At 40.6% G+C, this 115,343-nt stretch carries 95 protein-coding genes, 6 pseudogenes and 1 riboswitch (1 of these 102 running past the window's edge); of the genes and pseudogenes, 32 read left to right on the top strand and 69 right to left on the bottom strand.

Annotated features, from left to right (window positions below):
- The first annotated feature begins 173 nt into the window (after positions 1-173).
- Complete coding sequence (locus MFF31_RS09020; protein ID WP_238188541.1) at positions 174-3,329, top strand: hybrid sensor histidine kinase/response regulator; 3,156 nt, start codon at positions 174-176, stop codon at positions 3,327-3,329.
- A 203-nt stretch (positions 3,330-3,532) separates the two neighbouring features.
- Here MFF31_RS09020 and MFF31_RS09015 read toward each other — a convergent pair whose 3' ends face one another.
- The 13 genes from MFF31_RS09015 to MFF31_RS08955 all read right to left on the bottom strand — a co-directional run bounded on the left by MFF31_RS09015 (position 3,533) and on the right by MFF31_RS08955 (position 17,090).
- Entirely contained in the window at positions 3,533-3,820 is a 288-nt protein-coding gene (locus tag MFF31_RS09015; protein ID WP_248565435.1) for a hypothetical protein, read from the bottom strand.
- Complete coding sequence (locus MFF31_RS09010) at positions 3,795-4,055, bottom strand: hypothetical protein (protein WP_238187687.1); 261 nt, start codon at positions 4,053-4,055, stop codon at positions 3,795-3,797. Before MFF31_RS09010 ends, MFF31_RS09015 begins: the two co-directional genes overlap by 26 nt.
- 229 nt (positions 4,056-4,284) lie before the next feature.
- On the bottom strand, positions 4,285-5,421 hold the full coding sequence (locus tag MFF31_RS09005) for an efflux RND transporter periplasmic adaptor subunit (protein WP_238187686.1): 1,137 nt from the start codon (positions 5,419-5,421) through the stop codon (positions 4,285-4,287).
- Between the two features lie 21 nt (positions 5,422-5,442).
- Positions 5,443-6,258 carry a carbohydrate ABC transporter permease gene (locus MFF31_RS09000; protein WP_238188540.1) on the bottom strand — a complete coding sequence of 272 codons (816 nt, stop codon included), beginning with the start codon at positions 6,256-6,258 and terminating at the stop codon, positions 5,443-5,445.
- A 71-nt stretch (positions 6,259-6,329) separates the two neighbouring features.
- A complete protein-coding gene (locus tag MFF31_RS08995; RefSeq protein WP_238188539.1) occupies positions 6,330-7,196 on the bottom strand; it encodes a carbohydrate ABC transporter permease in 867 nt (288 codons plus the stop codon).
- Positions 7,197-7,308: 112 nt separating this feature from the next.
- Entirely contained in the window at positions 7,309-8,763 is a 1,455-nt protein-coding gene (locus MFF31_RS08990) for an ABC transporter substrate-binding protein (RefSeq protein ID WP_238187685.1), read from the bottom strand.
- 48 nt (positions 8,764-8,811) lie between these two features.
- Positions 8,812-10,254 (bottom strand): ABC transporter substrate-binding protein, encoded by a 1,443-nt coding sequence (locus MFF31_RS08985; RefSeq protein WP_238187684.1) that lies wholly within the window; start codon positions 10,252-10,254, stop codon positions 8,812-8,814.
- Between the two features lie 48 nt (positions 10,255-10,302).
- Positions 10,303-11,745 carry an ABC transporter substrate-binding protein gene (locus MFF31_RS08980; RefSeq protein WP_238187683.1) on the bottom strand — a complete coding sequence of 481 codons (1,443 nt, stop codon included), beginning with the start codon at positions 11,743-11,745 and terminating at the stop codon, positions 10,303-10,305.
- 48 nt (positions 11,746-11,793) lie between these two features.
- Positions 11,794-13,158, bottom strand: a complete 1,365-nt coding sequence (locus MFF31_RS08975) for an ABC transporter substrate-binding protein (RefSeq protein WP_238187682.1) — start codon at positions 13,156-13,158, stop codon at positions 11,794-11,796.
- Between the two features lie 203 nt (positions 13,159-13,361).
- Positions 13,362-14,132: a hypothetical protein gene (locus MFF31_RS08970; RefSeq protein ID WP_238187681.1), complete on the bottom strand. Its 771-nt coding sequence runs from the start codon at positions 14,130-14,132 to the stop codon at positions 13,362-13,364.
- Between the two features lie 99 nt (positions 14,133-14,231).
- Positions 14,232-14,999, bottom strand: a complete 768-nt coding sequence (locus MFF31_RS08965) for a hypothetical protein (protein WP_238187680.1) — start codon at positions 14,997-14,999, stop codon at positions 14,232-14,234.
- The gene (locus tag MFF31_RS08960) at positions 14,996-16,429 is read right to left on the bottom strand and encodes a sensor histidine kinase (protein ID WP_238187679.1); all 1,434 of its coding nucleotides are present in this window, start codon (positions 16,427-16,429) and stop codon (positions 14,996-14,998) included. The genes MFF31_RS08965 and MFF31_RS08960 overlap by 4 nt, the downstream gene beginning before the upstream one ends.
- 4 nt (positions 16,430-16,433) lie before the next feature.
- A complete protein-coding gene (locus MFF31_RS08955; RefSeq protein ID WP_238187678.1) occupies positions 16,434-17,090 on the bottom strand; it encodes a response regulator transcription factor in 657 nt (218 codons plus the stop codon).
- Between the two features lie 432 nt (positions 17,091-17,522).
- On the opposite strand from MFF31_RS08955, the gene MFF31_RS08950 reads away from it, so the two are divergent.
- Both MFF31_RS08950 and MFF31_RS08945 read left to right on the top strand, forming a co-directional pair.
- Complete coding sequence (locus MFF31_RS08950; protein ID WP_282570436.1) at positions 17,523-21,665, top strand: S8 family serine peptidase; 4,143 nt, start codon at positions 17,523-17,525, stop codon at positions 21,663-21,665.
- 217 nt (positions 21,666-21,882) lie between these two features.
- Positions 21,883-22,737: a metallophosphoesterase gene (locus MFF31_RS08945; RefSeq protein ID WP_248565434.1), complete on the top strand. Its 855-nt coding sequence runs from the start codon at positions 21,883-21,885 to the stop codon at positions 22,735-22,737.
- 98 nt (positions 22,738-22,835) lie between these two features.
- On the opposite strand, the gene MFF31_RS08940 is transcribed toward MFF31_RS08945, so the two are convergent.
- The 4 genes and pseudogenes from MFF31_RS08940 to MFF31_RS08925 all read right to left on the bottom strand — a co-directional run bounded on the left by MFF31_RS08940 (position 22,836) and on the right by MFF31_RS08925 (position 26,225).
- Positions 22,836-23,369, bottom strand: a complete 534-nt coding sequence (locus MFF31_RS08940; protein WP_238187676.1) for a hypothetical protein — start codon at positions 23,367-23,369, stop codon at positions 22,836-22,838.
- A gap of 111 nt (positions 23,370-23,480) precedes the next feature.
- A complete protein-coding gene (locus MFF31_RS08935; RefSeq protein ID WP_238187675.1) occupies positions 23,481-24,626 on the bottom strand; it encodes an AAA family ATPase in 1,146 nt (381 codons plus the stop codon).
- Positions 24,627-24,845: 219 nt separating this feature from the next.
- Positions 24,846-24,998: pseudogene (locus MFF31_RS08930) on the bottom strand (alpha/beta fold hydrolase); the annotation flags it as partial.
- A 66-nt stretch (positions 24,999-25,064) separates the two neighbouring features.
- Positions 25,065-26,225 (bottom strand): MFS transporter, encoded by a 1,161-nt coding sequence (locus MFF31_RS08925; RefSeq protein ID WP_238187674.1) that lies wholly within the window; start codon positions 26,223-26,225, stop codon positions 25,065-25,067.
- A gap of 188 nt (positions 26,226-26,413) precedes the next feature.
- Between MFF31_RS08925 and MFF31_RS08920 the strand changes: the two genes are divergently transcribed.
- Positions 26,414-27,238, top strand: coding sequence for a class I SAM-dependent methyltransferase (locus MFF31_RS08920; protein WP_238187673.1), 825 nt, complete (start codon positions 26,414-26,416; stop codon positions 27,236-27,238).
- Between the two features lie 265 nt (positions 27,239-27,503).
- Here MFF31_RS08920 and MFF31_RS25390 read toward each other — a convergent pair whose 3' ends face one another.
- From MFF31_RS25390 to MFF31_RS08895, 6 genes and pseudogenes are all read right to left on the bottom strand, one after another.
- Positions 27,504-27,740: a YiaA/YiaB family inner membrane protein gene (locus MFF31_RS25390; protein ID WP_375541307.1), complete on the bottom strand. Its 237-nt coding sequence runs from the start codon at positions 27,738-27,740 to the stop codon at positions 27,504-27,506.
- A 57-nt stretch (positions 27,741-27,797) separates the two neighbouring features.
- Positions 27,798-27,980 (bottom strand): annotated as a pseudogene (locus MFF31_RS25385) (YiaA/YiaB family inner membrane protein); the annotation flags it as partial.
- Between the two features lie 276 nt (positions 27,981-28,256).
- Complete coding sequence (locus tag MFF31_RS08910; protein WP_238187671.1) at positions 28,257-30,695, bottom strand: glycoside hydrolase family 31 protein; 2,439 nt, start codon at positions 30,693-30,695, stop codon at positions 28,257-28,259.
- A 101-nt stretch (positions 30,696-30,796) separates the two neighbouring features.
- Positions 30,797-32,086 carry an ABC transporter substrate-binding protein gene (locus MFF31_RS08905; RefSeq protein ID WP_238187670.1) on the bottom strand — a complete coding sequence of 430 codons (1,290 nt, stop codon included), beginning with the start codon at positions 32,084-32,086 and terminating at the stop codon, positions 30,797-30,799.
- A 125-nt stretch (positions 32,087-32,211) separates the two neighbouring features.
- Positions 32,212-33,048: a carbohydrate ABC transporter permease gene (locus tag MFF31_RS08900; protein ID WP_238187669.1), complete on the bottom strand. Its 837-nt coding sequence runs from the start codon at positions 33,046-33,048 to the stop codon at positions 32,212-32,214.
- Positions 33,048-33,929, bottom strand: coding sequence for a carbohydrate ABC transporter permease (locus MFF31_RS08895; RefSeq protein WP_238187668.1), 882 nt, complete (start codon positions 33,927-33,929; stop codon positions 33,048-33,050). Before MFF31_RS08895 ends, MFF31_RS08900 begins: the two co-directional genes overlap by 1 nt.
- A 149-nt stretch (positions 33,930-34,078) precedes the next feature.
- Here MFF31_RS08895 and MFF31_RS08890 point away from each other — a divergent pair, with 149 nt between their 5' ends.
- Together MFF31_RS08890 and MFF31_RS08885 are read left to right on the top strand one after the other, a co-directional pair.
- A complete protein-coding gene (locus MFF31_RS08890) occupies positions 34,079-35,863 on the top strand; it encodes a cache domain-containing sensor histidine kinase (protein WP_238187667.1) in 1,785 nt (594 codons plus the stop codon).
- On the top strand, positions 35,860-37,464 hold the full coding sequence (locus tag MFF31_RS08885; protein ID WP_238187666.1) for a response regulator transcription factor: 1,605 nt from the start codon (positions 35,860-35,862) through the stop codon (positions 37,462-37,464). The genes MFF31_RS08890 and MFF31_RS08885 overlap by 4 nt, the downstream gene beginning before the upstream one ends.
- 284 nt (positions 37,465-37,748) lie before the next feature.
- Here MFF31_RS08885 and MFF31_RS08880 read toward each other — a convergent pair whose 3' ends face one another.
- A complete protein-coding gene (locus MFF31_RS08880; RefSeq protein WP_238187665.1) occupies positions 37,749-38,201 on the bottom strand; it encodes a hypothetical protein in 453 nt (150 codons plus the stop codon).
- A gap of 392 nt (positions 38,202-38,593) precedes the next feature.
- On the opposite strand from MFF31_RS08880, the gene MFF31_RS08875 reads away from it, so the two are divergent.
- On the top strand, positions 38,594-39,643 hold the full coding sequence (locus MFF31_RS08875) for a bifunctional transcriptional activator/DNA repair enzyme AdaA (protein WP_238187664.1): 1,050 nt from the start codon (positions 38,594-38,596) through the stop codon (positions 39,641-39,643).
- Positions 39,644-39,898: 255 nt separating this feature from the next.
- Here the strand turns inward: MFF31_RS08875 and MFF31_RS08870 are convergent, their stop codons facing one another.
- Together MFF31_RS08870 and MFF31_RS08865 are read right to left on the bottom strand one after the other, a co-directional pair.
- A complete protein-coding gene (locus MFF31_RS08870) occupies positions 39,899-40,669 on the bottom strand; it encodes a DODA-type extradiol aromatic ring-opening family dioxygenase (protein ID WP_238187663.1) in 771 nt (256 codons plus the stop codon).
- Positions 40,670-40,702: 33 nt separating this feature from the next.
- Positions 40,703-41,107, bottom strand: a complete 405-nt coding sequence (locus tag MFF31_RS08865) for a DoxX family protein (RefSeq protein ID WP_238187662.1) — start codon at positions 41,105-41,107, stop codon at positions 40,703-40,705.
- Between the two features lie 145 nt (positions 41,108-41,252).
- Between MFF31_RS08865 and MFF31_RS08860 the strand changes: the two genes are divergently transcribed.
- The 3 genes from MFF31_RS08860 to MFF31_RS08850 all read left to right on the top strand — a co-directional run bounded on the left by MFF31_RS08860 (position 41,253) and on the right by MFF31_RS08850 (position 44,501).
- Positions 41,253-41,804, top strand: a complete 552-nt coding sequence (locus MFF31_RS08860) for a helix-turn-helix domain-containing protein (protein WP_238187661.1) — start codon at positions 41,253-41,255, stop codon at positions 41,802-41,804.
- A gap of 166 nt (positions 41,805-41,970) precedes the next feature.
- Positions 41,971-43,419 (top strand): DEAD/DEAH box helicase, encoded by a 1,449-nt coding sequence (locus MFF31_RS08855; protein WP_238187660.1) that lies wholly within the window; start codon positions 41,971-41,973, stop codon positions 43,417-43,419.
- A 179-nt stretch (positions 43,420-43,598) separates the two neighbouring features.
- Positions 43,599-44,501 carry an alpha/beta hydrolase gene (locus MFF31_RS08850; RefSeq protein WP_238187659.1) on the top strand — a complete coding sequence of 301 codons (903 nt, stop codon included), beginning with the start codon at positions 43,599-43,601 and terminating at the stop codon, positions 44,499-44,501.
- Positions 44,502-44,633: 132 nt separating this feature from the next.
- Here MFF31_RS08850 and MFF31_RS08845 read toward each other — a convergent pair whose 3' ends face one another.
- The 3 genes from MFF31_RS08845 to MFF31_RS08835 form a co-directional block, all read right to left on the bottom strand.
- Entirely contained in the window at positions 44,634-46,094 is a 1,461-nt protein-coding gene (locus MFF31_RS08845; RefSeq protein WP_238187658.1) for an amino acid permease, read from the bottom strand.
- Positions 46,095-46,475: 381 nt separating this feature from the next.
- Positions 46,476-47,210, bottom strand: a complete 735-nt coding sequence (locus MFF31_RS08840) for a FlxA-like family protein (RefSeq protein WP_238187657.1) — start codon at positions 47,208-47,210, stop codon at positions 46,476-46,478.
- Positions 47,211-47,578: 368 nt separating this feature from the next.
- A complete protein-coding gene (locus MFF31_RS08835; protein ID WP_238187656.1) occupies positions 47,579-49,360 on the bottom strand; it encodes a helix-turn-helix transcriptional regulator in 1,782 nt (593 codons plus the stop codon).
- Positions 49,361-49,625: 265 nt separating this feature from the next.
- On the opposite strand from MFF31_RS08835, the gene MFF31_RS08830 reads away from it, so the two are divergent.
- Complete coding sequence (locus MFF31_RS08830) at positions 49,626-51,743, top strand: serine hydrolase domain-containing protein (RefSeq protein ID WP_238187655.1); 2,118 nt, start codon at positions 49,626-49,628, stop codon at positions 51,741-51,743.
- Between the two features lie 158 nt (positions 51,744-51,901).
- Positions 51,902-52,786: a pirin family protein gene (locus MFF31_RS08825; RefSeq protein ID WP_238187654.1), complete on the top strand. Its 885-nt coding sequence runs from the start codon at positions 51,902-51,904 to the stop codon at positions 52,784-52,786.
- A 123-nt stretch (positions 52,787-52,909) separates the two neighbouring features.
- Here MFF31_RS08825 and MFF31_RS08820 read toward each other — a convergent pair whose 3' ends face one another.
- The 4 genes from MFF31_RS08820 to MFF31_RS08805 form a co-directional block, all read right to left on the bottom strand.
- Positions 52,910-54,322 carry an alanine/glycine:cation symporter family protein gene (locus tag MFF31_RS08820; RefSeq protein ID WP_238187653.1) on the bottom strand — a complete coding sequence of 471 codons (1,413 nt, stop codon included), beginning with the start codon at positions 54,320-54,322 and terminating at the stop codon, positions 52,910-52,912.
- 310 nt (positions 54,323-54,632) lie between these two features.
- The gene (locus MFF31_RS08815; protein ID WP_238187652.1) at positions 54,633-55,649 is read right to left on the bottom strand and encodes a cytochrome d ubiquinol oxidase subunit II; all 1,017 of its coding nucleotides are present in this window, start codon (positions 55,647-55,649) and stop codon (positions 54,633-54,635) included.
- Positions 55,650-55,661: 12 nt separating this feature from the next.
- A complete protein-coding gene (locus MFF31_RS08810; RefSeq protein ID WP_238187651.1) occupies positions 55,662-56,990 on the bottom strand; it encodes a cytochrome ubiquinol oxidase subunit I in 1,329 nt (442 codons plus the stop codon).
- A 203-nt stretch (positions 56,991-57,193) separates the two neighbouring features.
- Positions 57,194-58,414 (bottom strand): GNAT family N-acetyltransferase, encoded by a 1,221-nt coding sequence (locus MFF31_RS08805; protein WP_238187650.1) that lies wholly within the window; start codon positions 58,412-58,414, stop codon positions 57,194-57,196.
- Between the two features lie 320 nt (positions 58,415-58,734).
- Between MFF31_RS08805 and MFF31_RS08800 the strand changes: the two are divergent.
- Positions 58,735-59,139 (top strand): annotated as a pseudogene (locus tag MFF31_RS08800) (methylglyoxal synthase); the annotation flags it as partial.
- Positions 59,140-59,329: 190 nt separating this feature from the next.
- Here the strand turns inward: MFF31_RS08800 and MFF31_RS08795 are convergent.
- The 3 genes from MFF31_RS08795 to MFF31_RS08785 are packed head-to-tail and all read right to left on the bottom strand — an operon-like array spanning position 59,330 to position 61,878.
- The gene (locus tag MFF31_RS08795; protein WP_238187649.1) at positions 59,330-59,923 is read right to left on the bottom strand and encodes a YdeI/OmpD-associated family protein; all 594 of its coding nucleotides are present in this window, start codon (positions 59,921-59,923) and stop codon (positions 59,330-59,332) included.
- Between the two features lie 40 nt (positions 59,924-59,963).
- On the bottom strand, positions 59,964-61,412 hold the full coding sequence (locus tag MFF31_RS08790; protein ID WP_238187648.1) for a PH domain-containing protein: 1,449 nt from the start codon (positions 61,410-61,412) through the stop codon (positions 59,964-59,966).
- Positions 61,399-61,878, bottom strand: coding sequence for a PH domain-containing protein (locus tag MFF31_RS08785; protein ID WP_238187647.1), 480 nt, complete (start codon positions 61,876-61,878; stop codon positions 61,399-61,401). Before MFF31_RS08785 ends, MFF31_RS08790 begins: the two co-directional genes overlap by 14 nt.
- Before the next feature lie 86 nt (positions 61,879-61,964).
- On the opposite strand from MFF31_RS08785, the gene MFF31_RS08780 reads away from it, so the two are divergent.
- Entirely contained in the window at positions 61,965-62,570 is a 606-nt protein-coding gene (locus MFF31_RS08780) for a TetR/AcrR family transcriptional regulator (protein WP_238187646.1), read from the top strand.
- Positions 62,571-62,654: 84 nt separating this feature from the next.
- On the opposite strand, the pseudogene MFF31_RS08775 reads toward MFF31_RS08780, so the two are convergent.
- Together MFF31_RS08775 and MFF31_RS08770 are read right to left on the bottom strand one after the other, a co-directional pair.
- Positions 62,655-62,792: pseudogene (locus MFF31_RS08775) on the bottom strand (Crp/Fnr family transcriptional regulator); the annotation flags it as partial.
- Between the two features lie 17 nt (positions 62,793-62,809).
- Positions 62,810-63,505, bottom strand: a complete 696-nt coding sequence (locus MFF31_RS08770; RefSeq protein WP_238187645.1) for an ArsR/SmtB family transcription factor — start codon at positions 63,503-63,505, stop codon at positions 62,810-62,812.
- Positions 63,506-63,606: 101 nt separating this feature from the next.
- Between MFF31_RS08770 and MFF31_RS08765 the strand changes: the two genes are divergently transcribed.
- Positions 63,607-64,218: a flavin reductase family protein gene (locus tag MFF31_RS08765; protein WP_238188537.1), complete on the top strand. Its 612-nt coding sequence runs from the start codon at positions 63,607-63,609 to the stop codon at positions 64,216-64,218.
- A 136-nt stretch (positions 64,219-64,354) separates the two neighbouring features.
- Here the strand turns inward: MFF31_RS08765 and MFF31_RS08760 are convergent, their stop codons facing one another.
- Positions 64,355-66,058 carry a proline--tRNA ligase gene (locus tag MFF31_RS08760; protein ID WP_238187644.1) on the bottom strand — a complete coding sequence of 568 codons (1,704 nt, stop codon included), beginning with the start codon at positions 66,056-66,058 and terminating at the stop codon, positions 64,355-64,357.
- Positions 66,059-66,407: 349 nt separating this feature from the next.
- Here MFF31_RS08760 and MFF31_RS08755 point away from each other — a divergent pair.
- Positions 66,408-66,671, top strand: a pseudogene (locus tag MFF31_RS08755) (adenine nucleotide alpha hydrolase family protein); the annotation flags it as partial.
- A 68-nt stretch (positions 66,672-66,739) separates the two neighbouring features.
- On the opposite strand, the gene MFF31_RS08750 reads toward MFF31_RS08755, so the two are convergent.
- Positions 66,740-67,210 carry an SRPBCC family protein gene (locus MFF31_RS08750; RefSeq protein WP_309296665.1) on the bottom strand — a complete coding sequence of 157 codons (471 nt, stop codon included), beginning with the start codon at positions 67,208-67,210 and terminating at the stop codon, positions 66,740-66,742.
- A 75-nt stretch (positions 67,211-67,285) separates the two neighbouring features.
- On the opposite strand from MFF31_RS08750, the gene MFF31_RS08745 reads away from it, so the two are divergent.
- From MFF31_RS08745 to MFF31_RS08730, 4 genes are all read left to right on the top strand, one after another.
- Positions 67,286-67,762 (top strand): GNAT family N-acetyltransferase, encoded by a 477-nt coding sequence (locus tag MFF31_RS08745; protein ID WP_248565433.1) that lies wholly within the window; start codon positions 67,286-67,288, stop codon positions 67,760-67,762.
- 17 nt (positions 67,763-67,779) lie between these two features.
- A complete protein-coding gene (locus MFF31_RS08740; protein ID WP_309296664.1) occupies positions 67,780-68,418 on the top strand; it encodes a helix-turn-helix domain-containing protein in 639 nt (212 codons plus the stop codon).
- 25 nt (positions 68,419-68,443) lie between these two features.
- Positions 68,444-69,154, top strand: coding sequence for a YhfC family glutamic-type intramembrane protease (locus tag MFF31_RS08735; RefSeq protein ID WP_238187641.1), 711 nt, complete (start codon positions 68,444-68,446; stop codon positions 69,152-69,154).
- Between the two features lie 190 nt (positions 69,155-69,344).
- The gene (locus MFF31_RS08730; RefSeq protein ID WP_238187640.1) at positions 69,345-70,226 is read left to right on the top strand and encodes an alpha/beta fold hydrolase; all 882 of its coding nucleotides are present in this window, start codon (positions 69,345-69,347) and stop codon (positions 70,224-70,226) included.
- Between the two features lie 129 nt (positions 70,227-70,355).
- On the opposite strand, the gene MFF31_RS08725 is transcribed toward MFF31_RS08730, so the two are convergent.
- The gene (locus tag MFF31_RS08725; protein ID WP_238188535.1) at positions 70,356-70,949 is read right to left on the bottom strand and encodes a TetR/AcrR family transcriptional regulator; all 594 of its coding nucleotides are present in this window, start codon (positions 70,947-70,949) and stop codon (positions 70,356-70,358) included.
- Between the two features lie 184 nt (positions 70,950-71,133).
- Between MFF31_RS08725 and MFF31_RS08720 the strand changes: the two genes are divergently transcribed.
- Positions 71,134-71,703, top strand: a complete 570-nt coding sequence (locus MFF31_RS08720; RefSeq protein ID WP_238187639.1) for a hypothetical protein — start codon at positions 71,134-71,136, stop codon at positions 71,701-71,703.
- Positions 71,704-71,762: 59 nt separating this feature from the next.
- Positions 71,763-72,335 carry a GNAT family N-acetyltransferase gene (locus MFF31_RS08715; RefSeq protein ID WP_238188534.1) on the top strand — a complete coding sequence of 191 codons (573 nt, stop codon included), beginning with the start codon at positions 71,763-71,765 and terminating at the stop codon, positions 72,333-72,335.
- 140 nt (positions 72,336-72,475) lie between these two features.
- Here MFF31_RS08715 and MFF31_RS08710 read toward each other — a convergent pair whose 3' ends face one another.
- From MFF31_RS08710 to MFF31_RS08690, 5 genes are all read right to left on the bottom strand, one after another.
- On the bottom strand, positions 72,476-73,372 hold the full coding sequence (locus tag MFF31_RS08710) for a sensor histidine kinase (RefSeq protein WP_238187638.1): 897 nt from the start codon (positions 73,370-73,372) through the stop codon (positions 72,476-72,478).
- A gap of 23 nt (positions 73,373-73,395) precedes the next feature.
- Positions 73,396-74,157, bottom strand: coding sequence for an ABC transporter permease (locus tag MFF31_RS08705; RefSeq protein WP_238187637.1), 762 nt, complete (start codon positions 74,155-74,157; stop codon positions 73,396-73,398).
- Positions 74,150-75,073 (bottom strand): ABC transporter ATP-binding protein, encoded by a 924-nt coding sequence (locus MFF31_RS08700; RefSeq protein WP_238187636.1) that lies wholly within the window; start codon positions 75,071-75,073, stop codon positions 74,150-74,152. Before MFF31_RS08700 ends, MFF31_RS08705 begins: the two co-directional genes overlap by 8 nt.
- 83 nt (positions 75,074-75,156) lie before the next feature.
- The gene (locus tag MFF31_RS08695) at positions 75,157-75,852 is read right to left on the bottom strand and encodes a response regulator transcription factor (RefSeq protein WP_238187635.1); all 696 of its coding nucleotides are present in this window, start codon (positions 75,850-75,852) and stop codon (positions 75,157-75,159) included.
- A gap of 175 nt (positions 75,853-76,027) precedes the next feature.
- Positions 76,028-76,666 carry a nitroreductase family protein gene (locus MFF31_RS08690; protein ID WP_238187634.1) on the bottom strand — a complete coding sequence of 213 codons (639 nt, stop codon included), beginning with the start codon at positions 76,664-76,666 and terminating at the stop codon, positions 76,028-76,030.
- Between the two features lie 262 nt (positions 76,667-76,928).
- Between MFF31_RS08690 and MFF31_RS08685 the strand changes: the two genes are divergently transcribed.
- The 4 genes from MFF31_RS08685 (at position 76,929) to MFF31_RS08670 (ending at position 82,918) form a co-directional block, all read left to right on the top strand.
- A complete protein-coding gene (locus tag MFF31_RS08685) occupies positions 76,929-78,905 on the top strand; it encodes a methyl-accepting chemotaxis protein (protein WP_238187633.1) in 1,977 nt (658 codons plus the stop codon).
- Positions 78,906-79,281: 376 nt separating this feature from the next.
- On the top strand, positions 79,282-80,013 hold the full coding sequence (locus MFF31_RS08680; RefSeq protein ID WP_238187632.1) for a GntR family transcriptional regulator: 732 nt from the start codon (positions 79,282-79,284) through the stop codon (positions 80,011-80,013).
- Positions 80,006-81,547, top strand: coding sequence for a gluconokinase (gene gntK, locus MFF31_RS08675; protein ID WP_238187631.1), 1,542 nt, complete (start codon positions 80,006-80,008; stop codon positions 81,545-81,547). The genes MFF31_RS08680 and gntK overlap by 8 nt, the downstream gene beginning before the upstream one ends.
- A 24-nt stretch (positions 81,548-81,571) precedes the next feature.
- Positions 81,572-82,918, top strand: coding sequence for a GntP family permease (locus MFF31_RS08670; protein ID WP_238187630.1), 1,347 nt, complete (start codon positions 81,572-81,574; stop codon positions 82,916-82,918).
- A gap of 221 nt (positions 82,919-83,139) precedes the next feature.
- On the opposite strand, the gene rsgA is transcribed toward MFF31_RS08670, so the two are convergent.
- Positions 83,140-84,252, bottom strand: a complete 1,113-nt coding sequence (rsgA, locus tag MFF31_RS08665; RefSeq protein WP_375541282.1) for a ribosome small subunit-dependent GTPase A — start codon at positions 84,250-84,252, stop codon at positions 83,140-83,142.
- A gap of 296 nt (positions 84,253-84,548) precedes the next feature.
- A complete protein-coding gene (locus MFF31_RS08660; protein WP_238187628.1) occupies positions 84,549-85,130 on the bottom strand; it encodes a DUF2238 domain-containing protein in 582 nt (193 codons plus the stop codon).
- A 368-nt stretch (positions 85,131-85,498) separates the two neighbouring features.
- On the opposite strand from MFF31_RS08660, the gene MFF31_RS08655 reads away from it, so the two are divergent.
- A complete protein-coding gene (locus tag MFF31_RS08655; protein ID WP_238187627.1) occupies positions 85,499-87,277 on the top strand; it encodes a carboxypeptidase regulatory-like domain-containing protein in 1,779 nt (592 codons plus the stop codon).
- 113 nt (positions 87,278-87,390) lie between these two features.
- On the opposite strand, the gene MFF31_RS08650 is transcribed toward MFF31_RS08655, so the two are convergent.
- Entirely contained in the window at positions 87,391-89,475 is a 2,085-nt protein-coding gene (locus tag MFF31_RS08650; protein WP_238187626.1) for an RCC1 domain-containing protein, read from the bottom strand.
- Between the two features lie 229 nt (positions 89,476-89,704).
- On the opposite strand from MFF31_RS08650, the pseudogene MFF31_RS08645 reads away from it, so the two are divergent.
- A pseudogene (locus MFF31_RS08645) lies at positions 89,705-89,827 on the top strand (IS3 family transposase); the annotation flags it as partial.
- A gap of 53 nt (positions 89,828-89,880) precedes the next feature.
- Here MFF31_RS08645 and MFF31_RS08640 read toward each other — a convergent pair.
- From MFF31_RS08640 to MFF31_RS08605, 8 genes are all read right to left on the bottom strand, one after another.
- Positions 89,881-90,561, bottom strand: coding sequence for an ABC transporter ATP-binding protein (locus MFF31_RS08640; protein ID WP_238187625.1), 681 nt, complete (start codon positions 90,559-90,561; stop codon positions 89,881-89,883).
- Positions 90,561-91,865 (bottom strand): FtsX-like permease family protein, encoded by a 1,305-nt coding sequence (locus tag MFF31_RS08635; protein ID WP_238187624.1) that lies wholly within the window; start codon positions 91,863-91,865, stop codon positions 90,561-90,563. Before MFF31_RS08635 ends, MFF31_RS08640 begins: the two co-directional genes overlap by 1 nt.
- Positions 91,866-91,869: 4 nt before the next feature.
- The gene (locus MFF31_RS08630; protein WP_238187623.1) at positions 91,870-92,937 is read right to left on the bottom strand and encodes an ABC transporter permease; all 1,068 of its coding nucleotides are present in this window, start codon (positions 92,935-92,937) and stop codon (positions 91,870-91,872) included.
- Positions 92,938-93,057: 120 nt separating this feature from the next.
- Entirely contained in the window at positions 93,058-93,378 is a 321-nt protein-coding gene (locus MFF31_RS08625; RefSeq protein ID WP_238187622.1) for a hypothetical protein, read from the bottom strand.
- 476 nt (positions 93,379-93,854) lie between these two features.
- Positions 93,855-94,619, bottom strand: a complete 765-nt coding sequence (locus MFF31_RS08620; RefSeq protein ID WP_238187621.1) for an amino acid ABC transporter ATP-binding protein — start codon at positions 94,617-94,619, stop codon at positions 93,855-93,857.
- Entirely contained in the window at positions 94,616-95,359 is a 744-nt protein-coding gene (locus tag MFF31_RS08615) for an amino acid ABC transporter permease (RefSeq protein WP_238187620.1), read from the bottom strand. The genes MFF31_RS08620 and MFF31_RS08615 overlap by 4 nt, the downstream gene beginning before the upstream one ends.
- Before the next feature lie 66 nt (positions 95,360-95,425).
- Entirely contained in the window at positions 95,426-96,286 is an 861-nt protein-coding gene (locus MFF31_RS08610; protein ID WP_238187619.1) for a transporter substrate-binding domain-containing protein, read from the bottom strand.
- Positions 96,287-96,398: 112 nt separating this feature from the next.
- Positions 96,399-96,580, bottom strand: a riboswitch (Lysine riboswitch).
- Between the two features lie 302 nt (positions 96,581-96,882).
- The gene (locus tag MFF31_RS08605; RefSeq protein WP_248565431.1) at positions 96,883-97,176 is read right to left on the bottom strand and encodes a TraB/GumN family protein; all 294 of its coding nucleotides are present in this window, start codon (positions 97,174-97,176) and stop codon (positions 96,883-96,885) included.
- Between the two features lie 57 nt (positions 97,177-97,233).
- Between MFF31_RS08605 and MFF31_RS08600 the strand changes: the two genes are divergently transcribed.
- Positions 97,234-97,464, top strand: a complete 231-nt coding sequence (locus tag MFF31_RS08600; protein WP_248565430.1) for a hypothetical protein — start codon at positions 97,234-97,236, stop codon at positions 97,462-97,464.
- Here MFF31_RS08600 and MFF31_RS08595 read toward each other — a convergent pair.
- The 5 genes from MFF31_RS08595 to MFF31_RS08575 form a co-directional block, all read right to left on the bottom strand.
- Positions 97,457-98,095 carry an ABC transporter ATP-binding protein gene (locus MFF31_RS08595; RefSeq protein WP_238187617.1) on the bottom strand — a complete coding sequence of 213 codons (639 nt, stop codon included), beginning with the start codon at positions 98,093-98,095 and terminating at the stop codon, positions 97,457-97,459. The two genes, MFF31_RS08600 and MFF31_RS08595, sit on opposite strands and share 8 nt — an antisense overlap.
- 1 nt (position 98,096) lies before the next feature.
- Positions 98,097-98,975, bottom strand: coding sequence for a hypothetical protein (locus MFF31_RS08590; RefSeq protein ID WP_238187616.1), 879 nt, complete (start codon positions 98,973-98,975; stop codon positions 98,097-98,099).
- Entirely contained in the window at positions 98,968-99,732 is a 765-nt protein-coding gene (locus MFF31_RS08585; protein ID WP_238187615.1) for a hypothetical protein, read from the bottom strand. Before MFF31_RS08585 ends, MFF31_RS08590 begins: the two co-directional genes overlap by 8 nt.
- Positions 99,733-99,739: 7 nt before the next feature.
- Positions 99,740-100,933 carry a two-component system regulatory protein YycI gene (locus tag MFF31_RS08580; RefSeq protein WP_238187614.1) on the bottom strand — a complete coding sequence of 398 codons (1,194 nt, stop codon included), beginning with the start codon at positions 100,931-100,933 and terminating at the stop codon, positions 99,740-99,742.
- A gap of 101 nt (positions 100,934-101,034) precedes the next feature.
- Positions 101,035-101,418: a hypothetical protein gene (locus MFF31_RS08575; RefSeq protein WP_238187613.1), complete on the bottom strand. Its 384-nt coding sequence runs from the start codon at positions 101,416-101,418 to the stop codon at positions 101,035-101,037.
- A 742-nt stretch (positions 101,419-102,160) separates the two neighbouring features.
- Between MFF31_RS08575 and MFF31_RS08570 the strand changes: the two genes are divergently transcribed.
- The 3 genes from MFF31_RS08570 to MFF31_RS08560 all read left to right on the top strand — a co-directional run bounded on the left by MFF31_RS08570 (position 102,161) and on the right by MFF31_RS08560 (position 106,411).
- The gene (locus MFF31_RS08570) at positions 102,161-103,009 is read left to right on the top strand and encodes an ABC transporter ATP-binding protein (RefSeq protein WP_238188533.1); all 849 of its coding nucleotides are present in this window, start codon (positions 102,161-102,163) and stop codon (positions 103,007-103,009) included.
- Positions 103,006-103,716, top strand: coding sequence for an ABC transporter permease (locus MFF31_RS08565; RefSeq protein WP_238187612.1), 711 nt, complete (start codon positions 103,006-103,008; stop codon positions 103,714-103,716). The genes MFF31_RS08570 and MFF31_RS08565 overlap by 4 nt, the downstream gene beginning before the upstream one ends.
- Before the next feature lie 340 nt (positions 103,717-104,056).
- Positions 104,057-106,411 carry a M13-type metalloendopeptidase gene (locus MFF31_RS08560; RefSeq protein ID WP_248565429.1) on the top strand — a complete coding sequence of 785 codons (2,355 nt, stop codon included), beginning with the start codon at positions 104,057-104,059 and terminating at the stop codon, positions 106,409-106,411.
- 388 nt (positions 106,412-106,799) lie between these two features.
- On the opposite strand, the gene MFF31_RS08555 is transcribed toward MFF31_RS08560, so the two are convergent.
- From MFF31_RS08555 to MFF31_RS08525, 7 genes are all read right to left on the bottom strand, one after another.
- Positions 106,800-108,410, bottom strand: coding sequence for an S-layer homology domain-containing protein (locus MFF31_RS08555; protein WP_238187610.1), 1,611 nt, complete (start codon positions 108,408-108,410; stop codon positions 106,800-106,802).
- A 583-nt stretch (positions 108,411-108,993) separates the two neighbouring features.
- A complete protein-coding gene (locus MFF31_RS08550; protein WP_238187609.1) occupies positions 108,994-109,212 on the bottom strand; it encodes a helix-turn-helix domain-containing protein in 219 nt (72 codons plus the stop codon).
- Positions 109,213-109,221: 9 nt separating this feature from the next.
- Positions 109,222-109,698: a DUF2975 domain-containing protein gene (locus MFF31_RS08545; protein ID WP_238188532.1), complete on the bottom strand. Its 477-nt coding sequence runs from the start codon at positions 109,696-109,698 to the stop codon at positions 109,222-109,224.
- A gap of 167 nt (positions 109,699-109,865) precedes the next feature.
- Positions 109,866-110,318 carry a helix-turn-helix domain-containing protein gene (locus MFF31_RS08540; RefSeq protein WP_238188531.1) on the bottom strand — a complete coding sequence of 151 codons (453 nt, stop codon included), beginning with the start codon at positions 110,316-110,318 and terminating at the stop codon, positions 109,866-109,868.
- A 232-nt stretch (positions 110,319-110,550) separates the two neighbouring features.
- On the bottom strand, positions 110,551-111,066 hold the full coding sequence (locus MFF31_RS08535) for a hypothetical protein (RefSeq protein WP_248565428.1): 516 nt from the start codon (positions 111,064-111,066) through the stop codon (positions 110,551-110,553).
- Between the two features lie 253 nt (positions 111,067-111,319).
- Positions 111,320-113,659, bottom strand: a complete 2,340-nt coding sequence (locus tag MFF31_RS08530) for a glycoside hydrolase family 3 C-terminal domain-containing protein (RefSeq protein WP_238187607.1) — start codon at positions 113,657-113,659, stop codon at positions 111,320-111,322.
- A gap of 25 nt (positions 113,660-113,684) precedes the next feature.
- Positions 113,685-115,343, bottom strand: the 3' portion of a protein-coding gene (locus tag MFF31_RS08525) for a glycoside hydrolase family 3 N-terminal domain-containing protein (RefSeq protein ID WP_238187606.1). The gene runs 1,107 nt beyond the window's last position; the window shows 1,659 of its 2,766 coding nt (coding positions 1,108-2,766); its start codon lies beyond the right edge, outside the window; its stop codon occupies positions 113,685-113,687.

Genomic DNA, 115,343 nt, shown 5'->3' with positions numbered 1-115,343 from the left:
GTATACGACAATACGTTTACTCTTAGCGCCTTCAACTCTCTCCTTCATTCGTATAATGGTTGTTATGTAAGAACAGGTTAGCGATCAGGACTCTTCGCGACAATAGGTCAGCGGAATGAAATACTCACGCTATAGATACAGGAAAATCGCTAACTTTGTCGAACTTCATTCGTATGAACATACCTACTAGATACAAAACCACTCTAAAATATATATTCACTATTATCCTGTTTCTTATCGTCCTACTTGGCTTGCGACTCGCCTGGTTACAACTGTTCACAACAGCAGAGCATCCTCATGCCGTTAATGGGGTACTTGATATGCGCGGCTGGGACTTAAACAACTCCCCTACAATCCCTTTAAAAGGTAACTGGGAGTTCTATCCTGAGCAACTGCTCACTCATCAAGACACACAATCGTCCACTATTAAACCTCATTATATTCAAGTTCCAGGAGACTGGAGCAGCGAGCTGTCAAACGAAACGAAATCCTCGATTGGATACGGAACCTATCGACTACGTATTCTTGTTGATCCGCTGGAGAAGCCAGTCTCCTTTTGGTTTCAAAAAGTTCAAACTTCATCCGCTGCGGAAATAAACGGGTTCAGTGAAGGAGAAATAGGTAAACCCGCTTCTAGTAAACGGGAGTATATACCGAGGAGCATCTCCTATACAGAGACTTACACTGAGGAGGGTACAGAAGAAATCGAATTGCTCATTCGTGTAGCTAACTTCGATAATCCGAATAATGGTGGTCTTATACGGTCTGTTCGATTTGGCTCTCAGGCAGCTCTCGACTACGTGCGATGGTATTCCATTGGTTTTCAACTTGTGACATTCATTGTGCTGATGCTTCACGTTTTGTACGCGGCTATTATTTATTTATTTAATCGCTTAGAGCGAACTGTTCTCTTGTTCGGTTTATTGACGCTCATAGCCTCATTAATTATTGTGACCGATCACGACAACCTGCTCTTACTATGGCTGCCCATTAATTACACATGGGCGCTGAAGATTAAGTTGCTCACCTATGTGTGGCAATCCTTTCTTGTCCTTATTCTCTTTAGATCGTTCTCTATCATTTTCCAAAAAAACAAATGGATGCGCTTATTCACTGCCGCACTTATGCTGTACTCTATATTTTTGCTGACCGCAAACGCATCACTGGTACATGGATCTGTTGAATTAGGTATTTATTATTTTTTCTATTTAGTTCCCTTTTTTTGGCTGCTTTATTGTATTGGAAAGATGTTTTTTACAAAACAAACCGACGATGACGCTATTTTCTTGTTACTTTCCGTAGCAGGCGTACTCTCTGGCGTGTTTTGGGATGTCCTTAATTCTTATAAAGAAGTTATTATTGTTTATTATCCATTCGATGTCATTGCCGCAATTATCGGATTTTCAACTTATTGGTTTAAAAAATACTTCCGTAATTCTAGGGAAAATATTAAGTTAAATGATCAGTTAAAAAAGACCGACAAACTAAAAGACCAATTTCTCGCAAATACTTCACATGAGCTGCGAACACCTCTGCACGGTATTATGAATATTGCTCAGAGTGTTGTTAGTAAGGAAAAAGAGAAACTACAGGACAGAAGTCTCAAAGATATGGAACTGCTCATCACAATAAGTAAACGTATGTCGCATATGCTTGGCGATCTTCTAGACGTCGCACAACTCCAAGAGCATCGCATCCTATTGCAGCAAGATCCGATAAAGATTCAATCCATTGTCCCCGGTGTTATTGGCATGTTGACATTTATGATCGAGGGCAAGCCTATTCAGATGCATATAGATATTCCAGAATCATTGCCGCCAGTTATGGCTGATGAAAAAAGGCTTGTGCAAATTTTATATAACTTATTACATAATGCGCTCAAATACACCGAACAAGGAACCATCACCGTGGGAGCCACTATTCGGAATGGACATGCCATTATCGGCATCTCTGACACCGGAATTGGTATGGATGAGGATACACAAGCACGTATATTTCTCCCTTATGAACAAGGGACTTATGGCATCAGCGATGGACGCGGAATCGGACTGGGATTAAGTATATGTAAGCAGCTAGTCGAATTACATGGCGGCACATTGACGGTTCATTCTGAAGAGGGAAAAGGGTCCGTATTTCGTTTCAATTTGCCAATTGCAGATATAACGAGGGTGCCTCTATCGCAACCTCCCCTTCTGCGTGAACAGGCCGTTAAAGAAACTGACGCTAATTCCGCTACTTCGATTTTTACAAATGCGATTAAAAAAGCAATTGATGAATCAGCTATCTCCATGCCTGCCTCATCACTATTAAATGATGAGAAGCTAAATATTATTGCTGTGGACGACGACCCAGTTAACTTGAATGTGCTAGTCGGTATTCTCTCATCGGAGCCATATAACATTACGATAGCTCATTCAGCCCGTGAAGTATTGGCTTTGCTAGCAACAAGGCAGTGGGATTTGCTCATAGCCGATGTTATGATGCCACAAATGTCAGGCTACGAGTTGACTCAAAAGGTTAGAGAGCATTATTCCGTATCAGAGCTTCCTGTATTACTGCTAACTGCACGTAGCCAGCCCGCTGATATTTACACAGGTTTCTCCTCTGGGGCAAATGATTATGTGACCAAGCCAGTAGACGCATTGGAACTGAAATACCGGATTAAGGCACTAATTACGCTAAAGCAATCGATCAATGAACGATTACGTATGGAAGCAGCTTATCTTCAAGCACAAATTCATCCGCATTTTTTGTTCAATACGCTTAATTCCATTATGGCGCTTGGTGATATAGATACGGAGAAGATGCAAAAGCTGGGTAATGCTTTTGCCGCCTTCCTGCGAATTAGCTTCAATTTCTTAAATACAGGAAAGCTTGTCGAGTTGTCACATGAGCTAGAACTTGCAAAAGCCTATTTGTATATCGAACAGGAACGGTTCGGAGACAGACTAAACGTCGTATGGGAAGTTGAAGAGGACATCCACTTGTTGCTTCCTCCGCTTTCGATACAACCGCTAATCGAAAATGCGGTGAAGCACGGCCTGCTTAGTCGCAGAACAGGCGGTACGGTTCATATTCGGATTACTCGCAAGGAAGGTTGTACACTTGTTGAAGTTATCGATAATGGCGTAGGTATGGAGCAAGAACAGGTCATGCAACTGCTAGGTCCAACGATGAAGGAAACGGGCGGAATTGGTCTTTCTAATACAAATCGACGATTAACGCAATTGTATGGTCAAGGATTATCTATTATCAGTAAACTAAATGAAGGAACAACCGTGTCTTTTGTTATACCGGATGAAAAAGGGCCTGCTTATCTATGTAGTTAAGCTGTGCACTACTGATCTGGTACATATAAAGTAGTCGTTTTGGCTCATGAGTTTACTACTATTCATAGTCTTGATACAACATTCCTCCCATAACGACTGATTGTCAGAAACATAAATGATAAGTATGTGCTGTGCTCGTATACCATCATGCAACGATCACAGCACTTTTTGCTCATAGCCACTGTTCAATACAGCCTTCAATTCTAAACTCGCACATGCTCTTGTTCCAACGGCAACCCTTTTTTCCTGACATAGAGATGGAAGAAACCGATAAGAGAAGAGATGAAAAGAACAAAGCCTGACAATATATACACGAGCCGAACACCTATAAGATCGGTTAATACTCCAATTCCGATAACTGAAAAAATAAAAATAAATTGGAGCAATGCAGATTTGGCCGCTAATATTTTCGTTAACGTATGTTCGTCCGCACTATTTTGAAACATCGTTTCTTGCGCTAGATCCCTAACTTGATAAAACGGTTGATCCAATGAGCATAGACAGGACCAAACGTCCCTTCATCCGATTGGCTAGACGGTAAATCAATACTCCGCCTACGATAGTTCCCAAATAAAAGCCTCCGTTAATATAACCCCACCACGTCTCATCTTTCCCTAATGCATCTTGTACGTAGGTTAATGTAACAGCACCAATCCATATCGTTCCAACAAAAGCTTCGATAACATCCATCATAATAAGGATGCGTAAGCTTTTATGTTGAAACATAATTTTCCACCCGGTAGCAAGCGCCGTTATCCCGCTCTGTCGTGCTTCGATGCCAAACGTCAGTCTTGAAGCAACAACAGATAGAGAATGCCTAGTAACACCAATTGACCGACTTGCGAGAGCATTAATAGGGTAGATAGGTTAAATCGATCGGATATCGCTGGAAATATAATACTGCTGCTCATTCGTGCAATGACACTTACTAGAGGAACGTCAACGGATGAATAGCTCAATGCAATCGAATTTTATCGCCTTCTTGCAGCGGAGCACTGCTTTTATAAATGATTGGTTGATACTCCATTAAACCATCTACTGCTGATCCGGATTCATTTGAATCGATGATCGTAATATTGGATTGTCTAACAAAAAAACTGTTGCCCAGCGGCCCGTTTTTTTCCTCAACGATTAATACGTACCTTTTATCTCCTTCTTTGTGGATTGCATCATTAGGAACAATCATGACATCACTCATCGTTTTGATTAACTGAGTTTCAGCCTGCTCCCCACCCTTCAAGTCTTTATCTTCAATAGTGATAACTAGTTGCTTCATCGCTTTGTAAATCGTTGTGTTTCCACCTTTTCCTGGTTCACTAAGCGGTTCAGTATCTTTAATATCCTCGATTATTCCCTCGACTTGTCTGGCATTACTGCCTCCTATTCGAACAAACAGCGTTGCTCTCTTTTCCAAATCAGCAACTAATGAAGCAGGAGCCGCAAACTGGAACTCGAAACCTAGTTTGACATTCGCGATAATGACATCAGATTTCCCTTCGCTTGGTCCAAGTCCTTCCACCGCGTTGACCTTCGTAACGATTCCGTCAAAAGGAGCCATCAATTGGCCATTTTCTCGCAAATCCTCCTGGAGTCTCTGAACTTTCCGTGCTTGAGCATCGATATCTATACCGGTCAATTTCATATCGTGTTTAGCTTTTGCGATTGCTTTCTCATCGCCACTTTTCGAAGCTTCCTTATAACTATTTTGTTGATCTTCTAACGCAACCTTTAATCTACTCAGACTTGTCTGCTCATCCTCTATCTGATGCTGGATAGTCTGTTGATTATAAACAACAAGCACTGTCCCCTTTTTAACAGATTGGCCTTCCTTAGCATGGACCTTCTCAACTTTGCCTCCCGCAGTGCCCGTTAAAGCCGCTTCCTCTCTCCACTTCACAGTTCCCATACCTTGAAAAGTATGATGCAGTTCCCCTCTTCCCGGTGTTGCAACTACAACCTTAGGTAACGTTAACGCCATTAGAGTATTACTGAACAACGTAAATGCAACGAGTAGCAACACAAATATGCTAAAGAAGATGCGAATTCTCCTTTTGCGTCCAGATACTGTTTCACTGGCAGGTTGCATTTCCATTCATATCCCCCCGTAATTAAATTAGCCTTTAACCCCTGATAGCTGAATGCCCTGTACAAAATAAGACTCGGCATACAAATACAACATCACCATTGGAGTCATGTATAAAACGGATGCAGCAAATGCGACTCCCCTTGCTTCTTGATTAATGTACGACAAATACAGCGACAACGGTTGTTTAAATGTATCCTCAAGAAAAATAAGCGGCTGCTCGACCATATTCCAATTATCAACGAACAATAGAACGACGAGCGCAGCAATGCCTGGCTGAACAAGCGGAACAATAATTTGATAAAAAATTCTCAAATGACCTGCCCCATCTATTTTGGCTGCTTCTATATAAGAAGTCGGAATATGCATCACGAACTGACGGAGCATAAATACTCCGAAAGCACTGAATATACCAGGAAGTATAATTGCTGAAGTTGTATTCATAAGACCGAGCTTATCAGCAATGATGTAATTGGGTACAAGTGTCACTTGAAATGGCATAAGCATAGTTAATACATATAGAATGAACAACTTTTCTCGCCCCGGAAACCTCAATTTTGCAAACGCATAGGAAGCTAATGACGCAACCAGCACTTGAAAAGCAATAATAGGTACAACCATAAACACAGAATTCCATAACATGTGGAGAAACACAGGTTTGTGAATGAGCACCTCCGCATATTGACGGAAAGACATCCAATCAGGAAGCAGCTTTACATTGATAAATCTGTCCTTTTCCCCTGCTTCAATATCGATCAATTTGCCAATGAGTTGATAGTTATACTGGATTTCGGCCTCCGTCATAAATGAGCTCACAACCGTGATTACAATTGGTAACAGCATCATAATCGCTAGCCCACCCACAATTAGCGATAGCGTAAGTTTATGAATGAAAGTCACTTTTCCCACCACCCTGCCTATTCCATGGAATCCCTAAAACGTCGTTCAACAGCTAACATGATCATTACAAAAACAAGAATGCAGCCTACCATCAACACAGCAGCAGCGGTAAGCTTCTGAACATCAAGAGAGAGAAACATGTTATTCATATAATGTTGCAGCATATAGATACGATCATGTGGATAATCGCCTGCAATCAGATACGTTTCTCGAAATACTTTGAATGAATTAATAATTGAAATCAGAAAAACAAATACCATCGTCGGAGTCAAATAAACAAGTGTAATATGGAGCCATTTATGAAAACTGCTCGCTCCTTCGATATCTGCGGTTTCATAGTAATCCTTAGGAATACTCTGTAACCCTGCTAGAAATAAAATGATGTTATACCCAATATTTTTCCACGTATATACGATAGCCAACACGCCAATCGACCACTCCGACTTCATCCAATCTATTCTTGCCAAATTGAAGTGCTGCAACCATACATTTAAGGTGCCATTCCAGTCAAATAATATTTGCCAGATCATTACGATAGATGCTACCGGTACGACAAGCGGCAATACAAAAGCAGTTTGCAGCCAGTTCCTAAGAAATAACCGTTTGTTTAATAACTGAGCAAGCAACAACGACAACACGATCATAATCGGCACACTTACGCTCGTGAACAGAAACGTATTTGATGCTGCTCTGCGGAAAGAAGAACTTGCAAGCAACGCTTCGTAATTATCAAACCCAACAAATGAACCATCTACCGTACTATCCTGGAATGAATAAATAAATCCCATGCCGAACGGGATGAGGTAGAAGATAGAAAAACCGATCAAGCTCGGTGCCAGAAACAGAACTGCTACCACCCAGTCTTTACGCAGCTTGCCCATCATGCTGCTCAAAAAACGATTGCCTATCACCTTTAAACCTCCTTCATCATTTCCGGAAGAGAAGAAAACGAACAACCCTGTACTTATTGTGCAGGGTTCATCCCTCATTGCTTTCCTATTCGTTTAATACAGTGGTCACTCTGTTTTGAATAAGCTCTGCCACCTCTTCGGGTGATTTTTGCCCAGTGAAATAAGCATCGGACTCTTCTGTTATGATTTCATTAATTTTAGATTCCTTAAATTGAACAGGATGCTTCGCGTTGTTCAGCATTTTTTCCAATTCGTCGATGTCCTCTTGTGTAATGTCATATATGACTCCCTTTAACGGCCCGAACGGCTGAGGAGACTCCACCTTGCCATCTTTCAATGCTTGTTCGGCAGCTAAAGCGTAAGACTTTTTATTTATTGGGAAGCCCCAGCTATTTGCTTCATTCGTCAGCTCTTCAGACATTAAAAATTTTAAGAAGTGCCATGCCTCTTCCTTAACTGTAGACTTCGCATTAATACCTATTGTTTGGAATGTTCTAAATTGACCGCCTGCTTCCTTTCCACTTCCATTTGGTCTTAAGTAAAATTTAGACTTATGCTTATATTTATCCTCTTTAAACTGACTCTGCTTTAGAGCAATTACATAATCCGGGGGGGACATAATGTGAGTATCACTAAAAATAGTCTTATTCGCTTCGGAATCAATTACTTTCTCATCCACTAAACGTTTTACTTCCTTAAGCAAACCGATAAAAGCAGCGGATTCAAAATTTGCCTTTCCGCTTTCCTGATCTACAAACGTGGCATATTGGTCGTTCACAAATTCACTAACAAGTTTACTATTTTTAAAATCAGATGTCCTTATTCCGGCTATTCCACCTACAGATAACCCCGATATTTCACCCTCCACTGTTTTGCTAATTTCCTTCGTTACATTGGCGAAATGGCTCCAATTCCAGTTTTTATCGTCGACTTTTACGTTGCTGTTCTCGATTATCGTTTCATTACCAATAAGCCCGTAGAGGAAAACTTTCATTGGCATTCCGTATATACCGCCATTTACTTTGATTCCTTCAAAAATATTAGTGAAATAGTCGTCCTTGTGAAAGGTATCGTCCTTATCCATCATGTCTCCCAAATTGGCAAGCAGCTTTTTGTTTACATAGCTCTCGGTTGGCAATGAATCCATCTCTAGCAGATCAGGTCCTTTACCCGATAACATAGCGGTTCCTGTCGTCTTCCGGTACTTTTCCAGCATAGCTTCACCATTTGCATCAGTAAATTCAACATAGTCAACATCGATGGTGATATGAGGGTACTTTGCTTCATATTTCTTCTTTGCTGCTAAGAGGAAACCTTCACGACCAAATGTTGAAATGACGATCGTTTTTTTCTCCGTGTTATTCTTCTTGCCATCCTTTCCGTCTTTAGCTTGCGTTGTTCCACTTCCGTCTGTCCCTGCTGAAGTGTTCTCTTTTCCTTCTGTAGGTGTATTGGGCCCTCCGTTACCATTACTTGAGTTGCTGCAAGCAGTAACGATGACCATAACAATTACCATTAAAACAACGATTGATTGTTTCATGATTGTGTTCCTTTCTTCGTACGATCTGATTTTTTAGGGCTCCATCCACTATTCATTTAATACAGTGGTCACTCTGTTTTGAATAAGCTTGGCCACCGCTTCGGGTGATTTTTGCCCAGTCAAATATGCATAGGATTCTTCTGTTATGATTTCATTAATTTTAGATTCCTTAAATTGCACAGGATACTTCGCGTTGTTCAGCATTTTTTCCAATTCGTCGATGTCCTCTTGTGTAAGGTCATATATGACTCCTTTTAACGGCCCGAACGGCTGATCAGACTTCACCTTGCCTTTTTTTAATGCATTTTCGGCAACTAAAGCGTAAGACTTTTTATTTATTGGGAAGCCCCCGCTACTTACTTCATTCGTCAGCTCTTCAGACATTAAAAATTTCAAGAAGTGCCATGCCTCTTCCTTAACTTTAGACTTCGCATTAATACCTATTGTTTGGAATGTTCTAAATTGACCGCCTGCTTCCTTTCCACTTCCATTTGGTTTTAAGTAAAATTTAGACTTATGCTTATATTTATCCTCGTAAAACTGACTCTCCTTCAGAGCAATTACATATTGCCCAGGGGATATAATGTGAGTCTTACTAAAAATAAAATTTTTCGCTTCTCGATCAATTACTTTCTCATCCACTAAACGTTTTACTTCCTTAAGCAAATCGATAAAAGCAGGGGATTCAAAATTTGCCTTTCCACTTTCCTGATCTACAAACGTGGCATATTGGTCGTTCACAAATTCACTAACAAATTCACTAATTTTAAAATCAGCATCAATTATACCTACAGATAACCCCGATGCTCCACCGTCCACTGTTTTGCTAATTTCCTTCGTTACATTGGCGAAATGGCTCCAATTCCAGTTTTTATCGTCGACTTTTACGTTGCTGTTTTCGATTATCGTTTCATTACCAATAAGCCCGTAGAGGAAAACTTTCATTGGCATTCCGTATATACCGCCATTTACTTTGATTCCTTCAAAAATATTAGTGAAATAGTCGTCCTTGTGAAAGGTATCGTCCTTATCCATCATGTCTCCCAAATTGGCAAGCAGCTTTTTGTTTACATAGCTCTCGGTTGGCAATGAATCCATCTCTAGCAGATCAGGTCCTTTACCCGATAACATAGCGGTTCCTGTCGTCTTCCGGTACTTTTCCAGCATAGCTTCACCATTTGCATCAGTATGTTCAACATAGTCAACATCGATGGTGATATGAGGATACTTTGCTTCATATTTCTTCTTTGCTGCTAAGAGGAAACCTTCTTTACCAAAGGTTGAAACGACGATCGTTTTTTTCTCCGTGTTATTCTTCTTGCCATCCTTTTCGTCTTTAGCCGGCGTTGTTCCACTTCCGTCTGTCCCTGCTGAAGTGTTCTCTTTTCCTTCTGTAGGTGTATCGGGCCCACCGTTACCATTACTTGAGTTGCTGCAAGCAGTAACGATGACCATAACAATTACCATTAAAACAACGATTGATTGTTTCATGTTTGTGTTCCTTTCTTCGTACGATCTGATTTTATAGGGCTCCATCCACTATTCATTTAATACAGTGGTCACTCTGTTTTGAATAAGCTTGGCCACCTCTTCGGGTGATTTTTGCCCAGTCAAATATGCATAGGATTCTTCTGTTATGATTTCATTAATTTTAGATTCCTTAAATTGTACAGGATACTTCGCGTTGTTCAGCATTTTTTCCAATTCGTCGATATCCTCTTGTGTAATGTCATATATGACTCCTTTTAACGGTCCGATCGGCTGAGGAGACTCCACCTTGCCCTCTTTCAATATTTTTTCGGCAGCTAAAGCGTAAGACTTTTTATTTATTGGGAAGCCCCAGCCATTTACTTCATTCGTCAGCTCTTCAGACATTAAAAATTTCAAGAAGTGCCATGCCTCTTCCTTAACTTTAGACTTCGCATTGATACCTATCGTTTGGAATGTTCTAAATTGACCGCCTGCTTCCTTTCCACTTCCATTTGGTTTTAAGTACAATTTAGACTTAAACTTATATTTATCCTCGATAAACTGACTCTGCTTCATCTCAATTACATAGTCCGGGGGGGACATAATTATAGTGTTACTAAAAATATATTTTTTCGCTTCTCGATCAATTACTTTCTCATCCACTAAACGTTTTACTTCCTTAAGCAAATCGATAAAAGCAGGGGATTCAAAATTTGCCTTTCCACTTTCCTGATCTACAAACGTGGCATATTGGTCGTTCACAAATTGACTAACAAATTCACTAATTTTAAAATCAGCAGAATTTATATTTACAAATAATCCCGATGTTCCACCGTCCACTGTTTTGCTAATTTCCTTCGTTACATTGGCGAACTGGCTCCAATCCCAGTTTTTATCGTCGACTTTTACGTTGCTGTTTTCGATTATCGTTTCATTACCTTTAAGCCCGTAGAGGAAAACTTTCATTGGCATTCCGTATATACCGCCATTTACTTTGATTCCTTCAAAAATATTAGTGAAATAGTCGTCCTTGTGAAAGGTATCGTCCTTATCCATCATGTCTCCCAAATTGGCAAGCAGCTTTTTGTTTACATAGTTCTCAGTTGGCAATTGATCCATCTCTAGCAGATCAGGTCCTTTACCCGATAACATAGCTGTTCCTATCGTCTTCCGGTACTTTTCCCGCATAGCTTCACCATTTGCATCAGTAAATTCAACATAGTCAACATCGATGGTGATATGAGGATACTTTTCTTCATATTTCTTCTTTGCTGCTAGGAGGAAACGTTCTTGAACAAAGGTTGAAACGACGATCGTTTTTTTCTCCGTGTTATTCTGCTTGCCATCACTTCCGTCTTTAGCCGGCGTTGTTCCACTTCCGTCTGTCCCTGCTGAAGTGTTCTCTTTTCCTTCTGTAGGTGTATCGGGCCCACCGTTACCATTACTTGAGTTGCTGCAAGCAGTAACGATGACCATGACAATTACCATTAAAACAACGATTGATTGTTTCATGTTTGTGTTCCTTTCTTCGTACGATCTGATTTTATAGGACTTCATCCACTATTCATTTAATACAGTGGTCACTCTGTTTTGAATAAGCTTGGCTACCTCTTCGGGCGATTTTTGCCCTTTAAAATAACCTTCGGACTCTTCGATTATGATTTCATTAATTTTAGATTCCTTGAATTGTACGGGATACTTCGCATGCGTCAGAAATTTATTCAGATCGTCAATGTCCGCTTGCGTGATCTCATATATGATTCCTTTTAACGGACCATCCCAATGATTAGACTCCACCGTTCCCTTCCTCAACGCCTCCGCAACGATCCATGCGTAAGACTTTTTGTTTAAAGGGAAGCCGGAACGGCTTGCTTTATCCTTCATCTCATCAGATAACATAAACTTCAGAAAGTGCCATGCCTCTTCCTTTACTTCGGACTTCTCATTAAGGCCGACCGTTTGGTAAGTTCTAAAATAGCCGCCTGATTGTCGTCCGCCTGCATTCGGTTTTAAATACAGCTTTGACTTGTGTTCAGAGTTATCGGGGTAAAACTGACTCTGCTTCATCTCACGTACATAGTCAGCGGGCGAGTTAATATGCTGTACTCGAAAAATAGGTACTCCGCCCTCACTATCAATAATCTTCTCATCCTGCAAATGTTTGACTTCCTTGAGCAAATCGGTAAAAGCAGTAGACTCAAAGCTTGCCTTGCCATTTTCCTGACTTACAAACGTTGCATATTGGTCGTTAACTAATTCACTCACCATATATTCAGGTGTAGTTCTAGCTAGCCCCATTGAATCGTTGTTTATTTTCTGCAAAATTCCCTTTGTTACGTTGGCAAATTCGCTCCAATTCCAATTGTTGTCGTCGATCTTCACGCCGCTCTTCTCGATCAATGTTTCATTCCCAATAAGTCCATAGACGAAAAACCCCATTGGAATGCCGTACAATCCGCCATTCACTTTAATTCCTTCAAAAATATTATTGAAATAATCGTCCTTGTGAAAGGTGTCATCCTTATCCATCATGTCGCCTAAATTAGCTAGTAGCTTTTTGTTTACATAGCTCTCTGTTGGCAATTGATCCATCTCTATCAGATCAGGTCCGTTACCCGATAACATAGCCGTTCCTATCGACTTCTCATATTTCGCAAGCTTAGCTTCGAAATTCGCATCCGTTGAATCAACTGATTGTACATCGATTGTTATATGAGGGTACTTAGCTTCATATCTCTTCTTACCCTCTTTGAAGAAATCTTCGTGAAAGAAGCTAGAGATAACGATCGTTTTTTTCTCCGCTGACGTCTTCCCTTGTCCCTCGCTAAATATATTTGTTTCTTCCACATTGCTATTACTCGGTTTACTGCACGCAGTAACAATGACCATAACCATTACCATTAAAATAACAATCGACTTTTTCATCGTTGCTCCTCCTTTCTCGCACATGCTGACTCTTCGTTCCACTACTGCGTTCTATCAGTATAAGGAGGAGATATATGATAAGTTAGATAAAGTTGTATTGAAGTTGTAAAAGATATTTACCTGAATATGACAAAAAAGCTAATCGCGATGGCGATTAGCTTTTTTCTGTAGCTTTATTAAAAAGCCCTGTATAACAACCCTGTTTATCTCCACACGCAACACGCATTATAGTAAACAAGGAAAGCCATAACATCCTTACTGAAACCGACAACTTTTTGGTCCCTCACATTAACTTCAACAATATACTTCAGCTCATTGCTGTCAATGCTGTCATAGTACAACATCACTTTATTTGTCCATCTGGTAAACTCATCCCGTTTAGATAGATCGGACAATGAGTAGTCTCCCTTCTTCTCAATAAACGCATTAGCTATCTCGTTAACTTTATCCTGATCTACTTCGTCATAGCTCAGATTGCTCGTAACAATTTCTAGCTTAATAACTTGTAAAACATCCCCCTCTTTCGCATTAAGTACAATTTTATAAACTTCTCTTGGGTCAGACTGCTTGGTTATCGTTACAAAATACAAACCATTAACAATCGGCTCTAAATAGGCTTCATATTTTCTCATCACTTGAGGTAATACTGCACTCAATTCTCCCTCAGGAACTCTTCCGTTTTCTGTTTCTATAAGAAAATCCTTTAAGCTACTCTGATCAATAAGCAACAGCTCATACTGGATGTCTTCCATCGTTATATTCTCGTCTAAATATGTCTTCACCGCATTAAGACTTAATGTTTTTATTGCAACTTGAGAGAGTACGCCTTCATATTCAATTTCATTCACAGTCTCTTCCTTCGTTATTTTCTTTACCATTACATTGTCTTTCGGAATCCGATCAATCATTCCTGTGCATCCTGTCATAACAATCATAAATACGACACTTAACATCACAACAATAAGCCTGTTCAATTCCCACTCCCTCCCAACCTATCGAAAGGAGCAAACAAAACTTCCATACCGATTTCATCCTTTGCATTCATATAAACACCTTCCGAGAAACACGCAACACTAATTATAGTAACTAAGGAAAGCCATAACATCCTTACGGAAACCGACAACTTTTTGGTCCCTCACATTAACTTCAACAACATACTTCAGCTCATTGCTGTCAATGCTGTCATAGTACAACTTCACTTTATTTCCCCATCTGGTATACCCATCCCGTTTAAATAGATCGGACAATGAGTAGTCTCCCATCTTCTCAATAAACGCAATAGCTATCTCGTTAACTTTATCCTGATCTACTTCGTCATAGCTCAGACTGATCCCAACAATTTCTTCCTTGGTTACTTTTAAAATATCCCCATCTTTGGCATTCAGCACAATTTCATAAACTTCTCTTGGGTCAGACTGCTTAGTAAGCGTTGCAAAATACAAACCATTAGCAATCGGCTCTAAATAGGATTCATATTTTTCCATCCCTTGAGGGATTGCTACAGGAGTGGAATTACTTCTCGATTCTCCCCTGGGAATTAATTCAAAATTCGCTCCTCTCAGCAAATCCTTCAAGCTGCTCTGATCAATAAGCAACAACTCATACTGGAGATCTTCCATCGCTATATTCTCGTCTAAATATGTCTTCACCGCATTAATACTTAATGTTTTTATTGCAACTTGAGAGAGTACGCCTTCATATTCAATTTCATTCACAGTCTCTTCCTTCGTTATTTTCTTTACCATTACATTGTCTTTCGGAATCCGATCAAACATTCCTGCGCATCCTGTCATAACGATCATACATACGACACTTAACATCACAACAATAAGCCTGTTCAATTCTCAATCCCTCCCATCGTATGGATAGGAGCGAACAATACTTCCATTGTTGTCCCTTCACCTTCGGTACTCTTTATCCTAATAACGGCGTTATGAATATTTGCAATGCTTTGGCATATTGAAAGACCAAGCCCTGCACCATTCCTGCTTCTCGTTCGAGATTTGTCCGCCATGTAGAATGGTTCAAATAGGTTAGGCTGATGCTCCTTTGCAATACCAATCCCTTGATCAATAACTTCAAGGCTGCAAATATCACCGGACCATGTCGTCCGCAGCGTAATAATTCCTCCCTCGTCAGACGCTTTGATCGCATTATCCACTAGATTAGAAATTAGCACCTTGACCAAATCCCGCTCTAATTGAAGTTCACCCTGCCCGTATTCAAAGAAAATTTCCACTTGCTTTTCCTTAGCCATCATAGTAAGTGAAGGTCGCATCTCTGTAATGATGACTCCCAAATCGTGCCACTCCATCTGGAAATTGTCACCTTGCATCATAATCAGATTCATCAGCTTTAAAGACAATGACTCTAATCGCTTTCCTTCCGAATAAATAACATTCAGACCGTCCAGAAACAATTCTTCACTATATTTCGTTGTCCTCATAAAATTAGCATAGGCAATAATAGAAGTAAGCGGAGTCTTCAATTCATGTGTGAAATGGTTAATAAATCGCTGCTTTTCTTCATTGTTCCGCTCTAGATGGGTAATCTTGTCCTCGACTACGCCAGCCATAACATTAAAGTTGTGAGCCATCATACCGATTTCATCCTTTGAATTCAGATGAACACGTTCCGAGAAGTTACCCTTTGCAATAACTTGAGCCGTCCTGCTTAACTGTTCAATCGATCTTGTCAGTCTGCGACTAACAAAAAACATAAATAACATAAAGACGATACAAGCCGCCACATCCACTTTTACAAAAAACTGATATTGATCTAAACGGTCTTGATAGACGGATGTTACGTCCACCATGTAAGTAAATAAATAACTCTTCCCGTTAATATCTGCAAGATTTGATGTAAACAATATGGTGCGTGCATCAATATCCCGCAGCACATAATTAATTTGATCCATACTCATTCCATCCAGTTCCGAACGTTTATCCGGCAATTGAAAATCCATATTGCTAAAGACTTCCTGACCCTTCTCATTACGAACATCCAAATAAACACCCGGATTTTTGTTAACAAAATCATTGGAAATTCTCGTAAGCACCGTTTTCTCATAATCAATCGAATCATAGATACGGAAAATCGGCAAAATCGCATCGACGGTAGATTGAATACTCATATTTTGACTCAGTGCGCTGTTTATTTCACCTTGGAGCATTCGAGTATGGCTTCGCTCAATGACCATAATGGAAGCAGCATTAAAAACGATAACGAATCCTAAAATAGAGAAGACATAAATTTTTTGCCAAAACTTCATCTCCTCAATCCTCCAACCTATAACCGAGCTTGTAAATCGTTTTAATGTGTTCTTGCAGCTCTAGCTTCTTACGCAGCGTTTTAATATGCATATCAACCGTTCTCGTTTCCCCGTAGTAATCGCCGCCCCATACTTTATCGATGAATTGCTCTCTGGATAATGCAATGTTCTTATTTTTCATAAGAATGACAAGCAAATCATATTCCTTAGGCGTTAGCTCTACTGTTTCTCCATGCTTGGTTACTTCCCGTTTGTCCAAATCGACAGACACATACCTGAATGCCAGCACTCGTTCTTCCTTGCCATATCTTCGAAGTACCGTCTCTATTCTAGCTAACAGTTCTATCGCTTCGAAGGGCTTCACCATATAATCGTCTGCTCCTAGCTTTAATCCATTCACTTTATCGTAAACCGAATTTTTTGCCGTCAAAAAAATAACTGGAGTATTGTAAGGCTTGATTCGTTCCATCAATGCAAATCCATCCAACTTCGGTATCATAACATCTAGCAAAATGAGATCGAACTTTTCCTGTTGCAATAGCGCAAGCGCAGCTTCACCATCGTAAACCTCTATCGTCTCGTAGCTCACGATATTGAGATTCATTTTAATGATTTTGGATATATGAATGTCGTCCTCAACAATCAAAATCTTTTTGCTCATTCTCAGAATCTCCTAACATAAATGATAGTTATTACCTTAATGCTACGATAACGAAGCCAAAGTAGAAAAGCAACCGCTTATGAGTATAATCTAGGACAGGTGTAGTCAACTCCACTTTTGTTACGCAAAGCTTTATTCGGAAAATACTAATTTCTCATTCATTGCATATTCGAAAATTTATGTAATACACTTGTTAATTAAGCTGACATTTAATTGAGGTGATAATGAAAAAAAATCTCTGCTAATTTAAAAACAAGTATGGGTTTTGAAAAAGAAGGTGATTTTCACAATAAAACGGTGATTTTTTGCTTTTTTTCATGTAGCAAGGTTTTTGAATTTTATGTTTTTTAAGTAAATTTCATCTATGTAACAAGTTATGTCAGATTTATTCATTCTTTTTTATAAATCTTCCACAAGAAAAGAGGAGAATCTTTGAGCATTTTCCGCTATTCCAAAGTACTCGGCCTATCATTAACCTTCGCCTTAACGGTTGGTTTATTGCAGCCCGCCGCTGCATTCGCAACAACCGCTTCCACTAACCCTACCTTTGAATTTACAGGACTTGAACAACTAGGCCTCTCCAAAAAAACACCTTCCACTATTTCACCAGCCATTGATACAGCATCTGCCGATATTATCCATGTACTCGTACAGCTTAGCGGTCAACCCCTTGCTGTAGCTCAATATGCAGCAAGTCAAGGATTACAGGCAGTTGACGAGATCGCAACTAAACAAACGGTATACAATGAGCAGCAAGCAGTGCTCGGCGAAGCATTACATAATGGCATCGATTTAAATGTAGAGCGCTGGTTCGATACTGTCTTTAATGGAGCAGAAATTGCAATACCCGCAAACCAAATCCCACAATTAGCTCAGGTTCCTGGTGTAACAGCTATCGTGGAAAATCGCCACTATTATTCTGAACCCGAACCAGCAATAGATGGATCTCTAGCCCCTTTCTATGACAGCGCTCCTCTAGATTTAATGGGAGTACCCGATGCATGGGCGCTAGGCTTAACAGGCAAGGGGCTAAAAGTCGGTGTGTTAGATACCGGAGTAGACTATTACCACCCTGACTTGAAAGATGCCTACAAAGGAGGTGCTGATCCGAGATTCAGTGATAATGATCCTTACGAAGATCTGCCTGTCTCGATAGAAGATGACCCTCTCAAGCTAGGTTACAATGGCTCCAGTCATGGCACCCATGTTGCAGGTACAATTGTCGGACGATACCAAAACACCAACTCGGAATTCTCACAAAAAGGTGTTGCGTATGAAGCTGACCTGTATGCCTATAAAGTGTTAGGGCGTGATAGCCAAAATAGAGCGACAGGCACTTCTGCTCAAGTCGTTGCAGGTATTGAGCTCGCCGTGAAAGCTGGATTAGACGTTTTAAACTTATCTCTCGGCTCGGATCTGAATAAAAACCCGCATGCAATTGAAACCATTGCGATTAATAATGCCGTATTAGCGGGTACAGTTGTCGTAGTTGCCAACGGCAATGCCGCTGATGATGCAGGAGCTCCTTATTATTACTCAATGGGAACACCGGCCAATTCCCAGTTAGCGATTTCCGTAGGCGCTACTTCAGTGGCTACAGATGTCTATCAAGCAAATGCTTCACCCTCACTCCCTGGCTTTGGTCCATACAGATTTTTAATAGAAGCTTTTGGGACGGGCGATAACAATTTTCCACAAATATTTGGAACCGACCCACACGAGGTCGTTTATGCATCACTAGGACGCGAATCAGATTATGACGGATTAAACGTTGAAAATAAAATAGTTATCGTATCAAGGGGAGTTATCCCATTTGTAGATAAAGAAAAATTTGCTCGTCTTAACAGGGCAAAAGCAGTTATTGTTTTCAATGGAAATGCTAAAAAAGAAAACAATGTGGATGTAGCTGATTTATCCGAATCAATTGCTGGGCGTGACGGTCACTTTGATGTCTATTTAGGAGATAATCCTGGTGGAATTCCCGTATTCGATATGCGGGGCGATGAAGGCCGCAAGCTGATTAGTGCGAGCCTCTCTCAACCTGACCATCCTCTCACAATAACATTCGGAACAGATTATACGATTGCAAAAAGCGTTGCAGAGGATGTTGGGACTTTTAGCTCTAGAGGACCAACAATGGACGGTCGTTACTTAATCAAGCCAGATGTATCAGCACCAGGCGTTGCTATTTTGTCGACTATACCCGGCTTTAAACCAGATGCAGACTTCGCTAATGCTTATGGCCGAAATACGGGAACAAGCATGGCAACACCACATGTGAGCGGTTTAGCCCTTTTGCTTCAACAGAAATATCCCGATTGGTCTCCGTTTGATATTAAGGCTGCATTAGCCAATACATCGGTTGATATCTACAATACGAGCGGAACACTATACGATGTGTATTCTCAAGGATCTGGCCGTGCTAGCTTAAGCAATGCACTGAAAACACCTGCATTGCTGCAAACAGTAGAAAGTCTAACCATCCAGGATGCGAAACTGAACAATCAAACGATTAATTATTACGGCAGCAATTACAGCTTTGGTTTGATGGCACCAGGGGATGCCGCCAAAACCGTTTCACTTCAGTTAAAGAATATTTCCGATCAGGAAGTTACCTATACCGCCAAAATAAACTTGCATAATAATGTAACGTCAGATCCGCTCAATCCTATCGCAACACCTGATTCTTCCCAGTTAAATGTTACTTTATCGGGACTAGATAGCAACGGACAACTGAAAGCTTCCGCCAAGTCCTCACAGCCTTTTGTGCTGCAATTAGCGCCAAAATCCACAGCAGCCACTGGTGTCTATGAAGGGGAAATATTGCTTGAAAGTGCTGGACAGCCAACACTTCAACTACCATTTGCAGTGCATATTGGCACCAAGCCTCCTGGCTCGGGCTTCGCTGTACAGCAGGCACAAGTAACGCCAAGCAAAATTACTCCTAATGGTGATGGTCAAGATGATTCGGGAACTGTGTCATTCCAATATAATAAACCACAATTAGCAGCTAACCATGCGACAACAATTGGATTTGATTTAATCGACAGTAACGAAGACTATATAGGAAGCCTCGGAGCCTATTCACGGAAGGACGATGAACCACTCGAATCGGGTACGATCGAATTAAAAGGACTATTGACTGGAAAATACTACGTATTAGACGATTCAGGAAAACCGATCGAAAAAATGTTGACCGAAGGTACTTATCAAATCATTCCTTATGCTTACAACATCAACAAAACGACAGATCAGATTAACGTAGTTGGCTTCTCGTATGCATCATTCCATATCAGTTTCCCGACACCAATAACTACATCTCCACCAGTATATGTGACTGGACCAATTGCTCCGGTGACTACATCAACGACAACTCCTTCACTAAAAGCTGTTGTCAACCAAGGGCAAGCGCTAAAACATATTAATGCCGCATCTCAAACAGAGGGTAATACAGTTAACCTATCTATAAATTCAAATGATTTAAAATCACTGCTTACACCTAATGTGACAACTGCCGTAATTGTGGGCGTCCCATCAAGCACTAATAAACAAACTAAGCTGAAATTGTCAGGAGAACAGGTTGCTGCGCTCTCAACTGCCGCATCAGGATCGTCCATTATTTTCAGTGTGGGAGATGCTGCGCTTTCGTTGCCAACAGAGTTATTGAGCAAAGCACCTAAAGGAGCAGCAATTCATTTTGTCATTGGTGCTGCAACAGACAAGGCAGCCTTATTTACTGATGACGACAAATCCGTTAAACTTCACGGTTCCCCTATTCTGTTTGATGCGTTTTATGTAACGGAAGCAGGAGCACAGCCGATTAACACGGATGGAAAATTAATTACGCGGGCATTTACCGTAAAATCTAAAGATGATTTATCCCTTGCGGGAGTTCTGTTTCATACGGACGGCAAACTATCTGCTGCACCTTCCCAATTGGTCAGTAATAACGATGGTACTTGGACAGCTATCGTTGCAAGACCGGGCTTCTCCGAATATGCAGTATTGACAAGAGAGGTTCACTTCACCGACTTATCTAATTCTTGGGCAGGGGACCAAATCAAATCATTAACAAGCAAATTTTTGCTGAATGGTACAACTGCTACTACATTCTCACCAAAACAAACGATAACCCGTGCTGAGTTTACAGCAATGTTGGTGCGCACTTTAGGAATTACGGGCTCCGGTAAGTCGTCGTTTACAGATGTAAACGCAACTGACTGGTTTGCTGCCGATGTATCTGCTGCTTATGAAGCTGGGTTAGTTAGCGGAAAAGGTGACGGATCATTCCAACCACAACAACAAATTAGCCGTCAAGATTTAGCGATTATGTTAGATAAAGCAACCAAATATGTTCAAATCCCTATAAAAACTGGACCTCTAAATGAACCATATGCTGATTCTTCCTCTATCGCTGCATATGCACAGGAAAGTGTGAAACGTCTTTCTACTCTCGGTTTGATACAAGGCTCTGGCAATGAAGGCTCTAAAGTATTTAACCCTCTACAACCAACAACTCGTGAATCAGCCGCCAAAGTTATTCATACTCTGCTTAAGCTTGGTGGTTTGATTTAATTTTTGAAGTAAATTTCAGCGAAAAAGGCGAATTCCATTCCATACGGACTGGGCATTCGCCTTATTTATGTATCATTCTAGTTATTATTATGTATGTGTATGGTCTTACATCATTTGAATTTTGATTTTTATGATGCTTGTTCTCTTTGTCATACTGATGTAACACGAGAGCACTATGATGATCTTACTCATAAAGAAGTAAGACATCGGAGGTATCATGAATTCGAAACCGATTTGCCGGAGAACATTTTTGAAAAAAAGTATGGGATGGGGTCTTGGTCTAGCGAGTGCAGCAAGTTTATCTGGTGCATATTCACGTTGGATAGAGCCTAACTGGATTGATATGACTGACGTCGAGGTGAAGATAACTAATTTGCCTCGCTCGTTTGACCAATTTCGAATCGTTCATTTCAGCGATTTACATCTTGGGGTTCATTCAGATTCAGAGCATTTAATAGCGCTAATGGAACAAATTCAGAGATTAAAGCCTGATCTTATTTGTTTTACTGGAGATTTGCTCGATCATTCTACAAGTTATATAGCAGAAGCTGTATCACTGCTTTCTCGGCTGCAAGCACCGTATGGACAATATGCCGTATTAGGAAATCATGATGCATTTGGGAATCGGCGGTCAGTTACAAGAGGATTATCACAAGCAGGCTTTCATGTCCTTCATAATGAGCATGTTCCGTTAACCAAAGGTAGTGATAGCCTATATATAGCTGGGATAGATGATCCTTGGGTCGGTAAACCCAACATTGATCAAGCATTGCTTCATATCCCGCAAGATGCTTGTACGATACTGCTTGCTCATGAGCCTGACTTTGCTGATGAATATAGCAGGCTCCCCATTGATCTTCAATTGTCTGGACATAGTCATGGCGGACAAGTACAGATTCCCTTTATTGGGCCTTTATATACGCCTCCATACGGAAGCAAATATTCACAAGGTCTTTATCAAATACCCGACAGCCGACTACAAGTGTACACGACACGTGGCATTGGCACATCTCGCATGCCCATACGCTTTCATTGCCGCCCCGAACTGACCGTTATTACGTTGAAAAGATAAACTATGACGGAAACAATTTTCATACTGCTTGTTCACATAAATATTAATAATGAACCATGCTTGAGTAACTAATAGATATTCAAGGCATGGTTCGGGAATTAGTAAATATCGTCCTTAGAGTTCACAATATCTATCAGCCCCAAGTCTAACAGTATTATACAAATTAAACTTAAAAGTCTATACTTTTGGTTAAGTATATACTGTTCTTCTTGATGATTAAAAATAAATAAGTTAGTATCTGAAAAATGATCTAAATCATATTGGGAAACACCAAGCTGTTTTAAAGCAAGCTCCATTTCTGTAACTGCCCTTATCACAGTTTCCTCTGTAATCTTACTTTGATTGATCTTCTTATCTTCTAAATATTTACTTAGTTCTTTGCCTGTTTCAAATGACAATTGAAATGAGTTTTCGATGAAATTTGAAGCAACAAAGCTCTCTACGCATGGGTAGCTCAGTAATAATAAACCTTGTCTACTAAAACCATTATTTTCTCTTGAGCTACTTAAGGACCTAATTAATTCTCTTATAAAAAGAGGATCGGTATTTGAATTAACATCTCTATCAAAAATATAAAAAATTGCAGCACGATCAACTGGAAAGTGATACTCTTCAATTAACTTCTCAAACATCAAGTCCAAAAATCCATCTGTTTCATCAATAAATGAGATGGCGGATTCTTTTGTATTAATGACCCTTCCACAATTAGCAACACTTTTCCTATATTTTTATCTCTATTGATCTTAATCAATTTCATCATCTCTGTAGTCTGGAATTCCTCCAAAAACACCACCTGTATACATCTTCTCAAGGTTCTGAGCTAATCGTGGCTGTTCTGTAGAAAATCTCTTTAGTGCACTTCCTTCAATTCCATTAAAATCTACAGCGTAAATCTGATCAGGTCTCAGAAGTGAATTAGAAAGTAAATTGGTAGAATGAGATACTATGAAGAGCTGTGAGTTCTTTGAATTTTTCATAAAATATTTGATAAGTAGTTCTTCTAAAAAATTATGTAGACCACTGCTGAACTCATCAACAACCAACATTCCTCCATTTCTAACTACATAAAAGAATGAAGGCAGTAATCTTAACAACTTTTGATTTCCAAGTGATTCCCATGGAAAAGGTATAGGCTCACCAACCCCTTCACGCTTAAAGAATATATCCTTTTCCTCAATGGATTCTATCCTCGTGATGTTTCCAGAACTAGCATTTGAATATTCAATTCTCTGATTAAAATTAAATTGTTTGAAGAAGTGATTGATTTCGTCAGCTCCTTCATTTTCAAGATATTCTTTTATACCTAAATTCAATTTGCCAGGAGAAAAAAAAGTTTCTTTGTATCCATCCATGTAAACAGAATGCATTAAAAACTCGAACCATTGTTTTAAGATTGGCTGATTTCGAAACTTAGTATTAAAGTAAATTTCTCTTAGGAGTAATGTGTTTTCGTCAATATCATTATATATTTTATTATCAGTTATCTCTGATTTAGCACTCTTACCAACTCGATTTAGAACGTTTCTGTCTTGAATATATAGCATCTCAACAAGACTGCTCTTAGCAACTTCATACTCTATGTAATATTTAATTGTTGTATTAGAAAATTCAAATTCATATTCTAAACTCAATGATTCATCTGAAGAAAATAAACACCTTTGAACGCTTAGGTTGATTTTTCTTTCGGCAAACAATAGATCAAATAGTAATTTGACTGCACGAATTACATTTGTTTTGCCTGATGCGTTAGCTCCTACAAAGAAAGCTCCTTTTAGTGTATTATTGTACGTGTTTTTTTCAGATAACACTTTATACCCCGTCGCACATAAGTCCACTATTGTCTTATTTTTAAATGACAAATAATTTTTCATCGTTATTTTTTTTAACATCAGATTGCACTCCTTTCTTTAATTAGCATACCTTACTGCGTAAAAAATATACAACAAAAAATATTATGTCGTAATTTTTTTACCGAAGTAACCATTGTTCAGCATAACGTTATTTATGGTACATTTCATTCCACTCTTTTAGAAGACAGAACCTAGCTGCCAGCCATTCATACTACAGCTTATATTCAACCATTAGAGACTATATTCTAGGAAATTTCCAATAGGATTGCTTTTATCTACTCCCCTAATCATAACTTCATAACCAGCGCCATTGATTTCAACTTGTTCCAACGTACTAATACTGTTCTCCCCTTTAATTCGTGGGGTCCATGTAGGCACAATCAACCCGAGCAATACAAAAAGAGTAAGTATATAATAGTAATCCTGATTACTTTCATATACTTACTCTTCACTGTAGATTCCTTCAATAATCTATGATTAAGTTTCCTCGTTTACCGAAAGCCTTTTGCCATACTTCATATATAGAACAAGACCAAACAACACCCCACAGAAGGATACAGCAGCAATGGATAAATAAAGCGTTTGACCACCAAAACCTTCATACAACGCCCCACCTACATAAGAAGCAATAATGCCCGATACGCCGAAGAAAAGTAACGCCAGCACAGTTTGACCCGTCGCACGCCATTCTACTGGGACAATACGATACAGATACTGAATAGCTGCAGTGTAGAAGATAGGGAAAGTCAGCAGTTGCAGTATTTGCAAATACGCTAACATATGCGGATCGGTAATCCATGCCGAAACAAAAAACCGTAAGAAATAGAAGGCTGCTGCGAACGAAATGATAAGCAGCTCTTTTCCTTTGCGCATCCACCAGAAACTTAGAGCAAATACGATAATTTCACTGCCTGCCGCTAGGAAAAACGCTATACCTACTAATTCGGTACTTCCTCCTAGCTCCCGAATGTATATGCCGAGGAAGGTATCGTTCATACGTGCTGGAATGGAACAAATAAAGACAAGCAATAGAAATAAAAGTGTCTCCTTGTTGCTTATAAAATGCTTTAAGCTTTTTAATGTAACAGGTTTGCCCGTTGTAGGAGCATCCGGCATGATCCAAGCTATAACAAAACTAATCACACCAAACGCTGCAAACATCACGCCCAAGCTTTTTTCACCGAAATACGAGATAACATAGCCAGTAAGCAGCGCTGCAACAGCATAACCTAACGCACCATAGGTACGAATGGATCCATAGCTGGTTCCATGTGATTCAGCTACCGAGAAGTTGAGGCTTTCTGTCAATGGATCAACCGACATAAGGAAGAAATAAAGCAGCATAGCTAGCATAATGAGCATGGGATAGCTGCTGGCATCATACAGCAAGTAACCAACAATCGTTGAGAACATGAGCAGTATTAACAATATTTTGCGTATCGATTTTGTTTTGTCACTAATCATTCCCCATAGAGGCTGGGCAAAGAGCGTAACGAAACCGCCAGTCCCGATGATGAAGCCAATTTGTGATTTAGTCAGACCTTGCACATCTAAATAAACCGGAAGGAATGAAATGAACATAGCGAGCAACGCAAAATACAAAAAGTTAAAGCCTCTTAACAGATTTGGCGCTTTCATAAAAGTTTACTTCCTCTCAGTTGTTGTGTTCCCTATTATCATTTCATTATTCTATCATATACCTTACAAATTTAGATTGGTTATGTTAAATTGGATATCGAATAAATGGAATTATTTTCATGTACGCAGTAGTATGCAATGTTTAACCTAAAAGGGAAGCTAATCTTACAACTATGGAGGTCGTATCAATGGATGCTCGTCACTCAACGTATACCTTTCAAGATGTTCCCATTGGAGCAGAAGCAGAGTTGCAACGCCTAAAGGAACAAGCATTAATGGGTTGGGAAAAAGAACATCGTACACTGAAATCGTTTGGACTCGCAGACGGTATGAAAGTATTAGAAGTCGGCAGCGGTCCTGGTTTCGTTACCGAAAAGCTGCTTGATAACTTGCCGCACAGTGAAATTACCGCATTAGATATTGACGATGTTTTACTTGAAAAGGCGAAGCATATGTTAAATCATATGCCTGAATCAAGACTCAAATTTTCTCATGCTTCCGTTTATAATACTAATTTACCGGATAACTATTTCGACTTTGCTATTGCGCGATTACTATTTTTACATCTACATAACCCGTTGGAGGCAGCAATAGAAATTATGCGTGTACTCAAACCGGGTGGCAAACTCGTTATTATTGATATTGATGAGGGAGTATTCGGAGCTATACAACCCGAGTTAGACGTTTTACCTTCAATATTAAAAAAGCTTGCACAACGCCAAGCCTCAAGAGGCGGCAACCGAAATATAGGCAGAAGCCTACCTCGAATGTTAACCCATTCAGGTTTTACAGATGTGGATATGGATGCTATCGTTCAACATAGTGATTTACATGGTATTGAAGGATTTAAGAAACAATTCGATATAAATCGATTTGCTGGATTTTATAAAAATGGCGTCATTACACAACACGAATATGATGAACTAAATAAATCCTATGAAAACTTCGCTCATTCACCAGATGCTCACGCAATGATGTTATTTTTTATGGCATGTGGTACAAAGCCGGTATAAACTCACCAGAATAAGGGGAGCGTCAATAACTACTGAACTGAACGATTGCAAAAATACATTTATACGTTCGAAGTAGACGGTAGGTCAAGTTGTGTCCTTCTCACTATCATTTGCCGAACATGTTCACACTAGAAAGAGGGTGTTCCAAAAGTCATCGCTTTTGGAGCACCCTCTTCCTCATTATGAACAATATCAAAAGGTAACTTCTTCTAGGAAAACTTCACTTCGCTGTAGCGAGATTATAACGATTCGGGAGTAGTCGTTCTTACCCCTGTATTCCACGTCCACTCTCTAGCTCGGCAATAATTTCATTGTCTTCTGCATTATCCCTCGTCACCTTCTGAACGCCAATAGCGCTGTATGAAATCAACAGAATAACTGCTATATAATACCCTTTTACATTTAATTCAAATGGAGCGTTGTAAAGACCAATGAAGAACATCGCGTAACCGATAATCAAACCGGCAAGAGACATTATAGTGAAAGCCCCTGTATTTCGCATTCTGTGTTTCGGGTTATCCAAACGAATTTCTTTATCTTCCGTATTGTCTCTAACGACCTTCTGTACAACGATGCAGGTAATCGTAATTAACACCATACAAAGTATATAATACCCTTTCACGTTCAATTCCCAATCAGCGTTGTACACTCCCAAACAGAATAGAAAAAGACCTGCGGCCAATGCAAAATACGATGCCCCTGTGAAAGCAGCGGTGTTTCGTTTACGATATCTCTGATTCATCTGAAGATTCCTCTCCCATATTCAGAATTAATGGCGCTATATCCTTTACCACTATACCGCGAAACATCAGCAAAATTCTACCGTTAATTAGATTATTTTAGGTGATTTTATATTTTTAACTATGTGAATGCGAAAGAACAGCATAGTGACCGCTGGACAACACGAATTTAATACATCCAGATAAGTGCTAACCTGTCGTTACTTATGGTACGGTTCTTCGTATCACCAAAAAAAGATGAGTAGCTTTCGCCACTCATCCTCCACACCTATCTTATTTTACCCAATAGAAATAATAAGTTTACCGCTCTTCGCCTCATCTGCTACCTGAATAAGAAGATCTCCTGTAGATGTATCCAGCGACCAGCCTTCTGCTCCAGCAGCAAGCTGCTCTGGCGACAGACTTTGCAAACCTTCAACACCCTTCGCTGTGAAGCTTGCACTACGGAACGAGAATCGAAGTCCCTTGCGCTCAGACTTAAAGCCGTTTGTAGAGTTATACGCCCAATTCAATTCCACTACATTTCCTTGACCAGCAACGTTTACACTTAACTCGGAATACGAACCGTTGCGATAATCGAAGCTAACGCCATCATCTTCATACAACGTATAGGAAGATGTACGATCTGCCGATGCACCATACACGTTGAAAGTGATCGCTTCATCTGTCACTTCATCCGCACTTTGCGTCAATGGGCCTTCAGCTATAATGGAGCCTGCTTTCATATACATAGGCATAATTTCAATTGGTGCATTCGCTAAGATATGACGTCCTCCAGAAAGGCGCTCTCCCGTCCAATAATCGATCCATTCTCCCGCAGGCAAATACACTGCACGATGAGTTGTATCTGGACGATAAACAGGAGCTATCAGCAAATCTTCACCGATAAGGAACTGATCACATAAGTTCGTGACATTGGGATCAGACGGATATTCCAGCAGAAGCGGACGAAGAATCGGCAATCCGTTTGTCGCTGACTGTTGGAATAAATTATACAGATGCGGCATGAGACGATAACGTAGACCAATATATGTCCGAACAATCTCTTCCGACTTGCTTCCGAATGACCATGGTTCTTGACGTACCGTACCAATAGCAGAGTGATTACGGCAATAAGGGAAAAATGCGCCCATTTGTGTCCAACGAATAAGCAGTTCATCCGATGTATGATGTGCAAATCCGCCAATGTCAGGACCAGCGAACGGAATACCCGATAATCCCATGTTCATAACCATCGGCATTGCCATCGCCATGTGCTCCCAGAAGCTGCGATTGTCGCCAGTCCATACAGCAGCATAGCGCTGAATGCCCGCATATCCTGCACGAGTTAGAATAAATGGACGTTGTCCTTCCAGCAATCCGCATAAACCTTCATAAGTAGCTTTCGACATCAACATGCCGTATAGATTATGCAACTCCTCATGCGTTAACGGATTGCCATTGTTGCCATGCATCGCATCAAGATCCATCGTCTTGCTCTCATTAAACAAGGCTGGCTCATTCATATCGTTCCAAATGCCTTGGATACCTAGATCCGTATAGAACTTATGCTGCTCTCCCCACCATTCTGAAGTGCGATCCTCTGTAAAATCAGGGAATGCACTAATGCCAGGCCATACTTCACCGAAGAAAATATCCCCCTCAAGCTTTTTGACAAAATGGTTCTGACGCACGCCTTCCTGATAGGTCTTATATTTCGCATCTTTCTTCACACCAGGATCTACGATCGGAACAATTCGAATGCCAAGCGACTTAAGCTCTGCCATCATTGCTTCTGGCTCAGGGAAACGATCCTTATCGAAGGTGAACACACGATACTCGTCCATATAATGAATGTCCAAATAAATAACATCACAAGGAATTTGCTTCGCCCGGAACGTTCTTGCAAGCTCAAGCACTTCCTGTTGATTCATATAGCTATAGCGAGATTGATGATATCCGATTGCCCATTTAGGAGGAAGATCCATCCGTCCGGTCAGTGTTGTGTACCTTGAAACGACGTCCTTCAGTTCTGGTCCATTAATGAAATAAATATCATACGCGCCTGTTGTACAGCTAATTGTGAATGCTGTCTGCTCCGAACGCATATCGAAATCGGTACGACCAGGGTTATCCAAAAATAATCCGTAGCTGCGATCACCGTTCATATGGATAAGTAAAGGAATGGATTCGTACAATGCCTCGATTTCCGGCACATGCGGAGCATAAACATCGGTATTCCAGTTCGTGTAGCGCTCACCGCGCTTGTCCAAGAAACCTGTCTTCTCGCCCAATCCGTAGAAATGAGATTCCAATCCACTATCATAAGTTACTTTAATCTCGCCTCGTGCATTCCAGCTTATTGGTTGTTGATGCGCGATCCGACTTCCTGCAAGATCCTCATAAAAGAAGCTGAAGTCAGCTCTGTTAACGACTAGTTGCATGGATGACGTTTTGAAAATAATACGCTCTTCGTTCTCCTCTACCTTTACATCTACTAATTGTTTCTGAGGAAGAACACCTGGTGTTGTCGATAAATCTACATCTGCACCATGGAAAATCTTAATCCGGCAAATGTTATCCGCAAGAAATACAACCGCTGCATTCCCTTTCTCTCCACGACAAATGTTTACTCCATCCTGTTGTTCTACAGACTTTACAGCTCCCAATTGTTTACGTGTTGCTTGTCCCTCTAATAGAGCAACTTTATCTGGATGTATCGCTGCGCTTCCTTCCATATCTGTTACCTCCCATGATGTTATGAAAAGAAGCGTCCGCCGTTAACCGGAGATCGCTTCTTTTCTTCCACTTATAATTTTTGTTACATTAATTTTTATTCTTATTTCACTTTCAGATTATCCCATGCTTTTTGCAAATCTTCGTATAGACGCTCTCTATCCGATTTGCCAGCAATGTATGCTTGAACATGATTACCAAACTCATTCATACTACCATCAGGGAATTTTTTGAAGTTCCAGCTCAATACTTTATCCGCTTGGCTGTAAGTCATAACTTCCGTTCCCAATTGACCTAGATCTTCACTACTTGCTTTAATGCTCTTGAAAGCAGGGATAAACTTAAATTCTTTAGTCACATATTTTTTACCAGCATCAGAAGTTACCAACCAGTTCAAAAATTCTTTTGCTTCTGCTTTTACAGCTGAATTTTTGTTAACAACCCAGTTGTTCGGTACGCCAATTAGCAATTTATCGTTTTCAGCAGCGTTATCGTTTATTGGCATTGGCAAAATACCAACGTTCAAATTCGGGTTAATGCTGTCAATCTGTACTTGTGTCCAGTTGCCTTGTTGAGTCATTGCTGCTTCACCGTTAGCAAACATCGTCATTTCTGTGTTGTAGTCCGTAGTTAATGGATTTTTGTTGCCATATTTCAATGTCAAATCAAGAAGATTCGTCCACTCTTGGAATACTGGATTGCCTGGAATTTTTGCTGAACCATCATATAGACCTTTAATAAACGCATCTGGGTCCTTCTGATTAGCAAACGCAAGGTTCATGGAGTGATCACCTAGAATCCAAAGCTCTTGATATCCGTTAGCAAAAGGTGTAACTCCACTTGCTTCTAGCTTTTTAGCAGCTTCTTCTAGTTGTGTAATTGTTTTTGGCAATTCTGTAATGCCTGCTTTTGCGAACAAATCTTTGTTATATACAAATCCGTAGCCTTCCAAGTTCATTGGTTGACCATAAATTTTCCCGTCCTTCGTCATTGGCTCTTTCGCAACGTCGATTGCGTCCGCAACCCAAGGCTGATCGGATAGATCTTCCAAGCTGCCAATCCATGTTTCCATTTCGCTATATCCACCGTTGTTGAAAATATCCGGCTCGTCTCCAGCTGCGAACTTCGCTTTTAGCGCAGCGCCGTAATCGGAACCGCCGCCAACCGTTTGAATATCAAGCTTAATGCCTGGATGTGTGCTTTCATATTCTGCTTTAAGCTTATTTAGAGCTTCTGCAATTTCAACTTTAAATTGAAAGATTTTAATTGTTTTTGTTTCTTTTGATTCGCCTGTTTCAGTACCTTTATTTTCACCTGCATTCGAGCCGCAAGCTGATAATACCATGGAGAAAGCAAGAAGCATAACGAGTGTTAACTTTGTATACTTTTTCATAATGAAGCCTCCCTGTATGTTTTGACTGGTATGTTTGAAAACGTTTACTTCTTCATTGTAGAGTGTTGTGCCCTATTGTTGTAGGGAGGATATTGACCAAAGAGGGAGACATCTGTGACATCCCCTTAGCCTTTCACCGCACCTTGCGTAATACCTTCAATAATGTACTTCTGCATCGATAAGAAAAAGACGATAACAGGTAGAATACCCATAACAAGGGCTGGTAGTGCCAAATCCCATTGCTTCGTATACTGTCCAAAGAAATTGAACGTTGCAATTGGAATCGTACGAAGCTCAGGTGCTTGCAAAATAAGCGACGGTAGCAAGTAGTCATTCCATATCCATAGCGTGTTCAAAATAAATACGGTCACTAGCATCGGCTTAAGAAGTGGCAATACTACTCGATAAAAGACGCCATACACATTCGATCCGTCTACTGTTGCTGCCTCTTCGATTTCTAGAGGTATCGACTTCACAAACCCATGGAACAAAAAGACTGAAATTGGAACGCCAAAGCCTAGGTAACAAATGATCAATCCTGGAATGCTGTTCATGAGACCTAATGTGCTTGTCACCTTTACAAGCGGAATCATGATGGATTGGAATGGCACAACCATTGCCGCTACGAACACAACGAATAGAAGGCGGTTGAATCGGCTATCTGTACGTACCATCCGATAAGCTGCCATCGCGCTTATGAGGACGATGACGACATTGCTAATGATTGTGATGATGAACGAGTTAAGGAACGCAGTAGGGAATTTTGTGATTTCGAATGCACGCGCATAGTTGCCCCATTCCAATGACTTCGGCAAACTAGCTGCATTCGTGTACAAATCACCAATGCTCTTAACTGAATTGACGAATAAAAAGTAAAACGGAACAAGAAAGAGTAAAGCGATTAATATCATGATTACTTCCGTCACAATTCTTCCAGTACGTTCGTTTTTTGTCATGTCCATTACGCTTTAACCTCCTTGCTTTTTGTTAGTTTCACTTGAAGGGTTGTTATAACAGCTACAATGACGAAGAATATAATCGCTTTTGCCGTACCCAAACCATATCTATTACGTGCGAATGCTTCGTTGTAAATGTTCATCGCTACCGATTCCGTTGAACCGAATGGACCACCTTTTGTAAGCGACAAGTTAAGATCGAACATTTTGAACGACCAAGAAATAGCTAGAAACAAACAAACTGTCGCCGCTGGCATAATAAGAGGGATAATAATGGAGCGAAGAACTTGAAAACGACTTGCACCATCGATCTCAGCCGCTTCCAAAATATCCTTCGGCACATTGTTTAGTGATGAAATGTAGATAACCATCAAATAACCGGCCGTTTGCCAAACGAATACGATAACGATTGCCCAAAAGGCTGTATTCTCTGTGCCGAGCCAAGGTAAATTAAAGAAAGAAATGCCTGTTGCGCTGCCAATTGCCGAGAAACCTTTTACAAAAATAAACTGCCATATAAATCCGAGCAACAGTCCGCCGATTACGTTTGGCATAAAGAATACAGTGCGAAGAAAATTACGCGTTTTAAGCGGTTTTATTAGGAAATAGGCTAAGAAGAAGCCCAATACATTTGTTAATACGACGCCAAGGATTGTGAATTTGGTCGTAAACCAAAAGGAATCACGGAAGCCCGTATCGTGCATAAAGATTTGTTTATAATTTTCTAGCCCGATCCATGACACTTCTCCCGATACACCGTTCCAATCGGTGAATGAATAATACAACCCAAGTAGGAAGGGCATGACAATGATAAGGCTGAAAAATATGATAGCAGGACCTACGAACACAGCCTGCTGAGTCAATTGCGAAGTTTTTTTGCGGTTCATCCCGTTCTCCCCTTTGCACATTTCATTTTTGGCTTATAATTTAGTATGCGAGAAAGTCAAAGATAAAAAAACAGACGATCGTGAACCAATAGGAGTACAATATTGATCTCATTCCACTTATATCCTTAACAGAAACGAGGTGACTGCTCATGAATTCTCACAGCATACGGACAAAACTAATTAAATTCATGTTAGTCGTTACTATCGTGCCCTTGGTACTTTCATTAGTCATTACGCTCATCCACACGCGGGAATCAATCAAGGAACAAGCTTTAAGTGAAAATGCCAAGTTAATTTTTCAAGGTAAAACCAACTTAAGCAATTATTTAACGAGCATTAACCGTGCTTCTGTCGTCGTTTACTCCGATCCGCATTTCCTAAATAACTTATCCAAAGACATCGACGACTATCAGGCAATTGCAGAAATGTATAGCACCCTGCAAAATTTACAGGGATCTTTGCCGGATATTCAGCAGGTATACATGCATGCACACGGGACCAATCAATCCACGCTCATAACTAATAGTGTGCCAAGACGAGAACAGCGTGATTCACCATTTATAAGTACTGAAAAATATGATTCAGACAAGATCATCATTGAACCGCCTCATACAGCTCATAGTTATGGATTTCCCGCTTCACTCAATAATGATTCAGATGCGCCGGTACTTACCTTCTATCGTCCGATCACTCGAATTCCATCTATAGAGCAACTCGCTATTTTGGCCATTGATGTAAAATTGGATAGTATTGCTGCGATCTGTAACCAACTTAATAATGCGAAAGATGAATATCTGTACCTATTGGATGAAAACAATATCGTCATTTACAGCGGTAATCCAGAAGAAATTGGAAAACCTCTTGCTAACGCTGATTTGGCGGCACAGAAAACAATGAACGATTCTGGCGTTATTGATGATGATGACTCCATCCAAGTGTATGAGAAGCTGGAACTTCCGTTTGCCCAGTGGACGTTAGTGAAGCAGATTCCTCATGATGCGCTTTATTATAGGTCGACAGAATTGACTACCATTAACGTTGTTGTTGCCTTGCTCGCCCTTCTCGCTGTTATAATTGGTACGTTGTTTATTTCATTCCGTATTACGAAACCCATTAAGCAACTGGCGAGCTATATGAATCAAATTCAGACGGGCCGCTTAACTGTCGAGATTGAGCTGAACAGCAAAGATGAAATCGGCTACCTATCCAGGCAATTCAGACAGATGATGGATACAATTAACAATCTTATTTTGCGAAAATATAAACTTGAATTAGCTAACAAGACGAATCAACTTAAAGCGCTGCAATCGCAAATCGATCCACACTTTCTGTATAACACCTTACAATCAATCGGTACTGTAGCACTGGAGCACAATGTGCCGCGTGTCTATAACCATCTCTCTTCCTTAGCAGATATTATGCGTTACAAAATGCGCAGCGGAGAGGTGCTGGTGACCTTGAAAGAGGAGGCCAACCATTTAAAGCTTTATTTGGGCCTGCAAAAGGAACGATTCGATGAGCAGTTCGAATATACACTGGACTTAGCTCCTGACAGCTTAACCGCAGCAATTCCTAAGATGACGCTGCAGCCGCTCGTTGAGAACTATTTCAAACATGGGATGGACCCCCATCTAGGCATGGGACAGTTATTCGTACGAAGCTGGATATCATCTGCGGAACGGCTTATTATTGAAATAGAGAATAACGGTGTCTCTATCCCTGAGCATGAGCTTAAACAGCTTCAACAAAATTTGTTAATTGACCATGTAAACGAAGATAATGTTGAGACAGAGCGTACATCTATTGGTTTGTACAATGTGCTTATGCGACTGCAACTTTATTACGCTGACACAGCTGTCCTCCGAATTGAAAATATAGAACCTCATGGCGTGAAGATCACCTTAGAGTGTGTTTGGGAGAGTGGGCTTTCATGAAAGTATTAATTGTAGATGACGAAAAACATGTACGAAATGCCATCAACTTATTAGCAGATTGGTCTGCGCACGGAATATCAGAAGTCGTACAAGCTACTGATGGTGAACAAGCTGTCTCTATCATTGAGACGATGAACCCGCAAATCGTATTGACCGATATGAAAATGCCTCGTAAAAATGGGGCAGAGTTACTGACCTGGCTTCATACAAATAAACCTCAAATTAAAGTGATTGTTATAAGTGGTTATGATGAGTTTGAATATGTTCGTCATACTATCCGTAATGGTGGGATGGACTATATTCTTAAACCGGTCAAAGCCGATATACTGAACGAGGCACTGGGCAAAGCAACAGATTGTTGGCGCAAGGAAGAGGATTCACGGCAACGGATGATGCAGCAGAGCATTGAAGTCAACGAGATGAAACCTCATTATGTTGACAAGTTGTTAACAGAGCTCGTCACTGGACAGACTCGCAGAGATCTTCTTAATCAGCTTCATGAAGATATTCGTATTCCGATGCCTGTATCGTCCTGCTCGGTTGCTGTTTTATCTATTTCACAGCTGGACCAGAAACTAATAGAGAAATTCCAAGGTCAATTGTTGCTGCTCTATTTCATCATCGGAAATATTTGCAACGAACTGCTGAAGTCGAAGGGAATCGCATTCCGCCACCTAAATAGCTCAGGTGAAATTGTCATTCTGTATTGGGATGACCGAAGTTCATTTACCAATCTACTAAACGAAATTAATGATGGTATTTATGCAACATTGAACCGTCGCGTTCATTTCGGGGTTGTGATGAAGCGGACATTTCCTGAGCAAGTATCGCAAGCATACCTCGATGCTTCCAAAGCGTTATGGAATCGAAATATACTTGTATCCTCTCGGCTGCATCAGTTCGAGGAGCATAGCAATCAATCAGCAAGGCCGCTCCGCTTAACGTCGATTGAAGAGCAGCTTCGCCTTACAGCACTAAGCGGCAACCGTGAACAATTCGAACGGATCACAGCGAAGTGGGTGGACAGCATCAAGTCGCTAGGCTCTGTTACGCCTGAACAACTGATTGAGTGGGATAATGAATGGGATTGGATGCAAATTAAATGGTTTGAAAGTGAAAACAAAGAACCTCATGCTGTAGAGCGAGATACAGCAAACGATGAGCCTTTTCACCCTTTGCCTCTAAATGAGGATGGGATGCTTCACTTTGAACAGTTGAAAGCTCAAATGGAAAATCGCATAGGTGCTGCTTCCAAAATATTGACTCAGCTTCATACGAAAGAGCACTTTTTCATTCATGATATCGCTAAATTTGTGGAGAATCATTTCCAAGAGGATATATCGCTTCAGGACGTCGCTAGTCGCTTCTTCCTAAGCCGAGAATATATCGCACGCAAATTCAAGCAAGAATACGGCGTTACGTTACTCGACTACCTTAGTCGCATCCGCATCGACAAGTCAAAGCTGCTGCTTCATAATCCCCATCTGCGTATTGCACAAGTTGCGGAGATGGTTGGTTATCACGATGAGAAATATTTCAGTAGAGTATTCAAAAAGCTTGTAGGAATCAATCCGGGGGAATATCGTAAAGATCAGTCATAGGCAGAGTTTCGCAATGAACGTGAAATCCCTGGGTTATTCGGTATAGAACTCTCTTCCAAGAAAACTTTTACAAATACGGATGGAGTAATAACCTTCTCCGAATTAGAGAAGTCAATCGATCAGATTTCCGTTACAACTGTTAACGACGATGTCATTTACATCATCACTTATGATATGAAATATTTCAAATAAGCACTTGAAGGATGTTTAACAATAGAAAAACGGGGTCAGCTTTTTTATGCACAACTTTTTGGAGCAGCCCCGTTTTCTTCAGGTATGAATGGCTAGTTTGCTACGTAACTAGACTTCTTTACTGGCAGAATGCAGCTTAGCATCTCCCCATGTTGCATGGTCAGATCCATCTCCATTTCCACGACATCAATCATTTTACGATCTGTAACATTTGGATATGCTGCTTTGTCCGCATCCAATTGCTCTTTATACGTTGTCAAAAAGGCTTTAAACTCCGCAACATCTGTATCCTTCGTCATCATAGGAATCTGTGTTAGTCCCTCAAAGCGAATCCGCGGTGCCTTACCTTGCTCTTCCGGCACCACAATCGTATTTTTACCTGGACGCAATTGTACACTCTCGCCCCAACTGGACCATGACCCCTCTTGTTGTGAGAAGATAAGCGAAGGCACTTGAGTCTCAGCGTCCACATATACGTTGATCATATCGCCTGGCATCGCTACTAAGCCGGTCGGTTGATTATTCGTGCCATGTCCAAATCTCAAGTTTCTGTGCTACTTGATAAACTAACCAAAATGGCTGCTGATGTTGCAATAGCTATCACTTTCTTCATACGTGCTTCCCCCTGATGATTGATTTTCTGTCATTTGAAAACACGAAAAAGGCTATCCCTAAAGAGTAGCCTTGTTGTACACAAGGAGCGAATTTCACTCGTTGGCAGCTGGCTGACATCGTTATGCACGTTAGTCCATTCATCTCCCGAATCTTTCAAAACACCATATCCCTTCTAATAGCGATCTTTTGAGATCACTTGATACATGAACTACCCTCGTCGTTATCAGCTTACCAATAAAAAATGAATGCCTGATTTTCGGCGACGCCAATTTGGGGGTTGCTTTATAATTAAAACAACATTTCACGGTTAGGATGTGCTGCTATGATTGGTGTCGAACAGTATGAGGAATATTACAGGGCTCTAGTAGAGAAAAACACGGAATACGAAGGCGTATTTTATGTCGGAGTAAAAACAACGGGTGTATTTTGCCGTCCGACTTGTCCAGCACGGAAACCAATGTTCAAAAACTGTGAGTTTTACGAAAACGCACAGCAAGCACTTCTAGCCTCCTTCCGACCCTGCCAAAGATGCCGTCCCTTATCACATCCAAATCACGTGCCAGAGATTGTCCGAGTACTTGTTGAAGCGGTTGAGCATAATCCTGAAAAACGATGGACGGGACAAGATTTCAAACAGCTCTCGGTTGATGAATCCACTGCGCGCCGCCAATTCAAAAAGCGATTCGGCATGACTTTTGTTGAATATGCACGAGCACGCCGCATGGGACTTGCACTGAAAAATATTAGAAAGGGGCAATCCATCATAGATACTCAACTATCGACAGGATATGAATCAAGCAGCGGTTTTAGAGACGCATTCTCTCGCATCATGGGCGCAGCACCCACCTTATTAGAAGATGGAAAGATATTGCGAGCATCTTGGATTGATACGCGTCTTGGACCTATGATTGCGATTGGAGATGAAGAAGCGCTTCATCTATTGGAATTTGTAGATCGAAGAGGTCTAGAACGAGAAGTAGAGCGGCTTAGAAAGCGGACAAAATCAGCGATTATTCCTGGCATGACGGGACCTATTCAATCCATTGAGGCGGAACTGACTCAATACTTTAATGGTTCTCTAAACCATTTTAAAACTCCGATACATTTATTAGGGTCACCCTTTCAAAAAAGTGTGTGGGAGCAATTAATGAACATACCAGCAGGAGAAACAAGGTCTTATTTAGATATCGCCAAAGCACTTGGCAAACCTACCTCATTTCGTGCTGTAGCTCAAGCCAACGGAGCCAATCAACTTGCGATCATCGTTCCTTGTCATCGTGTCATTAATACGAATGGCGACTTAGGCGGGTACGGTGGCGGAATAACACGGAAAAACTGGCTGTTAACTCATGAAAAACAAAAAAATTGTTAGGGTAGCAATCGCTACCTTTTTTATGGAACGATCATTCACACAAAATCGTTTGCCTTAAAAGGGTTAACTTGAAGCAGCATTTCGTTCACAAAGATGAAAGAGAATAGTCCTCTTAAAAGACAATATGAGCACAAAAAACATCGGCGGATCAGGCGTTTATTTTCAGTCCTGACTGCCGATGTTTTTATTATTTCGATAAGTCTATCACTTTATTTCGTTTAACAATTACTTCTATTCAACTCTCTTTTATTACCGTCAATTAAATCGCCAACAGTTCAAGCTTAAGTTGCCGAATTGATAACTCTGATGAAGCAATTCCGCCTTACGGCTCTTATCTCCTGTCCCCATCGCAATCAACAAGGGAATAAAGTGTTCCGTAGTCGGTGCAGCATCCACAGCATAAGGTGCTAATTCTCTGTAGTTAAACAGCGCATCGACATCCCACGTTTCTAACTTGCTCTTTAACCAATTATCAAAGGATTCTGCCCACTCGTCGTTCCCATCACCCTGCCAGTTTAACCTTCGCAAATTATGGACTGTCCCGCCGCTGCCTATAACCAGGACATCCTGTTCGCGAAGCTCTGCCAAAGCTTTGCCGATATGATACTGCTGCTCATTCGTTAGATTAGGATTAACAGATAAACCAACTACCGGAATGTCCGCAGCGGGGTAAAGTAATTTGAGAACAGCCCACGCACCATGGTCCAGTCCTCTTTCTTCATCTATTACGCCCTTAATGCCATGTTTATCGAACAAAGAATGAATCCCTTCGCTTAACGAACGATCTCCTTTGGCCGGATAGGTCATCTGATAAAGCTCATCTTGAAAGCCACCGAAATCGTAAATGGTGCTATACGTATCAACAGAGCTGATCGTCTGCTTTGTTTGTTCCCAATGTGCCGAAAAAAGTACGATCGCTTTAGGCTTCGGTGTACTCTCCGCAAATCTTTTCATAAAATCTGTGTAGTCATTTTGTTCTAACACAATCGAAGGTGCGCCATGCGCGAAAAAATAGGAAGGCATCATCTATTATTCACTCCTTACTTGAATGTATTTGCATTAAACGCTGCGTTTTTTAGCGATTACATGATCAACCGATAGCGGCGAAGCTTCTGCAACCATCAAATAAATCGCCATAACCATAAGGGCTAGATCCAATTCATAACCAGCCATCTCACTGCTTCCAAGTAGTCCCGCGGACAGCTTTGTTGTAAAGATCGCACCAATAAGCATGACAGCAAGAAGTAGCGAAACATAGCGGGTAAAGAGTCCTGCAATTAACATCACACCCCCGACTAGCTCGAGAACAGCAACGGCATAAGCCAAAAATCCGGGAATACCTAAGGAACTAAACCAACCCTCAACATTACCTAAACCCATTTGCAATTTACTAATTCCGTGAGCTAGAAATATAATTCCGAGCACCACACGCATCATCGTTGTTGCCACTGTACCTTTATTCATATTCTTTCATCTCCTTTTTTATAAGTAATAAGAATGTTTATTTCGTATTAATAATATATTATGCGATGATGTAGCATGTCAACAAAAATATTGTTATTATTAATTTAACATTCGTATTACAAATATTTTGCGAGGTGAACATACAATGAATATCGGTGCCACCATACGAGCAATTCGAAAACGGAAAAATATTACGATCGCTCAAATCTGCGAGGAAACCGGTTTATCTCAAGGCTTTATGAGTCAGGTTGAAACAAACAAAACTTCACCTTCTATCGCTACGCTCGAAAGCATTGCAAAGGCGCTAAAAGTACCTCTTGCTTATTTACTTCTTCAACAAGAGGAGCGTATGAATATTGTCCGAGCGAATGAGCGACGGATTACTAAAAGCGGACTTGCCCATTTAAAAGTGGAGCACTTAAGCTCCACAAAAAACGTTAGAATGATGATCGTCGAACTCCCTCCTGGCACTGCAACTGGAGATGCCCCTCACGCCCATGAGGGTGAGGAGGTTCATTTTGTAATGAAAGGAACCATCTTCGCTGAACAAGGGGAAGATCATGCTGAGTTTAAAGAGGGCGACTCTTTCAGTTGGAATGCCTGCACACCCCACTTGGTCAGAAATATCGGTGAAGAACCTGCAATTATTCTCATCTCCATCTACACCGAAACCGATCATGTACCGGATTTCCTATAAACTCATTACTAACGGAATACACAACCGATATGGTACTTGTGCTTATCATTTTTTCCGCGCATGTTAAAAGTTCAGCCATTCAGAGTATAATAGATACGTATACGGTAAATGTACGGTGAAACTCTGTATGTATGAGTATTCGAATATAGTGTAGAAGAGGTTAATGATGAGCGAGAAGCAATTTGCAGACTATCAATTAAGTGAAGAAATCGTAAGAGCTCTAACGAGCTTAGGTTATGAAACACCAACAGAGGTTCAAACGGAAGTTATTCCTGTTGCACTTGGGAAAAAGGATCTTGTAGTCAAATCGCAAACAGGCAGCGGCAAAACAGCCGCTTACGGTATTCCACTTTGCGAACTCGTTGATTGGAACGAAAATAAGCCGCAAGCATTGATTTTGACACCAACCCGTGAGCTTGCTGTTCAGGTCAACGAAGACTTGACGAATATCGGGCGTTTTAAGCGAATCAAGTCAACACCTCTTTATGGTAAACATCCTTTTCATATGCAAAAGGCGGAGCTAAGACAAAGAACACATATGGTTGTGGGCACGCCCGGTCGTGTACTTGACCATATTGAACGTGGCACGCTGTCACTTGAACGGATCTCTTACCTCGTTATTGATGAAGCGGATGAGATGTTGAACATGGGCTTTATTGAGCAAGTCCAGTCCATCATTGGAGCGCTTCCTCGTGAACGGGTTACGATGTTGTTCTCTGCTACGTTCCCTGAAGATGTAGCTAAGCTATCACGCAAATATATGGACAACCCTGTTCAAATTGAGATCAAGGCGAGCGGCCTTACGACGGCTACCATCGAACATTCTCTTATTCAAACTACGGAAACGGACAAGCTTACACTGTTGCAAAATCTACTCATTGTAGAAAATCCAGACAGCTGTATTGTGTTCTGTCGTACACAGGAGAATGTGGATAAATTATTTAGAGAAATGGCTAATCTTGATTATCCATGTGATCGTATTCATGGCGGCATGGAGCAGGAAGAGCGCTTCGAGGTTATGACTGCCTTCAGACGAGGACAATTCCGTTACTTGATCGCAACGGATGTAGCTGCTAGAGGGATCGATATTTCGAATATTACCCATGTCATTAACTACGACATTCCACTTGAAAAGGAAAGTTATGTTCATCGCACAGGACGTACGGGACGAGCAGGCAAGACGGGTAAAGCAATTACTTTCGTCACGAAAAATGATGGCCGACGATTAGCAGATATTGAAGCTTATATCGGCTTTGAAATTACAAAGGTAAAAGCTCCTTCTGATGAGGCTGTAGATCGCCGCAGAGAAGAGTTTGACCAGAAAAACAACGCTAAGCCTGAACTCAAAAAAGACAGACGCGAGCAATTAAACAAACAAATTATGAAGCTTAACTTTAATGGCGGCAAGAAAAAGAAGTTTAGAGCGGTCGACTTCGTTGGCACAATTGCGAAGCTAGAAGGTGTAAACGCCGACGATATCGGCATCATTACGATTCTCGATCATGTAACAGATGTAGAGATTCTGAATGGTAAAGGATCGCTTGTACTTGAATTGATGAAAAATACGACAATCAAAGGCAAGTTATTAAAAGTTCGTCGCGGAAATAAAAGCTAATAATACGTTTGCAAAAGGTTGGCCTTGGCATGTTGCTGAGACCGGCCTTTTTGTTTTCCACTTCGGGTTTAGTTCTTTTAAAAAAGCGTTTTTTTGTGAACAAGAGATAATCATTCTTACTTTTTATAATATAATTAAGTAATAATTTCCGATTTTACTCTCAAAGGAGATACTAATCCATGACTGACATCATTAAACGTACGAAAATTTCTTTTGCTTCAGGGGGGATGAATTGCACCGGATACCTCTACTTCCCCTCAAAACTAAATGCAAATCTTCCATGCGTAGTAATGGGTTCTGGTTTTGGCGGCACTCAAGATACGCCATCAATCATTTCCAACGCTACCTCCTTCGCAGAATCTGGAATCGCTGCACTAACTTTCGACTATCGAAGCTTTGGGGAGAGCGATGGTGAACCACGTCAACTCGTTAGTATAAAAGGACAGGTCGAAGACTTTCATGCAGCGATCCACTATGTTCGAAACCATGACGCTATTGATCCAGAAAAAGTTGTGCTGTGGGGGTCTTCGTTAGGGGGTGGGCATGTCATAACAGTCGCCGCAAAAGATTCACGACTAGCAGCTGTATTATCACAAATACCCTTTAATGGTTTTCCAAAGCAAGTAGAAGGTCGTTCTTCCAAAGACACACGGAAAATTGCAGTAGCCATATTCAAAGACAAGCTTCGCGGCTTACTAGGTAGAGCCCCGCATTACATACCTGCCGTAGGGAACACTGGTGAATTAGCAGTAATGGCTAGTTCAGATGCCAAAAAAACGATTGATGTCATGACAAGTAAGCACTGGCGAAACGAAGTGGCACCTCGAGCCCTCTTGGAGATGATGAGATATAAACCTAGTAACAGTGCTCATCTTATCAAAATGCCTGTCTTGGTTTCTATGGCCGAATTCGACCAAGAAACTGTAGGGGATTTAACAAAGCAAATCGTAGTGAATATCTCTAATGTTACACTCAAAAGCTACCCGGTTGCCCATTTCGATTTCTATCGCTCTCATATACGTCAACAAGTGATTTCAGATCAAATTACGTTTCTCCATCATCACCTTATTGGCAACAAATAACCCTTAATAAAGGGTATCTATAGCCCCGCAAAGCTTTTGTTATTTTGTTGAATTTAGGTCAATCTTGAGGATACAGCTCGCTTCATAAAAAATAGGAAAAGTTACACGGGTTGACCGCACCTTATGCTATCTTTAGTCCTCAATCCGGCACTCCTCCAGAGTAAGAAGTCGCGTTTTATGCTTCACTTTGTATCCGATGAACATGGCAAGGAATAGCGGAAGACCAATATAAGTAGCGAGCAAGCCATACACATTAACGTTCCCTTCACGGAACATGGAATAACCTTGACCCAAAATAACGATAAGACAAACGACGAACGCAACGATTGGTCCGAATGGGAACCATCTTGCTCTGTAAGGCAGCTCGTCCAAGCTGTGACCCTGCAAGACGAATGCCTTGCGGAATCGATAATGGCTAATTGCAATGCCAAGCCATGTAATAAATCCGCACATACCGGAAGCATTAAGCAGCCACATATAGACTACGCCCTCCCCGAATAACGAAGCAAAGAACGCTAACATGCCAATCGCAGCAGTAACGAAGAGGGCAGCAATTGGTATGCCCCTTTTGTTGAGACGCTTCAGCCAACTTGGCGCCTTGCCCTCCTTAGCAAGCACCCACAACATACGGGTAGACGCATATAGACCGGAACTTCCTGCTGACAGCACCGAGGTCAAAATAATTGCATTCATCACTGATGCGGCGAAAGCAAAACCTGCTTTTTCAAATACAATTGTAAATGGACTAACTGCAATATTCGTTATATCTGCATTAAGCAGCATCGGATCTTGATAAGAAATCAATGTACCGATGACAAAGATGGACAGGATGTAAAATAATAATATGCGCCAAAAAATTTGCTTAACGGCTTTTGGCACATTTTTAGCCGGATCTTCACTTTCACCAGCCGTAACACCAATTAACTCCGTACCTTGAAAGGAGAACCCTGCTGTCATAAATACACCCAGCAGCGCCATGAACCCGCCATTAAACGGCGCTGCACCCGCTGTCAGGTTGCTGAAACCTGCTTCATTGTCACCCATAATTCCAACAATCATTAGAATGCCAACAACGATAAATATAAGGACGGTAGCAACTTTAATCATGGAGAACCAATACTCCGACTCGCCAAATGCCTGAACGGACAAGTAATTGATAAACACAATAATACCGAGAAACAATGCGCTCCACAGAAGCGAAGAGGATTCGGGCAACCAATATTTCACGATTAGACTGGCAGCCGAAATTTCAGCAGCAATCGTAATGGCCCAGTTAAACCAATAGTTCCATCCGAGCGCAAAGCCAAGCGCTGGATCAACAAATCTTCCTGCATAGGTGCTGAATGAACCAGAAACAGGCATATAAGCAGCCATTTCACCTAAACTCGTCATTAGAAAATAAACCATAAACCCAATTGCCGCATAAGCGACAAGCGCTCCACCAGGACCCGCCGTATGAATAGCACCGCCACTTGCCAAAAATAGTCCTGTTCCAATTGATCCGCCTAATGAAATCATTGTCAAATGGCGTGATTTCAGTCCACGCACCAATTGTTCGTTCCCCTGCTTCTTCTGACTGCTCTGGTTGCTCATGTTGTCTTCCTTCTTCCTCTCTAAACCATGAACTGCATCTCATACTCGTTAACTAAGCTCAGAGCATAGATCACAATTCATTCCTCTAAATAAGACGTATTCAAGCTTATTATCTATTTTAAGCTTCCCTAATATCACCATACAAAACCATCAATATCTATTTCAATGCATGAATTCAAAAAAATTAGAACCTGCTCGCAGAGTTCTAGCGTGTCAAAATGCTAATGGCATTATGCAACAATACCATAATGCGATTACTTTTTGAATGTATAAATATGTATCACAGTGAATAAATACATCGCGCAAGTATGATTGAACTAAAATGACCGGCAACCCTCAAAAAAAAAGAGCTGCCGGTCATTATTATATTTTTAAAAATAGCTATACCCTAATATCTATAGTAGTTGAGGCTCGGTCCTTCACTTTCTGTTCCTTCGTACCCGAAGGGTTGCCTACATTTTCAGCATTTGTAGGGGCTGTTTCCTCTATGTTAGCAGGCTTATCTCCACCCTCAACAGGTTCATTTATCGATGAGACAAGCTCACTCATTTTCTGATCCGTGACTTTAAGTTGATCCTGTTTTTCTTGCACCATTTCACGCTTCAGCTTGAATACTGTGTTTTCAGCATTTTGAAGCATCTCTGATCTTCCTGAATCGTTGGATGATCCTGATTCCAAGTTTGTTCGGTCAAGTCGAACGCCACCCTCAAGGGTTTTAATTTCACCCTCCGTCTTAGTTCGTTGACCAGCCATTTTATTTAGCTGAGATAGAGAAGCACTCTTCTCAACAATGATAGCAAGATCGGGATCATGTTCAGATTTTGAACGAGAAGGTCGCGAATCAGTCGATTGTGACTCAGAAACTTTCTTTTTAACATCCTCCATCTTACTCTCGGAGATTCTAGATTCAATTTCCTGAATACTGCTCGTTAATGCTTTTACTCGTTCCATCTTCAACTTAGGGTCTAGATCTTGGTTGTTATTCACATTGCCTAACTCTTCCTGCATTCTTGCCAGTTCTTTATTCAGTTGCTGTATTTTCTTGTCCTGCACAGAGTATGAAGTCATCCCTTTGGACCCTCTAGCAGAATTCGAAACACTAGACATATAAGACATGGAAAGTTCCTCCTAATTCCATTCACAAATGGATTTTATACTAATATCGGAAGAAAAGCCTTGTTTTATAATACCTATCTTCAAAACTAACTTCCCGCTTTTCATGCTTAGAGGGCTGTTACTTATTGATCAATAATGTGTGGCTTGCACTACTGAATCTCACGCCAAGCAGAACATCAACTGAGTGAAAACGAGAGCTATTTTGAGTCTAAAGTAACTATCATTGACAAACACTTATACATAAAATAAACAGATCAATGGGGTGACCTTTAAGAAGTACTCGACCTTTTGGATATTTCTTCGAAAAATACTTTATTAATTTTCAGACCTTTCTATGTCTGAGCTTTATGCAACGCCCGTGGCAAGGCTTATAATAGATTCTCTGATCGAGCACGTTCAACCGCTTCCTCACGGTTGCTAACGCCGAGCTTCGAGTAAAGCGTCGAACAATAGTTACGTACTGTCCCCTCCGTCAAAAAGAGATTGGCAGCAATCGACTTGTATCGCATCCCATTAGACAATTGCTCTAGAATCTCCCTATCTCTTTTCGTTAGCCCATACGGATCATTAGGGCCGATCTTCTCTAGTACCTCGCGCTGACGTTTCATCTCTTCAAATACTCTCGCAGCAACTGTCTGATCAATCCAAGTTCCTCCGTTATAGATGAGTTTCATTGCTTCAATCATCTCTTTCGGATGAATCGACTTTAACATATATCCTTCAACGCCATTCTCCAGTGCTGTTGCTGCCTGCTTCGTATCCTCAAACGTCGTCATAAGCACAATCTTCATGGTAGACCAACGTCTCTTCATCTCTTGTAACGCTTCAAGCCCATTCATTCCCTGCATATGAACATCCATCAGCACAATATCTGGTTGGGATTGCTCACAAAGTGTTAAAGCGTCATGCCCATTTCCAGCTGTACCAACAACAAGAAAGTCTGTATGCTGATCCAAAATATGCTTTAAACTATCCGCTATGATGACTTGATCGTCTACAATGAGCAAACGGATAGTACCTTGTACAAGCTCAATCTGCAAAGGAATCGTACAGATGACGATAGTTCCTTGCTGCGGTCCAGAATGAACAGACAACGAACCATGCAACAGATTAAGTCGTTCCTTCATACCTTGCAGACCAAATCCGAACTGGCTTGTCTCCATTCCACTTCCATTATCCTCTATCTGCAGCCGAAGATGCTGACTATCGAAATACAGATCTACAGACACCTTACTCGCTTGACCGTGACGAACTGCATTCGTAAGCGATTCTTGAAGACAGCGATACAGGCAAAAATTCATTTTCTGCATAACAAGTGTCTCACTACCGATCACACGGAAATGAACGGTAATACCTGTAGACTTCATAAACTCTTGTGTTAATTGCTGAATTGATTCACTTAAGGAATGATTTGATGGAGTATCCGAGAGCTGGTGCAAATGCTTTCGGATATTATCTAGACTGCGCTGTCCTATTGAAACAAGAGTATCGACCCGTTCAATCTGTGAGGCAGGGAGGGACGATCGAAGTGACTCTACACCAACAATCAATGAAGTTAGCGAATGACCGATCGTATCATGCAACTCATGTGACAGCCTATTCCGCTCCTCCTTAAGGGTGAGCTCTTCTATCTTTGAAAGATGCTGTTCCAGTAATTGCTTCTGCTCTTGAATAATTCCAGCTTGATTGTGAGATTGAATGAGTACATTAAACGCAAATCCTATAATAAAACTGATACTGCAACTAACAACAAACTCTAATGGAAGCTGATTCGAAATCCAACCATTCAAGATAGGGAAGATAAGAACACCGCTAATACCCGTCCATACATACGTTTTTCGATTGCTAGCTAAGCCGATAATAAGGACAAATATAGCAAAGGACCAAAGCAAATCTGACGCTACATAGGCAATGTAGAGATAAAAGAAACCCGCCGATATCACTTCGACAACTAGGTATTTGTTTTCACTCCTATATTTGACCATAAGCGGAATGAGGTAAACCAATAAGACAAAGATGATTGTCCAAACCGGTGCAACGGCTTGTGAAGGGTTCACAAAACTAGCAATGGCGACAATGAACAACCATATTGTTCGTAAACCAACTGCCATCCAATCATACCAAAACCACTTTTTTATTATATCTATCATGTTCTATGTACACCTGCCAATGTTAAAAAGATACGTGAAGAATCAAGTAATTCTGATTCATCATGCACCATTTTTTCCGTTTCCGTCAAGCTCCAGATACATTGTCACTCCTGACAGATGACAATTCGTCAGTCCGATTAGTTGACAGGATTTAAGGCGATGTCATCAAAAACTGATGCGGTTTCGTCAATGTCATTTCTAACAACATATGCTTTACATTAAGGGGGTGAAACAACACATTCGAAAAGTATAGGAGCGATGAAAGATGAAACAATTCACTATCAAAAAAGGACTGAGACTTACTTTATCCGCCTTGTTAATCAGCACCCTCGCACTGCCAGCCCATAGTTATGTAAATGCGAGTGGAATTCCAACCCGACAGGCCATCGACACAGCCGCAAACAGCAAAAATGTACCGGGTGTAATCGTATCCGTGAAGAAGGGTGATAAGAGTTGGTCTTATGCTTCGGGCGAAGCTAATATAAAAAGTAATCATAAGTTAGAAGATGACTACTATTTCCGAATCGGCAGTACGACAAAAACATTCGTTGCAACGGTTGTTTTGCAGCTCGCTTCGGAGAAGAAATTAAGTCTCGATGATATGGTAGAGAAGTGGCTCCCGGGTATCGTTAAGGGTAATGGGCATGACGGCAATAAAATTACAATTCGTCAGTTATTAAATCATACAAGTGGAATTGCAGACTACTTAGATGACGATCTCAAACAAAAACTAATCAAGAACCCTACTCAAAATTATTCCGTCGAACAGCTCATTACTATGGGATTAAAGAAAAAACCAGTCAAAGGTTGGCATTATTCAAATACGAATACAGTTATTATGGGGCTCATTATCCAGAAGGCCACAGGAGAGACATATGCGAAGCAGATTAAAAAAAGAATTATTGAGCCGCTTGGGCTTAAAGAGACATCATTTCCCGGCAGCTCAACCATTATCCCTAAACAACATGCAAGTGGGTACATTGAGGTGAATGGTACATTAGTCGATATTACCAAACTTAATCCTTCGTTTACCGGAGCAGCAGGGGAAATGATCTCGACTGGCAACGATATGACAACATTTTTCCGTGCATTACTGGGTGGGAAGTTATTGAAGCCTACGCTTATGAAGGAAATGATGACTACTGTTGAAACACCAATCGGGAATTACGGGCTAGGTCTGCATGACGTAACGTTGCCAAATGGCGTCACCATATGGGGGCATGGCGGCGGCATTCCGGGATTTGCTAATTTTGCAGGCGGTACCAAGGATGGTAATCATGTCATTTCGATAAATATAAATGCGCTAGGTAATCCGGTACCTCATCTAACGAGCATTCAATCAGCGGAATTTTCAGGAGAAGCGAATCGAAACGAAATCAAAAATCTAATCGATGAATCGGTAAAAAGCAAGTATATACCGGGAATAGTGGCAGGAGGACTACAGAACGGAGAAAGATGGTCTTATGCTTCAGGTCTAGCTAGTATGGAAGATTCATATCCAATGGAACCTCACTTTTCTTTCCGAGTCGGAAGCGTCACAAAGACGTTTGTTGCTGCCGTAATATTGCAGTTAGCTCAGGAGAAGAAGTTAAACTTGGATGACTCTGTAGAAAAATGGCTCCCAGGTGTCGTTAAGGGTAATGGATATGACGGTAACAAAGTTCTGATTTCTCAATTATTAAATCATCGCAGCGGAATTGCTAGCTATACGGATCTCGATTTCCGAGACATTACAATACCTCAAAATCCATATCGTTACTATACAACCAAAGAGCTCGTAGACAAAGGGTTGGCAAAACCACCTGTATTTGCGCCAGGAACGAATTTTGACTACTCAAATACAAATACCGTGCTCGCTGGTCTTATTATTGAAAAAGTAACAGGAGAAACGTATGCAGAGCAAATAAAGAAACGGTTTATCGACCCGTTGGAACTTACAGGGACATCTGTGCGCGGCAGTAATCCGCATATCCCAGGGGATCATGCTAGAGGGTATAACATAGATAGATCAATGAAGCTGTATGACTTCACAGAGTTCAACCCTTCGTGGGGAAATGCTGCTGGGGATATGGTATCAACTGCGGATGATCTTGTAACCTTCATGAGCGCCCTACTAGGCGGAAAATTATTAAATGACGAGATGATGAAGGAGATGACGACAGGTCACCCCTCGCCTTTTGGAAATTTCGGATTAGGAATTATGGAGAAAAAGCTATCGAATGGGGAGTCCTATTGGGCAGCTGCAGGCGGAACGATCGGATTCTCAACACTTGTGGGCGGCCCTCTGGGCGGGGAGCATATTATGATACTTAACACCAATGCTGTAGGACCAGAAGTAGATCCGAACCATGATAAAATCTTTGATAAGGAATTTAGCCGTTAATTCATCGATTGGCATGCGCCTATTATTCATGGGTGCATGCCAATTTTTCAATTCAAAGGACATCCACTCGTAATCGATTACTTGACAAGTTTATATTAATCATTTATCTTTAATTTAAGATATTTAATTTAAAAATATAACCTAAGGAGCTAACTAACATGACTACAAAATATCGCACAATTGAAGGCATTTTTAAAGGCGCTCCATTTCATATGGTTGGAGATGGATTCCGAGTATCAAACTACTTTCCCTCTGGCACAAACTTCGGGCAAAGGTTCAGCCCATTTATTCTAATGGATTACAACGCACCATTCGTCTTCCCGCCAAGCGAGCATACAAAAGGGGTAGGCGCACATCCACATCGCGGTTTTGAGACGGTAACGATTGCTTATGAAGGCTTCGTTGAGCATAATGACAACCATGGCAATCACGGTATCATTGGACCCGGAGATGTACAATGGATGACGGCTGGTTCTGGACTATTGCACAAGGAATACCATGAACAGGAGTTTTCGAAACGCGGCGGTTTGTTCCAAATGATTCAACTATGGGTTAATCTACCCCGTGCCAATAAGATGCATGCACCTAAATATCAAGAATTACTGGGCGGGAATATGGGAAGGGTGGAGCTTCCAGATGATGGGGGAGAGGTTCGGATCATAGCTGGTGAATACAAAGGCACTAAAGGACCTGCACAAACGTTTACACCCATTCACATGTTCGATATTTCATTCAAGACGACTGGCAAAGCTCAGTTTGAGCTTCCTTCAACTTTCAATACCGCAGCATTGGTGTTAAAAGGGTCGGCCAAAGTGAATGACCAAAAAATCGCCCAAGAAGGAGATTTTGTTCTCTTCACCAATAGTTCAGGAGAGATCGTCATTGAAGGCCAGACCGACGATACGCTTGTGATTGTTCTAAGCGGTGAACCTATCAACGAACCCATTTTTCAGCATGGACCATTTGTCATGAACAGTGAAGAAGAGATTATTAAAGCTTTTCAAGATTTCCAAGACGGTAAGATGGGTAATCCTAACTTCTAAATAGTACTATGGAGCAACGAAAAAGGCTCTCCGAGGTAACGAAATATCGTTACCTCGGAGAGCCTTCTCTACTATAACATGTCTAAGGATACATCTAACTGAATCCCTCAGACATATGTATACCTACTTGTTTAGGGTTGATTTATTGTCCCAGCATTCAACCTCATCCAGACCTTTAATGCTGTCCTTATAAAACACAGGATCTTTACCCGCTTGCTTCTGTTGCTTGTAATCCTTTAGCGCAGCAAAGGCAACTTTAGATAACAGCGTAATGGCGATTAAGTTAACGATAACCATTAAACCCATAAATAAGTCGGCCAAATCCCATACCAATTGAACCTTCGCAATCGAACCAAATATGATCATAGCCAACACACTGGCTCTGTAGAAATAGAGCACCGATTTTCTCGACTTCAGAAACTCTATGTTAGTCTCACCATAATAATAATTTCCAATCAGCGTACTGAATGCAAACAGTAATATCATAATCGCAAGCGATCCCGATGCCCATGAGCCGATATGTTCACTTAATGCAGCTTGCGTTAGTGCAATACCATCAAGTCCAGTTTGTTTATACGCATCTGAAAACAATATTATAAATGCCGTACTAGTACAAACAAGTAGCGTATCTACAAGTACACCAAGCGCTTGCATTAGCCCTTGCTTGACGGGATGACTTGTCGTTGCAGTTGCCGCAGCATTCGGCGAGCTACCCATACCCGCTTCGTTCGAGAACAAACCTCGCTTCACACCTTGCAAAATCATAGCGCCAAACGTACCGCCCGCAAACTGTTCTAGGCCGAAAGCATTTTTAAAAATAATGCTCATCACTTCGGGCAATTCCGCAATATTGATTAGCACGATAACGATTGCTGCACCAATATAAATAACTGCCATAACAATTACGATGTACTCGGACATTTTGGCGATACGTTTCACACCGCCGAATATAATTCCTGCAAAGGCAAGAGCCATTACGAGACCAAGGGCAACACGATTAGTGCCAAATGAGTTTTCAAACGCAACTGTGATCGTGTTGGACTGAACCGCATTAAACACAAGGCCAAAAGATAATGTAATCAGTATAGCGAATAACGATCCCATCCACCGTTTTTTCAAACCCTGCTCCATGTAATAGGCAGGACCGCCGCGGAATCCATTTTTATCTTTTATTTTATAGATTTGTGCTAATGTGCTTTCAATAAAGCTTGAAGCTGAGCCGATGACCGCGATAAGCCACATCCAAAAAACGGCTCCGGGTCCGCCTAATGAAATCGCAATTGCCACGCCCGTTATATTTCCTGTCCCAACCCGCGCCGCCATACTAATGCAGAATGCTTGGAACGCCGATATTCCATCTTTAGACTTTTCAGTCGATCCTCTAAGAACAACAAACATTTCCTTGAACATACTGAACTGTACAAATTTCGATCCAATGGTGAAGTAAAGACCACACGTAATGAGAAGGGCAATCAAAATTTTCGCCCAAAGGAACTCGTTAATTACAATAACTAAATCATGTACGAATTGCTGCATGTAAATCCACCTCTCTTATGCCGATACCCAGATGCGTGACATGTGAAACATTTTCTACTTTAATATCTTCAAACATAACTGCCATTATATCAGAAGCAAAAAAAAAACAGCAACTTTGTTGCCGTTACTTGCACGCCGGGAGCGAAATATGGGATTTTTTAGTTGTGAAATGAACCAAAAATCTTAGCCGATATAAAATATAACCGACCTACGGTTTATTTAAATAAAAAACGCAATGCCGACAACAAAAGCAAACCAGCGATCACAAAACAAAGTCGCATTAACCATTTATCGTGACGTTCAAAAACACTCATGAAGATTCTCCCTTCACATACTTCGCATTAAATAAGAACAGTCTGAGCAATAGAACAAGTGCTGGTATAAGCAGAACAAGTCCTGCTAAAAAAGTGATCACTAGCGCCCTTCCCATCGTATCATGAGTAACACTATTCGAAAGAATCAGGTATGGATACAGCAAGTATGGAAGATGAGATATGCCATAACCAAAGAAAGCAAAAGCGAATTGAAGCATCACCATAATAAAGGCTGTACCATAATTTCTCCGCCGCCAAATGAGCCCGAATGCAATAATAAAACTTACCAACGAGAAGCCGAACATCCACCATATTTCAAGCGTATTTTCAAAATGCTCCAAATTATGATTCCGAAGCGCAATAAAAACGAACAAGCTCGAAATAATTGTTGGCACGCCTCCCCATAATGCAAAGGACCGAAGCCATTCAAGCGCCCTCTTGTCTTCCGCATGATCAGCGTAATACGTCAAGAAAGTCGAACTAATAAACAACACACTTGAAACAGCAAGCAGCACGACAGCCCAAGAGTAAGTGCTGAAGAACAGCTCCTCCAAATGCAATGTTACGGTTTTCCCGCTTACAGTCAGAAATCCACCTTCCGAAATGGTAAACACCGTCGATAAAGCTGCCGGGATGAGTAGTCCCGTTGCTCCGTAAGCGAGTAGATACAAATTGCTTTTCCGAGCTCCATAATTAGCAAATGCATAGAATGATCCCCGAATAGCAAGCAAAATGAGTGCAACGCTCCCTGGGACTAGCAAAGCTGTTCCATAATAAAAAGCCGTTTCCGGGAAAAAACCGACGATCCCAACGAAGAAAAACACTAGAAAAACATTCGTAACTTCCCATACTGGTGACAAATACCTCGATATGATGGGACTGATAACTGATTCGATTCCAATTACTCTGCCATAATAAGAGTAAAATCCGGCACCGAAATCGATGGATGCAACAATTAAGTATCCATAAAGAAAGGTCCAAAGAACCGTTATTCCGATGTGTTCGAGCGACATTCCGTTAGCCTCCTACAATATAATTCGACGTTCCTCAAGCTCGAGCTCTGCTGGTTTGTTACGGAACAAACGGCTGAGGACGAACAGACAAACAACACCTAATACGAGATATAAGGCAGCAAACATCCAAAACGTAACATCGACATGGGGATTCGTTGTCGCCGCTTCCGACACACGCATGTACCCCCTAATAATCCACGGTTGCCTGCCCACTTCTGCGTAAAACCAACCGAGCTCAATGGCGAGTAACGATAACGGTCCCCCAGCAATAATTCCGATAAGCATGAGCCAATTGTATGCATTCCAGCGCTTCACTCTTGTCATTATGAGAAATAGCACAGGAATAGCGAGCAAATAAAATCCAATGCTAACCATGGAGTCAAACAAATAGTGAACATATAGCGGAGGCCACTCATCCCTTGGAATATCGTTCAGTCCAATAACTGTTCCATTTGGATCATGAGTAGCAAGAAGACTAAGCGCCCATGGAATGGTGATCGCCCCGGTAATCTCATTTGTGACAGGGTCCACTCTACCACCAATTACTAATGGAGCCTGACTGCTCGTCTCGAAGTGCCATTCTGCTGCAGCAAGCTTCTCTGGCTGTGCCTTTGCCAGAAATACGGCCGAAGAATCCCCTATCACGATCGTAGCAACAGCAAGGATCAGTCCGGTCGTCATATTAAGGCGAATTGACTTTTTGTTGTAATCATTATTCCGTCCTCTCAGCATGGCGAAAGCAGCAATCATCGCGAGTAAAAAGGCTCCTGTTAAGTACGCAGAAGACAATACATGAGCCACTTTGGATGGCGTCGCTGGATTAAACATCGCAGCAAGTGGATCAAGGTTGGTCAGCTTGCCATCTTCCAGCGTAAAGCCTTGTGGCGTGTTCATAAAAGCATTCACCATCGTAATAAACAAGGCAGATGCAGAGGCTCCGATTACGATTGGAAGAGTTAATAGCCAATGAATATACGGATTGGAAAAGCGGTTCCATGTATACAGGTAGATACCGAGAAAGATAGCTTCGAAGAAAAACGCAAAGGTTTCCAGAAACAGCGGCAAACTGACTACATTACCAGCAAATCGCATAAATTCCGGCCACAGAAGACTAAGCAGCAACCCGATACATGTTCCGGTAACAACGCCTACGGCTACAGTAATAACAAACCCGCGGGTCCAGCGCCTTGCCATCAGCAAATAATGAGGATCCTTTTTCCTAATTCCAATAAATTCAGCAATCGAAACGAAAAGCGGTATACCAACCCCCACTGTGGCGAACAAAATGTGAAAGGCAAGAGTCATTTCTGTTAATCCGCGACTCCAATCGACCGTACTCACCTTAACCCCTCCTACTCGTAGACTTTAGGTAACGTTTGAACATTTGTATGGGTATCATTCCTTTCGTTTCCAAAATATATTCACATGGACTGGTCAGCCCATATTCTTTTTTTACATAACAAAAAACCTCTAACCGAGGTCATCCAAAAATGAATGACTACATTTAGAGGTAGGTTCCACGCCATTACAGATACATGCTTTATTCAAAAATAGTCTGAGAAGTAGGGGCGCTCCTGATTAATCAACCCTTCCAATATGCGAATAGAGGTTTCATCGGACTGTATACGCCCTATCTTCGCCAAATAAGTTGGTCGTTTGTAGCCCATCAACATCGTCGTTAGCGTAGGAATATCTATCGTAACTGATGGTGCTGGACCTCCAGGCTTTATCGATCCTTTCCCTGCTGCGTCTACCGTTAAAGTGAATGTTCCTTGATTCCACTCCAGCATCGGATCATGCACATTCAGGACAAGTCTGCACTCCTTCTCTCCACTTTGAAACGGATATTGTTCAATGAATAATACGAGATCTACAATGCGCGCCATATAGTAAGGAGCAATCGTCTCCTTAATATCTCCATCATCTAAGATGAACGCAAGCGGCTCATCATTATAAATATCCCCTTTTACTAGTGTAACCATCGAGAAATGGGCACTAACAAAGTTCCAAAGACCTGTACGAGCTTCCTCATTAATGAAGACCATTTCTTTCATTTGAAAAATTTCCTCAGCGATCCAATAGAGCAAGTACCCCATAGGGACATCATTGTTGTCGTAGTAAATCGCAACTGTCATATCGTCCAAATCCCAGCGCAAATATTCTGCCCAAGCGAGCTTATTACGCAGCATTGCTCCGTGGCGAAGCTGGGCGAATTGCTCATATATCGATCGAATATCCGGATGATCAATCGTTACTCGCTCGACATGACCAGATACGTTCTTTAGCTTCGGAAGCTGCGTGTCCGGAACTTCAAAGGATATTTTGTTCGATATAATTTCCCAACCCTTACGTCTGTAATAAGGGATTGAATAGGGATATAAATAGGAAATCGATTGCTTCCGTTCACGCATTTTGCTGAGGGCAAACAACATAAGTTTGTTCATTAGTCCTAAATTAGCATATTCAGGATAAGTTCCAACTCCCGTTAATCCCCCCATCTCATAAATACGCCCATAAATGTTCACCTGAAATGGGTAAACAGCAAGCTGAGAGATAAGCTTATCGCCATCGAACCATCCTTGAACGTCGGCATACTGGAGAACGGGCAGCTTGGATTGTGTTATTTCTCTATTTTCCCAGCCAAAGGTTTGTAAATCACCATTCGTCACTTGAAAAACATAGCGCAATAAATTGTTGAATTGCTCACCATGCTGAGTTTCAATCTTTTTTAATTTGAGCCTTTCATGCAGTTTTCGGCGACTCATATGCTAAACCCCCATTCTATACAACACACCTATTATTGTAGCGTTAACTATTCATTATTCGAATAACCATCTAACCTATTCAGTACGCTAGCATTTTTCTCTTCAAATGACAATCCATAGAATTACATGTGAATTTGAAGTTATGTTCATACCTTGTTTGCGTCATGTACATGTCATATTCCAACAAACATGAAAGCTAAATTAGCTGACTTTATACGAAATTATCTGAATTTTCGTAAATATCTTGTTTATTCGTGGATAATCCTTTATTATTATGTTAGATAATCTTACATACTCTAAAAACAGAGGGTGGTTTTGCGATGAATGTAGCTTTTGTAGCTCATGATAACAAAAAAGATGAAATGATTCAGTTCACGATTGCCTACCAGTCGTTATTCCAAGCACACACCCTTTTCGCTACCGGCACAACGGGAAGATTGATTATGGAAAACACAACGTTACCTATCGTAAGGTTTATGTCAGGTCCACTTGGCGGTGATCAACAAATTGGCTCTATGGTGGCGAGCAATGAATTGGACTTATTACTATTTTTTCGTGATCCCCTCGTCTCACAGCCTCATGAACCCGATATTACTGCTTTACTCCGCTTATGTGATGTATATGGTATCCCCGTGGCAACGAATATGGCAACTGCAGAGTTACTTGTACACTCCCTGCAACGAGGCGATCTCAACTGGCGTGAGCTCATTCATCAATGCCGACCAACGAATATTGCACACAGAAAACTTAAACCAACGGATTTCAAACCTACTGAGCAAATCAAGTATGATGTCGATGTGACTAACCTTCCCATTGCAGAATCTCAATAGCCTAATGCAAAATAACCCGAAGGATGGACACTTGTAAACAAGTATCTACCTTTCGGGATATCTATTCGTCGACTGCAAACACATCCTAATCTTTTAACCCTTTTCCATCAAGAATGTGCCCTATATATTTTTCAACCCTTGACTCACGCGTTTTGGATTGCTTGGGCTCAGAAAAATACATCATATATGCTCTTTGCCGTCCGGGCGTCAAAGCTTCAAAAGCAGTTTTCAAAGCAGGTGTTGCATCAAATTTAGTTTGAAGTTCTTCAGGAATAGTATAGTCTGCATGCTTTTTTAACTCCACTTCCAATCCGGCCTTTTCAACTTCAATGGCTTCACGAATATAGGCTTTCAAGATTGGTTCCATTTGGACTATTTCTTGAACATTGGTAAACCGAATTTGGCGTGCCGCTTGTACATTCTCCGTTTGTTGGATTAGAATGCCCTGGGTATCCTTCAACAGGGCACCTTTGTGAAACAGAAGCGCACAATATTCTTTAAATCCATGTATTAAAACGATGTTTTTTTGATCCAACGTATAGCAAGGATGCATCCACTTAAAATCCTCAGTAAGCTCACAATCAAGCACAATTTTTCTTAATTGCTCATATTCTTCTTTCCACTTTTTAGTTTTTCTTAAAAATCCATCTACCTTAGCATTCGTTGCACTATTTGTCATCTAGGAACACCTCTCATCATCATAACCATGTTATCACGCTTTATTTTGTTGTTAACCATTTCGTTATCTCTTCTACTTTAGCTTCCGGCGCATGCCGAACCTTAAATACGGCAGGCTCTTTTCCTGCAGCAACTGCAATTTTTAAAGTAGCATTCCCTTTTTTCTCTTGGAAAACCGTCTGTAATACTCGGTACCATTGCATCCGTTTCTTCGAAACGATAGCTTTATGCACCGTAAACCCACCATAGCGGATCGCTATTTGACCTTCCTGTACTACCCATGCAGCTTGATTATACCTTAGGTGACCCCAGAAGACTGCAAATATCGGAAGTAGGAGTGTTAGTAACCAATAATAACCCTGCAGCCAAATAATCCCTGGAACAATGAATAATGATCCAAGTAATGTTGGGAGCATCATAAATTGACTCCGTGCCGACGGGTTAGGGCGTTCAGACCACTGCTGCGGCATCACATATCCGGGAACGAAACGATCCAAAAAATCGTCTAATTTAGAAGCTTTTAAAAGAGGAAATAGAATCATAGAGCGTGCTTCTGCATCCGTCATTCCAGCAACCACTATACGAATGCCCACTAGACCAAATGGTCTGCGGAACAGGTTCCCCACAATATGAACAGCTTGAATCCGATTAAGCGGAACGGTAATCGACTTTTTGTCGAGCAGCCCTTTGTTTATAAGGAGCTTGTCTCCACTCCGCTCCAGTCGAAACTTGTAATCAATGAGGATAGATAAAATGATAGTCACGATCCACGCTAATGCCAATACTATAATCGAGAACCAAACAAACCAAAGTGTTCCTAGCTCGTAAGAAATGAATTTCCAAATATCAAAAACAGATCTCACATCATCGAATCGAGAAATAATAGCCCCAAACACTGCAAGTATAAGTCCCATTCGACCTGAAGTTACGCTGTAGTTCAACAAATCTCCAAACGAAATCGTTAGCTTGTTTTGAGTATCAGTTGCCTGTGCTTCTCTCGTCTCACCCGGGGATAACTTCAATGCATCTCGTATTAGCTCTGCTTGAGCCCTGCTGATTGCACTAAGTTCAGTAGCCATACCATTAGCTCCTGCTGTACTAAGCTTCAGATTCACCAAGCCGAGCGGCCGGAGATATAGGCTCGCAGTAGAATCAATCGACAACACCCGTTTCTTAGGGAGCCACGTTTTTTTGCGAAATAAAACACCTTGCTCAATGTACAAACTTTCCTTCTCCAAAGCATATTTGAACCGGTACCAACACATAAATCCAAAAGTAAAAACGATGCAGAGTACTACCCCGATGACTATGGAAGATACCGTTATCCAACTGACGTTGTCACCGTAGATGAATGAAATAAGAAGTATGATCAAGGGGATAAACGGCAGAGCATGAACCCCTTCTTTTACTGTTCTGGCTGCAAAAAATAGCAACGATAAAGGATGCAACCGCTGCAACGCAGCTGATGTATCAGAATTAGATATCTTCATGCGAAACCCCCGCGTAGTCTGCTATCTTTCTTCGAATGGTATCGGCTTTTTGTTCCGTTAACGCCGGAATTTGATGGCTGCCTGCTGCCGTCGCAAGGGTAATGGATGCTAAACCATAATGACGAAGCAAAGGTCCTTGCTTCATATCCACATGTTGAACGCGTACCATAGGAATTATTGTTCGTTTTCTTAACCAAATGCCGTGATGTAGCTCGACTTCCTGTTCATTAAATGTATAGGACCATCGGTTGTAGCGAAGGCGCGGCACGATAAGAACGAGAATAATGACAGAAATTATGGTCAAGATTAGGGTCCCCGTAAAGATCCAAAATGGCCAATTTGCGAATAAAGATAACACGAACAATCCCGCCAATATCAAAATAGTAGGCGAAAGAATGATCGCTGCTGTCAGTCGCCAGACGATAAGTGCATTTTTGTTGATTTTCCCATCCAGTTCCTTGCGCATTATTCTATAAATCCCCTTTCAGTTCCAATGATTGGATACAATATAGCACGGTGTGCTAAATAGATCAAGCGTGTTATACTAATGACATGCCAAAAATCGTGAACCATAATGAACAAAGAGAAATGATAGCGGAAGTAGCTTGGAGAATTGTGAGTAGGGATGGTGTAGATGCAGCCAGTGTAAGGAATATTGCGAAGGAAGCCGGATTATCTATGGGCTCCATGCGTCATTATTTCCGCAGCCAAGCAGAGCTGTGTATCTATCTCATGGAACTCGTAAATGCCAAGGCGAAGAAACGCATTGAATCTATGATCGCCACCACATCTTCACCTACTTTCCAACAACTCGTCGACCTTACTATGCAGCTGTTGCCCATTCATAACGAAACGAAAACAGAAATGGAGGTTTGGCTTTGGTTCCATGCCAAGGTGCCCAGCACACCAGAATTACAACCGTTAAATAAAATGAATTATGAGGGTTCCTATTTGCTCTTCAAGCTGGTCATCGATGCACTCATTCACTTGCAGATGGCCAAGCCTACTATTGAAGCACAGTATGAAATTGATCGGCTATTTGCTTTAGTAGACGGATTATCTATGCATTGCTACCTTCACCCGAACTATGTGTCAGCGGAGAAAATAACATATATTGTGACCCGACATCTAGAAGATCTTTGTGTACCTGCAAAGTAACAAAACAACCCCAACTTCGGGATGAACTGTGACCCACAAGAAGGGCACTTTTTTTAAAGTGTCTTTCTTGTGGGTCACAGTTCAAGTAGGAACATCACCTTGTTTAAGGAGCACTGTTCCTTTTTTGTATTGTTCAATACGCAGTTCATCAACAATCGCCCTTTGTTCCTCTTCACTTAGTGTAGTATAACGAGTCAAATAGTCGAACAATATTCGCTTCATGTTGTCCTCCACTCATCTTAATTGTTTTCAAAATCATATAAGAACACTTCTCTTAATCCTATTAGTCCCTCTGGAGTAATTTGTATAGCTCGTGTTTTGGGCATACGTTTCACCCAATTTAACTGCAACAGCCTTTCCAGTAGGGCATTTCCTAATGCTCCCGCAAGATGATGGCGCCTTTCACTCCAATCTAGACATTTATGTGAGAAAGAACGCCGCTTTTTCATACTCGACTCAAGGTCAATTTCAAAGTTTGTGAGAAAAATTTTGCCTTGTTCGGTAACTATAAAATTATCCTTTTCTTCATGCAAAACGCCCATTGTAAGAAGTGCATTTGTTAATTGCACACCCAAACTTCCTGCGAGATGGTCATAACAAGTCCTTGCGAGGCGTAGCGCTTTATCTTCTGATGATTGCTTTAGAGATTTAATTTCAACTGGCGGAGCTATCGATAATAAGCTTTCCATTACATCGGCTACTTCTGGACTTTGAATGCCATAGTATCGATGCCTTCCTTGCTTTTGGACGGTAACGACATTAGCATTGACCATCTTCGCTAGATGGAAGCTTGCTGTTTGGGGCTGGATTCCTGCCATATACGCTAACTCACCAGCTGCATGGAATCTCCCATCTAATAAGACAGTTAATATAGCTGCGCGGGATGCTTCACTTACTAGAGAAGCGATTAAAGCTGCATTCGAATGCACTTTCATGTTGACCTCCATTTGTAATCCATACTTCGATGAATATTGAACTATTCCTATTATAGAATGAGGGCATACGAATACATAGGGGGACAAATAAAGTGGATGATATGAATCATGCGTTAAAATCAGAACTAATTAAACCTAGCATTTTGTACTATGGAACTCCGGTTGTTTTGTTAAGTACTCTGAATGAAGATGGGACAGTGAATATTAGCCCGCTTTCATCATCATGGGCATTAGGAGACTGCATCATTTTGGGAATTGGTATCGGAGGTAAAGCATTCGAAAATATAGAACGACATCCAGAGTGTGTCATTAATATTCCAGGTCCTTCTCTTTGGGAGAATGTTGAGAAACTAGCCCCCTATACAGGGAAAACCAACGTTCCTGACTATAAGAGATCGATTGGATATTCCTATCAAAAGGACAAGTATGGAATAAGTGAATTAACTCCTGCTCGGTCTGTGACGGTAAAGCCAACTCGAATCATGGAATGTCCGATACAAGTTGAAGCTGTCGTTAAACATATTCGAATCCCTGAGCATTCTCCCAACTTCGCCATTATCGAGACAAAAGCTGTACATGTACATGCCCATAAGGAAATAATTATTGAAGGGAATCATATCGATCCGCAGAAATGGAGTCCCCTCATCTACAACTTCCGCCATTACTTCGGACTAGGTAAAGAACTTGGGAAATCCTTTCGGGCTACAACATAAAAATCTGATGTTAAAAAGTAAATTAAAATGACCGGATATAACAGAAGTTGCTACCGGTCATTTTTTACTTCCGTAAAGGTTTACGATATCCCGCTTTCTTAAAAACCCCAATACTATAAGTTGATTTAACGTAATATTAATGAGCTAAATCGATGATTCTAGCTATCGCTTCATCAATTGGTAACGTTTGTTTTCCGCTGCTTCTACGCTCGACATATTCCACTTGCCCGTTGACTGCATCCTTACCAATAACGATCCGAACAGGTATGCCTATTAGATCAGAATCATTAAATTTAACACCTGCACGTTCATCTCTATCGTCAAGAAGCACATCAACACCATGACTTCGCAGCTTGTCGTAAAGATCATTGGCGATCATCGTTTGAACTTCGTCTTTTGTAGATACAGGTACGAGATGTACCGCATACGGAGCAAGGCTTTTCGGCCAAATCATCCCCCGTTCATCATGATTTTGTTCCACAATGGCAGCTAATATCCGAGAGACACCTATTCCATAACAACCCATAATCATTGCTTGTTCTCTTCCGTTGGCATCAAGAAAACGTGCCCCTAATGCTTCACTATATTTAGTACCTAACTTAAACACATGTCCCACTTCAATACCCTTAAAAAATTGGAGCTCGCCTCCTGTACAATGAGGGCATGAGTCCCCTTCTATTACATTTCGGAAATCCCCTTGTTGCAGAGCAGGGAAATCACGACCTGGAACGACATTTTTAAAGTGATGATCCGCTATATTGGCCCCCGTAATACCAACACCTTGTTGCAATACTGCAATATCGACAAGAACAGGGATCTTCAAACCCACAGGACCAACAAAACCAGTAGGTACACCTGTTGCAGCAACAGTCCTCTCAGCATCTGCGAGTACTAGCATTTCCACACCAAGATAGTTTTTTAATTTTATTTCGTTTACCTCATGATCACCACGAACAACAACTGCCAATGGCTTATCATTTGCTGTATAAATAAGCGTCTTAAAAATACGTTGAGCTCCCGTTTTAAAATAATCAGCTACTTGTTCAACTGTACGAACCTCTGGAGTATGCACTTTTTGTACAACGCCGATCTGTTCTGTTGTGCTCATAATAGATAGTTCACCTGACTGTGCCTTCTCCAAATTAGCTGCGTACTTACAAGAACTGCAAGCAGCGATTGTATCCTCGCCGATATCTGCAAGTGCCATAAACTCGTGGGTATCACCTTCACCACTTATTACACCACCATCAGCCTCCACAACCCTGAAATCTAATCCGCAACGCCTAAAAATGTTAAAGTAAGCTTCATACATCGTCTTATAGGATTGATCTAGTCCCTCTTGATCCTTATCAAAGGAATAAGCGTCCTTCATTAGAAACTCTCTGCCACGCAACAAACCAAAGCGAGGCCTTCGCTCATCACGAAACTTCGTTTGAATTTGGTAGAGCGTAACGGGTAATTTGCGATAAGAACTAATTTCGTTTTTAACAAGAGTAGTAATAACTTCTTCATGAGTAGGGCCCAAAGCAAATTCACGATCATGCCGATCCTTTAATCTAATGAGTTCTGGTCCGTAAACACTGTATCGCCCGGATTCCTTCCAAAGCTCGGTAGGTTGCAAAACTGGCATTAATATCTCTTGCGCTCCTGCACGTTCTAACTCCTCACGAACAATTTGCTCAACTTTACGCAATACACGCCATCCTAAGGGCAGGTAGGAATAAACACCTGCTGCAAGCTGCCTAATAAATCCCGCTCTCAACAAAAGGTTATGACTTGCAGCTTCTGCCTCGGAAGGAGCCTCCCGTAACGTGTTTAAAAATAGGTTTGATTGCCGCATGGACTGGCCTCCTGTTCATTTTGAAAAACAAAAAAACACATTCGTCAGGGACGAATATGTTCGTGGTACCACCCTTTTTTAATTGCCAACAATGACAATCCTTAATCCGAATAACGACCGGCGTCGACAGTGATTCGCTACTTCCACCACTGCTGCTCTCAAGGTAGGGATGTCTCTACAACGTTAAATGCCTCTCACCAATAAGCACCTTCTCTGAAACGTCGTAAACGAAACAATATGTCCTTGATCAAAGCATTTGTAATATATTGTATTAGATAATAAAACATAAGCAAACTTACGTCAAGGTTGAAGCTTTTCAGAATATAATAGATACATAATGACAAGTAAAATCGTCATGTTGGAAGAGGAAGGGACACGCTCACGATCCCATGGTATTCCTCTGGAACTTATACGAGCGCAAGTTAACTCTATCAGTTTTCCCCCTATACACTTCAGCTTCGAGTTGGACAGATTATTAAGAAAAATCCGTGTGTCTACTGCATAATGCTAAGGTTAACGACGCAGAAGTGCTAGTCACTGGGGATTTGGACATGCCTCTCTTGGGTGCTGGCATGATAAAGTAACGCAAATCGCTGGACTAGAGCTCGGAATGGTGACTATGCCTTTTTGACATTAGAGCTAGATAGAACGATAGGAGCAGACAAATAAGTCTGCTCCTACCTACTCCGCTACCCCTGTTTGAAATTCTGATTCGGCGACAGTTTTCACTTTTTCCAGAAACTTAACTACGACCTTTTCCGTTGCAAACAGCATAAACAGCTTCACATACCATTTCAATGGTTTGTTAGTAGCTGTGTATCTGAGCATTGTTTTGCTGTCGTGTATTTTACCGAATTCGTATAATGCTGTAATTTCAAACATGTTCGCCAGCGTGAATCCGATCTGCACTTTTTTATTATCTGGCTCATTCGAATATTGCAGCGTATGAACATCATATTCTTCAATACGATTTCCTTCTTTATACTTTTGGCGGTATATGCTACCAACGCCTTCTTTCGTTATTTTGATTGGTGTGTTCTCCACTACTGGGGGCATAATCTTTTGCATTTCTTCCAGTGAACCGTCAAAATAAGACCATATCTGTTCGATTGGAGCGTTTATTTCAATTTCCTTTGACCATCGCTTCAGCATATTTACCCCTTTGTTAAAATCAAATTTATGTAGATGAAAGGACTTAATTATATGCTCTCTTATTATTTTCGTCCAATGACCAAAGAATACGCATCTCAAATTTGCAGTTGGAAGTATGACGAACCCTATTCCATTTACAATTTGGATGGCAGCGACGAAACAATAAATGAACTCATGAGCGATGAGTACTATTGTACATTGAATAGTAAAAACACCCTCATCGGTTTCATTTGCAGTGGAAATTCTGCTCGTGTTCCAGGCGGTTACCCCGCAGGTATTTATAATAATGACAAGCTCGTAGATATTGGATTAGGACTTGATCCTGACTTGACTGGCAAAGGTAAAGGTGTAGATTTCTTATCCCACGCGCTTCGTTTCTTAAATACACATCATAACGCCCAGCAATTTCAGCTCGTTGTTGCGACTTTTAACGAAAGAGCTATTAACGTATATGAGCGCGTTGGGTTTAAAAAAGAGGTCCATTTTACAAGCATGATAAATGGTCAGGAAACTGAATTTGTATCGATGACCTACGTATGTGAAGAACGTTAAAGCAACTCCTACGAAGGTTGATCTTAGCGCCGAAAAAAGGGCTTGAATTTTTTTGGTTTAATGTTATCATTATCGATAATGATAACATTAAACCATCAGAAAGGTTGTTATACAAATTGAGCGAATCAAGAGCAGATTTAATCCTCCATCCCATACGAATGCGAATTATTCAAACCTTAGTTGGCGGGGCGCAATTAACCACCTTGCAAATATCAGAACGAATGCCAGATATTCCACAAGCGACGATGTACCGCCATTTGAACAAACTGCTTAAAGCTAAACTAATTGAAGTCATCGAACAAATCCAAGTGCGGGGAACTATGATGAAAGTGTATGTCCTAACTTCGAACGGAGGAGAAATTCCGACTCAAGATTTAAAAATGATGAGCTCCGAAGCGCATATGGAACTATTCATGAAGTTTGTCGCTTCCTTAATTGGAGATTATGGAACATATCTTCAGCAGGAAAACTATGATCTCGAACAAGATGGCGTTTCGCTAAGACAACTAGAGCTTCATTTAACGGATGAAGAATATATGGAATTGCTTCAAGGAATGCGGGCACAAATGGCAAAACATATCGAAAATAAGCCTACTAACGAGCGCAGAAGAAGAAATATTGTGACGATGGTTATTCCTGGAGTGAAGCATAATTAACTTCCATTTGAGGAGATGATAGTTGATGACATCCACTAGTTCAGCTGATCGAAACGAGACTCAACAACAGTTTCAAACTGCAGTAAAAAGGGCAATGTACTTTATTCCTTTGTATTTATTAGTTCCCGCGGCCTTCTGGTTAATATTCCATTACAGTGGTACAGAAATGGAATGGAAAGCGTTTGGTTTAGGCGCTCTCGGATGGACAATTGCCCTTTTTCTAAGAGGACCACTAAGTGCAATTGTCATGAAAATGCCAAAGGACAAAGCCGCCAAAATTATTATAGGTTCTTCAGGCGTGTTTGAAGAAAGTATTCGTGTTGCCCTGCTATTACTAACTAGCATGTCGTATTCTTGGGCACTTTCCATCGGCCAAGGCTGGGCAGCTGTGGAAGTACTCTTCACGGTCATCAACCTCATTGTTATGGCATCACTAGCTAAACGTACAGATGATAAATCGATGCAAGCGAAAGAAATGCTCAAGCTGCAAGGAAATTTGAACAAAAGCCCGTTATGGGGCGTCATAGAACGAGTTTTTGCAAGCGCATTTCATATTGGCTGTACATTAATAGTAGCAAAGCACCCTTGGACGGTAGCGATACTCATTCCTTTGCACAGCTTCTTGAATTTAGCCACCTTCAAATTTTCGAAAACATCCATTGTCAAAACTGAAATATTATTGGCTATAATCGGCACTATTACGTTTGTTGCAGGCATCCTCCTTTTTCATTACTAAATATACTTCGTTCATAATTATGTTAATTGTCAGCCTTTCATCTTCTTCCACACTTGCTTATGAACCTAAAGTGGTATTTTTCATTTATAATCGAAGACTAGGTCAAATATCTATGATATGGTAATAGAGTTATATAAACCCTATATAAACAAAATAAAAAGAGATATTACCAACTTCGGGGGCGACACAAATGATAGAGGAAATGATCCAACTAGACGACATTGGATTGAACGTAAAGTATGCAATAACGGATAAACCAGTTGTTCTATTTCTACACTTTAGTGGTGGGAATCTGAACATGTGGGACGGTATCCTACCACAATTCGAACAGAAGTACAGCATCATCGCTCCTGATTTTCGAGGTCACGGTAAATCCGACAAACCTATAACTGGATATCACATCGATGATATGGCTCATGATCTTTATTTACTGTTGCACCATTTAAGCGTCAAACAATGCCATATTATAGGCAGCTCCATGGGAGCAGAGATTGGACTCAGTTTTGCTGCGTCACATCCAGAAATTGTTCAATCCTTATTATGTGAGGGTGCTATATACAACGAGTTTGGGGAACATGGTTTATACAATGGGACAGCCGAAGAAATAAAACAGAAAAAAGCCATTCAGCAGGTTCAATTAGCCCAAAGAATCGAGCGGATATACGATACGAAAGAAGATTATATTAGAGAAGAACAAGCAAAACTGACTGAGCAGGGCATATGGAATGAATATTTCCTATCCTTCTTTGCAAACAATCTACAACCGCTGAACAATGGAACCTTTACTTATTGCTACCTAAACCGTGTAAGAACCGAATATATTCAAAAATATTGGGACCTGAAATTCGAGGAATATTATAAAAAGGTGCAATGTCCCGTTCTATTTCTTCCTAGTGAAGAAGAGTGGGCGAATGAGACCATTAAAAGCAGTCTCCATACGTTTGCGAGTTTACTAGATTCATATGAAATTGAAGTGATAGAAACCTCTATCCACGCTTATGTTTGGATGCAACTTCCAAAGGTTGCAGGCGAGGTAGCTAAGCGATTTATACAAAAAAAATCATGGTTGTAATTAACCATTATTAGCAACAGCAAACAAGAACCAGCTCTTGGGGGAATTTCTACAAGAGCTATTCTATGCGCTTTTTATCGAACTCCAACTTCTCTCCAACTATCATTTATGGCAGTAACCTTTTTGTTACTACGTCCTCTTCTGTCCAACTAGTCCATAGAAAAACAATTCCAGCAGTTGCTCCATGCCCCCAGCTATACGTTCATCATTTGAACCTTCCCAATAGCGACTCAGCTCATTTTTGAACATTGTGAAATAAAACATTGTCATCTCTTCCGTTTGATCCTGATGAATATAACCCTCGTGTTTCCCTAATGCGACAAACTTTATAAAAAAGGGCATTGCCTTTTGCTCGTTAAACCGGTCCATTAAATATGCGATACTCGTTATCTCGGATGATACTTTCGGTAGCTCCGCCGATAACATCGATAAATTTCGAACCTCCAAAAGCATAATTTCCTTGGTCTTCTGAGGAAAGGAAAGCTCTGAATGGAAAATGCACTCATATTGTTCTAACTGCTTGTCCATCCAATTCATAAGCATATCGCTATATAACTGCTCTTTTGTTCCGAAATAATTATAAATAGTCGCAGCTGATACATTGGCCTGCTGGGCAATCTCATGCACACTGACCTTCTGAAATCCGTGTTTTGCAAATAATTGATAGGAGACGCTGAATATCTGCTCCATTTTTTTTCGTTTACGTCGTTCGTAGCCATCCATCTTTTTCACCTCAACTCCAGTTTAATCCAAGTTTTAGAGTAATTCAATAAATTGAGTATAAAACTATTGCATTTCCCATAGTATGAAATTACAATAATTTTAGAGTAAATACAAACGATTACTCTAAAACTATATAGGTACAAGTAGCGTTTGCATGTAAAATTCATGATGGGAGTGTGTTCAATTGAAACAACTGCAAATTCCTTTATTTTTGCACGATATTTTTGGTGAGAGACAGTCTCTTGCCTCTATTATGACGATATTGCTTTCTGGCGGGCTGTTGACCGCTACTTTGTATGTCATATTCCCTGGGCTAACAGATAATTTGCCATTATGGCGCACCCTACTTGCACTACTATTCATTTTCGATATATTTTCCGGGTGTATAGCTAATTTCACAGCCTCGACCAGTAACTTTTATGCAGCTAGAAAAAAGAATCGGATCGTATTTATTACCATTCATTTTCATATCGTGCTTGTTGCACTTCTATTAGGGACAGATATCTGGTACTCCATTGGAGTTTGGGCTTATACAATAACGGGGGCATTTATCGTCAATGCGCTAATCGGTAAACGTTCGCAACTCTTTGTTGCAGGCGTGCTCCTGTCTATTGCACTCGGAGGCATTCCACTACTGCCAGATATACAACCCTATATGCAGACCATCTATTTATTATTTGTGCTCAAAGTGTTATTTAGCTTTGCCGTAGATCATTATAGTAAAGCTATAACTAACATTGGTGACGAAGCATGAGCGCTCCGTATAAAATTTGCAGACTAACAACGGGGGACAAACCTGCATTCGTGTCACTTATGAGTGAGGCATTTGCCAGAGATCCGCTGTTCTTACACTTGTTTGGTGATTCTGAGCTCGATGAGAAAGCAAAAAATAGTATGGTAGCCTTTGTTTCCTTTATGTTTGATAAAAGTTTTTTGCCTAACGAGGAAGCGTGGGGTATTTTCGAAAGTGATAACTTGCTTGGCACTTACCTTATTGAGAAACCTTCAGTAAGTAAGCTACAGAATATAAAGGGTACACTATTTACAGTCCTCTATTTGATTCGATTGATTCCTAAAATATCGGAAAAAGCATTGAGCCTCCTTAATACGTATATGCGCATCACCAGACCCGCTTCCCCCTCATTAACGCATCACTACCTCATTATGATTGGAGTAAAACCGGAAGTTCAGGGAAAAGGAGTCGGTAAATCCTTGTTGCTGCACCTATTAAATAAAATAAATATGAGTGATACATCTCAAGGGGTAGCTTTAGATACTGAAAATATAGAAAACGTAAACTTGTATCAAAGATTTGGGTTTATTTTGAAACGAGAAACACAAATTAATCATGTACCTGTTTACTGTATGTTTTATCAAAAAAAATGAGGAAGTATAGAGTGAAATAAATCATTCGATGTGAGAGAACTTTATAATAATGGCTCTATTAATTCATTGTATAACACAACAACAGCTATTTAGATTGAATAAATTTTGGGGTTATGATTGATCATTTCGGCGCCTAGTGCTTACAACTTCCAACGACAGGTCATCGTTAACCTATCTCCTTGCAGTTCCGCTGTCAGCGTACCGCCCATCTTGTCCATCAAGCTTTTGGCGATGGAAAGTCCAAGCCCCGATCCTTGGGTGGATCGGGTTCTGTCGGCTGTATAGAAGCGGTCAAAAAGCAGGCTCACGTCGCTGCTAAACAAACCCCTCGCTTCATTCACAATCGTCAGGCTCGCTATCTTCTCTTGCCGCGTAAAGCGAATTTCTACCCCTCCGACCGCATACTTGATCGTATTCACTAGTAAATTTTCGACGACTCTCCGAACAGCCGATTCATCGGCGTATATAGTGACCTCTTCTTCCGGCAACCGGATGTCCGGTGTAATGTCGCGCTCGTTAAATTGGTCATAGAAACCGATCAGAATGTCGGACAACAGAACTGTCATCCCAATCCGCTCGGTTCTAAGCCTATAATCTGATGATTCAACTACAGACAACTCGAAGAAATCGTTCAGGAGCGCTTGCAGTCGTTTCGTCCTATTTTTGACGATTGTAATGTACTCAAGCTTCTCCTCAGGCGTAATGGACTTAGCTTCTAGCAGTTGAATATAGCCGAATATGGACGTCAGCGGAGTACGAATATCATGGGAAATGTTCGCAATCGCCTGTCGAAGCTCATTTTCGGTTCGTCTTCTACGTGCCTCCGCCTCGATCACGAGATTGGCTTGATCATTAATTTGTACTGCGAGCGCCTCTAGCCTCCTATCGAATAGAGATACGTCGATTTTTTTGTCGGTGGTCCGTTCGTTGTAGCAACGTAGCTGCTCCGTCATCCGTCCCATTTCCCTTCTAAGCAGAAGTAGACGGACAAGCAAGAGAGCCGCTACAGCAATCGATACGATTGTTATGATTAGCAAGACTCCCTCGCCCCTCTTAATCGTTATTTAATTTCCTTCCTGCGGAACACAAGAATACCAAGTAGCCCCGATACGACAATTGTCACCAATGGAACGATCAGAAGTTTTGGAATATCTCCACTATCGATACTGGTCTGGCCGATATAACCGACTAGCTTAAAGATCGAGTAATCATACAATGTTGAAAAAAAAGCAATTTTCTTACCTAAACCGACTAAAACTGTATCGATCATTAGGAAAAAAATTAATGAAAATCCGATCGTCTTACCGCTGTCAGTAAATACGACAGTAAACAGCGCTCCAATCGATGCGAAGGCCACCGTAAACAATAATGTAAGCCCAATTGCTCTCGGTATAAAAGAAGCTTCAGCTCCCTCTGGCAAATGTCCGAAACCAGAAAGCAGCGATACTTCGAGTGTGCTTACAATTGGAAATACAAGAGAGAGAATCATTGCTCCAAGCGAAAATCCGATCAGCTTGGCAATGTACAACTTTGCCCGCACGTTGCCTGATGATGCAATTGTCTTCATTACGCCTGTTGAATATTCACTAGAAATGAAGAAACCCGCCAGAACCGCTATGCTGAATTTAACAATTAGAGTATTGCCTGTAATAAAGTTAAACAGAAATTGTACTCCTGTCATCTGCGGTGAGCCTTGGGACAAATTATCGAAATAGTAGAGCAGTGGGTACACCAGTGAAAGAATCGCTATTATAAGTATCATTGTCCGGAATACTCTATCCTTGCGCAGCTTGAACAGCTCGGCTTTGATCAGATTATACATGAGGGACACCCCCGATGCGTTTCGTGAAAAAGCTCTCCAGATCTTCACCCATCGGCATAAACTGCTCGATTGCAAGGCCCGCAGAGAATAGTACCGATGAAACTTTGCTTGGTTGTTCAATGGCGCTGTATAGCTTAATAGCACCATCTGGCATCACTTCGTAATCGGTTGTACCGAGCTCAGTCTGAATAACCGTTGTCGCCTTATCGGGATTATCCACCTTTATCAGTACGTACTGCTGGCATTTCCCGTATAATTCCTGAGCAGTAAGCTGCTCTAGCAACTGACCTTGGTGAATGATTCCGTAATGGCTAGCAAGCAAGGACAGCTCGCTTAGAATATGACTGGAGATTAGAATGGTAATCCCTCGCTCACGATTAAGCCGCTTAAGCAGTTCACGCATTTCGATGACGCCCATCGGATCGAGCCCGTTGGTCGGCTCATCCAAAATTATAAATTCTGGATCACCCAGTAGAGCGATTGCAAGTCCAAGCCGCTGCTTCATACCGAGTGAGAAATTTTTCGCTTTTTTTCTACCCGTTCCTTCCAAACCGACTAGTCCAAGTATATCTCTGACAGAATCCTTACCGGGGATACCACGAAGAATTCGATTCGCTTCTACATTCTCAAAGGCGGTCATATGAGGAAACAACGCAGGGCTTTCGATAATCGAACCGATTCGTTTACGAGCTTCGATTAACGATTTCTCGTCGCTAGCGCCGAACAGCTCGATCGTACCATTGGTCGGAAAAGCAAGTCCGGTCACGATGCGTATAAGCGTCGATTTGCCTGCTCCATTTTGCCCAATAAAGCCATAAATGGCGCCTTTACGTATAGACAAATTCACTTTGTCTAGTGCTGTACTGCCTTTGAATTTCTTTGATAACTGATTCGTTCGTAATACATATTCACTCATCGCCATCTTGGCCTCCCTTATGTGATAGACCAAGAATATAAACGAAAACTTAAGAGAAGCTAAAGCGAATACTTAAGAATGTCTTAAGGCTTAAGCCGATATCCAATACCCCATATCGTTTCGATAAATTCGCTACCAGGTGCAGCCTTTGCCAGCTTGCTGCGCAAATTACTCATATGGACGTTGACCGTGTTGTCATCTCCATAAAATGGCTCGCCCCATACGCTTTCGTATAGATTTGCTTTTGTGAATACCTTTTTCGGTGCGGAGAGAAGCACGGCGAGAATCTCATACTCCATTGCGGTCAGTGCAAGCTCCATCCCATCGGCAGTCACCGATTTCGTATCACGGTCCAGTACAAGTTCCTTGTGGAATAGTATCATGCCTTGCACAGCCGGCTGAACTTTCTGTGCATACCGACGCAGATGGGAATCAATTCGTGCCGATACTTCCTCGATATCGAACGGCTTCGTAATGAAATCATCCGCGCCGCTTCGTAGCAGCGACACCTTAGTCTGCTGCTCACCCTTAGCCGAAATGATAATAACCGGTATATGCCCCATTTCGCATATCCGCCCGAGTAACTCCTCACCTGTCATACCCGGTAACATTAAATCAAGCAGTACCATGTTCCATTGTCGTTGCTCCAAATAAATAAGCGCCTCCGTGCCGGAGAACGCGGGCTGTGGAATATAACCACTCTTTCTTATAATGTTACATAGCAGCTTACTGATGTCGTCATCGTCCTCGGCAACGAGAATATGTATCGAATTGTCCATCTAATCTCCTTGTATAATCCGTAATAAACTATCTTTCATATGTACTCTATCATTCTGCACCAATCATTCCATTCATAATTACCATTTTATATGAAATTAACCTATAACAAAAGAGACCTCTACTATTCGGCGTTAGCCGTACGTAGAAGCCCCTTATATTTAGCCATTTACTAGCTTATTGTTGAACAGGCGAAGAATTGTACGATACAAACTCTCCTACTGGCTTGCGATATCCACGCGCTCTTTCCTTTGTTGTATCTGCTTTACCCATCGCAATGAGTAGTGCAGGAACATACTGGTCCGGAATATTTAATATTTGACGAAGAACATCAGGATCAAACCCGATCATGGGACAAGTATCCCATCCTTTATCCTTAGCAATTAACATGAGCTGCATAGCTGACAAGCACGCATTACGAATGGCATCTTCCTTCTGGAATGTTTCTCCCCGGCTATCGTAAAAGTTGTTAACATCTTCAACTTCTTTATCAAATTCCTGTTTGCTTAATATACCAAGATGGAGCATTCCTTCATTAATACGAGATATTTCTTTGTAAGCTTTTGTGTCTCCCAAAGCAATGATTAATGCAGATGCTGTTTTAACTTTATATTGCTTGTAGGCAGCTTCATACACTTTTTCTTTAAGGTCATTGTCTGTCACAACCACATAGTGCGTAGGCTGAGTATTAAACGCTGAAGGAGCAAATTTTGAAATAGAAAATATTTCGTCCAAATCAGACTTTGGAATCTCGACTCCACTTACAAACTTCATAGCTGAGCGTCTTGACTTAATGAGTGTCTCTAAATTATTCATAGTTACCATCCTCCATAGTCTTATGCTGCCTATAATTAAGTAGTATAGAGCTTCCTTTCTGGATAATCTATGAAAATTTATTTCAAAAAAAGATGATTACACCCAGAACCCTCTAATTCATTCATATTTAATTTATTTTCTTATGAAACGATTCTTTTTATATTAACTTTTATTTTTAATGTCCGATAAATACAGAATGGAATAATTATAAAATCACCCCAGCAACTTGTTGTCTTACACCATCAGAGAGGGGTCATCACAGATGATCAAAAAATTGTTTACCGGCTATAAATCATCAATATCAAAACAAATGATGTTATTCCTTGTTTTGCTTATTGTTATCCCCACCGTCGCTCTAAGTCTATCCTTAACGCATATTGCACGTAGCCAATTGGAGCGCGAACAGTTGGCCCAAGTCGAAGCCGTAACAACGATGATTACACAGGTTCTTAACAATTCTTACAGCGATTATTCCGTTACAATTGATAGTTTTGCAGATTTACGTATAGCTTCTGGAGAAAGCCCAGAGGCGCATATCCAAGATCGAATCGTCCATATTGAGGGAGATATTGACAACGTATTGGCCGCATTCATGTATTATAACAAGCAATACTACAACTCTACTCAAGCGCAAAGGGCATCTTTTGATCCCACTACTCGTGAATGGTACAAAAAAGCGATTCAAAATAAAGGTCAAGTTATAATGACTCCACCCTATATCGATGAAGTAACGAAAAGTTACGTCATTACGTTTGCCAAGACGCTCTCTGATGGTTCGGGCGTAGCTGGAATTGATATCGCCCTCGATCATTTAAATGAATTGGTAAGTACATATAAGATCGGAGATCAGGGCTATGTCAGTTTGTTCGATCAGAACAACGTAACCATGTCGCATCCACGATTCAAGCAAGGTGAGCCGCTTCAAGACGAGCGCTTCGACGTGATGCGCAACCAAAATCAAGGTTCTTTCATGTTCGGAGAAGGAGAGCTTAGCGAGTATTATCAATTTAACAAGGAAAATTCACTCGGACTAAATGTAGTTTCGGTCATTAATTGGAACGAAATCGAACAGAAGACAAAATCTTTATTACTTACTTCAATCCTGTTCATCGTGCTACTGCTTTTCCTTATTGCCTTGTTTACATGGATATTCATGAAGAAGACAGTACAACCCATCCTGCAATTGAAGAAACTGACTGACTCTATCGCTAATGGCGATATGACCGTACGGTTCGTCGGTAACCAAAGAGTAGATGAAATAGGGCAATTGCAATCCAACTTCAATACAATGTCGCAGTCATTGTCCAATGTATTGCTGCAAATTGCCGATCATTCGGAGCAAGTAGCTGCTTCATCGCAGCAACTATCGGCAAATTCAGAGCAAAATGTTATAACGCTCGAACAAGTCGCTAACTCTATGCAAGAAATATCATTTATGTCCTCCGATATGAATGAAAGCATGGGCAGTGTTAAGCGAACAGCTGGACTTGCTAAACAAGAACTAGGAAATGCAATAGACATCATACATGAGAGCACCGAGCTGTCGCAATTAATTAATGGCCTAGCCAATAAAGGCGAGAAATCTCTTTCTGCTACAAGACAACAAATGAATACGATTGTCGAGCATTCTACCCGTTCAAAACATGAAACATTGGAGTTGAACCGGGTCGCAGGAGAAATTAACGAGGTAACTAGCTTTATACAAGGGATTGCTTCGCAAACGAATTTACTTGCACTAAACGCTTCTATTGAAGCTGCACGAGCTGGTCACGATGGCCGTGGGTTCGCCGTAGTTGCTCTAGAAGTAAGAAAGCTTGCTGATCAGACAGGTGCTGCCGCCGATAAAATTGCTGTCTTAATTGGAGATGTACAGGGTCGAACCCGCAACATGGTTGACCGCATGGAGGAAGGTGTAGTATCTGCTGCCGCCGGAAATGCTATGACCCAATCAGTCGAACAACAGTTCACGGAGATGTATGAAGCAATTGGTCGTATCGTCGACCAACTCAGCCAAGTAGCTAGCGTAGGTAAGCGGCTTACGCAATCGAATGAAGCGATGATTGTGGCGTTCGATGAATCGAGCACCTTGAGTAAGACGACGTCACAAGAAGTCGAACTCGTCGCTGCTGCCAGCGAAGAACAGAACGCTTCGATGGAGGAAGTTGCTGCCTCTGCCTCACATCTTGCTGGAATTGCTGAAGAACTCCAGTCACTGGTACTTCGATTCAAATTGAAGTAGATGTAATAGATATAGTGATCTGTTGTCAGTAACAAATTCAATACAAGCTAATGCAATGTGAACATAACGCTTTGCATTATAGTTATATCCCCTTCAAATAAACACTCAAAAGACCATCATGTATGTATGAGGAATGAGTGAACATTTGGAGGGGATATTTTTATAATTAGGTAAGGAGAGATACTTCAAACGTATATAGGGAAATGTAAGGCAGAGGCGGTTAAATCCTAATTTAGAAAGAAATTGAAGATTCAATTAAGCTATAAGAGAGAATTAGTTATGGCAAAAAGTGACCTGGTAAAAGCGCTTGCAAAATTAAAAGTATTCGCTATAATAATACTTGTATACAAGTATACTAGATTGGGGCGATGAATTTATGACCGAAGCTCGGGAATTTCTATATCCATCCAAATGGCTTTCAAAAGCTTCAGCTGGTGATCGCGTATCCTGCGAACTTAGAATGCGCATTATTTGCGGGGAGATTGGAAGCGGTACCATATTATCTGAAAACAAATTAGCTGCGGATTTTGCTGTCAGTCGCTCACCAATTCGTGAAGCGTTAAAAACACTGGCATCTGAAAATATCATTCGTTTAGAAAGAATGGGCGCCGTTGTAATTGGTTTGTCCGAGAAAGAAATAGAAGAAATTTATGATGTCCGTTTACTTATAGAATCATTTGTATTTGAACGACTTGTAAAAATAGATACGAATGAATTAGCAACGGAACTTAGCAAAATACTTGAAATGATGAAAGTTTCAATCAAATATAATGATGCTGATGAGTTTTCATATCAAGATGTGTTGTTCCATGAAACAATTGTTCGTGCAGTAAAACATTCACACATCCTAATGATCTGGAATAATTTGAAACCCGTAATGGAAAGCCTGATTCTTATGTCGATGCGTGTTCGTTTAAAAGAAAAGGTTGAAGACTTTACACGGATTATAAAAAATCATGAGCTTTATATTGAAGCGATTAAAACAAAAGATAGAGATCTCATGATTAAATCGTTACATCAAAACTTTGATGATGTTCAAGGTAGAGTAGACGATTTATGGATTTCTCAGCAAATGCTTTCTAAGGGAGTAGTACAACCAAATGACTAACTATATGTTAGCTATCGACATCGGAACTACAAGTACAAAAGCTGTTTTATATAGTGAACAAGGTGACGTCATCGCGCAACAAAACATAGGATACCCGCTTTATACACCTGATATATCAACAGCTGAACAAGATCCAGAAGAGATTTTTCAGGCAGTACTACAGGCCGTTTCAAATATTATGAAACATCATTCACAAAAGAGATTATTGTTTGTTTCTTTTAGCAGTGCCATGCATAGTGTCATTGCAATGGATGAAAGTGACTTGCCGCTAACGCCTTGTATCACCTGGGCTGATAACCGAAGTGAAGCATGGGCACGAAAAATTAAAGCTGAGCTAAATGGTCATGAAGTGTATAAACGGACAGGAACACCGATCCACCCTATGTCACCATTGACTAAAATAGCTTGGATAGTGAATGACCTACCTGAAATCGCTGTCAAGGTTAAAAAATATATCGGAATTAAAGAATATGTTTTCAAAAAGTTCTTTAATCAATACGTTGTCGATCATTCCCTAGCTTCAGCTATGGGTTTAATGAATCTCCACACACTCGATTGGGACGAAGAAGCTTTACAAATTGCTGGTATAACATCTGCGCAGCTGTCTGAGCTCGTACCAACAACTAAGATATTTACCAACTGTGATTCAGATTTAGCAAAACAGATTGGTATTGATCCGCAAACACCATTTGTCATCGGTGCTAGCGATGGTGTCCTATCTAACTTGGGTGTAAATGCAATACGAAAAGGAGAAATTGCCGTCACAATCGGGACAAGCGGTGCTATTCGCACCATTATCGACAAACCGCAAACTGACGAGAAAGGAAGGATATTCTGTTATGCCCTAACTGAAAACCATTGGGTGATTGGCGGGCCGGTGAACAATGGGGGAATGGTTCTTCGCTGGATCCGTGATGAACTTGCCTCATCAGAAGTAGAAACAGCGAAAAGACTAGGAATTGATCCATATGATGTTTTGACTAAGATTGCTGAACGTGTAAGACCTGGATCTGATGGATTGTTATTCCATCCATACCTCTCTGGTGAGCGTGCTCCATTATGGAACCCGGACGTACGCGGCTCATTTTTTGGTTTAACAATGTCACACAAAAAAGAACATATGATTCGAGCAGCCCTAGAAGGGGTTATATATAATTTATACACCGTATTTTTAGCACTGCTCGAATGTATGGACGGTCCTGTGACTCGAATTCAAGCTACTGGCGGCTTCGCAAGATCAGATGTTTGGCGGCAAATGATGTCTGACATATTCGATTCCGAAGTAGTTGTTCCAGAAAGCTACGAAAGCTCTTGTCTAGGTGCTTGTATTTTAGGCCTATACGCCACAGGGAAAATCGAATCATTCGAAGTCGTTTCCGAAATGGTGGGCACAACCATCAAACATACACCAAATGAAGAAGCAACAAAAGAATATAGTCAATTGCTTGCGATTTTCATTAGCCTATCCAGAGTACTAGAAGAGGACTACACGAAGATTGCTAATTATCAAAGAGGGCTAACAAAACAACTATGAATTTAATCACAGGGGGAAATTACAATGCCATTAGTTATTGTAGGAATTGGAATTTTAGCATTATTAGTTCTAATAATGGCTTTCAAATTAAACACCTTTATTTCATTAATTATTGTTTCGTTCGGTGTCGCTTTAGCACTTGGAATGCCGCTAGATGAAATTGTAAAAACAATTGAAGCTGGAATAGGCGGAACTCTTGGTCACATAGCTCTAATCTTTGGTCTCGGCGCAATGTTGGGTAAATTAATAGCCGACTCAGGCGGTGCACAACGAATTGCAATGACTCTTGTACACAAGTTTGGCGAAAAAAATATCCAATGGGCTGTTGTAGCCGCTTCCTTCATTATCGGTGTGGCGCTATTCTTCGAAGTAGGATTAGTATTGTTAATTCCAATTGTATTCGCAATTTCAAGACAGCTAAAAGTTTCTATTCTATACCTTGGTATTCCGATGGCAGCCGCTTTGTCTGTCACACACGGTTTCTTGCCTCCTCACCCAGGTCCGACAATAATCGCGGGTGAATACGGCGCAGATATTGGTGAGGTTCTACTTTACGGTTTCATTATTTCAATTCCAACTGTACTTATTGCTGGTCCCCTGTTTACTAAGCTTGCTAAAAAGTTTGTACCTGACTCATTTACGAAAACAGGCAATATCGCTTCATTAGGAGAACAAAAACAATTTAAACTAGAAGATACGCCTGGATTCGGCATCAGCGTATTTACGGCAATGCTCCCTGTAATTCTAATGTCGATTGCGACTATTATTACTTTGCTTCAAAAGACGTTAGGATGGGAAGACAACAGCCTGCTTGCAGTTATTCGCTTCCTTGGCGACGCTTCAACTTCCATGTTAATTTCTTTGTTAGTTGCAGTTTACACAATGGGAATCGCGAGAAAAATTCCGATCAAATCGATTATGGAATCTTGTACAACTTCAATTAGTCATATTGGAATGATGCTTCTAATCATTGGTGGAGGCGGAGCCCTCAAACAAGTATTGATTAATGGCGGTGTAGGCAAATATGTAGCAGAGTTGTTCGACGGAACTTCTATGTCACCAATCCTGCTTGCATGGATGATCGCGGCAATTCTACGTATTTCCTTAGGTTCAGCAACGGTTGCAGCATTAACAACTGCTGGTTTAGTTATCCCGATGCTCGGACAATCTGACGTTAACCTTGCTTTGGTCGTGCTTGCAACAGGCGCAGGAAGCTTGATCGCTTCCCACGTTAATGATGCTGGTTTCTGGATGTTTAAAGAGTATTTTGGTCTAACTATGAAAGAAACATTTGCAACATGGACAGTGCTTGAAACAATCGTTTCTGTATGTGGACTAGCATTCGTTCTATTGCTAAGTTTGGTCGTATAAATCAATATTTCAAGGCAGTAGCCTCTGATATAAACTTAGTATCTTCTACGTGTATATCAGAGGTTTTTGCTTCTTATTGATATCAATTACGATAACTCAATACATATTCAATCGAAAATAAATAGCCAGTCGCCCCTTGATTTCAGGACGACTGGCTATTGAACTTGAAAGGCGCATTGTTCCCTGTTTCAAAGACAAGGAGCAGTCCTCTTTCGCTTTACTTATCTCTTAGGCTTTCGTTGCCTTAGATCCATACTAATCTTTTTCCACTTTGCTTTTTCATTCGCTGCCAGTCTTTCATTCTCTTTGCGTGCTACATAAGCCAGCTCACGTTGGAGTTTGAGATAACTGTCAAAACGAGCTTGTTCCAATGATCCGTCCGCTAATGCCGTACGAACAGCACAGCCGGGCTCTTTCGCATGCTGACAGTCGTTAAATCGGCATGCCTCGACAATCGAATCCACATCGTCAAATGCACCACGGAAACCTTCATCGGCCTCGAGCAGTTGCAATTCTCTCATACCGGGTGTATCAATCATCAGAGCGCCACTCGGTAATTGAACGAGCTCGCGATGTGTCGTCGTATGGCGACCACGATCGTCTCCACCACGAACGCCATTAACTCGTAGCATGTCAGTTCCGCTTAATGTGTTAATCAGAGTAGATTTGCCTACTCCCGATGAGCCTATCAACGCAATAGTGTTACCCACGCCCAAGTAAGGTTCGAGCTGATCTAGCCCTTCTCCTTGTGCGGCGCTGACTACATGAATAGGTACACCAATCGCAATTGATTCTACTTCTGCCATGCGTGCATCCAGATCTTCACACAAGTCTGCTTTGCTTAGCACAATTACCGGCGTAGCGCCACTTTCCCATGCCAGGATCAAATATCGTTCCATCCTGCGTATATTAAAGTCATTATTTAAGGCATTTACTAAAAATACAGTATCAACGTTCGCTGCTACAATCTGCTCTTCTACCGTATCTCCAGCTAATTTGCGAGAAAACTTACTTTTACGCGGAAGTATAGTGTGAATCGAAGCTTTTTGTTCCTCCGGACGCGGTTTTATGACAACCCAGTCACCAACTGCAGGAAAATCTTCTCGACCTGTCGCTTCAAAACGCAGCTTGCCTGTTACTTCGCCCAAGAGCTCGCCATACTCACTTAGCAGGCGGTATATTCGTTTATGCTCCAATGTAATCCGGCCCACATGGTAGCCTTGTTCAGCATAAGCGGCAAATAGTTTGGAAAAATACTCATTCCAGCCTAACGATTGTAATACTGTATAGGTTGTTTGTTGATTCACTACGGATTCCCCCTGTAATTGGTTCATTCATTTGGCAATAACGCCAAGACCAGTCACAGTCGAATCCTCATTTGGAAAACAAAATTATTGTTCGCTTAAAAAGAGGATTCCTGCGACCCCGACTACGACACCTTCAAAAACAGTTAAACCTTCCATAAAACATCTCTCCCTTCAAGCCAATCCAGCTGGCTTGCTACTATGATTCCAAATTATTGTAACATGCAATGAAGCATTGCAAAAGAACAAAACGATCCTAAAGGCTCTTTCATCACCCTATTTACTGGATAAAAAAAGATTATGAAGTTATGCATATTTCCGCAAAGTCAAACGCGCCTTTTATTATAAAATTGATACATAACTGCTCCCACTGCGCCCACCGTTCCACAGATGATATCAATCATCGTGTCCGTTAAACTCCCATTTTGCGAAACAAGTCCGAATATATGGTCGACCGTAAACTCATATATTTCCCATACACCAGCCATTGCAACAGAGAAGTAGAAGGAAAACCAGATGAAGATATTGGAAGGCAGGCTACTCAGTCCATTACGCTTAACCATTTTGCTCAAAAGGAATTGTCCTACGAAAAATAAAATAAATCCAGACATTAGATGTTCAATTTTATCTAAATAAGGGATTACCGCATACAAATTAAATAAATTTGCGAGCATCATCGTAATCACGATAAAGATCAGCACCGAGAAGCGCAGCAGGGGAGGCAGTTCACTCTTTGTCCAAGTAATTAAACCCCTAAAGAGCAGCAGGACGATTATGATGAGACCAGCTTGAAAACATTTGCCATAAGCTCCGATCATGCCAAAATAAATAATTGATACTCCGCAGATGACATAAAGCACTATTTCAAAAGCAACATTTAACCTATGATTTCTATCATTGTCTGGCATAGAAGCTCCTTCCTTTTGGCCGAATTTGTACTATTACTATTATCCATGGCTTATGTAACCGATTAAACCTAATAACTATCTCTCCTTTATATTGTTTCAAAGCTCATCATTAACTATCCATACCATAGATGGTGGAATTTGTTTGGGAGGAACCCACCAACAAGATGTTTAGGCGAGTTAGAATATTTGTGATATCCAATTGAACTTATCTATGCAAAGCCCTTACAAACTTAGTGGCAACATGGTATTCTTTATTAAGAACAAACACTTCTTTATAAACTCATGAAAAGCGAGGGGAATTTATGAACGATGTGATTAGTTTCCGCAGGACAAAGCTTTTTGTAATACTGATAGTGGTTCTGGCATTCATGACAACAACTACAAATATTGGACACGCGCAAAATGGTGGGGATACAGTTGTCCGTTCTCTTCAAGGAACGATTACGAATGAAAGCGGAGGGCCTGTTGCAGGGGCCAAAATCGAAGTAGGTGCTTATACTGCCGGACTTGGCTTCCGTATAGTCGCTTCAGCTATCACTGATGTGAACGGATATTATACGGTTCCTTCATACACAAGATATCTTGGTGATGAAGTATTCGTCATTTTGACTATACAAGGAAATGTGATCATTAATACATTGCAATCTGAAACGTTTAACTTTCAAATACCGCAACAGAGAGCGACAGTAACTGGGAAGATTACCTACATGGATGAGTACGAAACACCTATTGCTGGATATCCGTTGCGCTTGAACGTATATCTTGGTAACGGAGGAAGAATAGATATCGCATCTACCGTAACAGACTCAGAAGGGAATTACACATTTTCATTCATAGCAGGTCAATTTAATTCCGTATACGGACCAAATATGTTCAAATTAATATTTAATGATCATTTTGATCAAGTATTTGAACTACTTCCGGGAGCACATCGCACTGTTAATTATCAGACAGCTGACATAAGACCACCATTTTTAAACGGGTATTTAGAAGGTGAAATTATTGACCAATGGGACGTTCCTGTTGATAATGCCGTTGTTTCGTTAGTGGGGACGAATACACCCATATTCCAAGCTGGGAACTACTTCAGTGCAGATGTACTTCGGGGAGGCAACCACACGCTTAAAGTTATAGCGCCCGGCTATTTGCCCCTTGAACAGAATATCGTTATTAATGGCGGAAGACAACAACTGCGACTAAAGCTCATTAAAAGTAATCAACCCCCTGTTGTGGAGGCGCACGCAGAACGAACGCCAGATCGCAATGGCTGGTATAACAAGGACGTGACAGTCTCCTTTACAGCGCAGGATGAGGACTCGCAACTTACTATTGATCCTCCAATACAAGTAACAACAGAAGGAGCTAATCAAGTCATAAGCGGTTCCGCAACGGATAGCGGAGGATTAACAGGAACCGGAAACATCACGCTTAGCATCGATAAAACAGCCCCTGTAACAGAAGCGTCTGTATCGGGTAACGTACTTAAAGACAACTGGTATCGTTCAGATTCCCTTGTAGCTCTAACGTCTAACGATCAATTATCTGGTGTGGAGCGTACCGAGTACAGCAATAATCAAGGTAGCACTTGGCTGCCTTATAGTGAATCGATTGCAATTAAAGAAGATGGCAAGCACACTCTCCTCTTTCGAAGCACGGACCGAGCTGGCAATACGGAAGCAACGAAATCGGTTGAAGTAAATATCGATAAGACACTTCCAACTCTGAAACTTAAACTTAACACGTATAAACTCTCACCAGTCAACCGTAAATTCAGACCTATTGAAGTCACTGTTGACAGTGCCGACAATGGATCAGGAATAGCTGCGGTCGAGTTAACTTCCATTACAATAACTGAATCAAAAAAAGCTTATATACCTAAAAAAAACTCCTCTGATATTCAAAATGCCGACTACGGCACAAACGATACTTCCTTTAAGCTTCTTGCCGACGTTTCCAAAAAGAACACATCACGTGAATATTTAATCACCTATACCGTGAGCGATCAAGCCGGGAATACCACAACATCATCAGCCATTGTTACTGTGACGAAGAGCAAGCAGCATAATGATGATGAGGATGACGACGATGACGACGATAATGATGATGAAGATGATGAAGAGAATGACGATGATGATAACGAAGATTAGTAAGGTAAAAGGAGAGAGAAACGGGGCTGCTAAGTCGCAGCCCCGTTTCTCTTAATATTATTTTTAACTGTCTATGGTGGTAGGAGATAGTTGATTATTTTCATTCATATTCCTTAATAATTGACCTCCAAATCCCGTTCCTTGGTTTTGCTTGTATTAAATAAAATGAACAAATACTCATTTCCATCCACTGTAATATATTGTTCGTAAGTACTCTTTTTATAAGGCAACTTGTCTATCTCCAGCTCACTGAACTGCTCAAGTAATGATTCCTTGAAAATTGGAAGTGAAACATTCCTATCTTTTTCAATAATACCGGCAATCAAAGATAGTTTATAATCATCTTTCCCGGGCGTATATAGTGTAGTAACTTTTGCCGGAAGTGAACGATTACGCACATAGTCTAATTTTTTTGCATCAAAATAAGTGATTTCGACGATTTCATTTCCCTTATCCAAAATTTTGTAGCCTATACTAGTACTTTGATTCACAACATCAATCTGATAGCCCTTGCTATAAAATAAATCTTTAACTGCATCCGAATATTTCGTATTAGCCATAAAACGATTATATGTACGCCATATATAAGCCGAAGCTTCCTCGCGGGAAATAGCTTCATTTGGTTTTATTTGATTGTGTTCGCTAATCAATAGTCCTGCTTGATCCAAATATTGCAAAGCTTCCTTCGCATTGGCGCTAACTTCGTTAGTATCCTTATAGGGCTTGCTCCATTTAGTTGGCAGTGACTCTAATGAAAGATCAGATGCTTTCATGATACGATAAATTCCCAATAAGAACTCTTGCCTCTTTATAGGTTCATAGGGTTTAAATTGTTTTTTAGATTTTGTCTCAATAAAGCCCATTTGATAAGACAATACATCGTCATCCGAAGGATAATCAGTAAATGCGTCTTTCTTCTGCTCGATCTCATCAGTACCCGACAATGACTTGTACAATTGAATGAATTGTCTTGTAGCTACAGTACGAGTCACATCTGACTTATAAAATCCAAGATCGTGTTTGTTGATGAGACCATGTAGCGTTGCCTTTTCAATATCTGCGGATGCCCACTTGCTTGGACCTGCAGATGGGAATACTTCCATCGGAATTTTTGACATATCAAACAAATGTTCTGTGCTTTTTCCGTATATAATTTGCCCGCTGCTATTGTTTCCCCAGCCCCATAATGAGCCGTCCTTCTTTTGCAAAATAACATGCTGTGATCCAGATGCATGTTTAGAAATCTTGCTCCAGTCACGATCCAAGCCCATTTGACGAGGCTTGCCGGAAAAGTCTTGACCCCAGCCCCAAATTGTCCCATCCTTCTTCAAAGCATAGCTGTCATTCCCACTCGCCATCACATCTATCCAATCGTTGTCTTTACCGATGCGAGTAATTTTCAATACTTTCTCAGCCAATCCCCTCTCAATTTGCCCAGCAAAATTAGCTCCCCAGCCCCATAGTGAGCCATCCGGCTTTAGAGCCAACGTATGATCAAATCCAGCCGTAAGTGATTTCCAACTTTCTTTGGCGATTTTCACTGGAGTCGTTTGAGCCCCTGCCGTTTTCCCATTGCCGACAGTTCCTTCTAAATTTACTCCCCATCCGTAGGTCGTCCCATCTTTTTTTACGCCAATCATATGAAACTCACCTGCGATTACGTTGCTCCAGTCCTTATCCTTGCCCACCTGCACAGGCTTAGATCGATTCCTAATATCACCGGTTCCTAGTCCTCCGAATGGATTAAATCCCCATGTCCATAATGTACCGTCTGTTGCAATGGCTGCACTATGAGCATAATTGCTCGACACCATTCTCCACTTTTTATTGATACCAATTTGAACAGGCTTCTGACCATTTTTTGTTGTCCCGTTACCAAGTTGACCTGCATCATTAAATCCCCAGCTCCACATTGTCCCGTCCTTTTTAATGGCCGTCAAAAAATGTAATCCCGCACTAATATATGCCCAATCTTTTTTTCCTAATGACTCAACGTAACCCTTTAATCTAGGGATTCCTTCTAAATACCCCCATATTGACAGCGTGCCGTCACTTTTTAATGCTGCCGTAAAAAAAGCTCCTGCTTCAATCTGCTTGTAACCAGTCTTTTGCGGAGCTGCCTGTATTTTACCCGAATCTAGTAATGTGGTTAATGCAAGAAGCACTGATAAAAATAAATATGATAGTTTGAATCTCATTTCGACATCTTCCCCTATGTTTTTACTCAGAGTACCACAATTCGACTATTGTGGATATATTGCCTACGTTGTTTATAAAAACAAAGGTGTATACAGCACGTTAAGGACATTCGCTTGCAATGCAATGGACTCTGAACCAGGACAATCTTCTTGAAAAATACCTTGTAATTCTACCAAAACTGGCTTCTTCTTTGCACCTTAAATACATAACTAGTAGGGAAACTTTCACTCGTTTAAAAAATTAAATAAATGGGTTTCATACATTGACTATTACAACCAAAAGCAAATAAAAGTAAAACTAAAAGGCATGAGTCCAGTTCAATACCAGATTCATGCCCAACAAATCATATAAAAGTGTATACTATTTAACTTTACAGAATAAGTCCTTCTCCGCCTAAGGATTTCCTACTCTTCTTTACTCATAGCGACAGAACCATCTTCGATTTTAATAATTCTTTTGCACTTTTTTGCGACGTTCTCGTCATGAGTTACAATAACAATCGTTTTACCATTTCGACTCAATTCTTCGAAAATCCCCATCACTTCTTCGCCCGTCTTTTTATCTAAAGCACCTGTCGGTTCATCGGCGAGAATAATTTCAGGATTATTTGCAAGAGCTCTGGCTATTGCTACTCTTTGGTTTTGACCTCCAGACAATTCTCTCGGCTTTCTTTTCAACTTTTGTGCGATACCCAACTCATTTGCAAGATTTAATACAATTTCATTTCTAAATCTTTTCCTTACACCTGCATATTCCAGAGGAAGTGCAATATTTTCATAGACATCGTAATCATCGAGTAGCGCGAAATGCTGAACAATGAATCCAAACATCTGATTTCTGACCTTGGCAAGTTTTCTACTTTTGAGAGTAGATAAATCCTTGCCTTCCAAATAATACTTTCCTTCTGTACTATTATCCATACATCCGAGAATGTTCAGCAAGCTTGACTTTCCAGAACCTGAAGGACCCATGATAGCTACCATTTCGCCTTTTTCAATATTTATATTGATATTTGATAATGCTTGAAGTTTTGAATCACCGTGTCCGAATACTTTTCCTATATTTTTCATTATTATTAAACTCATTATTGGATCCTCCTTAATAAACGATTAGCCTGCACCTTCAGGATATAAATCGTAGGTATGACCGCAATTAATAAACCAAGGACTATTGCCATACCGCATAGCTGGATAAACGTTGCGATCTCAAAGTGAATAAATCCTGAACCACTAACTAATGTTATTCCGGCATATGTTAAGATCAATGAGATGATAATAAGTACAAGCACTTCATAAATGATTCTTGAAACAATATCAAAAATGCTGGCGCCCGTTAGGATATGAATCCCAAACTCATTGTATCTCTTCATAATTGAATACAACATGTTAGACACTATACCAATAGAAGAGATAACTATAATGATAACAAAAAGTGCATTAATAATAGTTGTCTGCTCCTGATACAATTTTTTGTGCTTTTCCAGCTGATTCATAGCATTTATTCCACGAATATCATAAAAGCCCATCTCCCTTGATGTTTCAGTAATTTCCTGAATAATTTGCTTATGTCGCTCTTCTTGGGTAATGAGAACCATGGAATGCATAATATGATTATATAGATTAAGTTTATAATTAATGTTTTGTTGTTTTTGCACCTTATCGTCATTAGAAATATTCAACCTAATCTCATTTTTAGGGAACACAATATAATTTTCTAAATTCTTAATGTTATTAAGGGGAAGCTTCGCATCAGTGAAGAATTGATTGGATTCTAGAAAACCAATGATCTTAAGTTTACTAATAACTCCTGTTTGCTCATTCTTATGTTCCCATATATCTCCAATACTAAATAAATATTTATAATTTCCTCCTAGCAATACGGGAACCGTTTGCTCCTCATTATTATGAGTGAAGTCGGTTTCAGAAAACGATCTTCCTTCTGATACTTTCAGAGGAAAGTACTTTATGTAATTAGCCTCAATGATCAATGCATTCGCAGCTACATATTTATTCCCTTGATCTTCTAAAAAATATTGAGTAGTCATAACAAAATCATCGCTATTTCGAAAATCCTTTACCATTAATCGGTCTCCCTGATAACTTATATGTACGAAATCAGTAGATGTTTTTAGATAATTATTAAATTTTTCATAACTAATCGGTTTGACATCATTAAATAAATCTTTCTGATACTCTTCGTTATTACTTAAAGTATATATCTCTCTCTTATCAAAATAGTTTACAACCGTATTATTGCTACGATTTAACCCTTCATTTATTTGGATCGATGAATACAAAAGTATTAAGGATACCGATATTTGCAGAACCGCTATTATCATAAATCCTACTCTTCTGGATAAACTATGAATAGCAAATGTTATATTTCTCACATTATCAGCCCCCTTTAATTATTTCATTGGGCTGTAGTCTGATAGATTGAACAACCGGAACAACCGCTACCAAGCAACCGACAACTAGAACAAGAACAAACCCCGCCGTGGTTGAAAATAGATTTATACTATCTCCAAATATCAGCGGAGTAATCTTAAATCTAACTACGCCAATATATACTATTTGGGCGATAAGATATGCTACGATTGCAAGTGAGATATAGTCTTTTAATATCTTTACAGATATATTCCAATTGCTTGCTCCAACCGCTTTTCGAATGCCGATTTCTCTCCTCTTACTTTCAATATAAAAATTGGTTGTGTTCAAGATGTTCATCAGCAGTAAAATAATAATAACCCCTGTAATACTCAATGAAAACAATCGATTGGTAAGTAGTTCCTCCAAATAACTATTTGAAGTTTGAGTATTTAGTTGTGTTAAACTTGTTTGATTATTTATATTTTTGATCTGATTATTCAAATGATAAAAGGATTCTTCTGTTGAAGAATTCAGATTGTAAATCGTCCATAAGTCACTGTAATACTGTAGGTTGTCAGATTTCAATAATAATTGATCCAAATTCAGTATAAATAAATCGTCGAAACTCGAACTTCTATTCGAGTGTCCTAGCTTTCCGATAACATTATAGTCCTCGTCATCATATCTGATATACTCTTGATCATTTTCCATAAACGTCAAATATTCGAGATTCTTTCCAATCACCGCAACCTTCTGACCTTGCCCCATATCCTGGCTTGTTACAAACCGCCCCGAGATTAACGGCACCTGTAGTGAATGACCACTTTTTAAATAAATTGCCTTACCATAATATGGGCCTAGTATCAAACCATTTTTTTGAATAATAATATCATCTCCAGCATCTAGTGCTGTTATAAAATTAGTTCCAGATATTGATTTAGCTCCCAGAATCTCAAAGGAAATGGAATTTTTATTTTGCAATACATTCATTTCTGCTATATTTTTATAGGCCGATTCCAATGTATTCGTCGTGACAGACATAAATAAAGATACTATAAAAAAAATAATTAAAATAAATGCCTTATGCTTCATTAGTTAACCTCTTCCTACAAAACGATCTCACATTGTTCATTTGGCATGGTTTTAAAAAAAAACATCTGGTCGAAATTAATGAAAATTGCTTGTAATCTGGTTATTTATACCAAATTAATACTATTTCTCGTCCCAAGCAACAGTGACACCATTTACTGAATGATTAATATAGGCAATATTGTACGACCAGCCATCAACCTGATCTGTCTGGGCATAACCTGTACTAGTTACATCGGAAACCTCTCCATTAATAACAATTCTTGCGCCAACTGTTTGTCCTGCATCTTTAGTCCAAGCAAATCCATACTTTCCAATTCCACTCACATTAACTGTACTTCCCCACGTTGGTGCGGCATGCGCAGCAGTTGTGACGCCAATCAATATTGCAGCAAGTGCAATACCAAAAAGTTTAATGTTCAATGATTTACTAAGTTTTTTCATAATATTCCTCTTTTCGTATTTTATTGGTTTATAAAATTATAAGTACATGATATTTCATTTCGACCAGATATTAGAAATGATATACTATCAAATCCATTATGACAACCTTATTTAGGAAATTAAAACAAATTAGAGGTGTTTGACTGTTAAGTGGGTTTTTATTACAGGTTTCATATTCCAACTTGTGTAATACTTAATCACATATTGGGAACTTGTATAAAAGGGAACTCCACTCTAATTCCCATTGAGTAATAAGAGTAAGTAGAAGTTATACCGAAGCTAGTTTTAATACAATCACCCGCCTGATTATTTCTACTGAATAACTATCTCTGGCTGGCATACATAGTTTTATTGTCATACAAAAAACACCTTTAAGTTACACGAGTATTTTACAATCCCCGTTTTTTAACTTAAAGGTGTTTGGTCTTACATTGTGGGGTCAGCCCCACGTCAGTTCTAACACTATACTTTCTAGGCTACGCTGGCCCATGATTAGCTCGGTCATGATGAACTAATGTTCTCTTTAAGAACTCTCTAGTACGAGCTTGCTTAGGCTGATAAAAAATCTGCTCCGGTGGCCCTTCTTCGGCAATAACGCCTTTATCCATAAAGACTACCCTATTCGACACTTCTTTTGCAAAATCCATTTCATGTGTGACAATGAGCATCGTCAGACCAGAATCAGCGAGTTCTTTCATAACCTTGAGCACCTCGCCTACCATTTCAGGATCTAATGCAGATGTAGGTTCATCAAACAACAAGACATCAGGCTCCATAGACAAGGCTCTAGCAATCGCAACACGTTGCTTCTGGCCGCCAGATAGTTGCTTTGGTTTAGCGTTAATATAGCTCTCCATGCCTACCACGCTCAAATATTTTCTAGCTATTTGTTCTGCTTCTTCCTTGGAGCGCTTTAACACTTTGACTTGGCCTACAACACAATTTCCGAGCACATTATGATTTTCAAACAGGTTAAATTGTTGAAACACCATGCCAAGCTTTGTACGGTAGGAAGGAATATTGTAATTGCCATCTAGTATATTTTGCCCGCGATAATAGATTTGCCCGCCACTTGGTGTTTCGAGCAAATTAATGCAGCGAAGCATAGTGGATTTCCCTGAACCTGAAGAACCTATAATAGTAACCACTTCGCCATGATTGACACTAAACTCGATATTTTTTAGTACTTCGTTTGCGCCGTAGCTCTTATTTAGATTTTTAATTTCGATCACTTTTTTCATAGGTTCATTTCCCCTCTTGGTGATCTAGTCGTTTCCATCGTGTAGCTCTCAGTTCCATTCATTCTCCGCTCGAAATAGCGCAATATTCTTGTGACGGTAAAGGTCATTACAAAATAAATGACACACGCCACAAAAAACGATTCAAAATAACGGAAGTTATTGCCTGCAACTGACTTGGTCATGAAATACAGCTCCGAAACGGAAATAACATTAAGAACAGCGGTATCTTTAATGTTAATAACAAATTGATTTCCTGTTGCGGGTAAAATATTGCGAATCATTTGCGGTAAAATAATGTTCATCATCATTTGCATATGATTCATGCCGATTGCCCGTGCCGCTTCAAACTGACCCTTATCAATAGATAAAATTCCGCCACGAACAATTTCCGCCATATAAGCTCCCGTGTTAATAGAAACGACGAATATTGCTGCGTTAATGACATTCAGATGTATATCAAAAGCTAATGCTGATCCATAATAAACGACCATCGCTTGCACGATCATCGGTGTTCCGCGGAACACTTCGATATATACCGACAAAAGAATATTTACAATCTTAAGCAATATCCGTTGTACCATTTTCCCTGGCCTAGGTATCGTTCTTATTACTCCGGCTAATACGCCGATGATAGCGCCAAAGATCGTTCCCACTAGTGATATCAATAGCGTCAACCCCGCACCGCGAAGGAACATCTGCCAGTTCTCTTCAACAATGTTTATAATCCACTCAATACTCATGATAATGCCTCCACTTTATTAATTACAAAACCGACTGTATCGGATACAGTCGGCTTACAGTCGTCATTATTTTGCTGCAGGCTGATTTTTTATTGCTGTATCCATAATGCTTGTGCGCTGTTCTTCGGTAATACCTTTTAAAATATCATTGATTTTCGTTGTATATTCACTGCCTTTTTTAAGTCCGACTGCAATTGCTGTATCATCCTCGGAAGTTTGGAATCCATCCTTAAATTCTACCATTGCGTAGTTCTCATTAGCTGCCGAAGCACTTACTGCTTCTGGACGTTCCGAGACATAACCGTCAATAATGCCGGATTCAAGCGCTACTCTCATGGCCGGGAAGTTATCCATCGCAGTTTGTTTAGACACACCATTAATTTGGTCAATGACAGAGTAATGGAACGTATTTAATTGAGCAGTAATTTTAGCCCCGTTAAAATCTTGAATGGAAGTAGCACCTTCATACTTCCCGCCTTTTTTCACGACCATTACTAAGTTCGATTTGTAGTAGTTGTCTGAGAAGTCAATCGACTCCTTACGTTTTGCGGTCGGGGACATTCCAGCAATAATACCGTCAATTTTGTCAGATTGGAGTGCTGGTACAAGCCCATCCCACTCTGTCTTCACAATGACAAGCTCCTTACCTAAGCCGTTTGCTATCTTCTTCGCCATCTCCAGGTCATAGCCTCCTGCAAATTCAGAAGTTCCAGAAATGCTGACAGCACCGTTTGAATTATCGTTTTGAGACCAGTTAAATGGAGCATAACCCGCTTCCATTCCAACTTTAAAAGTTTCTTTTTCCGTAGATCCTGAACCTTTACTAGCATCATTTCCCGTCGATCCTGAATTATTTGCACCGCAACCCGTTATCATAATCATTGCTGCAATTAGTACCGTCGTAAATAGTTTTGTTTTCTTTCTCATATTGTTATCCTCCTGTAATGTATACGATTTTTTATTCAAAAAAACAAAAAAAGCGACCCAAGATCAGCTCAGGTCGCACTATATAATAGTACATGTATACCCCTTGCATCCCTTGGAAGATAGCACAACTCAATAAACTGGGACGTTTATTGAGACAGTCCTACAGTTGTTAACTGCAGGCCCAGCAAGTAATACCGAGTATATTACTAGCTTCGGCGGCATCTCCTTCTTCATAGCGTCATCGTCTCTCAAACTCTGCTATAAACTGTTAAATTCCGCACCTCTACCTCACCATTTGCGTGAGGTTATATTCGATTACGCTTAGTATGATGTATGGAGTAGAAGCTTGTCAATCATTATACTTTGGATAATAGTTCAGGAAATACCAATTAAGTTCCACTATTTTTAAACACTACTCAAAATAGAAAAAACACATCCCAATTGACCACTAAGGTGAACTGCAAACCATTAAAAAGACACTCTTTTCCAAGTGTCCTTCTCAGGAATCACAGCTCAGGGGTCAGAATGTGTTTATTTCCATTCAAATACAATATAAATTAATTCTATAATCTTCTATTTAAAATAGTTCGGAACTGTCACCTGATCAATATACAGTATGCCGTCATACTGCTCACCGGTGATACCCCCGTAACATGATATCCCATCGGCTGTCTCATCCATGAGTTATCCGCTTCCGCAGTTGCATAGCGCATATCAACAAATGAATCCTTATGCCCCGTACCTTTCATAACTTCCTCAACAGAATGTGCCATCGGAGGCAGTACATCATATATTTCTCCTGTCGCTTCTGTGTTTTTACCGCCACCCATATATAGACCAAGCGAATAGCTGTATGGACCAAGCCCAATCTCCTGCATGACCTCACTCATAGACTAGCCTGGCACAGGCAGCGAGGATTGCTCTATCTTTGACTGCGATTTTTTAATGTGAGAATTGCTTCCCCAAACGACAATACGTTCCGTAGGATAAATGGAATAGAAATTATTTCAGATGTGAAGAAGCATAGAGAAGAATCAGTCAAGCAGATCGGGAATATTCCCAATGAGAACAGATTCGGGAATGTTTCTACTACCAGCTTGACTGAGTTTACCAAAGATATCAAGCACATCACTGCCAGTGGAAGTGAGCGACAATCATTTGCCAATCCATCTATTTAATTGTTGTCAATACACCGCCATCCATTTCGCAGACGGTATCGCATAATACGTCTATGTCCTCCGCATAATGTGAGGATAAAACAATGGTTACTCCTTCCTTTTTCAACTGTTTGAGTACCTCACGAATTTCCAATACCCCTTGTTTGTCCAAGCCGCTCATCGGTTCATCAAGAATGAGCAATTTCGGCTTTTCCATGATCGCTTGGGCAATACCAAGCCTGTGACGCATGCCTAACGAATATTTTCTTACCTGTTTTTTACTCTGCGGATCAAGCCCAACAAGCTGTAAAGTTTGACGGATTTGTTCATCCGAGATGACACGGCGAATGGAGGCGAGCAGCTTCAAGTTTTTGAACCCGCTGAACGAGCCGATGAAGCCGGGCTCCTCAATAATTATACCGATATCTTGCGCTGCGGCAGGCTTAACAGGTTGTCCATCAACGAGAATACGACCAGAATCAAGGTGCATGAAGCCACAAACGCATTTAAAAAGCACGGTTTTCCCCGAGCCATTCCGACCGATGACCCCATGAATTTTGCCCCGCTCAAATTTGACAGACACTCGCTTTAGCGCAGTCGTTTCTTTAAAGCTCTTCACTGCGTCGGATACTTCTATCATGTAGGCAGTCATATTAAGTTCTCCTTTCCTGAATACGTAAATCTTTTTTGCAAAAAACGAATATTGAAACAATACTCATCAACAGAATTGCTCCAATAAGAATAGAAATGGCGTATGTCGGTGTCGGCATCTTACCTGTATAACCCCAATCTAAATAAGACATGCTGATCCAATTAAGAGGCGACAAATAGTAAATGATGTTACCGTAGGAAATTTTCCCAACGTATACAGAGAAGTACCCAATGCCGGTAAACACACCCGCCGCCACCAGACCGCTGAATCTCCCAATTACAACGTTGAAGCAAAATATCAGCACGCCAATAAATACCGTTACGAGCCAAAACAGACCAAAGCTAATCAGCATTGCTTCTATGGATGAGAACATCGACATCATTGGCCCGCCCACTTCTAAAAATGCTGTAATTCCGTATCGATCAGGACTGCTCGGATCATAAGCCAACGTTTTCAACACCATTCCCCATCCTGCGGAAAACTGCAAGTTAGGGACAAGTGCCGCCATGGACGTCAACGCAAAAAAAGACGTATATACAAATCCAGATAGTACGATATAGAGGAGTTGCCCCATCATCCAATTTAGGCGGCTAGTTCTGACGATAAGGAAGGGAGTATGAGTGTCAACGAAAGGGGCGTCGCAGTATAGCAACGCAGTCAGTCCGCCATAAATCGTGAACACGACAGGCATAGTGAACAAAAACGGAAATACCCATGGTGTTACGTGAATGCCAACAGCAGATGCATAGTCAGAAATCCACGAGTAGAGCCAGATTGAGTAAGCTGCAACGACCGCTGCAAGCGTATATATTCGGGGGGTTACAGCCCATTTGCTGAAATTGACCCTAGCACAAAGCCAGATCGTTCGCCAATCAGTCATGCTGCACCCTCCTTCGTATTTGTCTAACTGAACCGTACCCCATAAGTAGGCACAATACGGTAACCGTACCCAGTTTAAGTAGAAACGAAGCTAATGGGGAACCTGCATGATAAGTTTCTCCTACAATTTTACTTAGCTTTAGAAACTCGGGAATGTCCCAAAAGTTGGTCAAGCGAAAAATGACAAAGTAGAGTACAGCCGGGAAAGCCATGGCCGTAAATCTGTTCGGAATGAATGCTGAAATCCATAACGCGGCTACGGCAAATAAGGCGGAAGACAACGACAAATGTATTGCGGAGCTAAAAAAGTATAATAAGGGCATATTTGCGTCCAATAACGGCGCATACGCATCTCCCGTCATCGACTTGGTGAAGAAAGGAAGCTTCGTCAGCAGTAAAAGCGCATATAACGTAATCCCCGCGAATGTTACCAATATGCCGGAGATTGCGCTTACAAACACCTTCGCTATCGCATAGCAGTGTACGCCCGATCGCACAATCCAGAAGCTGGCAGCACGCTCCTCCCATTCCGATGCAAACGTCGTTGCAAACGGGAGTAGTGGCAAAATTCCTACAATTAATATCAAATTCCCGCCCCCGTATAACATCACCACGGAGAGCACATCGGATTGAGGGCTAATCATTCCGTAAGATGTAAGAAATAAAGCTAGCGTTACGCCGACAACGCTGATTGCAAAACGCCCAGAGAAGAGAGCCCGACGGAAGCTTACGAGAAGTAGGGACATCAATAAATTCATTCCGGCATCACCTCATATCGGACATCTTTTGGCCTGTAATTGCGTTTACGACATAATGACTATAGTCATTATACGGTGTTTTTGTACCATTTGTTTGATCGATCCGAAGTTGGGGCTTCGCAACGCTGAAGGTCCAAGCAGGAATCAACTCATAATTATCATCTTTTGGAATAGATACATAAACCAGTTCTGCTGTGGTAACGGTTGTCCCCTTCTCCAATATAAGCTCTGCATATTCGTTCAATAACACTTGTAAAGCGTCAGCAGCACTAATAAGCTGCTCTTCTTTGCTGACTTTAGCAGTTTCAACATTGTAAATGTTAGCTGCGTGTATCGTATTTATTCCATCTTTACTATACTTAACGCTAATGTTCGTATCCTTCATCGCGTTTCCGGCAGCGCCGGTAGCTGTTCCGTTCCCCCATTGCCATGAAACGTTGGTTACTGGAATATTGTCTATTATTTGTCGGAAATGGATCATGTATTGTTCATCGTCTTTCGACCAGCTAATCCCTTTAAGGTTTTCTTCAGAGTTACGGGGATCATTAACGTAACTATCAAAGTGTTCTTGCATCGTCTCGACATCCATGGAGTATGCTTCCGCTACGCTAACCTTTGGGAAATTAAGATCTTTCAATTGTTTTTCTGCTGAAGTTAGTGCATCCACGTAGCTCATAAATGACAAATCTGCAAAAGAAGTGTAGTCGCTTCGCCGTTGACTCTTATCTAGTTGCTCACTAACATTTGGCGGTCCAGCGTTGCTCACAATGACTGTTGGTTTTCGGTCGGAGCCTTCTTTAAAAGTAACATAGGAGAGTCCCCCATTTACACCATCTTTAATGTTAAAGCCTTTCCCACCGTCGAACACGATAAGAAATTCTTGCAGTGATTTATCTCCGGTTTGGTACCATGGGCCCTCGGCCATAGGTTTTTTCTCTACGATTTCTCGACGCAGAAGCTGCTGCGAAACAAGTTCAGGGTCAAACTCCATAAAGTTTACGCTATACGTCTTAGCTGATGTTGGAGATTTCACTTTGCCCGCATCAAACGAGAGAGAAAGATTGCTCGGTAACTTCACAGTTTGCAAAAAGATTTTTAAATCTTCGTGTTTGACCAATTTGTTTTTGTTTGATGATGTTTCGCAAGCCGCTAGGGATAGAGACAACAAGGTTAAAAGCAGTACTATTGTTATTTTTTTCATCGTTGGATTGCCCACTCCTTTTTAAGCTCATAAACGGATAACATGCAGGTGGCGAGTACGCCTGCATGTTATCCGTTTGGTGTAGTGCTTATTGTCAAAGCTTACGGAGACCAAGTTCCATTTATTGTATAATTTTCAAAATTATCGTTTGTCGGATACCCATTTAGCTTAACCGATGTACCAGAACCACCGTAACCTCTACGATAAGTAAAGCTATGAGTGCCTGATTTATGGCTAGATTGATAATTTGTTGCAGCTGTAGTGGTAGCATTAGATGGAGACAAATAGTAAGTAGTTGATGCTGACGACTGAGAAGGATTCACGTAAGGAGAGCTAGCAACAGGTACAAGTTGTGAGGAAGAAGACTTCAAACTCCCTAAAAACGGCGGCGTGAACGTAAAGTCAAAATTCGCTGCAAATACGGAAGCTGACAACAAGAAAGTTAAACAAAGTGCGGTAGTTATGCTGACCATTTGTTTTTTCATTATCCATTTCTCCTTTTTTTTGAGTTGTCATATATTAATTCCCCCGCTCACACTCGCAGTAATACAGGTTAATTATGACTGATTCTAAAAATTATGAGTTATCAGTCTCCCTTTTTATAATTTACTCTACTTTCCATTATTTATATAATTATACTTTTTAAAAGGTGTTTTTCAAGATTTTTTACTTACATGAATTTAGTAACATTAGTTGATGATGAGAATCTATGTTTGAATAAATCAGCCACTAGGCTTCAATTCGTAACCCAGTTAAAAGAATGATGGACGACTATCATGGAGCGGAGCGGCCGGTAACATGAACTCTGCTGACCGGTTATTTATCACTAGCACAACTAAACTCAATGTAACCGAGGCCTTATCGAACCTAAGCGCACTGAATAAAATCGTCTGCACACATATATTTAAACCCCAGCCCCGCAAGGAAAGTTGCAAAAAACTTGTCATTATTTAGAAAGCGACTTACTCGATTTATCTTCACCCAGCATAAGAGCTACGTTTGATTTAATAATCTCTATACTTCACTCAAAGAAATAATGCACTCAAATAAATAGCTCCACTCACTCATTTTGTTGCTCCAAACAGAGTGTTCTATGCGCCATTTGGCTCCAAATACGCAGCATTGACCCCTCTTCACGCTCCTTTCGTTGCGATTATAATGCGCCACTGCTGGATTTGTCCTAAGATGAAGGCACAACAGAAAACGAAAGCGGAGGTTAACAACGCAATGGAAAATATCATTGAAGTAACATCACTAGAGAAGTCATTTGCAAATTCTAAAGCACTAAAAGACGTATCCTTTAACGTGAAAAAAGGTGAAATTTTCGGATTCCTTGGCCCAAGCGGATCCGGCAAAACGACTACAATTAAAATCTTAACTGCTCAATTAAAACAATCGGCAGGTAACGCCTATGTATTCGGAGTACCTGCCAGCAAGTTAAGTGAACCAAAATATCGCCAAAAGATGGCGGTCGTTACAGACAATACTTCCTTATATAGCCGCTTGTCCGTTTATGATAATTTGAAGCTATATTGTAGTTTGTACGATATTCCTTTGACACGCATTCATGAAGTGCTGCAAATGGTCAATTTGGAACAAGAGAGTAAAAAGGTCGTATCGAAGTTATCAAAAGGTATGACCCAGCGGGTCGTGTTGGCCCGAGCTTTCCTTCATGAGCCGGAGCTGCTGTTTCTCGATGAGCCAACCTCAGCTTTAGACCCTGTAAATACGAAACATATTTATGATGGTTTATTAAAACTAAAGGCAAAAGGCTCGACGATTTTCTTAACGACGCATGATATGAGTGAGGCTGACACCTTATGTGACCGCGTTGCATTCCTGAATGGCGGTATGATTCAATTGCTTGATTCACCGAAGAAGCTTCGCGAAATGCATAGCAATGATACGATTACGTTAGAATTGAATGATGGTTCTACTGTTACAGTACCTAAGGGTGCTAAAGGCGCTCGGCAAGTTTATGAATATATGAATGCAAACCGAGTAAAAACGATTCAATCTAATTATCCGACGCTTGGCGATATTTTCGTAGACGTAACTGGGAGGAAATTATCATGACCTTTTCAATGAACCGTGTAATGGCTATTTTGCAAAAAGATTATAAAGATGTATCCCGAAACTTGTATGTCTCTACGACAATCATTGTTCCATTGATTTTAGCTTTATTTTACGGAAAGTCAGACGACATCACGATTGATGCGCATTATATGATTATTAATTTGACATTTATTATGGTAGGAGCCTATATTCAATCGGCGTTAGTCGCAGAAGAAAAAGAAAAAAATACGCTGAGGGGACTTACACTTTCACCCGCTAGTATCTATGAAATTTTCTTAGGAAAAAGCTTATTAAGCATGCTTGCGACTGGGATTATACTATATGCTTCAATCAGATTGCTTGGTTATAATCCCGCTAATATGGCCGTAGTACTCGTTGGATTACTTTTATCTTTAGTTTTCTATGTAGGTATTGGTACGTTCGTTGGGTTGCTTACAAAGTCGGTAATGGAGGCTTCGGTCGCTATTATGCCGTGCCTTATATTGTTTACGTGGGGATCTTCACTCATTACTTTCGCTGACTCAATTCCAGCACTTAAAGCTGTTACCTATTTGCCAAATGTGCAGCTTGTACAGCTAGCGGAAGCAGTCGAGAAGGGTGCAGGATTTGCGGGTGTATGGTCTAACTTAATTGTTATTGCACTATGGATTGTTGTTATCTATTCGTTGTGCGTCTATTTGTATAAAAAACGTATGGTGGATGCCTAGAAGCTATGAGAATTGAGAGCTTACTTCGATATCTCTATAACATTATTTTTAACCGACGTTTGTAAAAATCCTGAAAGTGTCCACTCATCAGCTATAAAAAGAACAAAGAAGAGGGGAAACTTTTCCTCTCTTTTTCATTCCAACCTTTCATTCTCTCCACACTATTGATTAATGGACCAAAAGTCAAAACTTATAATGACTACGACCTTCCGAAATAAACCTACCCTACTGATCTCCATCATTCTCAAACTAACCTATATATTCTATAATGTAAGGATATGAATGGGATAAGACCGATTCATTTATATTTTTGCATAAAATATACATACTGAGGAGTTAAATGATGAAGAAGTTGTTATCCTTACTTATGGTCATTGCAATGGTCCTATCAATCAGCGTATCCGCTTATGCTGAGGAAACGCCACCACCAGCAACAAGAGGAGATATCGTTAATACCTTATTGATGGCAGCGGATGCTTATAATTCTGGAATTAAGAAAGCAGCCATTATTCAAGGTAAAAAAGAAGGGGATTTAAGAGAGAATGAACCTGCTAAGAAGGTTGAAGCTTTAGTCATGTTGAGCAGGGCATTTGGCGAATTGCCTGAGCCTGTCGGACATGATCTGCGCAGTGGGACATTTGGCATCGAGTTTTCCGATATACCAGCTTGGGCTAAGCAAGATATCGAAAAGCTTACAAAAGCGGGCGTGCTCACGGGTAAACCTGATGGCACATTAGGCGCAAAAGACACGATTACGATCACCGAGTTTCAAACCATTATCTCCAGAGTGTGGGCGCATGAAGGCTCTCATTTAAATGACGATTTTTATGGATCAATCAACAAACAGTGGTTAAATAAGTCGACCATTTCGGCAGGAGAATTTACTAGTGACGGATTTACCGAGTTGCAGAAACAAAATAACGATAAAATAGAAAAAATAATAAATGAATTGACTGGCAAACAAGCTGCAAAAGGAACAAAAGAACAGAAACTTGCCGACTTTTATACGACAGCGCTAGATGCAACAAATAGAAATAAACAAGGGATTGAGCCCATTCAAAAATATTTAACAGCAATTGATGGAGCCAAAACTCTTAACGATCTTGTCCAAGCAGACCTTGCCTTAGAGAAAGAAATTGGTTTAAGCACTTTATTTCGCTTTACGATTACGGGCGATGCAAAAAACAGCAGTGAAAATGCCCTGTATTACAACGGATTAACCACAGGTCTAGACAAAAATAGCCTTGTAAAGAAAGACGTAAAAGCGAAAGATGCCTATATTAATCACATAACCAAAATTCTCGTTTTGACTGGTGAAAAAGAATCCGAAGCAAAAGCACGCGCCGAAAAGGTTTATGAAATGGAGCATGGATTAGCTTCCGTATCTCTTGAAGTTCATGAACAAATCGACATCAATAAAATCTATAATCCACATACAATCGAACAATTTGATGACCTTCATATAGATATAGATATGAAAAAGGTTTTAGCATCGATGAACATCGACAAAGTCGATAAAGTAATTGTAATCGATGTGAAACTAGCACAAAAAGGCGCAGAGTTCATGACTGAGGCTAACTTTGAAGTGCTCAAAGCTTATTCTAAAGTACAACTGCTTGGTTCAACAGGTGCTTTGTTATCGGATGGGTTTAGAGAAGCGAAAAATGAATTCGACACAGCACTATACGGCGTTACAGGTAAAAAGACTGATCAAGAAATTGCAGTATCCAATACAACTAACACGATGAGCGGATATTTGGAGCAAATATTTGCCGAAAAACATTTTTCATCAGAAGCCAAAAAAAATGTTGAGCAAATGGTAGACAATTTAATCACTACATATGAGAAAAGAATAAAAGCGCTAGATTGGATGTCAGAAACGACAAAAGCTAAAGCGATTAAAAAACTCGATACAATGATCGTTAAGATTGGATATCCGGAAAAGTGGGACACGACTTTAGACAAAGTAGCTATCAAAACATATGACGACGGCGGTTCGCTTTTCTCTAATACTTTCGCGGTAAGCACAGCATATATTAATAACTTGAAGGCAGAGCTAGGTAAATCGGTGGATAGAACGAAATGGGCAACGAGCGTTTATACAGTAAATGCTTATTACAACCCACTTAATAACGAAATTATGTTCCCTGCTGGTATTCTCCAAGCGCCTTTCTATGACATTAACGCTAAAGCTGAAGAAAACTTAGGCGGCATCGGAATGGTCATTGGCCATGAGATCAGTCACGCATTTGATAATAACGGATCGGCATTTGACGAAAATGGCAATGCAAAAAACTGGTGGACAGATGAGGACTTTAAAAAATTTAAAGAGAAAAACCAGGATCTAATTAATTTCTATAATGGAATTGAAGTTATTCCGGGGATATTGAACGACGGTCTGCTTACACTAAGCGAGAATGTTGCCGATTTAGGTGGAATGGCTGCTTCACTGCAAGTTGTATCAGAAATGAGCAATCCCGATTATAAAGCTTACTTTGAGAACAATGCCGAGATCTGGAAATTCACAACCACAAAAGAAATTTCAGCGTATCTAAGTACAAACGATGTACATTCAGCTAATAAAATTCGAGCTAACCGCACAATAACGAACTTCCTAGAATTTTATGAAACCTATGGAATTAAGCCTGGGGACGGTATGTATGTAGCTCCAGAGGATCGGGTTTCGATTTGGTAAAATAAAAGCGGTCAATTGCCTACAGCAATGTACCTGCACATTAATTACAGTTAGCCTTAAAATGTACAATACTATATAAAGACATAGCCACTTCTATCTTGAGCTGCATTCCCAATGTTAGACACCATCTAACATTGGAAATGCAGTTCTTTATAAGTTAATCGTTTTTTCTTGTATATCTACTCTTTGTGGAAATCATTAAAGATAGACCTACATTCTCTGGCATTAAGCAGTTATTGATTGCAAATCAAATCCCTCAAATCATATGGAGGTTGTCGCTGTATCTGCCTAAAATACGAACTTTTTCAAATAAAATAGACCTTCCTATTTAAAGGTTGGCCTATTCTCGAATAATCTCGTTATAAACTACTTAATTAGAATACTGTATTCAGAAAGAATAATCGTAATATTTCTCTGCGTTACGTATGCTTGACCATACATCTTTACTTTCTCCACCAATGTACCAATAAGCCGTTCCAGCTAATTTTTTGTTTGCAATTAAATGATACTTGGCTATTAATGATCGACCTTCCTCAAACCAGATCGTATGTTTCATATACTGTTTATTATAGCTAGCAACATATTGTCCTAATTTTTCATTCCATATGGGCTTAAGAGAAAAAGTGTCTATCATCTCATTTTGTCTCGTGAGCGTAATAAATTCCGACGATGATACAGCACCATTCGGCTTCAAAGTCCAGTCCCGATTGTAGAAAGGCAATACAAGTATAATTTTATTGCTTGGTACAACTTTAAGAAGTTTATTTATAGCGTTTGTAACATAAGGCAACGAAGCATTAGAGCCTGCACCGGACAGTTCCCCGTAATGCTCGTCGTATCCCATCATCACCATATAATCAGCTTGTTTGCCAAGTGCAGCATAATCGAATGCATCCGTCCAATCGGTATCGAGATCAGGGGAAACATCTACCGACAGAACTGCACCTTGGGCATGCAGTTTTTGGGCTAATGCAGTAATAAACGCTGTAAATGATTGACGATCTTTTGGAGCCACGTTTTCAAAATCAATATTAAGCCCCTGTAAACCGTATTGTCTCACGATTTCTGCTAATTGATTAACCAATTTGTTTCTAGCCATTGTATTGGATAAGACTTGGTGTGTAGCGTCTTGGTCAAATCGGTTTCCGACCATCGCCCAAACCTGCTTGTTATTTTTTTTCGCCCACGAAATAAGCGCTGTATCGGTATTATCGGTTACGTCACCGTTTTTATCCATGAAATACCATCGTGGAGACAACGTATTTACATTTGATTCCAAAATATTATTCTGGTATTGTGCCGTCGTTTGACCATATTGCCATCCGAGAACGATCCGTTTTTTCGGCTTTGCCTGAAGCTCCGCAGCCCATTTCTCTTTTTGTAACACTCTATCTATTAGAACTGCTGTTTCCTGCCTTGAAATAGGAGCAGTTGGTCTAAAATTGCCTGTCTTATCGCCTTTTATTAATCCCAACTTATGAGCTGCGGCAACGGATGCGCTCGCCCAATCAGCAATTCGACTTCCATCTTTGAACACAGTACTTGCGATAGGCTTATTGCCTGACTGTTTCAATGCCCTTGCCATCCATACAGCCGCTTCCTGACGTGTAACTGATTTCTCCGGTGCAAAAGTCGTAGTCGACTTGCCTTTAGCAAGCTCTAGCTGAACAGCTGCTTGTACAAAGCCATAATACCAGTCATTCTGCTTCACATCGGTATAGGGAGTTACTGGACTTGCTACTGGTTCTAGTCCCAACAAACGGTCTAGTATCGTAATAAATTCAGCTCTCGTTACCGATCTGTTAGGAGAGAAACTAGTTGCTGATGTACCCGTTAATATGTTTTTATTATATAAGTTTATGATTTCATTTTTGGCATAACTTTTGCTTATATCGTCAAAGGGCGACGTTTTAGCAACCGAAATATATGGAAAAAAACTGCTTACTGCAAAAATAATAGCGACCGTCATTATAAGTAATCTACCGACCAAAACTTTCACATGATCCCTCCTGATACTAACTCAGGAATCATATCAAAGATATAATCTTTAATCATCGTCAAAATATTGGTAGAGTCGTTAACATCTCTTTGATGAATGGACTGTAACAGAGAATCTTACGGAAATAGAACATGACAGGCTTATTATCGTCCTGATCAAACGAGTGGCTAATTTAATTGCAATCATACGCATGTTTGTGACTAATGCGATTTGGGGATTATTGATTGGTAGTTTTGCTATGTTGTTGAAGCATGGAAGGTAATTACTTAAAACTACCATGATTGCATAGAACGGAATATAGAGGCTGTCTCAAAAGCATGCATGGCTATCGTTTAAACTGCGCAAATCATATGCTTCCGATCGCTGATGTATCCAAATTCCTTCAATAAAGGGGTTATAGTTGGAATTCGGATACAAAGGCGAACGCTATCGCTTCTCCAGCATATGTCTTACTCCGTTTGTTCTAGCATGCAAAATTGTTTTGGGACAGCCCCTTTATTAGTTAGAGTTATTGCCCAGTTATCGTATACTTATTAGCAGAGCCTACAGGGGCTGCATTTGAATTGATATTTCATATCACAAATCACTGCGCATCTTCGTCATTTCTGTATTCCAAAATATCTCCCGGTTGACAGTCTAACGCTTTACAAATCGCTTCTAAAGTAGATAAACGAATCGCTTTTGCCTTCCCATTTTTCAATATAGAAAGATTAGCCATCGTAATACCGATTCTCTCCGAAAGCTCAGTAACGCTCATTTTCCTCTTTGCTAACATCACATCAATGTTAATTATTATCCCCATGTCATCACCTCAGACTGTTAAATCATTTTCGGATTTTATATCTATGGCATTTTTTAATAGCTTTTGAAGAACAGCAGCAAAAACTGCAATGACCATGGAAGCAAAAATAATGATCAATCCGAGAACAATAACTCCTGGCGCATCATCTATTTCCGCAATTAGATATAAGAACGGCATAACTGCTACAAATAAGATACTAATTACACTTGCACAATATTTGATATTCTTTAAAGCCGATACTGACAATTCCGAAAATGCATTATTTTTGTCTATATAGGTTAGCAATTTGAACGCCTGATACAATGCAACGAAATACGGTATCGCCGCTAAATATGTAGCTGCAATCGCTAAATACAACCAATAAGCCGGAAACTGTTCTGGCGCTTCTTTAGCTAAGAGCGGTAAACCAAATATACACAATGCTAGAATCGGTATTCCAATCAAAATAACTGTTGCCTTCAAAAAAAGTGTTGTCCCTCGTTCCATCATACGCACCTCACTTAACTATTTTCAAGTTGAATATATCATTAAATTTATCGTTTTACAATATATTTTTGTTGTTATTATAGTAATTTCGGTAAATTCACAAAAAACGCCCTACCGATAATAAGATTTCCCTTATCATCTGTAAGGCAAGACATACGCTGTTTCATCTAATTTTCTTTATATTTTTCTTTAAGAATTCCAGACCCAATCCCAGAAACGAGACCGATAATTAAAGGTCCAAAGTTCCAAAAAAACTTCCCTCCATACAAGGTAATGTCCAACACTGTCACTTTGTTTAGAAGGAGAACGCCGAGTTTTATAACTAATAACGCAAGTCCAACTAATAAGAACACATCAAAAAATAACTTTAGTCTCGGATAAGCTAACTTCTTGCTATCTTTTATCACCTTATTTGTTAAATTCTCATCACTTCTTAAAAGCTCATCTATAGTTACTTCAAATAGATCGCTCAATTTAATAAGGATCTCTATACTGGGATAGTTTTGACCGTTCTCCCATTTCGATACCGATTGTCTGCTCACAAACAGCTTCTCCGCCAGTTCTTCTTGTGACCAGCCTTTATTGTTTCTTTCCTTTTTTAACTTTTCTCCAAAAATGATAGCAATCACTTCCTTTCTGCAACTTACAAACCAATAATGGCTTAGCCGCATACAAAAGTAAAGATCGCTTTAGTTGCGAGGCCCCGCAACCTAACGTTGCCAACAACCGAGAGCTTTACATACTCTATATATTGTCCAGTTATCTTATACTTCATATTGATTCGTCATTTGGCCACACTGCCGCTAAGATTGCTTCGTTTTTTCTACTGCCAATTTTTTATTTATACTAGCCCTATTTCGCAGCCTCTTGTTTGAAAATAAGTTTAAATATTGGGTAAAATACCCCGAATGAAATGGTACTCGTTATAATCATTGTAATAATGTCGGCAGTTGTTTCTCCAAATGAGCCCATTCCCCATGTGTTGATGAACAAGTTATAGATAGGAGCTTTGTAAAAGCCCTGAGCTGCGGCGGCACCAAATGTTATAACAATGTACGCTAATACATACCAAAAAGCAGCTGTCCAAATATTGCTGTTTGATTTGAATGTCACATTTCTTTGCGCGAAAAAGTTAATGATCCGTGCAATTCCGATTGTGATTTGAACAGCAAGGAAATAACCAAGACCTCCTCCACCTCCTGATGCAAGTGAACCCGCTGCATAATCGAATACATAATAAACGCTTCCATCAAAGTTATGTCCCAACTGAAAAACTTGAAAACCTATCGTCAGCAGTGATGTCTGTGCGAATATAAGTTTAATCAAAGGCATTAGGACAAGCTGTAATACCGTTATTCCAGCGCTCAATATAAAAAAACTAAAAACTGTGCAATACCAGGATGTCGCTCCTTATAGTTATTTCAAAAACCTAGCATCCCTGTATTCTCTTTAATGTTTACCGTATTCATCGTATTTCTACATCTCCTTTATCTACCGCCACGTCAGCAAACTAGAAGGAGGGTGCCCCAAAAGCCTATCGAGCTTGGGACACCCTCCTTTATTTTGTATTTATTTTACCGGTGCTGTATGATACGAACGCTAACAATAACTTGACGATTCATTATCGATTTATCCACTTCAACACTTTCAAAATTTGCTTTCGACTAATTTTCCCGCCGGTAAAACGGTCGATTTGACGGAAGGGCATATTAAGAACGAAGTAGACATTATTCGCTAGCAGCGGTTTATTGACTGCGTCAAAAAACTTCTTAAAGAAATATACGACGTGATAGATTGTTTTCCCTAGCAGATTCTTATATCTAGCCTGAGCAATGGTATCGTTTAGCCCAAGATCCTGTTTCGGATCCCAATATCGCGCCGGTGGTTCGTAGCCCAATAAACGCTTATATTCTACTGCCGTTACTTCATGAACATGTCCGCTGAAATAATGCGGGAATCGTTCCTTCGTATGTTCACAAGAAACAGTATCCCCTTCGAGCGTAACCTTTTCATTTAGATGAATAGACCGGATTGAACTTCCGATTTGAATGTCGTAAGCGCCAGGTTCAACCGCCCACTCGTTAATGGTCGGATTATAATAGGAGAAATCACGTTTCTCCAAACTAATTGTGATACGTTTGCTTTCGCCCGGCTGTAGGAACACCTTTTCGAAACCTTTCAGTTCTCGTTTAGCTCTAAAAATTGCCGAATCTTGTTTATGGATGTATAGCTGAGCAACTTCTTCGCCTGCAACTGCACCAGTATTGGTTATCGTAAACGAAGCCTGATGCTGATCAGCTGTTAGATCTGAATATGCAAAGGTTGTATAGGACAATCCATAACCAAACGGGAACAACACTGGTTTCTCCACAGTATCAAAATAACGGTAGCCGATAAAAATACCTTCAATATGCTCCGCAGTTGCCTCTTTACCCGGATAATATGGAGCAGAAGAAACATCACCATAGCTAATTGGGAATGTTTCACTTAGCTTACCGCTCGGGTTGTATGCCCCAAGCAAAACATTTGTTAACGCTTCGGCGCTTCCTTGTCCAGACAAGTAGGTATGAACAATCGCTTTTATATCGTGTACAAACGGCATCTCAATGGCGCCACCGCCAGCAAGAATGACTATGATGTTGGAATTAACTTTCGTGAGTGAACGAAGCAGGTCGAGCTGGTTTTCACGCAGGCTAAGGTTAATACGGTCAACACCTTCCGCTTCGCTTCCTTCATCCAGCCCCAAGAACAACAGAACGGTATCGGCTTGCGTAGCTAACGCAACAGCTTCCCTTACCAGTCCATTATCATTGCCGCCCATTCGTTTGAAGCCTTTTGCATATCCAACAACCGGCAAGCCAGACCGACTAAGTACGTCGCATGCATTGGACAACTTCGCAGGATTAATAAGCGAGCTTCCAGCACCTTGGTAACGAGGGTTTTGAGCAAAATCGCCAATAATTGCAATTTTCTTATCCCGCGCTAGCGGCAGTACTTGATCGTCATTTTTCAATAGCACAATAGAACGCTGGGCAGCAGCAATTGCCTTATTATGATGATCCTCGTAATCAACATACGACGGCTCACGATCGTGAAGTTGGGTAGCAAAGACTAGCTCAAGCAGACGATCAACAGCTTCATCCAGTACTTCTTCGGCTAGTTCTTTGCTTTTAACAGCTTGAACAATCTCTTTATCCGTAATCCCGTTAGTCGAAGGCATCTCCAATTGGTTGCCTGCTTTCAGCCCTGCAACACGATCATTATTGCCACCCCAGTCAGTAACGACAACACCATCGAAGCCCCATTCTCCATACAAAATATCCTGTAGCAAATGGTTGTTTTCGTTGGCAAACGTGCCGTTCACTTTGTTGTAGGAGGTCATGATAGATTTCGGTTGCCCTTTCTCCACGACACGTCTGAAACCTTCTAAATAGAGCTCTCTTAACGAGCGTTCATCTACAACTTCATCAATCGTCATTCGCATATGCTCTTGGCTGTTAACAGCAAAATGTTTCGGGCAGGCAGATATGCCATTAGCTTGTATGCCTTTCACCATCTCACTCGCTAATTCACCCGTTAAATAAGGGTCCTCAGAAAAATATTCAAAGTTGCGTCCACATAATGGGTTCCGTTTAATGTTTAATCCAGGACCAAGCAATACGCTCACCTTTTCGCTGGCTGCTTCCATTCCAATCGTTTGGCCGACATCATAAATTAATCCTCTGTCCCAACTATTAGCCAAAGTTGCCGCGGTCGGGAAGCAAGTGGCAGGCAGACTTTTATTTAAGCCTAAATGGTCTGCCCTTCCGCCTTGTTTTCTAAGGCCATGCGGTCCATCTGTCAGCATAATGCTTGGAATATTTACTCGTTCAATCGCTTTTGTATTCCAGAAATTCGCTCCAGACATTAGCGCTGCTTTTTCCTCTAACGTCAACCTTTCGATTAATGCTTTATGCTTCATTTCTTTTCACCCCGCATTCATTCACTTACTTTTCGAACAAGTAGGTTTGCAGGATCGTGTACAACACATGTTGAACACTTGTACGAACTCCGTTTGCAATACCTGAAGGATCTTGTTTGTATGCTTTATGCAACAATTTTTCGTTTTTACTTGGCGTCATAATATCGAGCATGATGTCATTGCCAGCTACAACCGCATCCGGTGCTTTCATAAAGCCAAACACTGCATCACTTGAAACAAATCCGTCGAAGCCCCATTCTTTACGCAAAATATCATTCAATAAGACTGAATTCGCTCCCGCCCACTTCGTTCCGATGATCGAGAAGCTGGACATTGCGCCTAGCGGACTGCTTTCTTTAACTGTAATTTCAAACGGCTTCAAATAAAGTTCGCGAATCGCTTGTTCGTTAGCCCAGATCAGATTACCTGAACGAGCATTCGTTTCTTGATCATTTAGTGCAAAGTGCTTCATGAAGGCAATAATGCCTTGATCTTCCGCACCATTTATCATAGATGCTGCCATTTTTCCTGAAAGTACTGGATCTTCAGAGAAGTATTCGAAGTTACGGCCGCCTTGTGCCGTACGGTGAATATTCATACCCGGTGCATACCAGCCTTGAATGCCGTAAGCACGTGCTTCTTTACCAACTGCTTCTCCCATTCGATACGCCAGCTCATTGTTCCAAGTTGATGCAATGACGATCTCAGAAGGATATGATGCTGCTACGACTGGCTTAAAGAAGTAACTAAATCCAGCCGGTCCGTCCATTAATAACGTTTTCGGTACGCCCAAACGATCTACTGACATCGTGCGATACGCACCGTTAGCTACATAATCAATCATTTCATCCAATGTAAACTGATCCATGAAAGCATCCCATTTCGGATCATCAACCGCCAAGCCTTTCAAATCCTCTAATACGATGCCGTTATCAGCACCAAGCGTTGGCATTTCCTGCTTTGAAGGTTCCGGTTTTTTCGAGAAAGCATCAAGTACATAATCTGGTGCTACATGACTAATATTTTCATCAGAAGGGTACGTCGACTTCCAATCATCACGGGACAAATATACGATTTCGCCTTGTGCTAGATCAAAGCGATTTTCGTAAGCTGTTTTTGTATCCTTATCTTCTCTAAATACCTTTTTCTCTGTTAGTTCAAGGTCATGGCTAGATACGATATCATGGACGTTGCGAGCCACTTTAATCGTATAGGTACCAGGATCTAATACATATGCTTCTTCAACGTTCATATCATATGAAGCCATCTCTTCGGTAGCAAACGAAAGGGTAAGCACTTCGGATTGACCAGCTTCAAGCAACGATGTTTTTGCATAGGTTGCCATTTCAATTGCCGATTTTTCAATACCGCCTGCAATATAAGGAGCGGAATAATAAACTTGAACAACATCTTTGCCGGCTCTATCGCCAACATTTTTCACTTCAACTTGAAGCTCAATTTTCTCATCCGACAATTTCTGATTTAGAACTTTCCATTCAAAGTCGGTGTAGCTTAATCCATGTCCGTAAGGATATAACACTGTTTTTTGATAACCTACTTCGTCGTTCAAATAGAAGGTTTCATAGAAACGGTAGCCGACATAGATACCTTCCTCATAATTAAGGAATGAATACTTCAAATTATCGTATTTGTAGTCTCCGAAATTTTCACTTGCTGGAGACGA

The organism is Paenibacillus sp. L3-i20 (assembly GCF_022180385.2).
Lineage (GTDB): Bacteria > Bacillota > Bacilli > Paenibacillales > Paenibacillaceae > Pristimantibacillus.
Note: the sequence above shows the minus strand (reverse complement) of the source record. Positions and strands in the feature narration are given on the sequence as shown.

Excerpts from the sequence above, each read along its gene's own strand:
- MFF31_RS09020 (WP_238188541.1), top strand. The coding sequence starts at position 174 with ATGAACATACCTACTAGATACAAAACCACTCTAAAATATATATTCACT.
- MFF31_RS09010 (WP_238187687.1), bottom strand. The coding sequence starts at position 4,055 with ATGTTTCAACATAAAAGCTTACGCATCCTTATTATGATGGATGTTATC.
- MFF31_RS09005 (WP_238187686.1), bottom strand. The coding sequence starts at position 5,421 with ATGGAAATGCAACCTGCCAGTGAAACAGTATCTGGACGCAAAAGGAGA.
- MFF31_RS09000 (WP_238188540.1), bottom strand. The coding sequence starts at position 6,258 with ATGATGCTGTTACCAATTGTAATCACGGTTGTGAGCTCATTTATGACG.
- MFF31_RS08995 (WP_238188539.1), bottom strand. The coding sequence starts at position 7,196 with ATGATGGGCAAGCTGCGTAAAGACTGGGTGGTAGCAGTTCTGTTTCTG.
- MFF31_RS08990 (WP_238187685.1), bottom strand. The coding sequence starts at position 8,763 with ATGAAACAATCAATCGTTGTTTTAATGGTAATTGTTATGGTCATCGTT.
- MFF31_RS08985 (WP_238187684.1), bottom strand. The coding sequence starts at position 10,254 with ATGAAACAATCAATCGTTGTTTTAATGGTAATTGTTATGGTCATCGTT.
- MFF31_RS08980 (WP_238187683.1), bottom strand. The coding sequence starts at position 11,745 with ATGAAACAATCAATCGTTGTTTTAATGGTAATTGTCATGGTCATCGTT.
- MFF31_RS08975 (WP_238187682.1), bottom strand. The coding sequence starts at position 13,158 with ATGAAAAAGTCGATTGTTATTTTAATGGTAATGGTTATGGTCATTGTT.
- MFF31_RS08960 (WP_238187679.1), bottom strand. The coding sequence starts at position 16,429 with ATGAAGTTTTGGCAAAAAATTTATGTCTTCTCTATTTTAGGATTCGTT.
- MFF31_RS08955 (WP_238187678.1), bottom strand. The coding sequence starts at position 17,090 with ATGAGCAAAAAGATTTTGATTGTTGAGGACGACATTCATATATCCAAA.
- MFF31_RS08945 (WP_248565434.1), top strand. The coding sequence starts at position 21,883 with ATGAATTCGAAACCGATTTGCCGGAGAACATTTTTGAAAAAAAGTATG.
- MFF31_RS08940 (WP_238187676.1), bottom strand. The coding sequence starts at position 23,369 with ATGTTTGAGAAGTTAATTGAAGAGTATCACTTTCCAGTTGATCGTGCT.
- MFF31_RS08935 (WP_238187675.1), bottom strand. The coding sequence starts at position 24,626 with ATGTTAAAAAAAATAACGATGAAAAATTATTTGTCATTTAAAAATAAG.
- MFF31_RS08925 (WP_238187674.1), bottom strand. The coding sequence starts at position 26,225 with ATGAAAGCGCCAAATCTGTTAAGAGGCTTTAACTTTTTGTATTTTGCG.
- MFF31_RS08920 (WP_238187673.1), top strand. The coding sequence starts at position 26,414 with ATGGATGCTCGTCACTCAACGTATACCTTTCAAGATGTTCCCATTGGA.
- MFF31_RS25390 (WP_375541307.1), bottom strand. The coding sequence starts at position 27,740 with ATGCGAAATACAGGGGCTTTCACTATAATGTCTCTTGCCGGTTTGATT.
- MFF31_RS08910 (WP_238187671.1), bottom strand. The coding sequence starts at position 30,695 with ATGGAAGGAAGCGCAGCGATACATCCAGATAAAGTTGCTCTATTAGAG.
- MFF31_RS08905 (WP_238187670.1), bottom strand. The coding sequence starts at position 32,086 with ATGAAAAAGTATACAAAGTTAACACTCGTTATGCTTCTTGCTTTCTCC.
- MFF31_RS08900 (WP_238187669.1), bottom strand. The coding sequence starts at position 33,048 with ATGGACATGACAAAAAACGAACGTACTGGAAGAATTGTGACGGAAGTA.
- MFF31_RS08895 (WP_238187668.1), bottom strand. The coding sequence starts at position 33,929 with ATGAACCGCAAAAAAACTTCGCAATTGACTCAGCAGGCTGTGTTCGTA.
- MFF31_RS08890 (WP_238187667.1), top strand. The coding sequence starts at position 34,079 with ATGAATTCTCACAGCATACGGACAAAACTAATTAAATTCATGTTAGTC.
- MFF31_RS08885 (WP_238187666.1), top strand. The coding sequence starts at position 35,860 with ATGAAAGTATTAATTGTAGATGACGAAAAACATGTACGAAATGCCATC.
- MFF31_RS08875 (WP_238187664.1), top strand. The coding sequence starts at position 38,594 with ATGATTGGTGTCGAACAGTATGAGGAATATTACAGGGCTCTAGTAGAG.
- MFF31_RS08870 (WP_238187663.1), bottom strand. The coding sequence starts at position 40,669 with ATGATGCCTTCCTATTTTTTCGCGCATGGCGCACCTTCGATTGTGTTA.
- MFF31_RS08865 (WP_238187662.1), bottom strand. The coding sequence starts at position 41,107 with ATGAATAAAGGTACAGTGGCAACAACGATGATGCGTGTGGTGCTCGGA.
- MFF31_RS08860 (WP_238187661.1), top strand. The coding sequence starts at position 41,253 with ATGAATATCGGTGCCACCATACGAGCAATTCGAAAACGGAAAAATATT.
- MFF31_RS08855 (WP_238187660.1), top strand. The coding sequence starts at position 41,971 with ATGAGCGAGAAGCAATTTGCAGACTATCAATTAAGTGAAGAAATCGTA.
- MFF31_RS08850 (WP_238187659.1), top strand. The coding sequence starts at position 43,599 with ATGACTGACATCATTAAACGTACGAAAATTTCTTTTGCTTCAGGGGGG.
- MFF31_RS08845 (WP_238187658.1), bottom strand. The coding sequence starts at position 46,094 with ATGAGCAACCAGAGCAGTCAGAAGAAGCAGGGGAACGAACAATTGGTG.
- MFF31_RS08840 (WP_238187657.1), bottom strand. The coding sequence starts at position 47,210 with ATGTCTTATATGTCTAGTGTTTCGAATTCTGCTAGAGGGTCCAAAGGG.
- MFF31_RS08835 (WP_238187656.1), bottom strand. The coding sequence starts at position 49,360 with ATGATAGATATAATAAAAAAGTGGTTTTGGTATGATTGGATGGCAGTT.
- MFF31_RS08830 (WP_238187655.1), top strand. The coding sequence starts at position 49,626 with ATGAAACAATTCACTATCAAAAAAGGACTGAGACTTACTTTATCCGCC.
- MFF31_RS08825 (WP_238187654.1), top strand. The coding sequence starts at position 51,902 with ATGACTACAAAATATCGCACAATTGAAGGCATTTTTAAAGGCGCTCCA.
- MFF31_RS08820 (WP_238187653.1), bottom strand. The coding sequence starts at position 54,322 with ATGCAGCAATTCGTACATGATTTAGTTATTGTAATTAACGAGTTCCTT.
- MFF31_RS08815 (WP_238187652.1), bottom strand. The coding sequence starts at position 55,649 with ATGTCGCTCGAACACATCGGAATAACGGTTCTTTGGACCTTTCTTTAT.
- MFF31_RS08805 (WP_238187650.1), bottom strand. The coding sequence starts at position 58,414 with ATGAGTCGCCGAAAACTGCATGAAAGGCTCAAATTAAAAAAGATTGAA.
- MFF31_RS08795 (WP_238187649.1), bottom strand. The coding sequence starts at position 59,923 with ATGACAAATAGTGCAACGAATGCTAAGGTAGATGGATTTTTAAGAAAA.
- MFF31_RS08790 (WP_238187648.1), bottom strand. The coding sequence starts at position 61,412 with ATGAAGATATCTAATTCTGATACATCAGCTGCGTTGCAGCGGTTGCAT.
- MFF31_RS08785 (WP_238187647.1), bottom strand. The coding sequence starts at position 61,878 with ATGCGCAAGGAACTGGATGGGAAAATCAACAAAAATGCACTTATCGTC.
- MFF31_RS08780 (WP_238187646.1), top strand. The coding sequence starts at position 61,965 with ATGCCAAAAATCGTGAACCATAATGAACAAAGAGAAATGATAGCGGAA.
- MFF31_RS08770 (WP_238187645.1), bottom strand. The coding sequence starts at position 63,505 with ATGAAAGTGCATTCGAATGCAGCTTTAATCGCTTCTCTAGTAAGTGAA.
- MFF31_RS08765 (WP_238188537.1), top strand. The coding sequence starts at position 63,607 with ATGAATCATGCGTTAAAATCAGAACTAATTAAACCTAGCATTTTGTAC.
- MFF31_RS08760 (WP_238187644.1), bottom strand. The coding sequence starts at position 66,058 with ATGCGGCAATCAAACCTATTTTTAAACACGTTACGGGAGGCTCCTTCC.
- MFF31_RS08750 (WP_309296665.1), bottom strand. The coding sequence starts at position 67,210 with ATGCTGAAGCGATGGTCAAAGGAAATTGAAATAAACGCTCCAATCGAA.
- MFF31_RS08745 (WP_248565433.1), top strand. The coding sequence starts at position 67,286 with ATGACCAAAGAATACGCATCTCAAATTTGCAGTTGGAAGTATGACGAA.
- MFF31_RS08735 (WP_238187641.1), top strand. The coding sequence starts at position 68,444 with ATGACATCCACTAGTTCAGCTGATCGAAACGAGACTCAACAACAGTTT.
- MFF31_RS08730 (WP_238187640.1), top strand. The coding sequence starts at position 69,345 with ATGATAGAGGAAATGATCCAACTAGACGACATTGGATTGAACGTAAAG.
- MFF31_RS08725 (WP_238188535.1), bottom strand. The coding sequence starts at position 70,949 with ATGGATGGCTACGAACGACGTAAACGAAAAAAAATGGAGCAGATATTC.
- MFF31_RS08715 (WP_238188534.1), top strand. The coding sequence starts at position 71,763 with ATGAGTGAGGCATTTGCCAGAGATCCGCTGTTCTTACACTTGTTTGGT.
- MFF31_RS08705 (WP_238187637.1), bottom strand. The coding sequence starts at position 74,157 with ATGTATAATCTGATCAAAGCCGAGCTGTTCAAGCTGCGCAAGGATAGA.
- MFF31_RS08700 (WP_238187636.1), bottom strand. The coding sequence starts at position 75,073 with ATGAGTGAATATGTATTACGAACGAATCAGTTATCAAAGAAATTCAAA.
- MFF31_RS08695 (WP_238187635.1), bottom strand. The coding sequence starts at position 75,852 with ATGGACAATTCGATACATATTCTCGTTGCCGAGGACGATGACGACATC.
- MFF31_RS08690 (WP_238187634.1), bottom strand. The coding sequence starts at position 76,666 with ATGAATAATTTAGAGACACTCATTAAGTCAAGACGCTCAGCTATGAAG.
- MFF31_RS08685 (WP_238187633.1), top strand. The coding sequence starts at position 76,929 with ATGATCAAAAAATTGTTTACCGGCTATAAATCATCAATATCAAAACAA.
- MFF31_RS08680 (WP_238187632.1), top strand. The coding sequence starts at position 79,282 with ATGACCGAAGCTCGGGAATTTCTATATCCATCCAAATGGCTTTCAAAA.
- gntK (WP_238187631.1), top strand. The coding sequence starts at position 80,006 with ATGACTAACTATATGTTAGCTATCGACATCGGAACTACAAGTACAAAA.
- MFF31_RS08670 (WP_238187630.1), top strand. The coding sequence starts at position 81,572 with ATGCCATTAGTTATTGTAGGAATTGGAATTTTAGCATTATTAGTTCTA.
- rsgA (WP_375541282.1), bottom strand. The coding sequence starts at position 84,252 with ATGAACCAATTACAGGGGGAATCCGTAGTGAATCAACAAACAACCTAT.
- MFF31_RS08660 (WP_238187628.1), bottom strand. The coding sequence starts at position 85,130 with ATGCCAGACAATGATAGAAATCATAGGTTAAATGTTGCTTTTGAAATA.
- MFF31_RS08655 (WP_238187627.1), top strand. The coding sequence starts at position 85,499 with ATGACAACAACTACAAATATTGGACACGCGCAAAATGGTGGGGATACA.
- MFF31_RS08650 (WP_238187626.1), bottom strand. The coding sequence starts at position 89,475 with ATGAGATTCAAACTATCATATTTATTTTTATCAGTGCTTCTTGCATTA.
- MFF31_RS08640 (WP_238187625.1), bottom strand. The coding sequence starts at position 90,561 with ATGAGTTTAATAATAATGAAAAATATAGGAAAAGTATTCGGACACGGT.
- MFF31_RS08630 (WP_238187623.1), bottom strand. The coding sequence starts at position 92,937 with ATGAAGCATAAGGCATTTATTTTAATTATTTTTTTTATAGTATCTTTA.
- MFF31_RS08625 (WP_238187622.1), bottom strand. The coding sequence starts at position 93,378 with ATGAAAAAACTTAGTAAATCATTGAACATTAAACTTTTTGGTATTGCA.
- MFF31_RS08620 (WP_238187621.1), bottom strand. The coding sequence starts at position 94,619 with ATGAAAAAAGTGATCGAAATTAAAAATCTAAATAAGAGCTACGGCGCA.
- MFF31_RS08615 (WP_238187620.1), bottom strand. The coding sequence starts at position 95,359 with ATGAGTATTGAGTGGATTATAAACATTGTTGAAGAGAACTGGCAGATG.
- MFF31_RS08610 (WP_238187619.1), bottom strand. The coding sequence starts at position 96,286 with ATGAGAAAGAAAACAAAACTATTTACGACGGTACTAATTGCAGCAATG.
- MFF31_RS08605 (WP_248565431.1), bottom strand. The coding sequence starts at position 97,176 with ATGAGTGAGGTCATGCAGGAGATTGGGCTTGGTCCATACAGCTATTCG.
- MFF31_RS08595 (WP_238187617.1), bottom strand. The coding sequence starts at position 98,095 with ATGACTGCCTACATGATAGAAGTATCCGACGCAGTGAAGAGCTTTAAA.
- MFF31_RS08590 (WP_238187616.1), bottom strand. The coding sequence starts at position 98,975 with ATGACTGATTGGCGAACGATCTGGCTTTGTGCTAGGGTCAATTTCAGC.
- MFF31_RS08585 (WP_238187615.1), bottom strand. The coding sequence starts at position 99,732 with ATGAATTTATTGATGTCCCTACTTCTCGTAAGCTTCCGTCGGGCTCTC.
- MFF31_RS08580 (WP_238187614.1), bottom strand. The coding sequence starts at position 100,933 with ATGAAAAAAATAACAATAGTACTGCTTTTAACCTTGTTGTCTCTATCC.
- MFF31_RS08575 (WP_238187613.1), bottom strand. The coding sequence starts at position 101,418 with ATGAAAAAACAAATGGTCAGCATAACTACCGCACTTTGTTTAACTTTC.
- MFF31_RS08570 (WP_238188533.1), top strand. The coding sequence starts at position 102,161 with ATGGAAAATATCATTGAAGTAACATCACTAGAGAAGTCATTTGCAAAT.
- MFF31_RS08565 (WP_238187612.1), top strand. The coding sequence starts at position 103,006 with ATGACCTTTTCAATGAACCGTGTAATGGCTATTTTGCAAAAAGATTAT.
- MFF31_RS08560 (WP_248565429.1), top strand. The coding sequence starts at position 104,057 with ATGATGAAGAAGTTGTTATCCTTACTTATGGTCATTGCAATGGTCCTA.
- MFF31_RS08550 (WP_238187609.1), bottom strand. The coding sequence starts at position 109,212 with ATGGGGATAATAATTAACATTGATGTGATGTTAGCAAAGAGGAAAATG.
- MFF31_RS08545 (WP_238188532.1), bottom strand. The coding sequence starts at position 109,698 with ATGGAACGAGGGACAACACTTTTTTTGAAGGCAACAGTTATTTTGATT.
- MFF31_RS08530 (WP_238187607.1), bottom strand. The coding sequence starts at position 113,659 with ATGAAGCATAAAGCATTAATCGAAAGGTTGACGTTAGAGGAAAAAGCA.